At 74.2% G+C, this 115,343-nt stretch carries 85 protein-coding genes, 2 pseudogenes and 1 riboswitch (1 of these 88 running past the window's edge); of the genes and pseudogenes, 47 read left to right on the forward strand and 40 right to left on the reverse strand.

Features of this window, described 5'->3' with window-relative positions; genetic code table 11:
- Nucleotides 1-253 precede the first annotated feature (253 nt).
- On the forward strand, nt 254-1,432 hold the full coding sequence (locus ACTWP5_RS13120) for a glycosyltransferase family 4 protein (protein ID WP_443221068.1): 1,179 nt from the start codon (nt 254-256) through the stop codon (nt 1,430-1,432).
- Between the two features lie 64 nt (nt 1,433-1,496).
- Here the strand turns inward: ACTWP5_RS13120 and ACTWP5_RS13125 are convergent, their stop codons facing one another.
- Complete coding sequence (locus tag ACTWP5_RS13125; RefSeq protein ID WP_443221069.1) at nt 1,497-2,480, reverse strand: LLM class flavin-dependent oxidoreductase; 984 nt, start codon at nt 2,478-2,480, stop codon at nt 1,497-1,499.
- A 180-nt stretch (nt 2,481-2,660) separates the two neighbouring features.
- Here ACTWP5_RS13125 and ACTWP5_RS13130 point away from each other — a divergent pair, with 180 nt between their 5' ends.
- Together ACTWP5_RS13130 and ACTWP5_RS13135 are read left to right on the forward strand one after the other, a co-directional pair.
- Nucleotides 2,661-3,443 (forward strand): FkbM family methyltransferase, encoded by a 783-nt coding sequence (locus tag ACTWP5_RS13130; RefSeq protein WP_443221070.1) that lies wholly within the window; start codon nt 2,661-2,663, stop codon nt 3,441-3,443.
- On the forward strand, nt 3,440-4,393 hold the full coding sequence (locus ACTWP5_RS13135; protein ID WP_443221071.1) for a glycosyltransferase family 2 protein: 954 nt from the start codon (nt 3,440-3,442) through the stop codon (nt 4,391-4,393). Before ACTWP5_RS13130 ends, ACTWP5_RS13135 begins: the two co-directional genes overlap by 4 nt.
- A gap of 37 nt (nt 4,394-4,430) precedes the next feature.
- Here the strand turns inward: ACTWP5_RS13135 and ACTWP5_RS13140 are convergent, their stop codons facing one another.
- A complete protein-coding gene (locus ACTWP5_RS13140; RefSeq protein ID WP_443221072.1) occupies nt 4,431-5,318 on the reverse strand; it encodes a fructosamine kinase family protein in 888 nt (295 codons plus the stop codon).
- Nucleotides 5,319-5,678: 360 nt separating this feature from the next.
- Here ACTWP5_RS13140 and ACTWP5_RS13145 point away from each other — a divergent pair, with 360 nt between their 5' ends.
- The 9 genes from ACTWP5_RS13145 to fdhD all read left to right on the forward strand — a co-directional run bounded on the left by ACTWP5_RS13145 (nt 5,679) and on the right by fdhD (nt 19,838).
- Complete coding sequence (locus tag ACTWP5_RS13145; protein WP_443221073.1) at nt 5,679-6,755, forward strand: hypothetical protein; 1,077 nt, start codon at nt 5,679-5,681, stop codon at nt 6,753-6,755.
- A 702-nt stretch (nt 6,756-7,457) separates the two neighbouring features.
- The gene (locus ACTWP5_RS13150) at nt 7,458-8,837 is read left to right on the forward strand and encodes a hypothetical protein (RefSeq protein WP_443221074.1); all 1,380 of its coding nucleotides are present in this window, start codon (nt 7,458-7,460) and stop codon (nt 8,835-8,837) included.
- A 168-nt stretch (nt 8,838-9,005) separates the two neighbouring features.
- Nucleotides 9,006-10,982 (forward strand): molecular chaperone HtpG, encoded by a 1,977-nt coding sequence (gene htpG, locus ACTWP5_RS13155; protein WP_443221075.1) that lies wholly within the window; start codon nt 9,006-9,008, stop codon nt 10,980-10,982.
- A gap of 511 nt (nt 10,983-11,493) precedes the next feature.
- A complete protein-coding gene (locus tag ACTWP5_RS13160) occupies nt 11,494-13,818 on the forward strand; it encodes a hypothetical protein (protein WP_443221076.1) in 2,325 nt (774 codons plus the stop codon).
- Nucleotides 13,819-13,929: 111 nt separating this feature from the next.
- The gene (gene pelF, locus ACTWP5_RS13165) at nt 13,930-15,762 is read left to right on the forward strand and encodes a GT4 family glycosyltransferase PelF (protein WP_443221077.1); all 1,833 of its coding nucleotides are present in this window, start codon (nt 13,930-13,932) and stop codon (nt 15,760-15,762) included.
- Nucleotides 15,759-17,168, forward strand: coding sequence for a hypothetical protein (locus ACTWP5_RS13170; protein WP_443221078.1), 1,410 nt, complete (start codon nt 15,759-15,761; stop codon nt 17,166-17,168). The genes pelF and ACTWP5_RS13170 overlap by 4 nt, the downstream gene beginning before the upstream one ends.
- A 132-nt stretch (nt 17,169-17,300) precedes the next feature.
- A complete protein-coding gene (locus ACTWP5_RS13175; protein WP_443221079.1) occupies nt 17,301-18,041 on the forward strand; it encodes a spherulation-specific family 4 protein in 741 nt (246 codons plus the stop codon).
- The gene (locus ACTWP5_RS13180) at nt 18,038-18,889 is read left to right on the forward strand and encodes an endo alpha-1,4 polygalactosaminidase (protein ID WP_443221080.1); all 852 of its coding nucleotides are present in this window, start codon (nt 18,038-18,040) and stop codon (nt 18,887-18,889) included. Before ACTWP5_RS13175 ends, ACTWP5_RS13180 begins: the two co-directional genes overlap by 4 nt.
- 115 nt (nt 18,890-19,004) lie before the next feature.
- Nucleotides 19,005-19,838 carry a formate dehydrogenase accessory sulfurtransferase FdhD gene (gene fdhD, locus ACTWP5_RS13185; protein ID WP_443221081.1) on the forward strand — a complete coding sequence of 278 codons (834 nt, stop codon included), beginning with the start codon at nt 19,005-19,007 and terminating at the stop codon, nt 19,836-19,838.
- A gap of 144 nt (nt 19,839-19,982) precedes the next feature.
- Here fdhD and ACTWP5_RS13190 read toward each other — a convergent pair whose 3' ends face one another.
- From ACTWP5_RS13190 to ACTWP5_RS13240, 11 genes are all read right to left on the reverse strand, one after another.
- Nucleotides 19,983-20,774 (reverse strand): class I SAM-dependent methyltransferase, encoded by a 792-nt coding sequence (locus ACTWP5_RS13190; RefSeq protein ID WP_443221082.1) that lies wholly within the window; start codon nt 20,772-20,774, stop codon nt 19,983-19,985.
- 79 nt (nt 20,775-20,853) lie between these two features.
- A complete protein-coding gene (locus ACTWP5_RS13195; protein WP_443221083.1) occupies nt 20,854-22,362 on the reverse strand; it encodes a pectinesterase family protein in 1,509 nt (502 codons plus the stop codon).
- A gap of 97 nt (nt 22,363-22,459) precedes the next feature.
- Nucleotides 22,460-23,239 carry a calcium-binding protein gene (locus ACTWP5_RS13200; protein WP_443221084.1) on the reverse strand — a complete coding sequence of 260 codons (780 nt, stop codon included), beginning with the start codon at nt 23,237-23,239 and terminating at the stop codon, nt 22,460-22,462.
- Nucleotides 23,240-23,468: 229 nt separating this feature from the next.
- Entirely contained in the window at nt 23,469-24,095 is a 627-nt protein-coding gene (locus tag ACTWP5_RS13205; RefSeq protein WP_443221085.1) for a hypothetical protein, read from the reverse strand.
- Between the two features lie 220 nt (nt 24,096-24,315).
- Nucleotides 24,316-24,903 carry a GTP-binding protein gene (locus tag ACTWP5_RS13210; RefSeq protein ID WP_443221086.1) on the reverse strand — a complete coding sequence of 196 codons (588 nt, stop codon included), beginning with the start codon at nt 24,901-24,903 and terminating at the stop codon, nt 24,316-24,318.
- The gene (locus ACTWP5_RS13215; RefSeq protein ID WP_443221087.1) at nt 24,884-25,264 is read right to left on the reverse strand and encodes a DUF742 domain-containing protein; all 381 of its coding nucleotides are present in this window, start codon (nt 25,262-25,264) and stop codon (nt 24,884-24,886) included. The genes ACTWP5_RS13210 and ACTWP5_RS13215 overlap by 20 nt, the downstream gene beginning before the upstream one ends.
- Complete coding sequence (locus tag ACTWP5_RS13220; RefSeq protein ID WP_443221088.1) at nt 25,261-25,692, reverse strand: roadblock/LC7 domain-containing protein; 432 nt, start codon at nt 25,690-25,692, stop codon at nt 25,261-25,263. The genes ACTWP5_RS13215 and ACTWP5_RS13220 overlap by 4 nt, the downstream gene beginning before the upstream one ends.
- A complete protein-coding gene (locus ACTWP5_RS13225) occupies nt 25,689-28,505 on the reverse strand; it encodes a sensor histidine kinase (RefSeq protein ID WP_443221089.1) in 2,817 nt (938 codons plus the stop codon). The genes ACTWP5_RS13220 and ACTWP5_RS13225 overlap by 4 nt, the downstream gene beginning before the upstream one ends.
- A gap of 291 nt (nt 28,506-28,796) precedes the next feature.
- Entirely contained in the window at nt 28,797-29,963 is a 1,167-nt protein-coding gene (locus ACTWP5_RS13230; RefSeq protein WP_443221090.1) for an NAD(P)/FAD-dependent oxidoreductase, read from the reverse strand.
- A 55-nt stretch (nt 29,964-30,018) separates the two neighbouring features.
- On the reverse strand, nt 30,019-31,593 hold the full coding sequence (locus tag ACTWP5_RS13235) for an amino acid adenylation domain-containing protein (protein WP_443221091.1): 1,575 nt from the start codon (nt 31,591-31,593) through the stop codon (nt 30,019-30,021).
- Nucleotides 31,590-33,572, reverse strand: a complete 1,983-nt coding sequence (locus ACTWP5_RS13240) for a beta-ketoacyl synthase N-terminal-like domain-containing protein (RefSeq protein ID WP_443221092.1) — start codon at nt 33,570-33,572, stop codon at nt 31,590-31,592. The genes ACTWP5_RS13235 and ACTWP5_RS13240 overlap by 4 nt, the downstream gene beginning before the upstream one ends.
- Nucleotides 33,573-34,352: 780 nt before the next feature.
- Here ACTWP5_RS13240 and ACTWP5_RS13245 point away from each other — a divergent pair.
- Nucleotides 34,353-35,396, forward strand: coding sequence for a GAF domain-containing protein (locus tag ACTWP5_RS13245; protein WP_443221093.1), 1,044 nt, complete (start codon nt 34,353-34,355; stop codon nt 35,394-35,396).
- Between the two features lie 282 nt (nt 35,397-35,678).
- Here ACTWP5_RS13245 and ACTWP5_RS13250 read toward each other — a convergent pair whose 3' ends face one another.
- The 4 genes from ACTWP5_RS13250 to pdxR form a co-directional block, all read right to left on the reverse strand.
- A complete protein-coding gene (locus tag ACTWP5_RS13250) occupies nt 35,679-36,581 on the reverse strand; it encodes a GH25 family lysozyme (protein WP_443221094.1) in 903 nt (300 codons plus the stop codon).
- Nucleotides 36,582-36,902: 321 nt separating this feature from the next.
- Entirely contained in the window at nt 36,903-37,823 is a 921-nt protein-coding gene (locus tag ACTWP5_RS13255) for a sulfite exporter TauE/SafE family protein (RefSeq protein WP_443221095.1), read from the reverse strand.
- 351 nt (nt 37,824-38,174) lie between these two features.
- Nucleotides 38,175-39,221: a lysylphosphatidylglycerol synthase transmembrane domain-containing protein gene (locus ACTWP5_RS13260; RefSeq protein WP_443221096.1), complete on the reverse strand. Its 1,047-nt coding sequence runs from the start codon at nt 39,219-39,221 to the stop codon at nt 38,175-38,177.
- Between the two features lie 399 nt (nt 39,222-39,620).
- The gene (pdxR, locus tag ACTWP5_RS13265) at nt 39,621-41,153 is read right to left on the reverse strand and encodes a MocR-like pyridoxine biosynthesis transcription factor PdxR (protein WP_443221097.1); all 1,533 of its coding nucleotides are present in this window, start codon (nt 41,151-41,153) and stop codon (nt 39,621-39,623) included.
- A 46-nt stretch (nt 41,154-41,199) separates the two neighbouring features.
- Here pdxR and ACTWP5_RS13270 point away from each other — a divergent pair, with 46 nt between their 5' ends.
- Nucleotides 41,200-41,655 carry a carboxymuconolactone decarboxylase family protein gene (locus tag ACTWP5_RS13270; protein WP_443221098.1) on the forward strand — a complete coding sequence of 152 codons (456 nt, stop codon included), beginning with the start codon at nt 41,200-41,202 and terminating at the stop codon, nt 41,653-41,655.
- Nucleotides 41,656-41,689: 34 nt separating this feature from the next.
- Here ACTWP5_RS13270 and ACTWP5_RS13275 read toward each other — a convergent pair whose 3' ends face one another.
- Nucleotides 41,690-42,526 (reverse strand): ATP-binding protein, encoded by an 837-nt coding sequence (locus tag ACTWP5_RS13275; protein ID WP_443221099.1) that lies wholly within the window; start codon nt 42,524-42,526, stop codon nt 41,690-41,692.
- A 216-nt stretch (nt 42,527-42,742) separates the two neighbouring features.
- On the opposite strand from ACTWP5_RS13275, the gene ACTWP5_RS13280 reads away from it, so the two are divergent.
- Nucleotides 42,743-42,988 (forward strand): DUF397 domain-containing protein, encoded by a 246-nt coding sequence (locus tag ACTWP5_RS13280; RefSeq protein ID WP_443221100.1) that lies wholly within the window; start codon nt 42,743-42,745, stop codon nt 42,986-42,988.
- Between the two features lie 103 nt (nt 42,989-43,091).
- Nucleotides 43,092-44,012, forward strand: a complete 921-nt coding sequence (locus tag ACTWP5_RS13285; protein WP_443221101.1) for a helix-turn-helix domain-containing protein — start codon at nt 43,092-43,094, stop codon at nt 44,010-44,012.
- A 96-nt stretch (nt 44,013-44,108) separates the two neighbouring features.
- Here the strand turns inward: ACTWP5_RS13285 and ACTWP5_RS13290 are convergent, their stop codons facing one another.
- Nucleotides 44,109-44,927, reverse strand: coding sequence for an SAM-dependent methyltransferase (locus ACTWP5_RS13290; RefSeq protein ID WP_443221102.1), 819 nt, complete (start codon nt 44,925-44,927; stop codon nt 44,109-44,111).
- Between the two features lie 181 nt (nt 44,928-45,108).
- Between ACTWP5_RS13290 and ACTWP5_RS13295 the strand changes: the two genes are divergently transcribed.
- Nucleotides 45,109-47,568, forward strand: coding sequence for a tetratricopeptide repeat protein (locus ACTWP5_RS13295; RefSeq protein ID WP_443221103.1), 2,460 nt, complete (start codon nt 45,109-45,111; stop codon nt 47,566-47,568).
- On the opposite strand, the gene ACTWP5_RS13300 is transcribed toward ACTWP5_RS13295, so the two are convergent.
- Nucleotides 47,525-49,357: a hypothetical protein gene (locus ACTWP5_RS13300; RefSeq protein WP_443221104.1), complete on the reverse strand. Its 1,833-nt coding sequence runs from the start codon at nt 49,355-49,357 to the stop codon at nt 47,525-47,527. The genes ACTWP5_RS13295 and ACTWP5_RS13300 overlap by 44 nt on opposite strands.
- Before the next feature lie 51 nt (nt 49,358-49,408).
- Between ACTWP5_RS13300 and ACTWP5_RS13305 the strand changes: the two genes are divergently transcribed.
- The 6 genes from ACTWP5_RS13305 (at nt 49,409) to ACTWP5_RS13330 (ending at nt 57,720) form a co-directional block, all read left to right on the forward strand.
- A complete protein-coding gene (locus ACTWP5_RS13305) occupies nt 49,409-50,224 on the forward strand; it encodes a class I SAM-dependent methyltransferase (RefSeq protein WP_443221105.1) in 816 nt (271 codons plus the stop codon).
- Between the two features lie 111 nt (nt 50,225-50,335).
- Nucleotides 50,336-51,295, forward strand: coding sequence for a carbohydrate kinase family protein (locus ACTWP5_RS13310; protein WP_443221106.1), 960 nt, complete (start codon nt 50,336-50,338; stop codon nt 51,293-51,295).
- Nucleotides 51,296-51,302: 7 nt separating this feature from the next.
- A riboswitch (ZMP/ZTP riboswitch) is annotated at nt 51,303-51,410 on the forward strand.
- Complete coding sequence (locus ACTWP5_RS13315) at nt 51,385-52,872, forward strand: glycine hydroxymethyltransferase (RefSeq protein ID WP_443221107.1); 1,488 nt, start codon at nt 51,385-51,387, stop codon at nt 52,870-52,872. Its footprint overlaps the riboswitch before it by 26 nt.
- Nucleotides 52,873-52,964: 92 nt before the next feature.
- Nucleotides 52,965-54,128: a CaiB/BaiF CoA transferase family protein gene (locus ACTWP5_RS13320; protein ID WP_443221108.1), complete on the forward strand. Its 1,164-nt coding sequence runs from the start codon at nt 52,965-52,967 to the stop codon at nt 54,126-54,128.
- Nucleotides 54,125-55,351 (forward strand): acetyl-CoA C-acetyltransferase, encoded by a 1,227-nt coding sequence (locus ACTWP5_RS13325; protein ID WP_443221109.1) that lies wholly within the window; start codon nt 54,125-54,127, stop codon nt 55,349-55,351. The genes ACTWP5_RS13320 and ACTWP5_RS13325 overlap by 4 nt, the downstream gene beginning before the upstream one ends.
- 245 nt (nt 55,352-55,596) lie before the next feature.
- On the forward strand, nt 55,597-57,720 hold the full coding sequence (locus ACTWP5_RS13330; protein ID WP_443221110.1) for a 3-hydroxyacyl-CoA dehydrogenase NAD-binding domain-containing protein: 2,124 nt from the start codon (nt 55,597-55,599) through the stop codon (nt 57,718-57,720).
- 686 nt (nt 57,721-58,406) lie between these two features.
- On the opposite strand, the gene ACTWP5_RS13335 is transcribed toward ACTWP5_RS13330, so the two are convergent.
- Both ACTWP5_RS13335 and ACTWP5_RS13340 read right to left on the reverse strand, forming a co-directional pair.
- Complete coding sequence (locus ACTWP5_RS13335; RefSeq protein WP_443221111.1) at nt 58,407-58,880, reverse strand: ATP-binding protein; 474 nt, start codon at nt 58,878-58,880, stop codon at nt 58,407-58,409.
- 240 nt (nt 58,881-59,120) lie between these two features.
- Nucleotides 59,121-59,747, reverse strand: coding sequence for a TetR/AcrR family transcriptional regulator (locus ACTWP5_RS13340; RefSeq protein WP_443221112.1), 627 nt, complete (start codon nt 59,745-59,747; stop codon nt 59,121-59,123).
- Nucleotides 59,748-59,881: 134 nt separating this feature from the next.
- Here ACTWP5_RS13340 and ACTWP5_RS13345 point away from each other — a divergent pair, with 134 nt between their 5' ends.
- From ACTWP5_RS13345 to ACTWP5_RS13355, 3 genes are all read left to right on the forward strand, one after another.
- The gene (locus ACTWP5_RS13345) at nt 59,882-63,427 is read left to right on the forward strand and encodes a hypothetical protein (RefSeq protein ID WP_443221113.1); all 3,546 of its coding nucleotides are present in this window, start codon (nt 59,882-59,884) and stop codon (nt 63,425-63,427) included.
- 173 nt (nt 63,428-63,600) lie between these two features.
- Nucleotides 63,601-66,015: a Tex family protein gene (locus ACTWP5_RS13350; RefSeq protein WP_443221187.1), complete on the forward strand. Its 2,415-nt coding sequence runs from the start codon at nt 63,601-63,603 to the stop codon at nt 66,013-66,015.
- A 283-nt stretch (nt 66,016-66,298) separates the two neighbouring features.
- Nucleotides 66,299-67,912: an ABC-F family ATP-binding cassette domain-containing protein gene (locus tag ACTWP5_RS13355; RefSeq protein WP_443221114.1), complete on the forward strand. Its 1,614-nt coding sequence runs from the start codon at nt 66,299-66,301 to the stop codon at nt 67,910-67,912.
- A gap of 58 nt (nt 67,913-67,970) precedes the next feature.
- Here ACTWP5_RS13355 and ACTWP5_RS13360 read toward each other — a convergent pair whose 3' ends face one another.
- A complete protein-coding gene (locus ACTWP5_RS13360) occupies nt 67,971-69,740 on the reverse strand; it encodes an ABC transporter ATP-binding protein (RefSeq protein ID WP_443221115.1) in 1,770 nt (589 codons plus the stop codon).
- A 470-nt stretch (nt 69,741-70,210) separates the two neighbouring features.
- Here ACTWP5_RS13360 and ACTWP5_RS13365 point away from each other — a divergent pair, with 470 nt between their 5' ends.
- Nucleotides 70,211-70,723 (forward strand): ATP-binding protein, encoded by a 513-nt coding sequence (locus ACTWP5_RS13365; protein ID WP_443221116.1) that lies wholly within the window; start codon nt 70,211-70,213, stop codon nt 70,721-70,723.
- 31 nt (nt 70,724-70,754) lie between these two features.
- On the opposite strand, the gene idi is transcribed toward ACTWP5_RS13365, so the two are convergent.
- The 3 genes from idi to galE form a co-directional block, all read right to left on the reverse strand.
- A complete protein-coding gene (gene idi, locus ACTWP5_RS13370; RefSeq protein ID WP_443221117.1) occupies nt 70,755-71,327 on the reverse strand; it encodes an isopentenyl-diphosphate Delta-isomerase in 573 nt (190 codons plus the stop codon).
- 595 nt (nt 71,328-71,922) lie between these two features.
- Nucleotides 71,923-72,867, reverse strand: coding sequence for a cation diffusion facilitator family transporter (locus tag ACTWP5_RS13375; RefSeq protein ID WP_443221118.1), 945 nt, complete (start codon nt 72,865-72,867; stop codon nt 71,923-71,925).
- A gap of 235 nt (nt 72,868-73,102) precedes the next feature.
- Nucleotides 73,103-74,098, reverse strand: coding sequence for a UDP-glucose 4-epimerase GalE (gene galE, locus ACTWP5_RS13380; protein WP_443221119.1), 996 nt, complete (start codon nt 74,096-74,098; stop codon nt 73,103-73,105).
- A 206-nt stretch (nt 74,099-74,304) separates the two neighbouring features.
- Here galE and ACTWP5_RS13385 point away from each other — a divergent pair, with 206 nt between their 5' ends.
- The 12 genes and pseudogenes from ACTWP5_RS13385 to ACTWP5_RS13440 all read left to right on the forward strand — a co-directional run bounded on the left by ACTWP5_RS13385 (nt 74,305) and on the right by ACTWP5_RS13440 (nt 88,520).
- Nucleotides 74,305-76,233, forward strand: a complete 1,929-nt coding sequence (locus ACTWP5_RS13385; RefSeq protein ID WP_443221188.1) for a DUF5941 domain-containing protein — start codon at nt 74,305-74,307, stop codon at nt 76,231-76,233.
- Nucleotides 76,230-76,985, forward strand: a complete 756-nt coding sequence (locus ACTWP5_RS13390) for a phosphocholine cytidylyltransferase family protein (RefSeq protein WP_443221120.1) — start codon at nt 76,230-76,232, stop codon at nt 76,983-76,985. The genes ACTWP5_RS13385 and ACTWP5_RS13390 overlap by 4 nt, the downstream gene beginning before the upstream one ends.
- Nucleotides 76,973-78,034, forward strand: coding sequence for an iron-containing alcohol dehydrogenase family protein (locus ACTWP5_RS13395; protein ID WP_443221121.1), 1,062 nt, complete (start codon nt 76,973-76,975; stop codon nt 78,032-78,034). The genes ACTWP5_RS13390 and ACTWP5_RS13395 overlap by 13 nt, the downstream gene beginning before the upstream one ends.
- Nucleotides 78,012-78,830 (forward strand): CDP-alcohol phosphatidyltransferase family protein, encoded by an 819-nt coding sequence (locus ACTWP5_RS13400; protein ID WP_443221122.1) that lies wholly within the window; start codon nt 78,012-78,014, stop codon nt 78,828-78,830. The genes ACTWP5_RS13395 and ACTWP5_RS13400 overlap by 23 nt, the downstream gene beginning before the upstream one ends.
- Nucleotides 78,827-79,723 carry a glycosyltransferase family 2 protein gene (locus ACTWP5_RS13405; protein WP_443221123.1) on the forward strand — a complete coding sequence of 299 codons (897 nt, stop codon included), beginning with the start codon at nt 78,827-78,829 and terminating at the stop codon, nt 79,721-79,723. Before ACTWP5_RS13400 ends, ACTWP5_RS13405 begins: the two co-directional genes overlap by 4 nt.
- Before the next feature lie 111 nt (nt 79,724-79,834).
- A complete protein-coding gene (locus ACTWP5_RS13410) occupies nt 79,835-80,749 on the forward strand; it encodes an ABC transporter permease (RefSeq protein ID WP_443221124.1) in 915 nt (304 codons plus the stop codon).
- Nucleotides 80,736-81,563 (forward strand): annotated as a pseudogene (locus ACTWP5_RS13415) (ABC transporter ATP-binding protein); the annotation flags it as partial. The gene ACTWP5_RS13410 and the pseudogene ACTWP5_RS13415, both read left to right, overlap by 14 nt.
- Before the next feature lie 168 nt (nt 81,564-81,731).
- A complete protein-coding gene (gene hpnC / locus ACTWP5_RS13420) occupies nt 81,732-82,736 on the forward strand; it encodes a squalene synthase HpnC (RefSeq protein ID WP_443221125.1) in 1,005 nt (334 codons plus the stop codon).
- 31 nt (nt 82,737-82,767) lie between these two features.
- On the forward strand, nt 82,768-83,712 hold the full coding sequence (hpnD, locus tag ACTWP5_RS13425) for a presqualene diphosphate synthase HpnD (protein ID WP_443221126.1): 945 nt from the start codon (nt 82,768-82,770) through the stop codon (nt 83,710-83,712).
- Between the two features lie 11 nt (nt 83,713-83,723).
- Nucleotides 83,724-85,169, forward strand: coding sequence for a hydroxysqualene dehydroxylase HpnE (gene hpnE, locus ACTWP5_RS13430; RefSeq protein WP_443221189.1), 1,446 nt, complete (start codon nt 83,724-83,726; stop codon nt 85,167-85,169).
- On the forward strand, nt 85,166-86,227 hold the full coding sequence (locus ACTWP5_RS13435; RefSeq protein ID WP_443221127.1) for a polyprenyl synthetase family protein: 1,062 nt from the start codon (nt 85,166-85,168) through the stop codon (nt 86,225-86,227). The genes hpnE and ACTWP5_RS13435 overlap by 4 nt, the downstream gene beginning before the upstream one ends.
- Before the next feature lie 271 nt (nt 86,228-86,498).
- Nucleotides 86,499-88,520, forward strand: coding sequence for an NACHT domain-containing protein (locus ACTWP5_RS13440; protein WP_443221128.1), 2,022 nt, complete (start codon nt 86,499-86,501; stop codon nt 88,518-88,520).
- Nucleotides 88,521-88,677: 157 nt separating this feature from the next.
- Here ACTWP5_RS13440 and ACTWP5_RS13445 read toward each other — a convergent pair whose 3' ends face one another.
- Nucleotides 88,678-89,532 (reverse strand): tyrosine-protein phosphatase, encoded by an 855-nt coding sequence (locus ACTWP5_RS13445; RefSeq protein ID WP_443221129.1) that lies wholly within the window; start codon nt 89,530-89,532, stop codon nt 88,678-88,680.
- Nucleotides 89,533-89,956: 424 nt separating this feature from the next.
- On the opposite strand from ACTWP5_RS13445, the gene ACTWP5_RS13450 reads away from it, so the two are divergent.
- Both ACTWP5_RS13450 and ACTWP5_RS13455 read left to right on the forward strand, forming a co-directional pair.
- The gene (locus ACTWP5_RS13450) at nt 89,957-91,306 is read left to right on the forward strand and encodes an endo-1,4-beta-xylanase (RefSeq protein WP_443221130.1); all 1,350 of its coding nucleotides are present in this window, start codon (nt 89,957-89,959) and stop codon (nt 91,304-91,306) included.
- Between the two features lie 261 nt (nt 91,307-91,567).
- Nucleotides 91,568-92,404: a hypothetical protein gene (locus tag ACTWP5_RS13455; RefSeq protein WP_443221131.1), complete on the forward strand. Its 837-nt coding sequence runs from the start codon at nt 91,568-91,570 to the stop codon at nt 92,402-92,404.
- 121 nt (nt 92,405-92,525) lie between these two features.
- Here the strand turns inward: ACTWP5_RS13455 and ACTWP5_RS13460 are convergent, their stop codons facing one another.
- The 3 genes from ACTWP5_RS13460 to ACTWP5_RS13470 all read right to left on the reverse strand — a co-directional run bounded on the left by ACTWP5_RS13460 (nt 92,526) and on the right by ACTWP5_RS13470 (nt 96,628).
- Nucleotides 92,526-93,890: an SGNH/GDSL hydrolase family protein gene (locus ACTWP5_RS13460; RefSeq protein ID WP_443221132.1), complete on the reverse strand. Its 1,365-nt coding sequence runs from the start codon at nt 93,888-93,890 to the stop codon at nt 92,526-92,528.
- Between the two features lie 139 nt (nt 93,891-94,029).
- The gene (locus tag ACTWP5_RS13465) at nt 94,030-95,397 is read right to left on the reverse strand and encodes an SGNH/GDSL hydrolase family protein (RefSeq protein WP_443221133.1); all 1,368 of its coding nucleotides are present in this window, start codon (nt 95,395-95,397) and stop codon (nt 94,030-94,032) included.
- 379 nt (nt 95,398-95,776) lie between these two features.
- Complete coding sequence (locus ACTWP5_RS13470; RefSeq protein WP_443221190.1) at nt 95,777-96,628, reverse strand: glutaminyl-peptide cyclotransferase; 852 nt, start codon at nt 96,626-96,628, stop codon at nt 95,777-95,779.
- Between the two features lie 156 nt (nt 96,629-96,784).
- On the opposite strand from ACTWP5_RS13470, the gene ACTWP5_RS13475 reads away from it, so the two are divergent.
- From ACTWP5_RS13475 to ACTWP5_RS13485, 3 genes are all read left to right on the forward strand, one after another.
- Nucleotides 96,785-98,248: a GntP family permease gene (locus ACTWP5_RS13475; RefSeq protein ID WP_443221134.1), complete on the forward strand. Its 1,464-nt coding sequence runs from the start codon at nt 96,785-96,787 to the stop codon at nt 98,246-98,248.
- A 209-nt stretch (nt 98,249-98,457) separates the two neighbouring features.
- Nucleotides 98,458-99,948 carry a DUF6851 domain-containing protein gene (locus ACTWP5_RS13480; RefSeq protein ID WP_443221135.1) on the forward strand — a complete coding sequence of 497 codons (1,491 nt, stop codon included), beginning with the start codon at nt 98,458-98,460 and terminating at the stop codon, nt 99,946-99,948.
- A gap of 116 nt (nt 99,949-100,064) precedes the next feature.
- The gene (locus ACTWP5_RS13485; RefSeq protein ID WP_443221136.1) at nt 100,065-101,171 is read left to right on the forward strand and encodes a DUF4185 domain-containing protein; all 1,107 of its coding nucleotides are present in this window, start codon (nt 100,065-100,067) and stop codon (nt 101,169-101,171) included.
- A 95-nt stretch (nt 101,172-101,266) separates the two neighbouring features.
- Here the strand turns inward: ACTWP5_RS13485 and ACTWP5_RS13490 are convergent.
- From ACTWP5_RS13490 to ACTWP5_RS13515, 6 genes and pseudogenes are all read right to left on the reverse strand, one after another.
- A pseudogene (locus ACTWP5_RS13490) lies at nt 101,267-102,755 on the reverse strand (FGGY-family carbohydrate kinase); the annotation flags it as partial.
- Nucleotides 102,756-102,875: 120 nt separating this feature from the next.
- Nucleotides 102,876-104,303, reverse strand: coding sequence for an L-fucose/L-arabinose isomerase family protein (locus tag ACTWP5_RS13495; RefSeq protein WP_443221137.1), 1,428 nt, complete (start codon nt 104,301-104,303; stop codon nt 102,876-102,878).
- A gap of 28 nt (nt 104,304-104,331) precedes the next feature.
- Nucleotides 104,332-105,183: a carbohydrate ABC transporter permease gene (locus ACTWP5_RS13500; protein WP_443221138.1), complete on the reverse strand. Its 852-nt coding sequence runs from the start codon at nt 105,181-105,183 to the stop codon at nt 104,332-104,334.
- Nucleotides 105,173-106,168, reverse strand: coding sequence for a carbohydrate ABC transporter permease (locus ACTWP5_RS13505; RefSeq protein WP_443221139.1), 996 nt, complete (start codon nt 106,166-106,168; stop codon nt 105,173-105,175). The genes ACTWP5_RS13500 and ACTWP5_RS13505 overlap by 11 nt, the downstream gene beginning before the upstream one ends.
- Nucleotides 106,165-107,538: an ABC transporter substrate-binding protein gene (locus tag ACTWP5_RS13510; protein ID WP_443221140.1), complete on the reverse strand. Its 1,374-nt coding sequence runs from the start codon at nt 107,536-107,538 to the stop codon at nt 106,165-106,167. The genes ACTWP5_RS13505 and ACTWP5_RS13510 overlap by 4 nt, the downstream gene beginning before the upstream one ends.
- Before the next feature lie 76 nt (nt 107,539-107,614).
- Nucleotides 107,615-108,664 carry a glycoside hydrolase family 172 protein gene (locus ACTWP5_RS13515; protein ID WP_443221141.1) on the reverse strand — a complete coding sequence of 350 codons (1,050 nt, stop codon included), beginning with the start codon at nt 108,662-108,664 and terminating at the stop codon, nt 107,615-107,617.
- 303 nt (nt 108,665-108,967) lie between these two features.
- On the opposite strand from ACTWP5_RS13515, the gene ACTWP5_RS13520 reads away from it, so the two are divergent.
- On the forward strand, nt 108,968-109,546 hold the full coding sequence (locus ACTWP5_RS13520) for a LacI family DNA-binding transcriptional regulator (RefSeq protein WP_443221142.1): 579 nt from the start codon (nt 108,968-108,970) through the stop codon (nt 109,544-109,546).
- Here ACTWP5_RS13520 and ACTWP5_RS13525 read toward each other — a convergent pair.
- Nucleotides 109,509-109,976, reverse strand: a complete 468-nt coding sequence (locus ACTWP5_RS13525; RefSeq protein ID WP_443221143.1) for a helix-turn-helix domain-containing protein — start codon at nt 109,974-109,976, stop codon at nt 109,509-109,511. The genes ACTWP5_RS13520 and ACTWP5_RS13525 overlap by 38 nt on opposite strands.
- Before the next feature lie 121 nt (nt 109,977-110,097).
- Between ACTWP5_RS13525 and ACTWP5_RS13530 the strand changes: the two genes are divergently transcribed.
- Nucleotides 110,098-110,460 (forward strand): nuclear transport factor 2 family protein, encoded by a 363-nt coding sequence (locus tag ACTWP5_RS13530; protein ID WP_443221144.1) that lies wholly within the window; start codon nt 110,098-110,100, stop codon nt 110,458-110,460.
- A gap of 754 nt (nt 110,461-111,214) precedes the next feature.
- Here ACTWP5_RS13530 and ACTWP5_RS13535 read toward each other — a convergent pair.
- Nucleotides 111,215-111,901 (reverse strand): transglycosylase SLT domain-containing protein, encoded by a 687-nt coding sequence (locus ACTWP5_RS13535; protein WP_443221145.1) that lies wholly within the window; start codon nt 111,899-111,901, stop codon nt 111,215-111,217.
- A gap of 809 nt (nt 111,902-112,710) precedes the next feature.
- Here ACTWP5_RS13535 and ACTWP5_RS13540 point away from each other — a divergent pair.
- Nucleotides 112,711-113,631 carry a sulfotransferase domain-containing protein gene (locus ACTWP5_RS13540; RefSeq protein ID WP_443221146.1) on the forward strand — a complete coding sequence of 307 codons (921 nt, stop codon included), beginning with the start codon at nt 112,711-112,713 and terminating at the stop codon, nt 113,629-113,631.
- Between the two features lie 10 nt (nt 113,632-113,641).
- Here ACTWP5_RS13540 and bioD read toward each other — a convergent pair whose 3' ends face one another.
- Nucleotides 113,642-114,466 (reverse strand): dethiobiotin synthase, encoded by an 825-nt coding sequence (bioD, locus tag ACTWP5_RS13545; protein WP_443221147.1) that lies wholly within the window; start codon nt 114,464-114,466, stop codon nt 113,642-113,644.
- Nucleotides 114,467-114,478: 12 nt separating this feature from the next.
- Nucleotides 114,479-115,343 carry the 3' portion of an adenosylmethionine--8-amino-7-oxononanoate transaminase gene (locus tag ACTWP5_RS13550; RefSeq protein ID WP_443221148.1) on the reverse strand. Its footprint extends 494 nt past the window's final position, so 865 of the gene's 1,359 nt are visible here — the last part of the coding sequence; its start codon lies beyond the right edge, outside the window — the gene reads right to left on this strand; it ends in the stop codon at nt 114,479-114,481.

A 115,343-nucleotide genomic window follows, 5' to 3' on the forward strand; every position in this document is an offset into this window, starting at 1 on the left:
GTGTGCGGTGGGTGCGGACGCGTCGTGGGGGAGGGGCCGCGAGGAGCCTCGCGGGACCCGCGGCGGCTCCCGCGGTTCGTTACGATCCGTCGGCGCACGTGCGGCCGTCAAATTCCCGACCGCGCGCCGACGCGTCGCCGCGGCGGCCCCCGGGGTGCGCCATGTGACCGTTTCATGACAGAAACGGCCCGCCGACCGTAGCCTTTCCGGACCGGTACGAGCACGGCCCGACGACGGCGTGGACGGAGGCGGCATGCGGGTGATTCTGATGGCGTCGAGCTTCCACCCGACGACCGGCGGGGCGGAGACCTACGCCCACGTGGTGGCCGAGGGACTGGCCGCCCGCGGCCACCACGTGACGGTGGTGACCGACGCCCCCCGCGACGCGGCCGACGGCCGCCCCGTCCCCGGCGACCCGCGCGGGGTGACGGTCCGACGGCTCTTCCGGTACCGGGAGCTGCTGGCCGACCCCAGCAAGGTCCTCTGGGAGCAGGCGGCCTTCTCCCTGATGCCGGAGCTGGCCGCGTGCGTCGAGGAGGCGGCGCCCGACCTGGTCCTCACCAACTCCCTCGACGCCGCCCTGGCGGGGAAGACCATCTCCGTCGAGCGCGACATCCCCTGGGTGGCGACGTTCCACGAGCACGCCCCGGAGTCCGAGGCGCTGGGCAGCGCCCGCCTGCGGGTGGCGCACGGCGTGCTGCGCCCCACGCTCGTCCTGGCCTGCTCGGAGAACTACGCCGAACGCGCCCGCCGGCACGGCTCGGCCGAGGTCACGCGCCTCATCCCGCACGGCGTGGACGTCACCGCCTTCCGACCCGACCGGGACGCCACCGCCCTGCGGCGCCACCACGGCTACGCCGACTCCGACGTGGTGGTCGTCTGCGCCGCGCAGCTCAAGCCCCGCAAGGGCATCAGGGAGCTGGTCGAGGCGTTCGCCCCCGTGCACCGGCGGCATCCCGGCACGCGCCTGCTCGTCGTCGGGGCCGTCAGCTCCTCCTCGGGCGACTATCCGCGGCGGCTGCGGGAGGACATCGACCGCCTCGGCCTGACGGAGGTGGTGCGCGTCGACACCGGCGTCACCTTCGACCGGATGCCGGACGTGCTGGCGCTCGCCGACGTCGTGGCCCAGCCGAGTTCGGGCGAGGGCCTGAGCCTCGCCATGCTGGAGGCGATGAGCGCCGGGCGGCCGCTGCTGACCGTCGACTTCCCCGGCGTCGAAGAGCTCGTCCGCGAGCCGGACGTCGCCGTCCTGGTGCCCTCGCCCGAGCCCGCGCACCTGACCCGGGCGCTGCTCGGGCTCGTCGCCGACGCGACGGAACGCGCCCGGCTCGGCCGGCGGGCGCGGGAGCTCGTGCTGGCCCGCTTCACGCGGGAGCGGATGATCGACGAGACGGAGAGGGCCCTCCTCGGCGTCCTGCCCTCGGCCCGGTGACGCGGCGCCCCACGCGGCCACGGTGCGGCCCGACGCGCAACGGCCCGACGCGGCCGCTTCCGCCTCACCCCCGCAGCCCCAACGCCCCACCCAGTCGCTCGATCGCCACGAGCCCGTCCGGCGAGGCCACCTGAAGCGCCAGCACGTCCGGCTCGACCTCCTCGACGACGCGGCGACACAGCTCGGCGACCCGCCCGGGGTCGTCGTACCGCGGGAAGCGGGCCAGGACCTCCTCCCGGCCCAACGCCTCGGCGTCCCGCCGCAGCCGCGCCGGGTCGCTCTCCACCAGCCGCCGTGGCGTGCGCATGCCCCGCCAGGGGCGCAGCGCGGCGAACGCCTCCTCCTCGTCGCGGGCGAACACCAGGAAGCACGTGAGGATCACCCGTGGCGACGGCCGGCCCGCCGCCCGCGCCGCGGCCCTGGCCACGTCCACCACCTCCCGACGGGTGCGGGCCGGGTCCTTCACCGAGGTGATCACGCCGTCGGCCAGCCGGCCGGCCACCGCCGCCGAGCGGGGCCCGGAGGCCGCGAGGTGGATCGGCACCGGAGCCGGCGGCGGACTGTGGAGCCGCATCGCGGACACCGGGTAGAACCCGTCGTGCCCCTCGACGCCCTCGCCCCGCAGCAGCGGGCCCATGACGTCCAGGGCCTCGGCCATGCGCGCCATCCGCTCCCGGTACGGCGGCAACGGGCCCACCAGCGGCGCCTCGTTGATCGCCTGTCCCATCCCGACGCCCAGCTCGAACCGGCCGCCCGCCAGGCGCGAGACCGTCGCCGCCGCCTGCGCCACCAGCACCGGATGCATGCGGAAGAGGGGGCAGACGGCGGCCGACATCACCGTCGCGGTCCTGGTGGCCGTGGCCAGCGCCCCCAACGTCGCCCAGCCGAAGCCGGCGGCTCCCCCCTCGTCGACCCACGGCTGGAGGTGGTCGGAGACGAGCAACGCCTCGAAGCCGGCCGCCTCGGCGGCGCGGCCCTGTTCCACCAGCCGCTCGGGCTGCCACTCCTCGTGTGCCAGGAACCAGCCGATGCGTGTGGCCGACCCCATCGGGCCCTCCCTCCCACGGCGGACGGACGCCGAGAAGGCAGTGTTCCCCATCCGGACCTCCCCGCACAGGGCGCGCCCTGACGGCCCGGCGCCCCGGCCGGGGGCGGCCAGGCCCTTCGTTGACACCGCCCGTGGGCGCCCCGACACTCACACCGGAGCAGACCAGGACGGAGGGTAGGGGTGACGTTACCGACGCTGACCACCTTCGCGAACGGCCTTCGGCTGTACGCCCAGAGTCCCCACGAGGCGCGGTTCCAGTACCGCGAGATCTTCGAGCACGGCTGCTACGAGGGGATGCCGCTGCCCCCGCGCGCGCTCGTCGTCGACGTCGGCGCCAACATCGGCATGTTCACGCTCTACACCAAGGCCCGCCACCCCGACGCCCGCGTCCTCGCCTTCGAGCCGGTCACCGAGTCCCGGCGCGTCCTGGAGCGGAACGTCGCCCTGCACCGGCTGACCGACGTCCGGGTGGAGGGGTGCGGCCTCGGCCGCGTCGCCGAGGAGGCCGTCACCTTCACCTACTACCCCCGGCTGCCGGGGAACTCCACGCGCTACCCGGACCAGAAGGGCCTCCAGATCGCGGTCCTCGCCAGGAGGTACCCCGACGAGGACATCGAGGAGCAGCACCGCGGCACGCCGGTCACCGCCCCCGTCGACCGCCTCTCCCGGCGGCTGCCCCGCGAGGGCCGCGTCGACCTGCTGAAGATCGACGTCGAGGGGGCCGAGATGGACGTGATGCGCGGCCTCGACGCGGCGGACTGGGCGCGCGTCGACCGCGTCGTGGCCGAGGTGCAGGACCTCGACGGACGCCTGGCCGCCGTCACCGGGCTGCTGCGCGAGGTGGGGCTCGACCCCGTCTGGGAGCCGAGCCCGCTGGTGGAGAGGGAGATCAGGACCTTCCTCGTCACCGCCCGGCGCGGCGGGCCCCACGGGAGCGAGCGCGAGGGGCGGGCCACGGCGTGACGGTCCGCTTCGTCTCCGTCGTCGGCGGCGACACCACCCTGCTGCCCTACGCCCTCGCCCACTACCGCCGGCTCGGCGTCGACCGCTTCCATGTCGTCCGGCACGTCGAGCGCCGCGACGACCCCTCGCTGCCGCGCTCGAGGGAGGTGATGCGGCGGGCCGGGCTGGAGTTCGTCCGCCTCTGCGTCAGCCCCTGGCACGAGGACCTCAACGCGGCGCTGATCCGCGAGGTCATGGCCGCCCACCCCGACGACTGGTGGGTCGTCGCCGACCTCGACGAGTTCCACGTCTACGACCGCCCGCTGCGCGAGGTCGTCGCCCACTGCGAACGGCGCGGCCACGACCACGTCGAGGGCGCCATCCTCGACCGCGTCGCCGCCGACGGGCGCCTGACGGGCCCCGCACCCCACGGCGGCCCCGTCCCGCTGCACCGCCAGTACCCGCTGGCCGGCCTGCTGACCACGCGCCTGCTGAACGCCCGCGCCACCAAGGTGACGCTCGCCCGCGGCACCGTCGAACTCGACCTCGGCCAGCACGTCGCGTGGAACGGCAGCCCGGCACCCGTCGCCGAACTCCACGCCCAGGTCCACCACTTCAAGTGGACGGCGTCCGTGCGGCGACGCCTGGCCCGACGGGTGAGCGCCTACGAGTCCGGCGAGTGGCGGCTGCTGCACCGCTCCGTGCCCGGCGAGTCCCGGGCCGTCCTCACCCACCTGGAGCGGCACGGCGGCCGGATCGACACCGCCGACCCGGCCCTCGGCCTCCTGCCCTGTTCGATGGAGTACGCCGACTACCCCGGGTGGAGGCGCCTGGCGGCCGAACTCAGCCGCCACTTCGCGTCCGTGGACGCGCCCCGCCGCGCCGCGCGCCAGGCCCGTCTCGCCGCGACGGCCCCGGGCGGCGGCCCTGCCACGGCACCGACCGACGACGGCGGCGAACGCGCGCCGTGACGCCCCGGCGGGGCTCACCGCGCCGGGACCACACCGCTCACACCGCCCCGCCGACGGCGCGTCGGAACGGGGCGATCACCTTCCGCACGGCGTCGGCCGCGCCCCAGTCGTCGTCATCGTGGGCGATGACGCTGAGCAGCTCCCGGAGGTGGAGCAGGGGCATGCGCTCCTGCCAGCCGTCCTCCAGCGGGGCGAGGTCCTGGTACACGGCGAAGAACCGGTCGGCGGCGGGCGGGCGCGGTGAGCACCACAGCATGCTGAGGTCGACCTCCGGCCAGGTGTAGGAGACGGCGGGGTCGATCAGCACGGGGGCGCCCGACTCGTCGGCGACGACGTTCTCGCTCCACAGGTCCCCGTGGGTCAGGGACGGCGGCCGGGCGGGCACCAGCTCGGGGAGCGCCGCGCACAGCCGCTCCAACGCCCGGCGCTCCTCGCCGTCGAACGCCGCCTCGACCAGCGGCTCGCGCAGCCACCGCAGGATCCGCCGCTCGGCGAAGAAGGCGTGGCCGTCGGTGTCCCAGGTGTTCTCCTGCCGCATGCGGCCGAGCCAGCCCTCGCGGTGCCATCCGAACCGGTCGGAGACGGTCGAGGTGTGCAGGCGGGCGAGCAGGTGGGCCAGGCCCTCCCAGTACCGCTCGTCGTCGACGCGGGGGCGCATGGCCTCCAGCACCAGCACGTTGCGCGTGGCCCGCAGGACGCCCGGGGTGGCGGCGCCGCCGCGCTCGCGCAGTGCGACGAGTCCGGCCGCCTCGACCTCGAAGAGGTCGGAGTCCGGACCGAGCAGGGTCTTGGCGAACACCTGGCTGTCGTCGTCGAGCGTGGCCAGGCCCGCGACGGCGACCACGCCGCCGGCGGTCCGCGTCACCGACCGGGCCGGGAACCCGGCCTCGCGCAGCCGCTCCATGAGAATCCCAGTTTCACGCACGCGGTCATCTAAGCACGGTGCCTGAGGCGGGGTCACCCGCCGCATTCCCGCCACCGGATTCCCCGGCTTCTTGCTCCCGCACAGCCGCTGGGGCATCCTCATCTGTGGCCGCATGTCCGGATCGCCGCCGTGCCCTCCCGTCGATTGCCCGCAGCCCCAGCCGGCCGCGGGATCATCCGAAACACCGAACCGGCATTTCCCAACCCCGCGCGCACGGCGCCTTCCCGCCCTTCGCGTGACGCGCCGCGCGATGGGCTTGGGGCACCAAAGGGAGAAGACATTTTGGGGTCGGTAAAGAGCCTTCGCACATCCTCTTCCTCCTCTTCCTCTCACGACGGCCCGTCCCCGGACAACGCGACCGTGGCCCGGGTGAGCCCGGCCGGCGGCGGGGAGCAGGGGGCCCTCCCACGGGAGCGGCTCGTGCCCCTCGCCTCGCTGAGACCGGCCGTCTGGCCACGGCAGGAGGGCGTCGACCCCGCCCACGTCGGCCTCCTGCTGGAGGCGTACGAGGAGCTGCCGGCGATCGCGGTGCAGCGTGGCTCGATGCGGATCATCGACGGCGTGCACCGCGTGGAGGCCGCGCGCCTGCGGGGCGAGGCGGTCATCAGGGCCAGGGTGTACGACGACTCGAACATCGAGGCCGTCCTCCGCTCGGTGGCGGCCAACGCCGCGCACGGCCTGCCGCTGTCGCTGGCCGACCGCAAGGCGGCGGCGGCACGGGTGCTGCGGGCCCATCCGGACTGGTCGGACCGGGTGGTGGGCAGGGCGGTCGGGCTGTCGGGCAGCACCATCGGCCGGCTGCGGCGCACCGCCGCGCCCGGCGAGGCCCCGGGCGAGGTCGTCGGCCGGGTCGGCCGCCTCGGCCTCGACGGCCGGGTCAGGCCCATCAGCAGCGCCGTCGGCCGGCGGATCGCCGCCCGCCTGCTGACGGAGCGGCCGAACGCGACGCTGCGGGAGGTCGCCAGGGCGGCCGGCATCTCCCCCGGGACCGTCAGGGACGTGCGGGACCGGCTGCGGCGTGGCCTCGACCCGCTGCCCGACAGCCTGCTCGCGACCGTCGCGACGCCCTGGCCGGCGGGCCCGGCCGAGGGGCGGGAGGCCGTCGAGCCGTCGGTCATGGTGCGGCTGGCCGACTTCCGCGCCCTGCTGGGCAGCCTGGGACGGGACCCCTCGATCCGGTACCGCGAGCCGGGCCGCCGCCTGCTGCGGCTGCTGCACACGCAGCCCGTGACGGGCGACGAGGAGGAGGTCGTCACCGCGTTACCCGAGCACGCGCTGTCGACGGTGGTGCGGCTGGCGCGGCAGAGCGCCCGCGCCTGGGACCGGTTCGCCGACCTGGCGGAGGAGGCCATGCGCAGGTGCGCGGGCGGGAGCGGGTCCCCGGGCGAGGAACGGGGCAGGGGGCGCGAGGAGCGGCAGGTGGTCGCCGGCCGCTGAGCTCCGGCCCTCCGGGCCCGCCCTGCCGGAACGCTGTCGCGCGGACGCGCCGCACTTCCGTTTCTCGTCGCGCGGAGAAGGCCCGCCCGGGTGGGCGGGCCCTTATCGGCGATCCGGCCGCGTGAAATCGGTGGGGTCCTCTCGCGGAGAAGGCCGGGTTTTTCGATATCGGGGGAATTCGACGGTCGCGTCGACGCCGCGCGTTTGCACGTTGCCCCCGGAATTGTTCGTCACGGTCCGTGAAGCCGGACGCGCCGAGCGCGGACGGGCGCACGGAAACGGGAGGGCACGGGAGGGACCGGACTGACGCGTGGGACCGCGTCGACCGTTCCGTCACCCTCCTCGGGCTTCTCGCCCGCGCCCCGGGGTGGGGGACCGTCAGGGTGTCGTGGCCACCCTCAAGCTGACGGAACGTGCGCGTACGGCGACGGCAGGTGCGGTCACCGTCCCCGTCCGAAACGGTTCCGCAGCCTGTCGGTCGTGTGTGACGAGAGGCTAGAAAGGGCTTGTGCGTAGAACTGGCGTTCAGATACGGTGCAGGCGCACCAATGTATCGGGGCCAGGGTCGAGGCCCGGGGGCTGCTTCGATGCCATGTGGCCTCGTCGTCTTCCGACCACCTTCAGTGCGAATTTGGCATGTCCATGACATCTGTCAGGGCGTCAGGGCGTGCCGTCCCGCGCACTCCTACTGGAGGACCCCGAATGCAGTCACACCGTTTCAAGCCCCGACTGTGGGTGGCCGCGGCCTTCCTGGCGATCGCCAGTCTCGCGGGCACCACCCTCTCCGCACACGCCGGCACCGCCGGCTCCGACAGCCCGGAGGCCGGGCTCCTGCAGCAGAACCCCCAGTGGGGGCAGGCGCTGCCGCCGGCCGACGCGCCCACCAGCATGGCGTACGACCTGATCGTCGAGAACAACGACAAGGGGTACACGCCGCGAGCCGGCGAGTGCTCCAAGGAGATCCACGCGCGCTACTGGACGTACGGGCCCGACGGCAAGGTCTACCCGACCTGGCACCCCACCAGGGACGCCAGCGGATGCACCTTCGGCCACGAGCACGGCGACGACCCGCGCACCTCCGAACTGTTCTCGACCGACGGGTGGCCCGCCTTCGGCTACACCGCCGAGGTGCTGATGGAGTCGACCTCGGAGAGCAGTCACCGCCACGAGGACCACGTTGGACACAAGGTCCTCGCGGTCAACAACCAGAACGTGATCCAGGGGGACAACGGCACCAGCTTCTTCCCCCCGCAGGGCTCCACCGTCGCGACGTGCGACACCCTGCTCAAGTTCCACCAGGGCACGCACTCCACGGACGCGTTCACCAACAACGTCCACGAGTTGATCTTCCACCAGCGGTGCGGTCAGAACAACGGGCAGACCGCTGAGGCGAGGTTCACCGGGATGATCCCGAACGGACGTCCGGGCGGCTTCGGCGCCACCGACTGCCCAGGACCGTTCGGCTCGAAGTTCACCAACGTCGGCCCCGCCGTCCCGGCGGACTCGCCGTCGGACACCCGGACGCTCGGCCGCCTCATCACCGACGCCGCCTGCGTGCAGGCGATCCGCGACGGGCTCACGCACTTCGAGCCCATCACGGGCACGATGATCCCGTTCGACACGAACGACCTGCACGAGTTCTGGTTCTCGGACGTGTCGGTGAACGGCCAGGGAGTGAACTTCAACCTCCAGTCGCTGTGGTACGTCCTCAACCCGAGCCGCTACTACGACGCGAGCCAGCCGAACCGCCTGGCCCGCCAGGTCGACCTCTGCTACCAGGGCATCCGTGGTCAGTACTGCGACCAGGTCCGCCAGATCGAGCAGCAGACCGGCCAGCGGATCGCGTTCGACGACCCGCGCTCGCCCTTCAAGGGCACCCTGCGCGAGTACCGGCCGGGCATGATCACGCTCAGCTCGAACGGCCCGACCACCGTCTACACCGACGTGTACGGCCGTAACCCCTCGTCGACACCGTTCGAGGGCTCCATCGAGCAGTACTTCTCCGGCAGCACCTCCACACCGCTGTACGTGCGGGGTGCCACCAGGGACTACAACCGTGACAACGTCCACTCGCCGAACTAGCGCCACCCGCACCACCTGAAGGGGCCCGCGGCGGGCCACGTCCCCGCCGCGGGTCCTCACCCGTGCCGCGCACGCCCCCCTCACCCCCGGCACGCGGGCGGGCGGCGCCCATATCATGATCGGCGCACCCTGTCCGAGCCCGAGGAAAGACGAGGGAATCCGACGACCATGTCGACCGAGACGTTCGAGTTCCAGGTGGAAGCCCGCCAACTCCTCCACATGGTGATCCACTCGATCTACTCCAACAAGGACGTGTTCCTGCGCGAGCTCGTCTCCAACGCCTCCGACGCGCTGGACAAGCTCCGCATCGAGGCGCTGCGCGACGACGCGTTGGACGTCGACGTGTCGGACCTCCACATCGCCCTGGAGACGGACCGCGAGGCCCGCACCCTGACGGTCAGGGACAACGGTGTCGGCATGTCGCGCGCGGACGTCGTGGAGCTCATCGGCACCATCGCGAAGTCCGGCACCGCCGAGTACCTGAAGCGCCTGCGGGAGGCGGGCAACGCGCCCGGCGAGGAGCTGATCGGCCAGTTCGGCATCGGCTTCTACTCCAGCTTCATGGTGGCCGACGAGGTCACCCTGCTCACCCGCCGTGCCGGCGAGGCCGTCGGCACGCGATGGACCTCCACCGGCGAGGGCACGTACACCCTGGAGACCGTCGAGTCCGCGCCGCAGGGCACCTCGGTGACGCTGCGGCTGAAGCCCGAGGACACCGAGGACCAGGTCTTCGACTACACCGAGCCCTGGAAGCTCCGGGAGATCGTCAAGCGGTACTCCGACTTCATCACCTGGCCCATCAGGCTGCTCCCCCAGACCACCGCCACGGCCGGCGCCGAGGAGGGAGCAGAGGACGGCGCCGACGCCGGCACCGAGGCCGGCGACGAGGCCGGCGCGGCGGAGAAGTCGGCCCCCGAGCCGGAGACGCTGAACTCCCGCAAGGCGCTGTGGGCCCGCCCGAGGAGCGAGGTCTCCGACGAGGAATACCACACCCTCTACCAGCACATCAGCCACGACTGGACCGCGCCGCTGGAGATCATCCCGCTGCGCGCCGAGGGCACCTTCGAGTACCAGGCGGTGCTCTTCCTGCCCGCCCGCGCGCCGCAGGACATCTTCACCCGCGGCGGCCGGCACGGACTCCAGCTCTACGTGAAGCGGGTCCTCATCATGGAGGACTGCGAGGCTCTGGTCCCGGAGTACCTGCGGTTCGTCCGCGGCGTCGTCGACGCGGCGGACCTGTCGCTCAACGTCTCCCGCGAGATCCTCCAGCAGGACCGCCAGATCGGGCTGATGCGCCGCCGGCTGACCAAGAAGGTGCTCGCCACCCTCAAGGAGATGCGAACCCGCGACGCCGAGCGCTACGCCACGTTCTGGCGGGAGTTCGGCGCGGTCGTCAAGGAGGGCCTGCTCAGCGACCAGGACAACCAGGACGCGATCCTCGCCGCCGCCACCTTCGCCACCACCCACGACCCCGAGAGGCCGACGACGCTCCAGGAGTACGTCGAGCGCATGGCCGAGGGGCAGCAGCACATCTACTACGTGACGGGCGAGTCCCGGGCCGCCGTGGAGAGCTCGCCGCACCTGGAGGCGTTCCGCGACAGGGGCCTTGAGGTGCTGGTCCTCACCGACCCGGTGGACGAGGTCTGGGTGGGCGCGGTCCACGAGTTCTCCGGCCACGAGCTGCGCTCGGTCGCCACGGGCGAGGCCGAACTCGGCGGCGACGAGGAGGAGAAGGAGAAGCGCCAGGCCGAACGGGAGCAGCGGCAGCAGGAGTACGCCGAGCTGCTGACGTGGCTCGGGCAGCGGCTGAGCGAGGAGGTCAAGGAGGTGCGGCTCTCCTCCCGCCTGACCGTCTCGCCCGCCTGCGTCGTCTCCGACGCCGGCGACATGCCCCCCGCGCTCCAGAACATCTACCGTGCCATGGGGCAGGAGGTGCCCGTCAGCAAGCGCGTCCTGGAGATCAACGCGTCCCACCCCCTCATCGAGGGGCTGCGCGCCGCCCACGCCGAGCGCGCCGACGACCCGGACGTCGCCGCCATGGCGGAGCTGATCCACGGCATGGCGCTGCTCGCCGAGGGCAGCCAGCCCGCCGACCCCGCCCGCTTCACGAAGCTCCTCGCCGAACGCCTGGAGCGCACGCTGTAGGCGCGGGGCGTCGCCCGTCCCCCGGGGGAGGGGAGAAACGAGGGCCGGCGGCCGGGGAGAGGACCCGGGCGCCGGCCCTCGGCCGTGCCGGGCGCCCGTCACCACACGGGCCACCGCCGGCAATGCGGCGTAACAATCCGGTCTGATGTCGGCCACCGCGCGCGTTCCCCGGCCCGGTGGCCGAGACATGCCACTGTCCGCGTGACCGGACGACCGCGGACCGTGCCCGTCCGCCGCGCACGCTGGGCCGCGCCGCGCTCACGGCGGGGTGGCGATCCGGTCACCGGAAGGTCGGACGGTGGCGGTCACCGACGAGTAACCCGCTCCGGGATGGCCGGAGCCGGCCGGTCGTCCTCGACGGCACGGCCCAACCGCCCCATCCTGTTGCTGGCTTTCCTCGTCGCCACAGTGTGCACATCTGTCGACATGTCGCTCCGGACAGCCAGCCGTCAGCCGGTCGAGCCGACCCCACCGGGCGCGGCCGTCGAACTGTCACCGTGGGAGTTGACCGATGATCAGAGCCAGGACGCCCCGCAGCCTCTCCCGGTTCCACCGCCGCCGCACACCGCGCCGCCACGCCAGATCCGCCGAGGCCGGCGCCGTGCATCCGCCGCCCCGACGGGGCCCCTCCGCCCCCCGCCGCACGGAGCGCCAGCCGACACCCCGTTGGCTGGCGTTCGTCATGATCACGGCCTGCCTGTCGGTGCTCGCGCTCCCCGCCGGCGGCGCCGGGGCCGGGTCGCTGGCAAGGCCGGCGCCCGACGACGTGCCCCGCGTCGACCTGCGCGTCCTCCTCCTCGACGACGGCAGCCCCGCCACGACGGCGATCCGTGCCGAACTCACCGACGACGGCACACCGTTCACGGCGGTGGACCTCACCGACCCCGACCGCCGACGGATCGACGCGGCCTTCCTCAGCGGCACCGACACCGCCACGGGCGGCCGGCCGTGGGCCCGCTTCCAGGGCGTCGTCGCTCCCAACGAGGCGCCCGCCGAGCTGACGGCCGCCGAGACCGAGGCGCTGGCCGACTACCGCGCCCGCTTCGACATCCCCCGGGTCAACGCCTACGTCTACCCCACCCCCGAGGTCGGTCTGAACTGGCCCTCCGAGCCCGGGTACGTCGGCACCCTCGACGGCATGACCGCCGAGGTGACAGCCGAGGGCGGTGGCGCGGCCGGCCCGTTCGGCTACCTGGAGGGACCCGTGCCGTTCGGCGACCTCGACCCGGACATCGCCGAGAGCTACGCGGCCCTGGCCGTGCCGCTGGCCGAGCTGCCGCCGGGCCACAGCTACACGAGCCTGCTCCAGGCCCCGATCCCCGGCACCGACGCCCACGGGTCCCTCGTCGGCGAGTACGTCCACGACGGCGGGCTGCGCGACCTGGTCGTCACCTTCGACTACAACGCCTACCAGCAGCAGTTCCACCTCCTGGCCCGCGGCATCGTCGACTGGCTCACCGACGGGGTGCGGCTCGGCCAGAGCCGGTACTACTTCTCCGTCCACATCGACGACGTGCTCGGCGGCGACAGCCGCTGGAGCGCCGAGCACGACTGCACCGCGGGCGACGCCGGCTGCCCCGCCACCCCCGCGCGGTACCCCCCGATCCGGATGACGGCCGACGACGCCCGGAACGCCGAGCAGTGGCAGCGGGACAACGGCCTCCACCTCGACATGGCCTACAACGCGGGGCTGGGCGAGGAGTGGCGGGAGGCCAACGGCGGCGTCGACCCGCTGGCCGAGGAGATGCTCGCCTCCCGCGAGAGCTTCCGCTGGCTCAACCACACCTACGGCCACCTCTTCCTCGGCTGCGTGCGGGACTACTCCGTCGACCCCTGGCGGTGTGCCACGAACCCGGACGGCTCGACCCGCTGGGTCGACCAGGACACCATCGCCCAGGAGATCCGGCGCAACCTCGACTGGGCCGCCGCCCACGACGTGACGGTGGACGCCACCGAGCTCGTCACGGGCGAGCACTCCGGACTCGCCCGCGCGCCCGAGCAGCCCGAGGACAACCCGAACCTCGCCCCGGCGCTCGCGGAGAACGGCGTGCGCTGGATCGCCAGCGACAACTCCCTGGAGACGGAGCAGCGCGCCGTCGGCGAGGCCCTGACGGTGCCGCGCCACCCGATGAACATCTTCTACAACACGGGCACCGAGGCCGAGCAGGTCGACCTCTACAACTGGATCTACACCAGGACCGAGGACGGCGGCAGCGGTGCCTGCGAGAGCGACGACTCCTGCCTCCCCGAGCCCCTGGACCCGGAGACCGGCTTCGAGGGGTACATCGTTCCGACGGAGTCCCGCATCGCGCTGGACCACGTGCTCGCGGGCGACCCGCGTCCGCACTACGTCCACCAGTCCAACCTCGCCGAGGACCGGCTGCTCTACCCGGTGCTCGACCGCCTCCTGGCCCGCTACGACGCGCTGTTCGGCGAGAGCGCGCCGCTGGTCAACCCGAGCCAGCGGGAGGCGGGCGAGGAGATGGCGCGGCGCGCGGCCTGGCGACGGGCGCTGGCCGAGGACCGGGTCACGGCCTACCGCATCGGCTCGGGCGTGACCGTGACCGTCGAGGCGGCCGACGGCGGCGAGGCCGCCGACGTGGCCGTGCCCGCCACCGTGCCCGCCGGCACCACCGTGCTCACCGGGGACGGCGAGAGCCGCGAGAGCGGCGGGGACGGCGGGACGGTTCCGTTCGCCGAGCCCTACGCCGGAGCCCGTGCCGGCTGGTCGGCGCCGGGCCGGACGCCGCACACCGACGGCGGGACGGCCGGTCTCCTCCTCACCCTTCCCTCCGCCCCTTCCGCTCCCTCCTCGCTCTCCGGCGCCCTGAGATAGCGCCCCGTCCCGGCACGGCCGCCGCGGTCCGGGGGCGGCCTGGCGGCCCGTGCCGGGACACGACCACGACGACCCGCGCCGTTGCACCCGTTCATCCCCTGGGGACCCACCATGAGCGCCCACCCACGCGAGCCCTCGCGTTCCGCCCCCGCCCCCACCACCGTCCTCTCCGCGCCCACGGGCCGCGGCGTCGCGATGCTGACCGAGGGCACCTACCCCCACATCCACGGCGGCGTCAGCACCTGGTGCGACCAACTGGTGCGCGGCATGCCCGACGTCGACTTCCAGGTGCTCTCGCTGACCGCGACCGGGCGGGAGCCCGTGGCGTGGGAGCTGCCGCCGAACATCCGCCGCCACACCGCCGTCCCGCTCTGGGGCGTCCCACCCGGGACCGCGCACCCGCCGCTGTGGGGCGTGGCGCGGCGGCGCTTCCTCGCCAGCTACGGGAGCTTCCTCGACGCGCTGCTCGACGCCGACGACCAGGCGCCCGACGGGCCCGCCCAGGAGCGGTTCGCCGCCGGCCTGTACGAGCTGGCCGTCCTCGCCCGCGAGGGGCGGCTGAGCGCGGCGCTGCGCACCGAGGCGGCGCTGCGTACCCTCACCGACAGGTGGGCGACGGGCCCGTCGCCCGCGACGCGGTCGCCCGCCGCCGCCAGCCCTCTGCTGGCCACGGCGCTCGCGCCGGCCGCCACCCCCGCGCTCGCCCGCGCCCTCGCGACGCGCGAGGCCACGGGCGGCGGCGCGGGGCGCGGCGCGGGCGGCGGGGAGGCCACGACCGCCGGCCTCACCAGCTTCCTCACGGACCCCCTCACGGACCCCCTCGCGGACCCCGTCGCCGACGCGGCCACACCACCCGGGGACGGCGGCGACCACGCGACGCGGCCGACCCTGCACGACGCCCTCACCGCCACCGACCTCCTCGAACACCACCTCCGCCCGCTCGCGGTCCGGATCCCCGACGGCCACATCGCCCACGCCGTGAGCGGCGGCCTCGCCGTGCTGCCGGCCCTCGTCGCCCAACGCCTCGACGGGACCCCGTTCCTCCTCACCGAGCACGGCGTGTACCTGCGCGAGCGCTACCTCAGCCACCGCGGCGCCTCCTTCGGCACCCCCGTCAAGCGGCTGCTCCTCGGCTTCCACCGGCGCCTGGCCGTCGAGGGCTACCGCCGGGCCCGCCTGGTCACCCCCTGCAACCAGTACAACCGCCGCTGGGAGGAGCGCGGCGGCGCCGACCCCGACCGGATCCGCACCGTCTACAACGGCGTCGACCCGCAGGCGTTCCCCGAGGCGGGCCCGGAACCCGCGACGTTGACCCTCGTGTGGGCCGGCCGCGTCGACCCCATCAAGGACCTGGAGACGCTGATCCGGGCCTACGCGCTGCTGCGCCCCGCGTTCCCGACCCTGCGCCTGCGGCTCTTCGGCGGCGTGCCCGCCGGCGGCGAGGAGTACCGGGACCGTTGCGCCAAGCTCGCCGCCACCCTCGGCGTGGCCGACGGGCTGACGTTCGAGGGCCGCGTCAGCCAGGTCAGCCGCGCCTACGCGGCCGGCAGCGTCGTGATGCTCTCCAGCATCAGCGAGGGCTTCCCCTACAGCCTGATCGAGGCCATGTCCTGCGGCCGCGCCACCGTCTCCACGGACGTCGGCGGCGTGAGGGAGGCGGCGGGCGACGCCGGCCTCGTGGTGCCGCCCCGCGACCCCGCGGCCATGGCGGAGGCCACGGCCGCGCTGCTGCGCGACCCCGGGCGGCGCGCCGCGCTGGGCGCCGCCGCCCGCCGGCGGGTGATCGACCAGTTCGCGCTGCGCAGCCTGATCGACAACTTCCTGGGCATCTACGACGAACTCGGCACGCCGCCCCGGCCGCCGCACGCGCCGGACCCGCCCGCAGCGTCGCCGCCCGGCGCCCGCCCCACGACGGCCGGCGCGCGGGAGGGGTGCCCGTCGTGAGCGACGCCGCCCCCGACGGCCACGAGAAGGAGCCCCTCACCGCGCTCTGCGAACGGCTTCACGACGACGTGGCCGCCGCCGTCCACCCCGACGAGGTCGCCGCGCTGCTGGAGGCAGAGGGCCTCAACGACGCCCGCGTCCGCGACCGTTACGGCTTCCCCGACGCCTTCGCCCTCGCCGAGGAGCTGTACCTCCGCGTCCCCAGGCGTCACCACCCGGCGCCGCCGCCGGACGCCGACACCGGCCTGGCGCCCGACCCGTTGCGCTGCGCGCTGCGCGGCCTGCTCTTCGCGCTCCCCGCCCTCGCGTACGTCATCGGCGGCCCCCTGCTGTCCTCCCCGGAGGGCGCGGGCGACGGGGGCCTGCCGGCGGGGGCGCCGGTGCTGCTGGTCAGCGCGCTGACCAGCTGGGCGTGGAACCAGGGCCTGTCCCACCGCGCCTACGTCTGGCTCGGTCTCGGCGACCGGGACGCCGCCGTCCGTGCCCTCGCCCTCGGCGGGGCCGCCGGCGCCGCGGCCTCCGCCACCGCCGCGAGCGCGACCGCCACCTTCGGGGAGCACGTCAGCGGAGCGGTGTGGCTGTTCGCGCTCGGGCAGGCGTGCTATCTCGCGGGCGCCACCGCGCTGCTGGTGCTCGGCCAGGAGTTCCCGCTGCTGCTCGCGCTGTCCCCGCTGGTCGCCGGGGGCGTGGCGCACCTCGCGTTCGCTCTGCCGACCCTCCTGCGGGCCACGCTGCTGCTCGCCTCGCTGACGGCCGTCGCCGCGCTCGCGGCGCGGCACCTGGCACGGGAGCGGGGCGAGAGCCGCCCGGCCGCCGCGGCCTCCCCGCCGCTCGCGGCCTCCGTGCCCTACGGCCTGCTGGGCCTCGGCACCGGCCTGCTGGTGACGTTGGCCATCCTCGCCGAGGTCATCGGGGACGGCGAGCGCGGCGCCGCGGCGACCTCCACCGCCCTCGGGCTGACGCTGAGCATGGGCCCGGCCGAGTGGCTGCTGGCCCGCTTTCGGGTCCGCGCCCGGCAGCGGCTGCGCCGCCACACCAGCATCGGCGCCTTCCGCACCGCCGTCGCGCTGGAGCTGGGGCTGGGCCTGGTCACGTACCTCGCGGCGCTCGCGGTGCTGGCCCTGGCCTGCGCGGCCCTCTGGTCCCAGGGCCCCGCGCCGCACGGGGCCCGCTTCGTGGTACTCCTGCTGCTGGGCGCCGTTCTCTGGGCGGTGCTGCTGTTGCAGTCCTTCGGACGGCCGCTGCCGGCGGCGACGGTCTGCGGCGCCGCGGCCGTCGTCCAGCTGCCGGGGCTGCTGCCCACGGCCTCCGTGGTCGTGGCCCAACTCGTGGTGTGCGCGGTCGCCGCGGCCGTGCTTCCGACGGCGGCGTGGCTGCACCTGAGCCGGGTCACGGCTCACCGGTGAGCACCACCCGGCACCCGGACCGGTCGGCCCGGCAGGCGGCATGACCGGCCCGTGCGGCAGGATCGGCCCGTGCGGCGGGGCCGGCCCGCACGGCGGGACCGGCGTGAGCGCCGAGACGACAGGGGGAGAGACATGACCCGCAGGACCCGCACCGCCCGGCCGCGGCCGGCCCGCGGCGCGCCCCGCGTGGCGGCCCGCGTCCGCCTGCTCGTGCCCCTCTACGAGCACCCCGCCACCCGCCCCGAGGCGTGGCGGCTGCTGCGACAGGCCGCGCCCGCGCTCCACGGCGTCGTGCTCAACCCCGCCAGCGGCGCGGGCCCGGCCCCCGACCCCGGATTCGCCGAGGCGGCCCACCGGCTGCGGGCCGCCGGCGTGCGGCTCTTCGGGTACGCCGACACCGCCTACGGGCGCCGCCCCGCCGCCGAGGTCGTCGCCGAACTCCGCCGCTACCGCCGCTGGTACGGCGTCGACGCGGCCTTCCTCGACCAGTCGCCGGCCAACCGCCGCGCGCTCCCCGGCTTCGCCCGGCTCGCCCGCGCCGCCCGCCGGCGGGCCGGCATGCGCACGCTCGCCCTCAACCCCGGCTGCCACCCCCACCCCGGCTTCGCGCGCGTGGCCGAACTGCTCGTCACCTTCGAGGGGCCCTGGGACGGCTACCGGGCCGCCGCGCCGCCGCCGCTGTGGGCGCGCCGCATGCCGCCGGGCCGCCTGTGCCACCTGGTCTACGCGGTGCCCCCAGGGGAGGGGGCCGCCGCCCTGGCCCTGGCCGCCCGCCGTGGCGCCGCCGTCTGCTGCGCGGTCCCCGGCACCCCACCCCACCCGTGGGACGCCCTGCCCGAGACCCTGGCGGCGACGAGCGGGGTGACGGCATGACGGCGACGCCCTCCCCGCGCCGGCGCCTCACGGCCCGCCGCCTCGCGCCGCTCCTCGCGCTCGCGGCGCTGCTGGCCTGGGGAGCGGTGATCGCCGACGGCGCCGCGGACGGCGACGCGCCGCCCGAGCCGCCGGGTCCCACAGACGACCGGTGGCGCCCCGAACCCGGCCTCGCCTGGCACTGGCAGCTCACCGGCCGCCTCGACACCGGGGTCGACGTCCCGGTCTACGACATCGACGGCTTCGACCACGACGCCGACGTCGTGGCGCGGCTGCACGACCGCGGCGTCCGCGTCATCTGCTACGTCAACGTGGGCGCCTTCGAGGACTGGCGCCCCGACGCCGACGCCTTCCCCGAGGAGGTGCTCGGCCGGGGCAACGGCTGGGACGGCGAACGCTGGCTCGACATCCGCCGACGGGACACGCTCCGCCCGCTGATGGCCGCCCGCTTCGACATGTGCCGGGACAAGGGCTTCGACGCCGTCGAGCCGGACCTCGTGGACGGCTACGCCAACGACACCGGCTTCCCGTTGACCCCCGCCGACCAGCTCCGTTACAACCGCATGATCGCCGAACTGGCCCACGAGCGGGGGCTGGCCGTCGGCCTGAAGAACGACCTGGCGCAGATCCCGCAGCTCGTGGACGACTTCGACTTCGCCGTCAACGAGGAGTGCTTCGCCTACGACGAGTGCCACCTGCTGATCCCGTTCGTCGAGGCGGGCAAGGCCGTCTTCCACGTGGAGTACGACGTGCCGGCGGCGGAGTTCTGCGGCGAGGCCCGCCGGCTCGACCTCGGCTCCATGGCCAAGCGCCTCGACCTGGACGCCTGGCACGATCCGTGCTGGTGACCACCGGCCCCGCCCGACGGGCGGGGAGGAAACCTGAGACGCTTCGACGACGCTTCGACCCCCAGACCTCACCACCCCCAGACCCCACCACCCCACAGCGCTTAAGGAGCCACCGATGGGCCGAGTGACGGTGCGCCGCCCCGTGCTGCGCCTGCGCGAGGGGGCGGCGCAGCGCCGCCCCGACACCCTCGCCGCCGAGGAGCCGATGGAGATCCGGGTCGGCGGGCGCCCCCTCACCGTCACCATGCGCACCCCGGGCGACGACTTCGACCTGGCCGCCGGCTTCCTGGCGAGCGAGGGAGCGGTCCGCCACGCCGCCGACATCGCCGCGATCCGGTACTGCGCGGGGGCGTCCGCCGACGGCGGCAACACCTACAACGTCGTGGACGTCTCGCTGGCCCCCGGCGTCCCCGCCCCCGACGCCTCCCTGGAGCGCGCCTTCTACACCACCTCCTCCTGCGGGCTGTGCGGCAAGGCCAGCCTCGACGCGGTGCGCACCACGGTGACGTGGCCCGTCGCCGAGGACCCGCTGCGCCTGACCCCGGAGCTGCTGGCCGCCCTCCCCGAACGCCTCCGGGCGGCCCAGCGGGTCTTCGACGCCACCGGCGGGCTGCACGCGGCCGGGCTCTTCTCCTCGGCGGGCGAACTGCTGTGCCTGCGGGAGGACGTGGGGCGGCACAACGCGGTGGACAAGGTGGTCGGCCACGGCCTGCGCGCGGGGCTGCTGCCGTGGCGCGGCACGGTCCTCGTGGTCAGCGGGCGCGCCTCGTTCGAGCTGGTCCAGAAGACGGTGATGGCCGGCATCCCGGCGCTCGCCGCGGTGTCGGCGCCCTCCTCCCTCGCCGTCGACCTCGCCGAGGACAACGGCCTGACCCTCGTCGGCTTCCTCCGCGGCGCCTCCATGAACGTCTACGCCGGCACCCACCGCCTGACGGCCCTGACGGCATGACCGACCCGCGCCGTCGGACGGCCGCACCGCCTGACGGCCCTGACGGCATGACCGACCCGCGCCGTCGGACGGCCGCACGGCCTGACGGCCGCACGGCCCGGCCCGCTCCGCTCCGGACGGGGCCCTCGACGTCGGGCGCCCGCGTCAGGACCGCCCGGTCACGTCCGTGCCGGCCCGCGGGACCGCGCGGGCCACGGTCACGATCTCGGGACTGGCCGCCGTCAACGGCGACCGGTCGAAGTCGCCGTACCGCTCGACCACCTCAAGGCCCGCCTCGGCCAGGAAGGAGGTCACCGCGGCGGCGTCGAGGAAGCGCAGCGCGGAGCGGCTGCTGACCAGGCCCGGCCAGGCGGGCCCCGTCAGGCGGGTGACGGAGTGGACGACGTCGCCCGTCACGGGCGTCTCGGCGTGGATGGACAGCCGCACCAAGCCGGGCAGCCCGGTCGGGTCGGGCACGGACAGGGCGTACTCCGACTCCCAGTGCTCCCAGCCGCGCGCCGCCGGGTTGCGGGTCTCGAAGGCGAAGTGGCCGCCGTCGGCGAGGGCGGTGCGGACGGCGGCCAGCGCCGCCCGCAGCTCCTCGTCGGTGACGAGCTCCTGGAAGGCGTGGCCGGTCATGACGACGAGGTCGAACGGGTCGTCGAAGGAGACCGACCGCAGGTCGCCGAGGACCCACTCGACGTCCGTCCGCCGCCGCGCCCGCGTCAACATGCCCTCCGCCGGGTCGAGGCCGACGAGCCGCCCGGTGTGGCCCGCCGCGCGGGCGTCGTGGAGCAGCACGCCCGTGCCGCAGCCGACGTCCAGGACGGAGCGGGCGGCCATCACCCGGGGGAGGTAGAAGCGGAAGTCGTCCCGCTCCTTCGCGGGGAAGAAGGCGTCGTAGCACGCGGCGTAGTGGGGATCGGCGAACACGGAGCCTGACGAGTCGTTGGTCACCGGGCCAGGGTGGTCGGGGGCGGGCGGCGGCGCCAGTGGTTTTCCGCCGCCCGCGTGACCTCGCCTCCCACGGCGTACGTCAGCGGGTCACGCCCGCCTCGGCGGCGTGCTCGCCGCGCAGCACGACGTCCGTCAGGCGCGTCCCCGCTCCGACCGTGCGCAGCGCCACCGCCGCGCCCTCGCCCGCGTAGGCGTTCTCGACGGTCAGGTCCGCCAGCGTGACGTCGTCCGCCAGCACCGACAGGGTCGCGCTGCCCGCGGCGCCGTTCGGCCCGCCGTAGAACTTCTGCTGCGCGGCGCCCAGGTCGTAGGTGAGGGTGACGTCCGCGGGGTCGCCGGAGGCGCCGCGCAGGGTGATCTCGGCCTCGGTCGGCCAGACGTGGACCACCTCCCGGTAGACCCCCGGCGCCAGTTCGATCGTCACCGCGCCCGGGTGGCCGGCGGGGATCGCGTCGAGCGCGGCGCCCACGCTGGCGAAGTCCCCGCTGCCGTCGAGCGCGACGGTGAGGGTGTCCGGCACCCGGGAGGCGGAGGGGGAGGGGCCGACGGGGCCCGCGTGCCGCTCGACGATCCTCGGCACGGCGCGGGCCGGGTCGGCGGTGTAGGGGTAGTAGGCCGCCGGGTCGAACGCCTCGCCCGCCTCGTCCGCGCGGCCCCAGGTGTCGGCGAACACGTTGCCGCGCTGGAGCAGCTGGGCGGTCGGGTCCTTCACGACGATCGGGTCCTGGCCCTCGGCGTAGTGGTTGTGCTCGGCGACGACGCGGGCGCCGCCGCGGCTCATCGTGCCGTACTGCCCGAAGTGCTCCAGGTGGTTGTTGTAGAAGTGGGCGGCCTCGGTGTTGTCGATGCTGGGGTTGCGCTGGAAGGTCCCGCGGAACCAGTTGTGGTGGATCGTGATCTTCGTGACGACGTTCTCGGTCCAGCCGATGCCGAGGGTCTTGTTGTGGCCGGCGAAGAGGTTCCACGAGAGCGTGACGTAGTCGCTGTCGCGGCGGACGTCGACCAGGCCGTCGCCGCCCCTGAGGAACGCGCAGTGGTCGATCCAGACGTGGTGGGCGGTGTCCATGCGGACGGCGTCGTTGTCGTTCTCCGGGCTCTTGCCGTCCCAGTCCCCGGGAATGTACGAGTCGCGGAACGTCAGGTTGCGGACGATGACGTTGGAGACCTGGTCCAGGTGCAGGCCGCCGCCCACGATCGCGGCGCGGGGCCCGGCCCCGACGATCGTCTTGTTCGAGGCGACCGCGATCATCTCGCCGAAGGGCTCGACCTCGATCGTGCCGGCCACGCGGATCACGTACGGGTCGGGCGCCTGCGCGTACCTGACCAGTCCGGCCAGGTCGCTGACGGTGACCTGGGGGCCGCCCGCGCCGCCGGTGGTGCCGTTCAGGCCGTGGGCGTCGAGCGAGGCGAAGCCGACGGGCGTGTCGGTCCACACGCCGCGCGCCGCGGCGGGCTGTGGCGTGGGGGCCGACGGCGGTGCCGCCGTCGGCGCCGGCGCGGCGCCCGCGGTCGCGGGAAGGACAAGGAGCGCGAGCGCCGGCACCAGCAGGCGGGCGGTCATGGCACGGCAGCGACGGAAGAGGCTCATGGCACCGCAGGATGGTAAGCGCTCTCTATCCCGTCAAGGGGTCGCGCGCGAACGACTCCGACACGGGGTCAGGGAAGCGTCTGCGCGCGACCGTGCGTCACTGGAGGACGTCGTCGGTGTCAGGGCCACCCGAGAGGGTGTCGTCGCCGCCCCCGCCCCGGATGGTGTCGTTGCCACTGTTGCCGTAGAGGGTGTCGTTGTCGGGTCCGCCGGAGATGACGTCGTCCCCGCGGCCGCCGGTGACATGGTCCTCGCCGGAGTTGCCGTAGACGACGTCGGCGCCGCCGAAGGCCTCGACGTGGTCCATGCCCCGGCCGCCGCGCAGCTCCTGGTCGCGGTCGTCGCCCATCAGGTGGTCCATGCCGTCGCCGCCGAGCATGACGAGGCCGCCCATCAGCATGTCGTCGCCCGCGCCGCCGATGATCGTCTTCGCGGAGTGGGCGTGCATCTCGTCGCTGCCGTCACCGCCGTCGACGACCGACACGCCGGGGTCGCTGGTGAAGATGTAGTCGTCGCCGTCGCCGAGGGAGATCTGGACGTCGTCCGGCAGCGCGCTGGTGGTGGGCAGTTCGCACACGACGAACGTGTCGTCCGACGGGTCGAGGTAGAGGCAGTTCTCGCCGGCCTGGATCGGTACCTCGTCGTTGAAGCCGATGCGCCTGCTGCCCTCCGTGACGGAGCCCATCGACATGACGTACAGGTCGTTGACCTGGCCGTCGGCGGCGAGGTAGGCGATCGACTGGCTGTCCCAGTCCGCGCTCACGGTCGCGGGCGCCTCCTGGGCGGACGCGGAGGCGGTGGCCAGGCCGCTGGCGAGCAGGGCGAGGGTGGTGACGGAGAGCGTGGTGACGAGCCGTGGCTGTCGTGGCTGTTGCATGGGTGCGTCCTCACCTTGAGGGATGTCGGTGTCGAGTCGGACAGGCCGATGGCGACGACCTGACGACGGCGCGCCCCGGCCCAGCCTTCCGGCGGCGCTTCGCTCACCGAACCCTCCCCGTCCCGTCACGGGCCTGACGCGTCGAGGTGATCCGGTGAACGCGGCCCGATGACATCACCCGTGAGCAGGAACGTCAATCCCCTTGCACCACACACGGGTTGCGGCCGCGTCAGGGCTGCCGCTGCATCCCGAAGAGCGAGCCCGCCGCGGCGGCCACGTCGGCCGCGGCCCTGGCGGACACCCCGGGAGGGACGTCGAGCCGCCGCAGCGCGCCCGCGAACGCGTCCTCCACCAGGGCCAGACGCCAGCTCAGCTGGCTCACACGGTCGTTGGGGCGCAGCCGCGCGAGGACGGTCAGCAGCTCCTGGCCCAGCGTCTTCAGCTCCGACAGCACCTTCCACTCACTCGGCTCGCCCGGCGGCTCCAACTCGGGCGCGACCGTGGCCACGACCGACAGCGCGTGCGGCACCCGGACCATCAGCTCGGCGTACCACTCCACCAGGGTGCCGCCGAGGTCGGCGCGGAGCCCTTCGAGGAACGTCAGCAGCACGGCCCCGCCCGCGGCGGTGCCCACCGGCTCCGGCGAGGGCGCCTCGGCGGCTGAGGAGCCGTTGGCCTCACGCCCCGGGCTGAAGCCGCCGCCGAGGTACTGCCGGATCATGACGGGGACGTCCTCGTCGTCCGCGGCCGGGCGGGGCGCGGGCGCCGCGTGGGCGGGGGAGAGGAGCGCGCGGACCGGTGTGATGCCGCGGGCGGCCTCCTCGGCGGCCGCCTGGCATGCGTGATCCGTGGGCACGACGACGTCACCTGTCCTTCATCGGCTGCGAGTATCGCGGCGGCTCATCGCGAAGAGACTCCGCAGGAGAGGACGTAGGCTACTCCCTCTTCAGGAGCTTGTCGTACGGGTGTGCCAAGGTGTCGAAAAGTTGACCATCGTGTGATCGAACCGGACGGGGGCGACGTCCTCGGCGCACCCCTCCCAGCCCGTCCGGGTGGCCGTGTCGGGCGGGTGCGACTCAGCCGACCGCCAGCGCCTTGGCCGACTGCAACAGCGCCAGCAGCACGGTCTTGCTGGAGTGGCGTTGCCGCACGTCACACATGACGACGGGGGCGGGGGAGCGCAGGTTGAGCGCCGCGTTGATCTCCGCCGCGGTGCAGTCCCGCTGACCGTAGAAGCAGTTGACGCCGATCGCGAAGGGGATGCGGCGCTGCTCGAAGAAGTCGACCGAGGCGAAGCTGTCCGCCAGCCGACGCGGGTCGGCGAGCACGACGGCGCCGAGCGCGCCGTAGGACAGGTCGTCCCACATGAACCAGAACCGCTCCTGGCCCGGCGTGCCGAAGAGGTAGAGCACGTGCTGGGGGTCGATGGTGATCCGGCCGAAGTCCATGGCGACGGTGGTGGTCGCCTTGTCCGGCGTGCCCGCGAGGTCGTCGATGCCCAGGCTGGCCTGGGTCATGTACTCCTCGGTCTCCAGCGGGGGGACCTCGCTCACCGAACCGATCATCGTGGTCTTGCCCACCCCGAAACCGCCGGCGACCAGGATCTTCAGTGCTGTCGGCAGGATGAGGGAACCACTTGACTGGTCAGAGTCTGCGGATGCCATCGATAACCCTCTCAAGTAGTTCCACACTCGGGGCGCCCGACTCCCTATCCGGGGCCCTAATAGAGATCATGTTCTTGTCAAGCAGGTCTCCGCAGAGCACCTTCACCACGCTCGCCGGCAGGTCGAGGCGCGCGGCGATCTCGACGATCGCCTGGGGGCGGCCCCGGCACAGTTCGAGGATGGCGGTCAGCTCGGGTTGCTCCCTGCGCTGGTCCAGGCGGGCCGATGGCCTCGCCGCCACCTGGGTGATCAGCGCGAAGTCGGATCCGCTGTGCTCGGTGCGCCCTCCGGTGATCGCGTAGGGCCGGACCAGGTATCCGGCCCCCTCGTCGAACCATCCGGACTTCCTTGACGAGGTCACAGAGCCTGACCGTGACGGCCGGTGGTCGCCTCCGTGCGGGGCGCGGCGCTCAGGTACTCCCCGACCTGTTGGACGATCCGGGTCATCTCGTAGGCCGCCATCCCCGCGTCCACCTTGTCCGAGGCGAGCACCGCGAGCTGCGCGCGCTGCCCCGCGTTGGTGACGAACAGGAAGGCGTTGTCCATCTCGATCACCGTCTGCCGCACGTGTCCGCCGTGGAAACGCCGTGCCGCCCCCCGGGAGAGGCTCTGGAGCCCGGAGGCGACGGCGGAGAGGTGCTCGGCGTCGTCCTGGTTGAGGCCGGCGGAACGCGCCAGCGGAAGACCGTCCTGGGAGAGAACGATCGCGTGGTGGGTCTCGGGCACGCCGGCCACCAGGTTGTCCAGAAGCCAGTTGAGGTGGGCACTGGCTTGGGTCTGGTCAGTCATCGCTGATCCTTCCTCGCAGATCCTTCCGGGTCGGCGCCATGTCCGGGCGTTCCCGCCTCAGGATCATGTCCACCAGCTGGCGTTGAGGGCTCCGTGGTGCGCGCGCGCCGGTTACCCGACTGGATGGCGGCCATGATGGCGCCGGCCCGGTCGGGGGACTGGGACGCCGTCGCACTGCGGTGAGCCTCTTCCTCCTCCATCAGAGCGCTCGCCTCGACGCGCAGCTGCTCCGCAAGGCTCTCTCCCCGCACCCGGACGGGCAGCTTCAGCTGCGAGCCGGCCGCCGTCACGTGCGTGGGCTGCTGCGAACTGCCGTCGTCCGCCGCGTCGATCAGGCCGTCGCCGCCGGAGGAGCGGACGCTCGCCGTCGGGGAGCGCGTCGCGGCGGAGGCGGGCGGCGGCATCGCCGCGGACGACGCCGGGGGCGCCTCGGGCGTGGTGGCCCGTGCGGACACACGGTCCTCGCGCGTGAGGTCCCGGTCCACCGGCGGGTGGGTCCGTGCCGCCAGCTCGGCGGCCTCTTCGTCGGACAGGCTCGGCAACAGGCCCGCACCTCCGTACGCGGGGTATCCGCTGTGGTCGTAGTCCATGCGCCGCTGCGGACGGCCCGGCGCGTCGAGGTCCGTCTGGGCCACCACGGGACGGGCCGCGACGGGCTCCGGCGTGGGCAGCAGCGACGGGGACTCCGGCTCGGGGGCGTCGGGCTCCAGAAGCCCGGGGGAGAGCGGCGGCACCATGGGCGGCGCGGCCGGGGGACGCACCGACTCGCGCCACGGCGTCTCCGCCTCGGCCCGCTCGGCCCGCTCGGCCCGCTCGGACGAGGAGGACGAGACGCCCGGCTCGCCGTCGCCCGCCGCGGCCGCCAGGCCGTCGGGGATGAGGCCGGCCAGCAGCGACTTGGACTCCTCCAGCAGCTCGCTGGGCAGCAGCACCACGGCGAGCGTCCCGCCGTAGGGCGACTTGCGCAGCGAGATCTCCAGGCCGTGACGCTTCGCCAGCCGGGCGACCACGAACAGGCCCAGCCGCGGCGCCTCGCCCAGCGCCATCACGTCGAGCTTCGGCGCGTCGGACAGCAGCCGGTTGAGCCGGTCGTACTCCTCGTCGGACATCCCGAGGCCACGGTCGACGATCTCCAGCGCCACCCGTCCGCGGGCCACGATCTCCGCGCTGACGGTGACCTTGGTCTCGGGCGGGGAGAAGGAGGTGCCGTTCTCGATGAGCTCGGCGAGCAGGTGGACGACGTCCGCCACGGCCCGGCCGGCCAGCGAGATCTGGGGCGCGGGCAGCGCCTCCACCCGGCTGTAGTCCTCGGTCTCGGAGATCGCGCTGCGCATCAGCTCGTAGACCGGGACGGGCTTGCTCCAGCGGCGGGCGGGCAGCGCGCCGCCGAGGATGAGGAGGTTCTCGGTGTGCCGCCGCACGCGGGTCGCCAGGTGGTCGACGGCGAAGATGTCCTTCAGCAGCTTGGAGTCCTGGTGCTCGCGCTCCAGCTTGTCGAGCATCGGGATCATGCGGTTGATCAGGACCTGGGTGCGGCGGGCGAGGCCGAGGAAGACCCGCTCGGACCCCTCACGCCCACGGGCCTGCCGCTGGATGGTGTCCACGACCAGGTGCCACTGCTGGCGCAGCGCCTCCGCCAGCCGGGCGACCTCGTCACTGCCGAAGTCCTCCTCCGACCGCTCGTCCTCGCGCGGGCCCTGCGGCTCGGGGGCCGTCTGCTCGACGATGCGCGCCAGGTCGCTCTCGGTCTGCCGCGAGGCGGTCTGCTGCAGGCGCGTCAGCCGGCCCACCAGGGACCGCGACATGCGCCAGGCCAACAGGGCCGCGCCGACGAGGACGGCCGCCGCGAGGAGGCCGACGAGGGCCGCGGCGACCAGCAGCTGACCACCCCGGCCGGAGGCGTCCGACCCCACGCCCCCGACGGTGTCGACGCCGAGGTCGCGCAGGATCGCCCCCGAGGACTCCGCCGCCTCCCGCCACGCCTCGGCCGGCTCGGGCATCGCGGTGGTGCCGCCGGAGTCTGGCGTCTCCGCCGCCACCAGCAGCGACCACTCCGGGGTCTCGGTCAGGGACTCGTACCCGCTGCCCTGCGGCGGCGGCACGTCGCCCGCGTGGAGCGCGGTCCGCGCCTGCCGCTGGACGGCCACGGCCTGGGCGAACGCCTCGCGCACCGCGCCGTTCGCGCCCTCGCCGTCCGGTACGCCGGCCACCAGCGCGTGCTGGCGGGCGACGGCCTCGGCCAGCTGCACCAGCCCCGCCGCCGCGGCGGCGTCCTGGGCGAGTTGGCCGTCCTCGACGCGGAGCGCGGCGCCCAGCAGCGCGACGCCGTGGTCGGTGGCGTTGGTGTAGAACCGGTACGCCTCGACGGTGCTGGACTCCTGCTCGTCGACGGCCAGCCGCTCCGCCTCCAGCGCCTCCAGCGCCTCCAACAGGCGCGTGGCGTGCTCGCGCACCGCGGCGCGGTCGGCGTTCTCGCTGTCGGCGGCGCGGAAGGCCTCGGCCGCGGTGTCGCTTCGGCCTCTCGCCTCCTGGAGGGCGGCCAGCGTCTCCGGGCCGGGGGCCGCCTGCCAGGCGGCCGTGGCGAGACGTTCGTCCTGGAGCCGCGTGACCAACTGGTGGGCCGGCTCGCCGGCCCCCTCAGCGAGGTCCGCGCCGGCACGGAGCTGGAGCCCGTCCCTGACGAGCCCGTTCCCCAGGTAGGCGGCCAGCCCGGCGAGGGCGAGCACGGCGATGAGGACGGGCAGGGCCAGAGAGACCCGTAGGGAGGTGCGCAGGGCCCTGGGCACTCTGTGCCGGTCGCGTATGCCTGACATCTGATTCCTCGTGGCGGAAACGACGATAGCGGTGTGGGGAAAGGGACGCACACGGCGTGCGAGTGTTGACGGAGTGTCAACGCTGGTCACCCGACTCGGTGCACCGTACCAGGTCACGCCGTGATTGGCGGCTCAAGGGGCGGGTTCTTCGGTTACGCGAAGTCCCCCTGCGGGAGGTCCCCTTGCGCCATGGCTTGTGGTCTATCAGCTTCCGCCCCGAAGGGGGAAGTCGTGATGCCGGGTTACCTCATCAAGGCCCGGTTTCCGCTGGCGTGAACGACGTCACAGTGATCACATCAGCGCGAGGAGGCGGGGGGTGTACAGCGAGGCGGCCGAGCCGATGCCGGCGACCAGGTCGAAGTACGTCGTGGTCAGTTCGGGGTCGCGTCGCACCGCGCGTAGAAGGGCCAGGCGCTGCTCGTGGGTCTGGAGGCGCGCGACGCTCAGCGTGGCCTCGAAGCCGCCCGTGAGCGACGCGTCACGCTCGCCGCCGAAGGCCTCCAGCGCGGCGTCGAGCCGGTCGGGGTCGGCCAGTCCGTCGCCGACGAGCCGCACCAGGGACTCGGCCTGGTGGAACGCGTCGGTGATGCCCCGTGCGGTGATCGAGTCCTTGTGGTGGCCGGCGTCGCCCACCAGGACCCAGCCGGGCCCCGACGCCTGCCGGAAGAAGTTCTGCTGGTCACCGGTGCCCCGCAGCCGCTCCAGGGGCTGCCTGCCCCGGATCCGCTCGTGGAGGGAGGGGGCGGTGGTGCGGATCTGCTCGTCGAAGAAGTGGTGGGCGTTGGTGCGGACGGTGCTGAACGCGGTCAGCGGGAAGTACGCCTGCACGAGCGTGGCGCCGTCGTTGGTGGGCTCGGCGCCCACCCAGCCCTCCGGCTTCTCGTAGCACTCGAAGACGGCCGGCACGTCCGCGTAGTACGCGTAGTAGGCGCAGGTCAGCGACGGCTCCCGCCGCGTGTACGGAGCGCCGACCAACCGCGCGACCGCCGAGCGCATGCCGTCCGCGCCGATCACGAGCCGGGCGCGTTCGGCGAACGGCTGGCCCTCGTGGGTGCCCGCCACGCCGACGACGCGTCCGGTCTCGTCGCGCAGCAGCCGGTTGACCGAGCAGCGGGAGCGGAAGGTGACGCCCGCGGCGATCGCGCCCTCGAGGAGGATGGTGTCCAGGACGTACCTGCGCGGCGCGTAGGCCGCGCGCTGGCCCTCGACGCCGCGGCTGCACCCCTCCAGGCGGATGTCGGCCACCTCGTAGACGGCGTGGTCGATCGGCGGGCAGCCGGTGGCCCGCAGCCGGTCCAGCAGGCCCCAGCGGGCGAGGGCCGCGACGCCGGGCTGGTGGATCAGGTGCGTGGAGAGGGTGTCGGAGGGGAACTCCGCCCGGTCGAGCAGGAGCACCCGGTATCCCGCGCGGGCGAGCAACATGGCCGTGGGTGAGCCGGCGCACCGGGCACCCACCACGATCGCATCGAACAAGTGCGGGCCTCACAGACTGTCGACAGGTGGTGCGAGGGGTCTAGTGGCTGACGCTCCTGAGGACGTCGGCCAGGGCGTACCGGTCGACCTTGCCGTTCGCGTTGAGCGGCAGGTGGTCGAGGACGGTGATCATACGGGGAACCATGTAGGCGGGTAGACGGGCGGTCAGGGCCGCGTACATCGGCTCGGCGTCGCAGCCCACCCCGGTGACCGCGGCCGCCAGCTCGTCGTCGCCGTCCCGGCCGGGGACGGCCAGCACCACGGCGTCGCGGACGCCCGGCTGTTGACGCAGCAGCGCCTCGATCTCGCCGAGCTCGATGCGGTAGCCGCGGACGTGGACCTGGTGGTCGATCCTGCCCATGTGGACGAGCTGCCCGTCGACGATCGCGACGCGGTCGCCGGTGCGGTACCAGTGGTCCTCCGTCAGCGGGGTGTCCCCGGTGTGGTGGTGGACCGTGCCGTCCTCGTCGAGGGCCAGGAAGCGGCCGACGTCGTCGGCGGGGTCGAGGTACCCGGGGAAGCGCTGCGGGCCGCGCAGGCACAGCTCTCCCTCGGTGCCGGGCCGGCCGTCGTCGCCCAGCACGAGGGACTCCACCGTCGGGTGGCAGGTGCCGATCGGCGCGGTGCCGTTGGCGGTCGTGGGCCAGTGGGCGGGGTCGGCGGGCAGCACGTAGCCGGTGCACCAGACGGTGGTCTCCGTCGGGCCGTAGACGTTCTCGATGGTGGCGTCGGGGGCGGCGACCCGCCACTCCCGCAGCCCGGCCAGGGGGACGGGCTCGCCGCCGAACATGCACCAGCGCAGCGTGGGCATGCGGCCGGCTTTGAGGGTGCCGAGCCGGGAGGCGAACGACACCAGCGACGGCACGGAGAACCAGTGCGTCAGGCGCGCGGTGGCGATGAACTTCACCGGCGACAGCAGCTGGCTGCGGCGCGGCACCACGACGGTGCCGCCGGCGCCCCAGGCGACGAACATGTCGTGCACCGAGCCGTCGAAGGTGAGGTCGAAGTTCTGGGAGACGCGGCTGCCGGGGCCGGCGTCGTACTTGGGGACGATGTGGCCGAGGTAGGCGGAGACGTTCCGGTGGCGGATGGGGACGCCCTTGGGGACGCCCGTGGAGCCCGAGGTGGTGATGACGTACGCGATGTCGTCCGGCGTGGCCACCAGGGGCGGCGCGGGAGCCGGTGACGGGGTGCCTGCGGCCGCGGCGAGCTCGGCCCGCTCCACGGTCAGCACGGGGACGTCGAGCCCGGAGGCCGCCTCGGCGGCGCCGTCGGCCGTGGCGTCCACCACCGCGAGCGTGACGCCGGAGGCCGCGGCCATGGCCGTGGTGCGGGCCACGGGGAAGTCGGGGTTCAGCGGCACGACGGTGGCGCCGGTCCGCAGCAGCCCGAGGTATCCCGCGTAGCCGTCGGGCGTGCGGCCCGCCAGCAGGCCCACGCGGCGGCGGGTGACCTCGCCGTGGGTGGCGACGACGCCCGCGGCGACGGCCTCGGCGCGGTCGCGCAGCTCGCGGTAGCTCAGGGTCTGGCCGGCGACCTCCAGCGCGGGGAGGTCGCCGAAGCGGTCCGCGGTCCGCGCGAACCAGTCGTAGAGGGTGGGGGGTGTGGTGCTCACGCGGCCTGCGCCTCCTGGAGGCTCAGCCACTGCCGGAACTCTCCGACCGTGCGGAGCTCGCCGAGCTCCTCGGCCTCCACCTCGTAGCCGTGCTCGCGGGCCAGGCGCAGGATGATCTGGAGCCGGGCGAGGGAGTCGATGCCGAGCTCGGACAGCAGGGCGCTGTCGGCGTACTCCTCCTGGCCGTCGCGGACGTGCGCGCGCAGGACGGCGGTGGCCAGGTCGGCGTCCTCCTCCTGGTGGTCGCCGAGCCAGTACCGCTTGGTCTGCCAGGGATAGGTGGGCAGCGGCACGAAGCGGCAGCCGGGGCCGAAGAACGCCTCCCAGTTGACGACGTGGCCGTCGCGGTACCGTTCGGCGACCGCCTCGGCCAGGGTGGTCGGCTCGCCGGGCTCCCGCAGGACCGTGAGCGCGGCGACCATCGCCTCGTGTGAGGAGGCGACGACGGCCGTCCGGTGCTCGTGGTGCTGGCGGCGGGTCGCGGCGCTGTAGCAGATGTCGCGGAGCGGGTGGGCCGTGCCCTGGCCGTCGGGGCCGAGGTACGCGGCGTAGGCGTGGGCCAGGGCGGTGAGGGCCTGGGGGGAGCGCGCGGAGAGCGGCAGCACGCACGGCTGGGGCGAGGGCGCCGGGGGGGCGGCCGGGCTCGCGGAGACGGCGCGGGTGTCGCCCTGACGCACCACCAGGTGGGCGTTGAGGCAGGAGACGCCCTGTCCGGTGACCCCGGCGACGGCCGGGCGGCCGCGGTCGGGTATCCGCTCGGGCTTGGAGGGCACCACCAGGGGCAGCTCGTCCCAGGCGACCAGGGCGCTCGGGGTGTCGAGGTGGAGGCTCGGCGGGACCTCGCCGTGTTCCAGGCTCAGCACGGTCTTGATCAGGCCCGCCATGCCGCCGGCCGCCTCGGCGTAGCCGATGTTCGACTTGACGGAGCCCACCAGGCAGGGCCGGTCCGCGGGGCGGCCCTCGCCCAGCACGCGGCCGATGGCGTTGAGTTCGGCCTGGTCGAGGGCGGGCGATCCCGAGCCGTGCGCCTCGACGAAGTCGACCTCGGACGGCGCGACGCCGGCGTCCTCGTAGGCCCAGCGCAGCAGGTCGACCTGGCCGGCCACCGAGGGGGTCAGCAGGGCGTCGCCCGACTGGCCGTCGTTGCTGACGGCGCTGCCCTGGATGACGGCGCGAACCCGGTCGCCGTCGGCGCGGGCCTTGGCCAGGGGTTTCAGGATCACGACGCCGATGCCGTCGCTGGGGGCGAAGCCGTCGGCGCTGGCGTCGCCGAACTTGCTGCGGCCGTCGAGCGCGATCGTGCCGGCCTGCGTCATCATCACGCCCTCGTCGGGGCGCAGCATGATGTTCACGCCGGCGACCACGGCGAGGGGACTCTCGCCCGCGCGCAGGCTCATCGCGGCGTTGTGGACCGCGACCAGCGAGGACGAGCAGGCGGTGTCGACGATCATGCTGGGGCCGCGGAAGTCGAAGAAGTGGGAGAGGCGGGCCGGCAGCATGGAGCGGAAGTTGTGGTAGATCGAGGGGGTCACGGCCTCCAGGCCCTGCCGGAACTGCATCTCGACGAAGTCGGCGCGGTTGTTGCCCACGTAGACGCCGGTCCGGCTGCCCGCCAGCTCCTCGGGGCGCAGGCCCGCGTCCTCCAGGGCCTCCCAGGCCGTCATCAGCAGAAGGCGCTGCTGCGGGTCGAGCCCCGCGGCCTCGGCGGGTGACATGCCGAAGAACTCGGCGTCGAAGCCGGCTATGTCGGACAGGTAGCCCGCGCGACGGCTGGCGATCTTGCCGGGACCCGGTCGCGGGGAGTCCGTGTAGAGGCCGTCCACGTCGTAGCGCTCGGGGGGTGTCTCGCTGGTGGTGTCCACGCCCTGGCGCAGCACGTCCCACAGCTGGTCGGGCCCGGAGGCACCGGGGAACCGGCAGGCCATGCCGATCACCGCCACCGCCCGTGCTTCGGCGTCCGCTGTCGAGCTCTCCACCATCCGCTCCTTCAGGTCCTTCGATCGAATGCTGACGTCGCTTCCCAACGTCCCGGTAACCCCGTACGGCCAGGAGGAACCTTGCCACGAAAATCGTGGGGTGAACGCGGGATCCTGGTGATTCTTTGTGGAAACGGTCCGGTGAACAGGCGCCTGACACCTGGTCGGCTGTCCGGCCCGACAGCGGCCCTACCGGACGGGTGGTGCCGCCCGTGCCGGGGCCGCCGGCGGTCCGGCGACTTTCGCGCCACCCCAGGAGCGTGGGGTGGTTCCGTCGCAGACGCGGTTTCCGGCCACCCACGGCGGCTGGAGTGGAGTGCGTCTCCCTGGCGAAAACACGATGGATCGGCGGACTGTTCCGCGTGACCCCGGTGACTGTGTGAGATGCCTCACAGTCGGATCGGCGTTGGCCACGTCGTGGGGGTGGGGGTGTCCCAGGGGTCGCGTGCGCCTCAACTGGCACGGGAGAGCAGTGAGTTCACGTGCGGTGTGGGGGAGGGGAGGGGACGCGCTTGCGGCCGGGGGCGACAGACTCACAGGATGATTGTCGTACAACTGAGCGTATTCGCTTGGTGTCGTTTCGAGGAATGACGGAAAGTGATCGGCCGGTGGTTGAGAAGGGTTAAAAATGGACAAGATGTCAGGTTGAGCGCTTGTAGGGGCACATCGGAGTCGTCCTTGAGCGAACCTGACCGCTGAGAGCCCGGGAAGGTGACGGAGTCGACCGGAAGTTCTCCCCGAGGGGCGGCGCACACCGTTTCCGTTCTGGTTACATGTCTCGTCATGGACCCCCTGACACCCGATCAAGCCCAGCACGAGGGCGACCAGCGCAGGCGGCGCCTGCAGATTCTCGGCCTGAACGCCCCCGACCCGGACGTGAAGTTCGACCGCGTCGCGCGCCTCGCCAGTGCTCTGGCGCAGACCCCGCTGGCCATGGTCAACTTCGTCAGCGACGAACGTCAGATGTTTCGTGGCATGTTTCTCCCTCCCAAGTCCGCCGAAGACGCCGGCGATGGGCAGGATCGCGCCATCTCCTTCGATCTGAAAGACGTCCCCGAGGTCGCCCGTGAGGCACCCATGGACTACGGGTTCTGCCCCCACGTCGTCGCCCAGGGCTCGCAGCTCGCCCTCGACGACGTCTTCGACTACCCCCGCTTCAAGGGCAACGCCGTCGTCAACGAGATGGGGCTGCGCTCCTACCTCGGCACCCCGCTCGTCGACCACACCGGCATGATCCTCGGCACCATCTGCGTCGGCGACATGCGGCCGCGCAAGTGGAGCCAGCAGGACCTGGAGAGCATGCAGAGCCTGGCACAGACCCTGGTGTCGGAGTTCCAGCTGCGGGACAGCCTGCTGGCGCAGCAGCAGGAGATGTTCGCCGTCTTCGACGGCGCGCCCTTCCCGATCATGCTCACCCAGGGGCCCGACCACCTGATGCGCTACGCCAACGCCAAGCAGGGCTCGGCGTTCGGCCGGGTGCGGCAGCTCAGCCCGGGGCGGCAGGTGCTGCCGGGCCTGGACTCGGTCGGGGTCTTCTCCACGATGGACCGCGCCTTCCACACCGGCGAGACCGCCACGCTCCCCGAGGCGCGGATCGCCTCCTACGACGCCTCCTCCCCGCAGGTCTTCAGCTTCACCTGCACCCCGGTGCGGCTGTCCCCCAAGGCGCCCGTCAGCGGCGTGCTGACCGTGGCGGCGAACATCACCACGCAGTCGGCCACGCAGGAGGACCCCATGCAGATGGCCGCGGAGTTCACCTCGCAGGTCGAACGCCTGGGTTCGAGCGCCTCGCTCTGGCAGCCGGGTCAGTCGTACGACAGTCTGTGACGCCCGGCCGGCTGTCCGGGACGTCCGTCATGGCCGCGGTGCCCGCGATCCTCGCGGTGCCCGCGGCCCTCGTGCTGCCGTCGGTCCGCGTGGTGTCGTCGGTCCGCGCGGTGCCGTCGGCGTCGGGATGACGGCCCTGCGCGGGCCGGTCGTGGTGGCGTGCCCTCGGGGCGCCGACGGCGGATGGAGCCAGCCCGGGGGCTGGCTCCATCGCGGGGTGTCGCGTCGTCCGGTGCGACGGGGGTGTGGCGCGCGGGTTGGGGCACCCGCGGCCCGTGGCCGCTACGGGGTGTTGTTGGCCAGGGCCAGCAGGCGGTCGCGCGAGCCGTTGAACTTGTTCCGGTCCACGTTGCCCGAGACGCCGCTGACGGAGCCCGTCGAGGTGTACTGCCAGGCCGTCCAGACGGAGAAGCCGCTCGGCAGCGTGGGGCTGTTGGCCGTGGTCCAGTGCGCCACCCACAGGGGGCTGAGGCTCGCCATGCCCGACCAGCCGCCGGTGCAGGAGTTCCACCAGCTGGGGCTGGTGTAGATGATCACGTCGCGGCTGGTCCGCGCCTTGTAGGTGGTGTAGAAGTCCGTGATCCAGGACCGCATCTGGGTGGTCGACAGCCCGTAGCAGGACGATCCGTACGGATTGGACTCGATGTCGAGGACGCCGGGCAGGGTGAGGTTGTCCGCCGACCAGGCACCGCCGTTGGAGGCGAAGAAGTTGGCCTGCGTGGCGCCGCTGGAGCGGTCGGGCAGCGCGAAGTGGTAGGCGCCGCGGATGACGCCGGCGGCGTGGGCCGCCGGGTAGTTGGCGTCGAACCGCGGGTCGGTGTACGTCGTGCCCTCGGTCGCCTTCATCCAGGCGAACTGGATGCCGGCGCCGCGCACCGAGCTCCAGTTGATCGAGCCCTGCCAGTTCGAGACGTCGATTCCCTGCACGCCCGTCGTCGGCTGGCGCGGGGCGGGCTGGCGGTCCGGCGCGCCGCCGTCGGCGAGGTCGAGGCTGATGCCCATGTACGCCTCGCCCGGCTCGATCTCCGAGGGGTCGGGCACGGCGGGTGCCGTGTCGGCGGAGGCGACGCTGGTGCTCAGCGTGGCCAACACGAGTGCGAGGGCCGCGCCGAGGGCGCCGGCGACGACGCCCGCTCTCCTTCGGCGGGACCGGGTCCGGGGCAGGGGTGGTCGGTGGAGCCGCATGACAACCTCCAGGCGTTCGCTGGTGGGGGACGAGGTGGTCGGTGCCGGTTCGTTGGATGGTGCACATGACGTGCGCGCGTCATTAGTGAGGCACACGAAGGTCCCGCCGTAAAGACGCTTCGGTCATGCCCGGTGGTCTAGACCGGAGAAGGCGGCGGCGACCAGCGCCGACGGTGTCGAGCCGCCAGGAAGTTTCACGCGTGGCACGGCGCCGGCCCCCGTGCCGGGACCGGCGCCGTCCGTTCGCCTCGCTCACCGGGGCCGGGCGCGAGGCCCGAGACACCCCGAGCACCCCGAGACACCCCGCGACGCCCGGGGGTGTCACTGGCCGACCGGGGCCTCCTGCGGCTCCAGCCGCGCCAGGGGCGGCAGGCCGTTGACCTTGCGCACCCACATCCAGGCCAGCGGGCCGAGGACCGTGGCGAGGAGCACGGTGATCCCGGTGACGGCCACCGAGACCCCGAGCATCTGGAGCCCGGAGGCCAGCAGCACCACGAGCAGCGCGCGCCGCACCAGGCCGCCGGAGACCTGGGAGGAGAAGCGCGCCCCGATGTAGACGCCGGGGATCGAGCCGATGAGCAGCGTGGCCGTCATGCCGAACTCGAAGTCCCCGAAGATGATGTGGGCCAGGGCGGCGGAGAAGACCAGCGGCACCGCCTGCACCAGGTCCGTCCCGACGAGGGAGCCGGCCTTCAGCGTGGGGTAGAGCAGCAGCAGCGCGATGATCATCAGCGATCCCGAGCCGACGGACGTGATGCCGACGACCACGCCGCCGACGACGCCGACGATCACGGTCGGGACGGGCCTGATCCGGATCGACAGGGCGTCGTCGTCCAGCGGCCGGCCGCCCTGGACCCGCTCCCGCATCTGGAGGTACGCCTTGGCGATCATGGACCCGGCGGCGAGCAGCAGCGCGATGCCGAGCGCGGTCTTGATGACGTGCTCCACGGTCTCGCCCGAACCCAGCCAGCGCGCGAGCAGCACCCCGCTGAACGCGGCGGGCACCGAGCCGAGCATGAGCCAGTAGACCAGCCGCTTGTTGACCGTGCCGCGCCGGAGGTGCACGCCCGCCCCCACCGGCTTCATCACCGCCGAGGCGACCAGGTCGTTGGAGACGGCGGCCATGGGCGGGACGTTGAAGAAGAGGACGAGGATGGGGGTCATCAGCGCGCCGCCACCCATGCCGGTCATGCCGACGACGGTGCCCACGCCCAGGCCGGTGAGTGCCATCCACCAGTTCACGGCGTCTCCTTCAGGTTTTTCCTATCGAGATGTGGGATTTCCGAGGACACCGCGTTTAATGCTCCTGTGACAACATGGGTACCGGCCAGATTCTCCTGTGGGATTCTGGCGCACGATGCCACAGTCGCCCCGATAGGTCCACTCGACGCGAACCCGCTGGTACGTGTCCTGGATCACGCGGCGGGCGCGCCGCCCGACATGACACCTGCCCGGCGGCGAACTCCCTCGTGCCTGGCGGCAGTTCACTGCCAGTAAAACCTCTTTAATGTCTCGGTAATCTTTCGGCGCGATCGGCGCGATCGGCGCGATCGGCGCGATCGGCGTCTTCCGCGCCACGGCCGAGCGGGGCCCTCAGATGATCCGGCGGCGCACCAGAACCGCCAGGGTGAGCGCCCCGGGCAGCAGCGGCAGCCACACCGTGATCACCCGGTACGCCAGCACCGTGGCCGTCGCCGTCTCGACCGTCGCGCCCGTGGCGACGAGCGCGACGACCAGCGAGGCGTCCACCGAGCCGATGCCGCCCGGCGAGGGGACCGCGGCGGCCACCACCGTGGCCGCCAGGTAGGCCAGCACCACGTGGGCGACCGGCACCCCGAGCCCCAACGAGAGCGCGACCGCGACCAGCCCCGCCGCCTGCAGCACGGGGAAGGCGAACGAGCCGCACCACAGCGCCGCGACCCGGGAGGGCAGCGCGTGCACCGCCCGCGCGTCGCGCAGCGCGGTCGCGAGGAACGCGCCGACGGCCCTGCGCGCGGGACGGACGGCGTAGACCGCCCCGGCCACGGCCGCGAGGGCGGCGAGGGCGAGGATCGTCACCAGCGGCAGGCCGACCCGCTCCGGCAGCACCTCCTCCAGCCGCAGCGCTCCGGGGAAGGCCGCCAACAGCACGAGCAGCAGGCCGACCCGCGCCACGCCCTCGGCCAGGAAGTACAGGGCGAGGGCGGCGGAGTACCGGGCGGGCGGCAGGCCGCAGCGGGACATGAACCGCACGGTGACCGCGCTGCCGCCGATCCCGGCGGGCAGCAGGTGGTTGGCGGCCCCCGCGGCGAACTGAGAGACCAACAGCCGCCCCGGTGGCAGCCGTTCCACCACCGTGCCCTGCCGGGCGAAGGACACCGCGACGAAGCCGAGGGCGGTCGAGGCGACGGCGGCGGCCAGCCACCGGGCGTCGGCCGTCAGGGCCTGCCCCACGCCGTCCTCGACGACCGACCGGTGGCCCACGACCCAGGCGGCGACCGCCGCGATGGGCAGCAGCCACAGCACCCGCCGCAGCCCTGGCCACAGCCGGCGCCACAGCCGGCGCCACGCGCGGCGGCGCGCGGCGGGGCGCCGGGGTGGGGGCGGCGCGGCCGGTGGCACCGGCGGCGGGGTGCGCGGCGGCGACTCCCGTAGCGACATCGGCCCGTCCCGTCCTCTCGCGTCGTCCGCTCGTCGCGTCGAACGCTCGGCCTGTCCTGGCACGGCTCCCGAGGGATGGCTCGGGAACGCCTGGCGCCTGTCCGGTGGAGCGTGCCGGGCCCGTGTCGCCTGGCACCGCGCCTCTCCGGGCCTCCGCCCGGGGACCCGACGTTGGCGGGCCCGCCCCGGGCTCGCCGCCGCGCGGCGCCGAGGCGCCGACCGCTTCGCGGTCCGAGGGCGGCCCTTAGCCGTGGGTACTGCTGGTCTCCGCCAGGGGACCGGGAGAGAGCGGCACCAGGCGACGCGGCCCGGTCCGGCACGCTCCACCGGACAGGCTCCGGCGCCGTCCCAGCATGGGGCGCGCGTGCGACGACCCGGCGTCGGCGGGACGACGCCCCGTCAACCCGCCGGTGGCGGGAACACGTCGCGCACCGCGTCCCCCAGCGCCGCGACCGCCCCCGCGAAGGAGTGCTCCGGGGGCGTGCCGAACCCGACGACCAGCCCTTCGCGCCACGGCCCCGCGCCGTCCGCGTGCCGCAGCCCCCGCAGCCCCTGGAGCGCGAGCCCCCGCCGCGCCGCCGCCGCGACGACCGGCTCCTCCGCGCCGTCCGGCAGCTCCACCAGCAGGTGCAGCCCCGCCGCGATGCCCGTGACCCGCAGCCCGGGCACGTGCCCGGCCAGCTCGCCGAGCGCCGCCCGCAGCAGGTCCCTGCGCCGCCGGTAGCGCTGCCGCGTCCGCCGCAGGTGCTGGTCGTAGCCGCCGGAGCGGACGAACTCCGCGAGCGTCAGCTGGTCGAGGACGCCGCAGCGCAGCTCCCGTTCGCCCTTGAGGTCCAGGACGGGGCCGACCAGCCGCTCCGGCAGCACCAGCCAGCCCAGCCGCACCGCGGGCGTGAGGCTCTTGCTGACCGAGCCGAGGAAGACCACGTGCTCGGGGTCGAGCCCCTGCACGGCCCCGAGCGGCTGCCGGTCGTACCGGAACTCGCCGTCGTAGTCGTCCTCCAGCAGCAGCCCGTGGGTGGTACGGGCCCAGTCGACCACGGCGGTCCTGCGCGCGGCGGGCAGCCATCCGCCGGTCGGGAACTGGTGGGCGGGGGTGAGCAGCGCGGTGCGCGCGCCGGACCGCGGCAGCTCCCCGACGCGGGCGCCGTGCTCGTCGACGGGCAGCGTCACCGTGGCGAGACCGGCGGCGGTCAGGATGCGGCGGTGCGGCGCCAGCCCGTAGGACTCCACGGCGACGGGGCCGGGAACGAGTTCGGCCAGCATGCCCAGGGCGTGCGAGAAGCCCGCGGCGATCACGATCCGCCCGGGGTCGGTGCGCACCCCGCGGGCGCGGGCCAGGTAGGCGGCCAGGGCCACGCGCAGCTCGTGCCGGCCCTGCGGGTCACCCGGGTTGAACGCCTCACTGGGCGCCTCGGTCACGGCGCGGCGGGCGGCGCGCAGCCAGGCGGCGCGCGGGAAGCCGGCGGGGTCGGGGTGTCCCGAGACCAGGCTGTAGCGCGGCTGCGGCGCGTCCCAGGCCCAGCGGGAACGGGCACGCGGCGTGGTGCGGGCGCCTGGTGCCGACGCGGGGGACGGGATGGACAGGCTGGAAGGGATGGACGGGGTGGACGGGATCGCGCCGTCGGGCTCCGAGCCGCCGTCGTGCCGTGGCGCCACCCGGGTGCCCGAGCCCTGGTGGGCCAGGAGCCATCCCTCGGCGGTCAGTTCCGCGTACGCGTCGGCCACGGTGTTCCGCGCCATGCCCAGGTCGGCGGCGAGCGAGCGGGAGGACGGCAGGCGGGTGCCGGGGGCGAGGCGTCCGTCGCGGATCGCCTCCCGCAGCGCCCGTGTCAGGCCCGCCCGCTTCCCGCCCGAGCCCGCGACGTCGACGCGGAGGTCGAGATGCAGGTCGAGGCCGGCCGAGGACGAAGTGGCCCAGTCATCTTCCATGGAATTGGACCATAGCCTGGGCCACTGGCGGTCGTACGGTCGTGGCATGAGCGCAACCCGACGTATCGACATGCAGCACCACGCCCCCGAGGTCCACCAGGCGATGGTGCGCGTGCACCGGCTGGCCAAGAAGGGTGTCGAGCCGGTCGTGGCCGAGCTGGTGCTGATCCGGGCCTCCCAGATCAACCGCTGCGCCTTCTGCCTGGACATGCACGTCAGGGCGGCCCAGGAGGCGGGGGAGTCGCCCGAGCGCCTCCACCTCCTCGCCGCCTGGGACGAGGTCGAGGGGGTCTACGACGAGCGGGAGCAGGCGGCGCTGGCCCTGACCGAGGCCGCGACCCTGCTCACCGACGGCTTCGTGCCCGACGAGGTGTTCGCGCGGGCCGAGAAGCACTTCTCCTCCGAGGAACTGGCCCACCTGGTCGCGTTGATCGCCACCATCAACGCCTGGAACCGCATCAACGTCGCCGCCCGCACGCCTCCGGGGCCCTCCGCCCCCTGACCCCTCGGGGCCGGGAGACCGTGCGGACATCCCCTCACAGGAGGTGTCCCCGCTCCTGGTCGTCGTCCTGCGAGGTCCCGGCGGAGGTGCCGAGGGCCTTCAGCCAGGAGGGGCCGCTGAGCAGTTCCAGCAGCAGGAGCAGCCGGGTCAGCGGCTCCCACTCCGCGTCCGCCGGGCCCAGGAGCGTCTCCCCCGCGCCGCGGGGCGCCTCCTGGGCCCCCGTCGCCGTGCCCGACCGCGTCGGGTCCGCGTCATCCCGCGCCGTCTGGAGCACCGCCCAGACGGCCTTGCCGTGCCGGTCCGGTGTGGTCCATCCCCAGCTCTCGGCCAGGGAGGCGAGCACCTGAAGACCACGTCCCGACTCCCGGAGGTGGTCCGGCTCCCGTGGCTGGGGGACGTCGCAGCCGGGGTCGAAGACCGCGCAGAGTACGGAGCCGCCGCAGTGCACCAGGCTTAACAGGAACGGCTGGTCGGGCGAGGCGGGGGGCAGCGGCCTGTGCCGCGCGGTGGGGGGCAGCCCGTAGCGCAGCGCGTTCGTGACCAGCTCGGAGACGACCACGGCGGCGTCGTCCACCAGCCTCTCCAGGCCCCAGCCCGTCAGCGTCCGGCGCGTCAGACGCCGCGCGGTGTGGGGCGACTCGGCCGCGCACGCCAACGGGAACGTCGCGAAGCCGGCCGACCGCGCGCCCTCCCCCGCGCCCGTGCCGGGCCGACCGTCGCCGTACGGCCGCACCGCCGCCGGTTGTCCCGCCATGGCGGCGAACGGCAGCCAGCCGGCGGGGGGCAGCGGTGCCATGGCCCCGGCTCTCGTGGTGCCCACCGCACCGTCGATCGCGTCCTCGCCGATCCATCGCGCCGTGTGAGTTGTCATGTAGACCTCCGCACCGTCCTGGGTCCCTGGACCTGACGTGTCGACGGCTCCTCCCGCCGGCCCATCCTGGTGGACCGGGCGCAGCCCTGCAAGTACATCTGAAAGAACGAATGCAAGAACAGATGCAAGAACGCCGGATCCGGGGCACTATTCGATCAGGCGCCGTCCCGGCCGATCCCGGGCGGCGTATCCGGCGTACAGAACGTAGGAGAAGACATGCCGCAGTTCGTCAACGGACTCCCGGCCAGCAGCCTTCGGGGCGCGGTCTGGCGCAAGAGCGGACGAAGCAACCCCAACGGGAACTGCGTCGAGCTCGCCCGGCTCCCCGGCGGCGAGGTCGCGGTGCGCAACTCGCGGGACCCCGACGGCCCCGCGCTCGTGTACACGCACGCCGAGATGGTGGCCTTCATCGAGGGCACGCGCGACGGCGACTTCGACGACCTCCTCGCCCCTGGGGTCTGACTAGAATCCCGGTGGTCCGCTGGGGAACGCTCGCAGGGGTCGCCTGTACCTCGCGCCCCAACGGTGAAAGACTGGGCGCATATTCACGCGGCAAGGGATACACATGGCGTCAGCTCAGCCACTTCGCGCATCATCCGTCACCGATCTCCTGTCCCACCCCCGGGGCGGGCCGACGGTGCTGCGGATCGTGCTCGGCACGCACCTGCGCCGGCTCCGTGAGCGCAGCGGCATCAGCCGCGAGGCCGCCGGGGACGCGATCCGGGGCTCGCACGCCAAGATCAGCCGTCTCGAACTCGGCCGGGTGGGCGCCAAGGAGCGGGACATCGCCGACCTCCTCACGCTCTACGGCGTGACCGACGAGGAGCAGCGCGCGCAGTTCCTCGCCCTCGCCCGACAGGCCACCACGCCCGGCTGGTGGCAGAAGTACAGCGACGTGCTGCCCAGCTGGTTCGAGACGCTGATCGGCCTGGAGGAGGCCGCCGCGATCATCCGCACCTACGAGGTGCAGTTCATCCCCGGCCTGCTCCAGACCCCCGACTACGCCCGCGCCTGCATCCGGCTGGGCAACCCCCGCTCCTCCGACCGCCAGGTCAACCGCCGCGTCGAGCTGCGGATGGAGCGCCAGAAGCTGCTGATGCGCCCGGACGCGCCCCGGCTGTGGGCCGTCGTGGACGAGGCGGCGCTGCGGCGGCCGCTCGGCGGCGAGGCCGCGATGCGGGAGCAGATCAGGCACCTGCGGGAGCTGGCCGAGCGCCCCAACATCACGCTCCAGATCGCCCCCTTCCGCCTCGGTGGACTCGCCGCGGCGGGTGGCCCGATCACGATCCTGCGGTTCTCGGAGCCCGACCTCCCCGACATCGTCTACCTGGAGCAGCTCAACAGCGCGCTCTACCTCGACAAGCGCGAGGACGTCGAGGACTACATGGCGGTGATGGACAGCCTGTGCGCCACGGCCGAGCCGCACGGCAAGACGCCGGAGTTCCTCGACGGGCTGCGGCTGCTGGACGGCCTCCGGCGGGCCTGAGAAGGGTCTGCCCGAGGAGGGCCTGCCCGAGAGGGAGCTCGGGGAGGGCGGGTCACCGCCGGAAACCGCGACGCCCCCCGCGCCCGGCCGCCGGTGTCACGGCTTGCGCCCCACGCCGCCGAACTCGATCCACTCGTTGGTCAGCTGCCGGGGCCCCAGCTGCGAGTCGGGACGCCAGGTGCTGACCTCCACCAGCCCCGGCGGCAGGATCTCCAGCCCCAACTCCTCGACCCAGCGGCGCACCTCGTGCCGCTGCCGCACCCGGCCCCAGCTGCCGCGGGTGACGGAGGACAGGAAGCCGCTGGTCCAGTCGCACAGCTCCCTGTCCTCACTGACCAGCTGGTTCACCGCGACGAAGCTGCCCGACGGCAGCCGGTCCACCACCCGCCGCAGCAGCCCGCCGGGGTCGTCCGCGTCCGGGACGCAGTGCAGCACCGAGACGAAGAGCGCGGCCACCGGCTCCGAGAGGTCGATCAGCCGCACCACGTCCGGGTGGTCGAAGACGCCGTCCGTGTCGCGGATGTCGGCGTGGACGACGACGGTGTTCTCGTTGTCCTCCAGCATGGCCCGGTGGGCCAGCACCATCGGGTCGCGGTCGATGTAGACCACACGCGCGTCGGGGTCCAGGCGCTGCGCGATCTGGTGCACGTTGTCCTGGGCCGGCAGGCCCGAGCCGTGGTCGAGGAACTGCCGGACGCCGTAGTCCTCGACCAGGATCCGCACCAGGCGCGCCAGGTACCTGCGGTTGTTCACCGCCAGCGGTCGGGTGCTCGGCGCCAACGACTCGATGTGGTCGAACGCCTCGCGGTCCACGGCGTAGTTGTCCTTGCCGCCGAGCGCGTAGTCGTAGATGCGCGCGACGCTGGCGACCATGGTGTCGATCTCCCGCGTCAGTTCCTCGCCCGTTCCTGCCATGGCCCAGGTCACCTCCTCCGGCACCATCCATCCCCCGCTCGGGGCATCCTCCCACGTCCGGTCCCTGACGGGACGTGAGGTGACCGCGCACCGGAGGTGCCGGGGCCGCGGAAGGCGGGTACGGTGACGCTGGCCGTCTCGCGGCGCACGCGGGCGGACACGCACGGGCACGGAGGGGGACATGGAGCTGTTCGGCGCGGCCCTCGTCGGGACGCTGGCGCACGCGATGGTGACCGGGGCGGGGGAGGAGGCCGGCCGCCGGGGCCTGGGGCCCGTCGCCGCGCTGCTCGGCCGCCTCCGGCTGCGGCGCGGCGCGGGGCAGGACCCCGTGACACCGCGGGGCACCGACGAGGACGGGGCCGCGGGCGGGACAGGGGACGGGGACCGGGACGAGGACGAGGCCGTCGCGTCGGGCCGACGCGCCGGGGACCAGGGCGCTCCCGACCGGATGCGGGAGCTGGCGGAGGAGATCGTCCGCGCCGCGCGCGAGGACCGCGCCACCTCCCACCTCGTGACCGAGGTCCTGCTGCGCTACGGCGAGCTGCCACCCGCCCGCGTCCCCGCGCCCCACCGCCGGCTCGTCGACCGCCGCGAGCAGCTGGCCACGGCCCGCCGGCTGGTGGCCGCCGCCGCCCGGGAACGGCCGGTGCGCCTGCTGCTGCTCGGCCAGCGCCCCGGCGCCGGCACGAGCGAGCTCGCCCGACACCTCCCGGCCGAACTGGGCGACCTGCTGCCCGACGACCACCTCCGCGTCGACCTCGCCGGAGGCGTCCCCGGACGGGAGAAGACGCCGGAGGAGGCCGCGACGGAGCTCCTTCACGACCTGAGCGTCCCGCTGGAGAGGATTCCGGCCCAGCTGCCGGGCAAGCTGCGCGAACTCCGCCGCCGGCTCGACCGCCGCCAGACGCTGCTGATCCTCGACAACGCGCGCTCCGCCGAGCAGGTCGCGCCCCTGCTGGTCGGCGGCGCCGGCTCGTTGACCGTCATCACCGCCAGCCACCGCATGCCCGCGCTCGTCCACGACCACGGCGCGCGCGTGGTGCACGTCGGGCCCCTCATGCCGCCCGACGACGAGGCGCTGCTCGCCGAGGTCGCCGGCCGCGAACGCGTCCGCTCGGGCGGGGCCGCCGCCCGCGAGGCGCTCCGGCTCTGCCACGGCCACGCCCGCACCATCTGTGAGGTCGCCGCGCAGGCCCAGTTCGACGTGGAGCCCGACTGGCGGGCCATCGCCCGGGAGTTGCGCGGCGACGGCGGACCGCGCCCCGACGCCGACCCCACCGCCGCGACCGTCGCGCGCGGCTACGCGGGGCTGACCGCCGAGGCCGCGCGGCTGCACCGGCTCCTCGGGCGGCTGCCCGCGCTCTGGCTCGCCGACCCCTCGGTCGCCGCGCTCGCCGGCCGCGACCCCGCGCGCACGCGCTCCCTCCTCGACGAGCTGAGCCGCCGCCACCTCCTCGTGCGGGAGGCGGACCGCTACCGGCTCACCGCGCCCGCCCACCGCCACGCGGCCACCCAGCCCGAGCCGGCGGCAGACGTCGCCCGCGCCGTGGGCGACTGGGCGGCCTGGTGCCTCACGACCGCCGCCACCGCGCAGACCACGGTGATGCCGGGCCGCTGGTACCTCGGCGAGCTCGCCGCCCGGCTGGCGGCCGAACGGGCCACGCGCCCACCGACCTCCGACGAGGCCGCGGCGGCGCTGCGCGTGCTGCGCCGCGAGCGCGCGGTCCTCGTCGCGGCCGTCGGCGTCGCGGCCTCGCACGGCCTGCCGGAGACGGCGTGGCAGCTGTGCGAGTCGATGTGGGCGCTCCACCTGCGCCTCGGCTACCACGAGGACTGCCTGACGACCCACGCCCTCGGCGTCGAGGCCGCCCGCGCCCTCGGCGACCGCCGCGCCGAGGCGCGGATGCTGGTGCAACGCGGCTTCTCGCAGCGCGCACGCGGCCAGGACGAGGCCGCCGACGCCGCGTTCGGGCGCGCCTTCGCCGCCGAGCCCGAGGACCATCCGCGCGGCAGGGCCACGGCGCTGGAGTCGCGCGGCCTGCTGCGGCTGGAACGCGGCGACGCCGAGGCGGCCGAGGGATACCTGCGGGCGGCGCTGCCCTTCGCGGAACAGGCCGGCGACCCGCGGGCCCTCGCGCTGCTGGCGCTCCACGTCGGCCGCGCCCTGACGGGCCGGCGGCGCTTCCCCGACGCCCTCGACCAGCTCGACGCCGCGCTGCGCGCGATGCGCGCCCTGCCCGTCCCCGACCTCTACAACGTCGGCCGCGTCCTCACCTGCCTCGGCGAGGCGCGGCTGGCGGCGGGCGACGCCGCCGGGGCGGCCGGGCCGCTCGACGAGGCGCTGGAGATCATGACGGCCGAGGGCGCGGTGCTCCAGGAGGCCCACGTGGCCGAGCTGCGCGCCCGCTGCGAACCGGAGCCGGCGCGGCGGCGCGCCCTGGTCGAGCGGGCGTGGCAGCTGCGCGTCGCCCTCGGCGAGGCGCGGACGCCGGAGGACCTCGCGGCCGACCTGGCGGGCGACCCCACGGTCGATCCCCCCGATCCCGACCCCGATGCCGATCCCGATGCCGATCCCGCCCCGGGTCCCGCCTCCGGCGTCACAGGGGAGGAGCCAGGGGGCCCGGCAGGGGAGCCGGGCTGACGGTCACCCGGTGGCGGACGGTCCCGGTCCGCACGGTCATCCCCCCGCCCAGGTCCGCCACGGACCCGCCGTTGCTCAGCCAGGCGTAGAGAGCGGAGGCGTAGACGGCCGGATCCGCGAGGTCGGCGCGGCCGCGCGCGTCCCGCGCGGCGGCCAGCACCAGCAGCCGCCCGTCCCCGGTGCGCACCGTGCACCGCCCGGGGCCGCCGACGAAGACGGTGAGGGCGGCGTACGGGTACCGCGCGGCGGCCTCGGCGGTCCAGGCGCCGGCAGGGCCGAGGCGCGGGTCGTCCTCAGCGCCGTGGCGCACGACGACGCTGGCCAACGACAGCCGGCTGGGGTCGGGGCAGTCCTCGGCCACCACGGTGTGGGTGTCGTGCGCCGCGTACCCGGACGCGGGCGCCGGGCCCGCGAAGCGCGCCACCTCGATCTCCGGCGGCGCGCCGTGGGCGGCTCCCCGCAGCCGGGTCAGGGCGGTCAACGGCGCGGTGCGGACGGGCGGTCGGTAGGCCGGCAGCGGCAGCGGGCCCAGCAGCGCGGGAGAGGTGGCGGGCTCGGGGAGGCCGATCAGCTCGTAGCACAGGCTGCGCAGCCGCGCCGCCGACTCGCCCGGCGCGGAGGTGAGGAGGGCGGTGACCGGGGCGTGGCGCTCCGGGTCGTGGCCCTCGATCGCGGCCGTGAGCTGGGGCGGCAGCGGCGCGTCGGGCCGCAGCGCCGGGGCCGTCCTGCCCAGCGCGGCGACGGGTGAGTCCGGGTCGAGCTGGTGCTCGGGGAAGGCGCCGAGCAGCACGGGCGTGCCGAGGGCCGCCGCGTAGAACGTGACGGAGCCGTGGTCGCCGACGACGCAGTCGGCCGCGAGCAGCGCCTGGCGCCAGTCGTCCAGCGGGTCGACCAGGACGAGCCCTGCCCGCACCGCCTCCCGGCACCAGGCGCGGACCTGGCCGGGGCCGTGGCCGTACCAGAGGTTGGGGTGGAGCACGGCGGCGGTCTGGTACTCGTCCGCCGGCAGCTCGGCCGCGAGCCGGGCCAGCAGCGTGGGCAGCAGGTCGCTGCCGAACAGGGAGCCGGGGTTCCAGGTGGAGCTCAGCACCACCAGCCGCTGCCCGTCGGCGACGCCGAGCGCGCGGCGGAAACGGTCACGGTCGGGGCGGGCCGCCAGCAGGCGGTCGAAGCAGGGGTCGCCCGCGAGCCGCGCCGTGGCCGCCGCCGGCGGGCAGGCGGCGCGCAGCCGCGCCAGCTGCTCCGGGTGGGACAGGACGGTGACGTCGGCGACCGGCCGGCCCTCGTGGAGAAGCCACTCGGGGGCGATCCCGAAGACGGGCGCACCGCCGTCTCCGGTGTCCGGTGTCCGGTGTCCGGTGTCCGGTGTCCGGTGTCCGGTGTCCGGTGTCCGGTGTCCGGTGTCCGGTGTGGCGAGTCTCTTATTGTATCCAGCGCCGTGCGACAGGACGATCAACGGGCCGTCCAGCGCGTGGAGTTGACCGCCGTAGCTGGCCGCGACCGCCAGGTCGACCCGCGTGCGCGACGCCTGCTCCCACGGCAGCACCGGCAGCCCGATCCGCTCCCACAGCGCCGCCATCCCCGCCCGGAACGGCGACGAGCCGGGACAGGTCACCAGCAGCTGGAGCCGCGCGTCGCCGTCGAGGAGCGGCAGCACGTCCAACAGCCGCGTCGCGGCCGTGACGTTGTGCACCACCAGCAGCACCCGACGGCACCCGCCCCGGGTGGCCCAGCGCTCAGCGCCCGGCCCCACCGGCACCCGTATCTCCTCCGCCCGCTCCTGGCACATCGCACCAACATAGCGTTGCCGCGACCCCGCGCCACCAGCCACGATCCGGGCATGACACCGACGGAGCCGACGCTGAGCCCGGGCATCCGCGCCTCCTACGAGCAGGGCCGCGAGGACGGTCGCCTCGCGACCGACCCCGGGCGCCCGGCCGCCGAGCGGCTGGAGTTCTGGCGCACCCAGGACGTGCTGCGCCGCGCGCTGCCGCCCGCGCCCGCCCGCGTTCTCGACGTCGGCGGCGGCAGCGGCGTCCACGCCGCGTGGCTGGTGGCCGACGGGTACGACGTCGCACTCCTCGACCCGGTGCCGCTCCACGTCGACCAGGCCTGCGGGCGGGGCCTCTCCGCCCGCCTCGGCGACGCCCGACGCCTCGCCGAGGCCGACGACTCCTTCGACGCCGTGCTGCTGCTCGGCCCGCTCTACCACCTGCCCGACCGCGCCGAACGCGTCCGGGCCCTGGCCGAGGCCCGCCGCGTCGCGCGCCCCGGCGGTTTGGTCGCCGCCGCCGCGATCAGCCGCTGGGCCGTGTTCCACGACGCTCTGCTCCAGGGCTTCGCCGACGACCCGTCGGCGCGGGAGGAGGCCCTTCGGATCGTGCGCACGGGTGTCCAGGGCGCTGACGCCACGCTCTTCACGGAGGCGTACTTCCACGACCCGGCCGAGCTTCCCGGCGAGTTCGCCCAGGCCGGCCTCGCCGACGCGGTGGTCCACGGACTGGAGGGTGCCGCCTGGCTCGTGGGCGGCATGGTCGAACGGCTCGACGACCCGGAACGGCGCGAGGTGGTGCTCCGCCTGCTGCGTGCCGTCGAGCGCGAGCCCGCGCTGCTCGGCGCGAGCGGGCACCTCCTCACCACGGCGACGGTGCCCTGACGGTCGCGCCCCGTCCCGCCTCCTTGCCCATCCGCCGCCCGGCGGCGCACGATGACGCTCTCGCGTCGCCCCGACCCGAGGACCCGCGAGCCAGGACCAGGAGGAGCCACCGTGACCGACGACCGGGTGACGGCCGGTGGGCCGGCCGGCGGCCGGGTGACCGTCGTCGGCGAGGCCCTGGTCGACCTGCTGTGGCGGCGGGGCGAGCGCGAGGTGCGCGCCGTGCCGGGCGGGAGCCCGTCGAACGTGGCCGTCGGCCTCCATCGCCTGGGCCGCCCCGCCACCCTCGTCACGGCCTGGGGCGACGACGCCCCAGGCGAACTGGTCGCCGCCCACCTCGCCGGGACCGGCCTGCCGGTCCACCGCGCCCCCACCGGCCCGCCGGGCCGCACCATCGTCGCCATCGCCTCCCTCGACCACGACGGCGCCGCCAGCTACGACTTCCTCGCCGCCTGGGACCCCCGCGAGCTGACCGTGCCCGAGGACACGGCCGTCCTCCACACCGGCTCCCTCGCCGCCGTCGTCGAGCCGGGCGCCTCCCGGGTCGCCGAGCTCTGCCGCGAGCAGCGGCGCCGGGGCCGCACGGTCGCCGCCGACCTCAACGTCCGCCCGGCCGTCCAGCCCGACCGCGCCGCCTACCGCGTCGCGGTGCGCCGCCTGGCCGAGGTCACGGACGTGGTGAAGGCCAGCGACGAGGACCTCCGCTGGCTCCATCCCGACCTCGCGCCCCTCGACGCCGCCCGCGCCCTGCTGACCCTGGGGCCGCGGCTGGCCGTCGTCACCCTCGCCGCCGAGGGCGCCCTCGCCGTCACCGCCGACGGCCACGTCGCGCGGGTGCCGGCGCCGCCCGTCGCCGTGGTGGACACCGTCGGCGCGGGCGACTCCTTCCAGGCGGCGCTGCTGGACGCCGTCGCCGCCCACGGCGGGCCGCCCACCGACCGCGCCTTGCTCGGCGCCGTGCTGGCCCGCTGCGTGGCCGCCGCCGCGCTCACCTGCACCCGCACCGGGGCCGACCCGCCGACCCGCGCGGAGCTCGCCGCATTCACCCGGCACGCCGGCGGGCGTCACTGATACCCTCGCACCGGGCCGTGACTGGCGCGTACGGATGGGGTCAACCATCAGGAAGCGGCCCTCGCAGCAGCGAATCCGAGGCAGCGATCGTGAGCCGTGCGCCTGGGCCGTCGCGACGTTCCGTCCAGGAGGCCCAGATGACGCATCCGAACACCGAGTCCACCGCGTTCCGCTCCGCGCTGGAGGTCGTCCGCGGCGTCGAACCCCGCGTCGCCGACGCCATCGGCGCCGAGCTGCGCGACCAGCGCGAGTCGCTGAAGCTGATCGCCAGCGAGAACTACGCCTCGCCCGCCGTCCTCCTCGCCATGGGGAACTGGCTGAGCGACAAGTACGCCGAGGGCACCGTCGGCCACCGCTTCTACGCCGGCTGCCGCAACGTCGACACGGTCGAGGCGCTGGCCGCCGAGCACGCCCGCGAGCTGTTCGGCGCCCGCCACGCCTACGTCCAGCCGCACTCCGGCATCGACGCCAACCTCGTCGCCTTCTGGTCGATCCTGGCCGCCCGCGTCGAGGCCCCCGCCCTTCAGCGGGCCGGCGCCCGCCAGGTCAACGACCTGACCGAGGCGGACTGGGAGGAGCTGCGCCGGGCCTTCGGCAACCAGCGGCTGCTCGGCATGTCACTCGACGCGGGCGGTCACCTCACGCACGGCTTCCGCCCGAACATCTCCGGCAAGATGTTCGAGCAGCGCAGCTACGGCACGGACCCGGAGACCGGCCTCCTCGACTACGACGCGGTGCGGGCCACGGCGCGCGAGTTCCGCCCGCTGGTCATCATCGCCGGGTACTCCGCCTACCCCCGCCTGATCAACTTCCGCCTCATGCGGGAGATCGCCGACGAGGTCGACGCCACCCTCATGGTGGACATGGCGCACTTCGCGGGCCTCGTCGCCGGCAAGGTCCTCACCGGCGACTTCGACCCGGTGCCGCACGCCCAGATCGTCACCACCACCACCCACAAGTCGCTGCGCGGCCCGCGCGGCGGCATGGTGCTGTGCGACGACTCGCTGGCCGACCAGGTCGACCGCGGCTGCCCCATGGTGCTCGGCGGCCCGCTGCCGCACGTCATGGCAGCCAAGGCCGTCGCCCTGGCCGAGGCCAGGCAGCCCGCCTTCCGCGACTACGCGCAGCGCGTCGTGGACAACGCCCGCGCCCTCGCCGAGGGCCTGACGCGCCGCGGCGCCCGCCTGGTCACCGGCGGCACCGACAACCACCTGGTGCTGCTGGACGTCTCCGGGTACGGCCTCACCGGCCGCCAGGCCGAGGCCGCGCTGCTGGACGCCGGCATCGTCACCAACCGCAACGCCGTCCCCCGCGACCCGAACGGCGCCTGGTACACCAGCGGCGTGCGGCTCGGCACCCCGGCCCTCACCACGCGGGGCCTTGGCACCGCCGAGATGGACGAGGTCGCCGCCCTCATCGACGGCGTGCTGACGCGGACCGCCCCCGGCACCACCAAGAGCGGCAAGCCCTCCAAGGCGAGCTACGTGGTCGCCGAGGGCGTCGCGAAGCAGACCGCCGACCGTGCCGCCGAGCTGCTGGCCGGCCACCCCCTCTACCCGGGCCTCGACCTGGCCTGAACCCGCGCCCACCAGCCGTCCGCCGCCGCCCCCGAGAATTGCGGGGAGCGCGCAGGCGTTCCTATCATCGGCGGCGGACGCCTGGGGGCCGGATGACAGCAGCGACGACGCGGCAGCACGAGAAGGGCGCGGGCCCGCTCACGGGCCTGCGCGTGGTGGAGCTCGGCGGCATCGGGCCGGGACCGTTCGCCACGATGCTCCTGGCCGACCTCGGCGCCGACGTGGTCCGCGTGGACCGCCCCGGCAGCCCGTGGACGGGCGTCGACCCGGCCGACGACCTCACCCACCGCAACAAGCGCTCGATCCGCGCCGACATGAAGACCGACGCCGGCCGCGCGCTGGTGCTCGACCTCGCGGAGCGCGCCGACGCCCTGGTGGAGGGCTTCCGCCCCGGCGTCGCCGAGCGCCTCGGCGTCGGCCCCGCCGCGTGCCACGCGCGTAACCCCCGCCTCGTCTACGGACGCATGACCGGCTGGGGACAGGACGGACCCCTCGCCGACCGCGCCGGCCACGACATCGACTACCTCGCGCTCACCGGCGTGCTCGGCCTCACGGGACCGGCCGCCGGGCCGCCCGCCGCGCCCGCCAACCTCCTCGGCGACTACGCCGGCGGCGCCCTCTACCTCGTCGTCGGTGTCCTGGCCGCCCTCCACCACGCCCGCGCCACCGGCGAGGGCCAGGTCGTGGACGCGGCCATCGTCGACGGCGCCGCCCACCTGTCCACCATGATCCACGGCCTGCTCGCCGCCGGGATGTGGCGCGACCGCCGCGAGGCCAACATCCTCGACGGCGGCGCCCCGTTCTACGGCGTGTACGCCACCTCCGACGGCGGGCACATGGCCGTCGGCGCGCTGGAGCCGCAGTTCTACGCCGAGTTCGTCCGCCTCCTCGGCATCGCCGAGCAGGCCCCGGACCGCGACGACCCCGCGCACTGGCCCGAGCTGCGCGAGCTCGTCGCCGAACGCTTCGCCAGCCGCAGCCGCGAGGAGTGGACGCGGGTCTTCGCCGACTCCGACGCGTGCGTCGCCCCCGTGCTCTCGCTTCGAGAGGCCCCCGAGCACCCCCACCTGGCGGCCCGCACCACCTTCACCCGCCACGGCGGCGCCCTCCAGCCGGCCCCGGCGCCCCGTTTCTCGGTCACCCCGGGCACCATCCGGCGTGGCCCCGCACCCCCAGGCGCACACGCCGACGAGATCGCACACGACTGGGATCTGCCGCCCGCCCACCGGCGGGCCTCACATCAGGAGCCAACATGACGAGCACCGACCGGCCAGAGGCGTACGTCTACGACGCGGTCCGCACCCCGCGCGGGCGCGGCAAGCCCGACGGCGCGCTGCACGGCACCAAGCCGATCGACCTCGTCGTCGGCCTGGTCCACGCGCTGCGGCGGCGCCTGCCCGGCCTCGACCCCGCCGCGATCGACGACGTCGTCCTCGGCGTCGTCAGCCCCCACGGCGACCAGGGGTCGGACATCGCCAAGATCGCCGCGATCGCCGCGGGCCTGCCCGACACGGTCGCCGGCGTCCAGGAGAACCGCTTCTGCGCCTCGGGTCTGGAGGCGGTCAACATCGCGGCGGCCAAGGTCCGCGCCGGCTTCGACGACCTGATCCTGGCGGGCGGGGTGGAGTCGATGTCCCGCGTCCCGATCGGCTCCGACGGCGGCGCCTGGGCCATGGACCCGATGACCAACCACGAGCTCGGCTTCGTCCCCCAGGGCATCGGCGCCGACCTCATCGCCACCATCGAGGGCTTCACCCGCCGCGACGTCGACGAGTACGCCGCGCTCTCCCAGGAGCGCGCCGCCGCCGCCTGGAAGGACGGCCGCTTCGACGGCTCCGTCGTGCCCGTCACCGGACCCGGCGGGCTGGTCGTCCTCGACCGCGACGAGCACCTGCGCCCCGGCACCACGGCCGACTCCCTCGCCCGCCTGAAGCCGTCCTTCGCCGTGCTCGGCGAGCAGGGCGGGTTCGACGCCGTCGCGTTGCAGAAGTACCACTGGATCGAGCGGATCGACCACGTCCACCACGCGGGGAACTCCTCCGGCATCGTCGACGGCGCGGCCCTCGTCGCCGTCGGCAGCCGTGAGATCGGCGAGCGGTACGGTCTCACCCCCCGCGCCCGGATCGTCTCGGCCGCCGTGACCGGGTCCGACCCGACGATCATGCTGACCGGCCCCGCCCCCGCCACCCGCAAGGCGCTGGCCCGCGCGGGCCTGACCATGGACGACATCGACCTCGTCGAGATCAACGAGGCGTTCGCCGCCGTCGTGCTCCGCTTCCTGCGGGACATGGACCTCGACCTCGACCGGGTCAACGTCAACGGCGGCGCCATCGCCCTGGGCCACCCGCTGGGCGCCACCGGCGCGATGATCCTGGGGACCCTCGTCGACGAGCTCGAACGACGCGATCTGCGCCGCGGCCTGGCCACGTTGTGCGTGGGCGGCGGCATGGGCATCGCCACCATCGTCGAACGCGTCTGACCCGGGCGGGCGCGGCGCGGGGAGCGCGGCGCGGGGAGCGCGGTGTCCGGGTGACACCGCCGACCTGGGCCGCGCCCCCGGCCGCAGGCCACGCCGCGTGCCGCGCAGCGTGCCGGCGACCGCCGCCGTGCCCGTCGCGGCGCGCGGCACCGCGCCCGCGCCGCCGCGCGCCCGCCACCCCCGCGCCGCCAGCCAGCCGTCCACCCGTCCACCGTTCCACCCCAGCCGTCCTTCGGAGACCACGCATGCCTCACGACGCCGACCCGTTCCCGACGCTCACCCTCACCCTGCCCCCCGACGACCCGGACGGGGTGGCGGCGGAGCTGGAGGCCGTGGCCGACCGGCTCGAACGCGAGGCCGCCGCGGCGGGGGAGGAACCGTTCGGCGCGGTCCTCGAACTGCCGAACGCCGACTTCTTCTCCGGCGCCGGCCTCGCGGCACTCGTCGGCGAGGAGCCCCCGACGGCCCAGCGCGTCCTCGACACCGGACTGCGCGTCAAGCGGGCGCTGCGCCGCATCGAGACCCTCGGGCGGCCCGTCGTCGCCGCGCTGACCGGCTCCGCGCTCGGCGGCGGCTACGAGATCGCGCTCGCCTGCCACCACCGCGTCGCCCTCGACGCCCCCGGCGCCCGCATCGGCCTGCCCGAGGTGACCCTCGGCCTCACCCCCGCGGGCGGCGGCGTCCTGCGCACCGTGCGGCTCCTCGGCGTCACCGAGGCCCTCCAGAAGGTGCTGCTGGAGGGGCGGCGCCACACCCCGGCCCGCGCGCTGGCCGCCGGCCTGGTCGACGAGCTCGCCACCGACCGCGAGGACCTGCTGCGCCGCGCCCACGCCTACCTGGCGGCCCACCCCGAGGCCCGGCAGCCCTGGGACACCCCCGGCTACCGCATGCCGGGCGGCGCCCCGGGCCACCCCGCCATGGCGGCCACGCTCCCCGCGCTCCCCGCGCTGCTGCGCAAGCGCACCGGCGGCGCCCCCTACCCCGCGCCGCGCGACATCCTGGCGGCGGCCGTCGAGGGCGCCCAGGTCGACGTCGCCACCGCCGAGCTGATCGAGGCCAGGTACGCCGCCTCCACCGCGACGGGGCAGACCGCGCGGGACATGGTCCGCGCCGTCCGCTTCGACCTGGCCGCCGTCAACGCCGGCCGCAGCCGCCCCGCGGGCGTCCCCCGGCGCCCCGCCGCCCGGGTCGCCGTGCTCGGCGCCGGCATGATGGGCGCGGGCATCGCGCTGGCCTGCGCCCGCGCCGGCCTGGAGGTGGTGCTGAAGGACGTCACGCTGGAGGCGGCACGCCGCGGCAGGGAGCGTGTGGCCCCGGCGGGGGACGCGGTCGTGGAACGGATCACCCCGACCGACCGGGTCGAGGACCTCGCCGGCTGCGACGTCGTCATCGAGGCCGTCTTCGAGGACCCGGGCCTGAAGCAGAAGGTCTTCCAGGAGGTCGGCCAGGTCGTCGCCCCCGACGCGCTGCTGTGCACCAACACCTCGACGCTGCCCGTCAGCCGCCTCGCCGACGGCGTGGCCCGCCCCGAGGACTTCCTCGGCCTGCACTTCTTCTCCCCGGTGGACCGCATGCCGCTGGTGGAGATCGTCCGGGGCGAACGCACCGGCGACGAGGCGCTGGCGCGCGCCTTCGACCTCGTCCGGCACCTGCGGAAGACCCCGATCGTCGTCAACGACGCCCGCGGCTTCTTCACCTCCCAGGTCATCGGCCGCCGCATGCACGAGGCGGCGGCGCTCCTCGGGGAGGGCGTGCCCGCCGCCTCCGTGGAGCAGGCCGCGCGCCGGGCCGGGTATCCGACCGGGGTGCTCGTGCTGCTGGACGAGGTGACCCTCACGCTGGTCCGCCGCATCCGCGACGAGAGCCGGGACGCCGCCGAGGCCGCCGGCACCGGCTGGGAGGCCCACCCGGGCGAGGCGGTCATCGACCGGATGGTCGAGGTCTGCGAGCGGCCGGGCCGCGCGGCCGGGGCCGGCTTCTACGACTACGCGGACGGCCGGCGCACCGGCCTGTGGCCGGGGCTGGTGGAGCACTTCGGCGGCTCCGCCGGCGCGGCCGGGCCCGAGGTGCCGTTGACGGACCTGAGCGAGCGGCTGCTGTTCAGCGAGGCCCTGGCGGCGTCCGCGCTGTTCGAGGCGGGCGTCGTGACCTCCGTCGAGGACGCCAACGTCGGCTCGCTGCTCGGCCTCGGCTTCCCCGCGTGGACCGGCGGCGTGCTGCGCTACGTCGACGGGTACCGGGGCGGCGTGGCCGGCTTCGTCGCCCGCGCCCGCGAGCTCGCGGACCGGTACGGCGACCGCTTCGCGCCTCCCGCGGCCCTCGTCGCCAGGGCGGAGCGCGGCGAGCCGTTCAGCCCCACCGCGGGCTGAGGCCCCACCCCGCTCGCCGGACCCACCGAACCCGTCGAGTCCGCCGGCCCACCCGGGCCTACGCCGGGTGGGCCCGCGGCCACGACGGAGGGCGGGTGGCCTCGCCGCGTCGCCCCGCCGGCGACGTACGAGGCCACGACGCCCGAACCGGTGACGTGGCGGCTCCGCCCGGAGGCGGGGAGGTTGGGCCACGGCGGTGGCGGTCTCCTCCGGGTGCTGCCCGAGACCGGCGGCCTGCTCCGGGTCGGGGACGAGAAGGAACGGGAGGGCCAGCGTCTGCGCCAGCGCGACGGTGAACGCCCGGGCGCGTCCCCCGCCCGGGCCCCGGACGGAGGAGCCGACCGCCCACGGCGTCGCCGCCGCGGTCCTGGCCGGCACCGTCCGCACCAGCAGCCACCCGGTCCGGCGCCCCGGCCGTCAGCGGCTCCGGCGTGGGGCCCGCGACACCCTCGCCGCCGCCTGGCGCGCCAGCGCTGACCTGCCCTGGACGCCGATCCGGGACCCCGGCCCGCCACGTCATCACCCTGGCGTTCTCGGCTATCGCCCTGGGCCGCGAGCGGTGTCGGCCGCGACGAGCTTCAGAGGACGGCCGCCGCCCGGGCGGGACCCGCCCGGTCACGCGGCACCGCGTCAGCGGCTCCCGCTCGTTTCCCGTTCCCCTGCTTCCCGGGGGGCTCCCCGAGGGCTCACCAGCCCTCCGGCGCGGTGCTGACGCGCACCCACACGCGCTTGCCGTCGTCCGTGGGCGCGAAGCCGAGACCGTCGGCCATCTCGCGCAGGAGCCACAGGCCGCGGCCCTCCTCGGCCGTCCAGTCGGGCAGCGTGATCGTCGGGAGGGTGCTGGAGCGGTCGTGGACGCAGACCTCGACCGCCTGGTCGACGAGCGTCAGCTCCAGCGTGCAGCGCGGATCGGCGACGTGACGGGCCACGTTCGACAGCAGCTCGGTCACGCCGTGGAGCACCACCTCGGCCACGTGCGGCGGTTGACCCCACTCCCGCATCGCCGCGGACGCCAGCCGTCGGAAACGGGCCAGGTCCTCCCGGCGTGCCGTCAGCGACCAGTGGCGTGAGAGTCGGTGCGAGTCGGTGTCCCGGCCGGTGAGCGTCACGGTCCCTCCGGAGTATCCACGGTGCGTCAGGGCTTGAATGCGCTGAGTCATGTCCCGCACCCTGCCGCTAACTCCGGGCAGTCCGCAAGGAATTCAGCAGTACCCCCGCCGTTCATATCACTCGATGGGGTGGCGGAGGTGACACTACGACAGCTGGGGCCCACCTGTACGGCAGACTACGGGCCGCGTATGCCCGCGTCCCGGTGCGGGCGGCGTCGTGTCCCCGCCACCGACAGCGCGCCCGACGTTCCCGCGCCAGCGCCCGTTTCCACACCCGTGCCTGCGCCCGTTCTAACGCCATCGGCCCTGCACCGCCGAGGGCATGAGGCCGAGGTGGCTGTCGGCCGTCGTCTGAAGGGCCTGCGGGCTGCCGTCGCAGCGCTCCTCCCAGGCCAGCGTCGCCACCAGCCACGCCGCGTGGAACGCGCCCGCCAGCAGCGACGGCCGCGGGTCCTCCGGCTCCGTGCCCTCCCGCGCGCGCAGCACCGCCGCGACCTCGCGCTGCTGTTGCGTGCCCACCCGCAGCGCCGCCGCCAGCACGTCGGGCTCCGCGCACATCACCCGCAGCGCCGCCAGGTACCGCTCCAGCGTCCCGCCGCACGCCATCGTGTGCAGCAGCCCGCGGCCCGCCTCTCGCAGCGCGCGCAGCGGCTCCTCACCCGGGGGGCGTCGCTCCAACTCCGCGAGGTACAGCGCGTTCGCCTCCCGCAGGGGGCGCAGCACCAGCTCCTCCTTGCTGGCGAAGTACCGGAAGAACGTCCGCTCCGACACCTCGGCGCCGTGCGCGATGTCCCCGACGGTGGTCCCGTCGTACCCCCGGGCGACGAACAACTCCAGCCCACAGCGGAGCAGGTCCTGTTCCGTGCGCAGCTTCCTACGCTCTCGCAGCCCCTCAGGCGTCCTCGCGTGCGGTCGCATGGGGGCATCGTACGGCTGGGTCGGCCAAGTGACCCCCGGCCTGCGGCCAGGACGGGGGCGCCGTTCGCCGGGGCCGCCACGGTAGCGCCATCCCGCTGACGGCTCCCGCCCGGGGCAGACGGCACAATCCCCGCATGACCATCGCCAGCGCCGACCGGCTCCTTCGCGACCTGGACGCCCTGCCGTACCCGCGCCGCATGCACGAGGTGGCCCTGGCCGCCCGCGCCGCCGCCGGCCGCGGCGACCTGCCCGACCTGCTGGAAGGGCTGGAACGCCACGGGACCCACGGCAGGCGGCTGGCCGCCGCGGCGGCCGTCGCGGGGCTCGACAAGGGGTACCTCGCCAGCCGCCTCACCGACCCCGACCCCGTCGTGCGCCGCCGCGCCCAACGCGCCGCGCACCGCGCCGGCGTCGGCGACTACGCCCTCCAGGTCGCGCTGGAGGACGCGCCCGCCGTCGTGCGGCGGGAGATCCTCGCGACCATCGTCGAGGGCCGCCGCACCGCGCTGGCCGAGCAGCTGATCGACCCTCACCGCGCCCTGTGGGGCGACCGTGAGGCGGCGGCGCTGCTGCCCGCCTGCGGAGCCGAACGCGTCGCGCGAGACCTGCCCGAGCTCTTCGCCGCCCTGAGCAGCTGGCACGCGATGACGCGCCACCACCCGGACGCCCTGCTGGAGGAGGCGGAGCGGCAGCTCGACGGCCTCCCGCCGGCGTTGCGCCACGGCTGGTGGGCGAGGCACGCCGCCGGCATGGCGCGGGCCGTCGCCGTCCGCCCCGGCCGCGTGCTGGACCTGCTGGAGCGCTACCACACCGGCGCGCTGCCCACGCCGCTGTGGCAGCGGCTCAGCCGCCTGGCCGCCGCGCGACCGGAGGGCCCGGCCCGCGTGGTGCGGCTCCTGCTGGCCCCCGATCGTGCCGGCCAGCACCACCGCGTGGGCCTGCCCCGGAACCTCCTGCGCCGCCTGGTCCGTCACCACCTGCCCGACCTCACCCAGCTCGCCGAACTGGCCCGCGCGTGGGCCGGCGATCCGGAACTCCTGGCCGAACTCCTGCGGGCCCTCCCGCCCTCCCGCCGCGCCGAACTCCACGACGCCGCCCGGCAGGACGCCGCCCGGCAGGACGGCGCCCGCGACGACGGCGCGCGACACGACTCCACCCGGCCGGACGCTGAGGGCCCCGATCCCACGGCGGCCCGGCCCGCCGCCGGGGACCCCTGGGCCGACGACCGGGTCCTCGAACTGCTGCCCCACGCCCGGCGGCACGCCGAGGCGAGGCGGCTGGCCCGTCACGCCCGCGAGCGCCAGCTCCCACCCCGCGCCGAGCTCGCCGCCCTCGCCCACCTGCCACCCCCCGAGGCCCGACCGGCGCTGCTCGCCGCCCTCGCCCACCCGGAGGCGGACGAACGCGCCGCGGCCTGGCGGCTGTTGATCCTCAACGCCGCCAGGTCCGCCGACCCCGCCGCCGTCGGTGCCGTCCTCGCCGACGCCGAACGGCTCCGCAACGAGCAGGACCCCGTCCGCTCGGCCGCGCTCGACGCCCTGGCGGCCGTCCACCCGCGCCTGTTCACCGACGCGTCCGTCGACCACCTCGACCACGTCGTCGCCGAGGCCATCGCGGCCCGCGACTCCTCCGCCCGAACCCGACACCTCCTCGGCCAACTCGCCGGGGCCGTGCTGCGCGAACACGCCGTCACCGCCCAGCGCGACCTCGTCGGCTGGTCGCTGCGGACCATCGTCCGCCTCTCGGGACACACCGGCGGCGCCGACCTCGGGCGGCTGGACCGCACGCTCAGAAGCGGCCAGGAGCACCAGGTCTTCACCGCCCTGCTGCCCTGGCTGGAGGCGGGCGCCGAGAAGGTCGACCACGGCCTGACGTTCGCCCTGGCCCGCGCGGTCGGCCGCCGCGCCGCCGGCATGCCCGAGCTCCAGGAACTGCTGCGCCAGGCCATCCTCTTCGGCAACGACGCCACGGTGCGCACCGCCGTCGAGCTGTGGCTGGCCGACCCCGCCACCCGCGACGAGCGGGTCGCCGAGATCCTCGTCAGCGACCCGTCCGCCGCCGTCCTGGGGCCGGTGCTGCGCGTGCTGACCACGCGCCGCACCGACCTGCTCGACGTCGCCCTCGACTCGACGCCGCCCTACGGTCGTTTCCTGAAGGAGCCGGCCCGCTGGCTGCCGCCGCTCGGGCGCGCCGTCCACCGGTGGCTGCCGCGCCAGCAGCGCGCCGCGGCACGGCGGTACGCGCGCGAGGCGGCCGACGCCTCCGCTCCCACGCGCCAGCGGGCGGCGGCGATCGCGGCCCTCGCCGACGTGCCCGAGGTGGGGGTGGAGGAGATCCGCCGGTGGGTCGGCTCGCCCGACACCGCGCTCGCCGAGGCCGCGCTCGCCGCCCTGGCCAGGACCGAACGGCCCGGCGAGGCGCTGCCGGAGCTGCTGGCCCACGCCGGCGACGAGCGGGCCCGCGTCGCGCTGTACGCCGCCGGCCGGGCCGCGCGGCAGGTGCCGCCCGGCGAGCTCGCCGAGCGGCTGCGCGACCTGCTGCTGCCGGCGGCCGGCCGCCCGGCCAAGGTCACCAGCCGCAAGGAGGCCGCGCGGCTGGCCGCGCGCCTGCTGCCCGCGCCGCGTGCCGCCGCCCTCCTCGCCGAGGTCTACGACCGGCCCGGGGAGCACCGGGACGTGCGGGCGGCGTGCGTCGCCGCCGCCACCCGGCTGCTGGGTCAGGAGCAGGCGTGGCGGATCCTCGACGACGCCGCCCGCCCCGCCGGTCCCGCCGGCGCCGACGCCGTCGACCACGGCGACGGAGCCGGCGACCCGGACCGTTCCGCACTCCACCGCGCCGTGCTGCGCGTCGTGCCGTTCGACCTGCCCGAACACCACCGCGCCCGGTACGCCAGGCTCGTCACCGGCCTGTCCGCCACCCGCGACAGGGAGCTGGCCGCGGCCGTCCACGGCGCGCTGCGCGACTGGGGCCCGTGGGCCCCGGAGGCCACGCGCGTGCTCGCCTGGGCCGTCGCCGACACGAGCACGCGCGGCACGTGGCGCTCCGCCGCTCACGCCCTGGCCCACCTCGCCCTGACCGCCCCGGGACCGCGCTCGGGCCTGCTCTCCCTGCTCGACCACCTGGCCGCCGCCGACGGACACGACGACACCCCGGACGCCGAGGTCGACGCCGACCGCCCCTCCCGCGCCCGGGTCCGCCTGCTGGCCCGGCAGCTGGCCGCCTCGGCCGACCGCCGGCCCGCCGAGGCCCGCACGCTCGCGGCCGAGGCCGGCGAGGTCCTCGCCCGCCACCCGACCTTCGTCCCCGACGCCGCCCAACTGCTGCTCGCCGCCGTCGACCTCGACGCCGAACCCGTCTTCCTCCAACCCGCGCTCGCCCGGCTGGCCATCCTCCACCACGGCCGCCCGGCGCTGGCCGCCGCCACCGCGCGGGCCCTCAGACGCCGGCTGGCCGCGTCGCCCGCCACACCTGCGGACCCGGGCACGCTGCTGGCCGTCGCACGGGAACTGGCGGCCGAGGGCGCGGCGGCCACCGGACAGTTCGCGGTCGAGCTGGTGCGGGCGGGCGGTGGCCGGAGCGGCTGGTCACCGGCCTGGCGCGAGCTGGTGCGCGTGCTGCGCCGCCACCCGGTGCCCGATGTTCGGGACGCGGCGCTGGTGGTGTCCACGGCGCGTGCCTGACAGCCGGGTTGTCGGTGGCGCCTGCCAGAATGCACACGCGGCGCACGGGGCGCCGAGGAAGCGGAGCGTTGATCGTGGCAGTGTCCGAGCCTGAGTCCGTCCCCCAGTCCGTCCCGCCGGTCGGCGCGCAGGCCGGCGCGCGGCCCGCCGCCGGCAGGTCCGTCGAGGCCAGGATCGCCGAGGAGCTGAACGTACGGGAGGGGCAGGTGACGGCGGCGGTCTCGCTGCTGGACGGCGGGGCCACCGTGCCGTTCGTCGCCCGGTACCGCAAGGAGGCCACCGGCGCCCTGGACGACACCCAGCTGCGCACGATCGAGGAGCGGCTGCGGTATCTGCGGGAGCTGGAGGAGCGGCGCGAGGCGATCCTGGAGTCGGTGCGCTCCCAGGGGAAGCTGGACGACGCCCTGGAGGCGAGGATCCGCGGCGCCGAGACCAAGGCCCGGCTGGAGGACATCTACCTCCCGTACAAGCCCAAGCGCCGCACCAAGGCCCAGATCGCCCGCGAGGCGGGCCTGGAGCCCCTGGCCGACGGGCTGCTGGGCGACCCCACGGTGGCGCCGGCCGCGGCCGCCGCCGCGTTCGTCGACGCCGAGCGTGGCGTCCCCGACGCGGAGGCCGCGCTGGCCGGCGCCCGCGCCATCCTCACCGAGCGGTTCGCCGAGGACGCGGACCTGCTGGGCGAGCTGCGCGAGCGGATGTGGTCCAGCGGCCGGCTGGTGGCGAGGGTGCGGGAGGGCAGGGAGGAGGCCGGCGCGAAGTTCTCCGACTACTTCGACGTGGCCGAGCCCTTCGCCCAGCTGCCCTCGCACCGGGTGCTGGCGATGTTCCGCGGCGAGAAGGAGGAGATCCTCGACCTCGCGCTGGAGCCGGAGGAGCCCGGTGAGGAGCCCGCCGACGCCGGCCCGAGCTGGTACGAGCGGGCCATCGCCCGCCGCTTCGGTGTTCGGGACGAGGGCCGCCCCGCCGACGCCTGGCTCGCCGAGACCGTGCGCTGGGCTTGGCGCACCCGGATCCTGGTCCACCTCGGGATCGACCTGCGCACCCGGCTGCGGACGGCCGCGGAGGACGACGCCGTCGGCGTCTTCGCGGCGAACCTCCGTGACCTGCTGCTGGCCGCCCCCGCCGGCACCCGGCCCACCATGGGCCTGGACCCGGGCCTGCGGACCGGCGTCAAGGTCGCGGTGGTCGACGCCACCGGCAAGGTCGCCGCCACCGACACGATCTACCCGCACGCACCCCAGCGGCGCTGGGACGAGGCGCTGGCCCGGCTCGCCGTCCTCGCCCGCGAGCACGCGGTGGAGCTGGTGGCGATCGGGAACGGCACCGCGTCCCGCGAGACCGACAAGCTCGCCGGGGAGCTGATCGCCCGCCACCCCGAGCTGAAGCTGAGCCGGATGGTCGTCTCCGAGGCCGGCGCCTCGGTGTACTCCGCCTCCGCCTACGCCGCGCAGGAGCTGCCCGAGCTCGACGTGTCGCTGCGCGGCGCGGTCTCCATCGCCCGGCGCCTACAGGACCCGTTGGCCGAGCTCGTCAAGATCGACCCCCGGTCGATCGGCGTCGGGCAGTACCAGCACGACCTGTCGGAGGTGAAGCTCTCCCGCTCGCTCGACGCCGTTGTCGAGGACTGCGTGAACGGCGTGGGCGTCGACGTGAACACCGCGTCGGTGCCGCTGCTGGCGCGGGTGTCGGGCATCGGCACCACGCTGGCGGAGCACATCGTCTCCCACCGGGACAGCAACGGCCCGTTCCGGGACCGTGGCGCGCTGCGGCAGGTGCCGCGGCTGGGTCCGAAGGCGTTCGAGCAGTGCGCCGGCTTCCTGCGGATCCGCGGCGGCGACGACCCGCTGGACGGCTCGGCCGTCCATCCCGAGGCGTATCCCGTGGTGCGGCGCATCGCGGCGGCCTCCGGCAGCGAGATCCCCTCGCTGATCGGGAACGCGCGGCTGCTGCGGTCCCTCACGCCCGGGGACTTCGTGGACGACACCTTCGGCCTGCCGACGGTCACCGACATCCTCGGGGAGCTGGAGAAGCCGGGGCGCGACCCGCGCCCGGCGTTCCGCACGGCCCGGTTCAAGGAGGGCGTCGAGAAGATCGGCGACCTGACGCCCGGCATGATCCTGGAGGGCGTCGTCTCCAACGTGGCGGCCTTCGGGGCCTTCGTGGACGTCGGCGTCCACCAGGACGGCCTCGTGCACGTCTCGGCGATGTCGAGGCGGTTCGTCTCCGACCCGCGCGAGATCGTCAAGCCGGGGGACATCGTGACGGTGAAGGTCCTGGGCGTGGACGTGCCCCGGAAGCGGATCTCGTTGACGCTGCGGCTGGAGGACGAGGAGCAGGACTCCGGCGCCCGCCAGGACCGCGGCCGTCAGGAGCGGGGCGGTCAGGGCCGGGGCGGTCAGGGCCGCGGCCGTCAGGAGCGGGGTGGCCAGGACCGGGGCCGTCAGGAGCGCGACGGCCGGGGCGGGGGCGCGCCCCGTCAGCGGGACCGCCGCGGCGGCGATCGCCGTGAGGCGCCGCCGGCCAACAGCGCCATGGCCGACGCCCTGCGCCGCGCGGGCCTCCTCGGCCCCGAGCGCGGCAGGCGCTGAGCGTCCCCATCGCCCCCGTCCGCCCCGGCCGGGCCCCGCTGAATTGCGGTTGCCCCCGGCCGGGGCGTCGTCCTACCCTCGGTGGCGGCCCTGTCGTCGTCGGAGGGAGTGGGCCGTTGCGCATCTGAGGTCGTAGACACCGCGAGCCTGTCGGCGGTACGCCTGGCGTACCCCCGCGTCGCGAGCGACCTCGGTATCCGACGTCCCCCCGCCGCCCGCCGTTTCCGGGCCCGGTGTCTCCACGCGTTCTTCCCCCGCTGGACACCGACTCCCGGAGGCCACCATGGCACCCTCCACCACGCACATCACCGTCAGCGGCCTGCGCTTCGCCTGGCCCGACGGCACCTCCGTCTTCGACGGCCTCGACCTCGCCGTCGGCCCCGGCCGCACGGGCCTCATCGGGCTCAACGGCACCGGCAAGTCCACCCTGCTGCGGCTGATCGCCGGCGAGCTGCGGCCCGGCGCCGGCGCCGTGCGGGTGGCGGGCGAGCTCGGGTACCTGCCGCAGAACCTCACGCTCGACACCACCCGCCGCGTCGACGAGGTGCTGGGCATCGCCCGCACCCGCGCCGCGCTCCACGCCATCGAGGCGGGGGACGTGGCCGAGGAGCACTTCGCCGAGGTCGGCGACGACTGGGACATCGAGGAGCGCACCCGCGCCACCCTCGACCAGCTGGGCCTGACCCACGTCGGACTCGACCGCACCGTCGGCCAGGTCTCGGGCGGCGAGACCGTGCTGCTGCGGCTGGCCGCCCTGCTGCTGCGCCGTCCCGAGGTGCTGCTGCTGGACGAGCCCACCAACAACCTCGACCTCGACGCCCGGCGGCGGCTGTACGCGGCCGTGGACGCCTGGAGCGGCGTCCTCGTCGTCGTCAGCCACGACCGGCAGCTGCTGGAGCGCGTCGACCAGGTCGCCGACCTGCGGGAGGGCGGGGTGCGGTGGTTCGGCGGCCCGCTCTCCGCCTACGAGGAGGCCCTGGCCGTCGAGCAGGAGGCGGCGGAGCGCGTGGTGCGCTCCGCCGAGGCCGACGTCCGCCGGCAGAAGCGGGACCTGATCGAGGCCCACGACAAGCTGGCCACCCGGGCGCGGCAGGGCAGAAAGGCGTTCGAGACCAAGCGTGAGCCGAAGATCGTGATGGGAAACAGGAAGCGCGCGGCGCAGGAGTCTGCGGGCAAGCACCGCCTGATGCACGAGGAGCGGCTGGCCGAGGCCCGGCAGCGGCTGGAGAAGGCCGAGGAGGCGGTCCGGGACGACGACGAGATCCGCGTCGACCTGCCGCACACCGCGGTGCCGCCGCGGCGCCGGGTGCTGAGCCTGCGCGAGGTCCGCCTGCGCTACGGCGGCACCGCGGACCTGGAGGTGGTCGGGCCGGAGCGGATCGCCCTCCTGGGGCGCAACGGCGCGGGCAAGACCACGCTGCTGACCACGGTCGCGGGGCGGCTCGCGGCCGAGGCAGGCGAGGTGAGCGCCCACGTGCCGATGCGCTACCTGCCGCAGCGTCTGGACGTCCTCGACCCGGCGCGCAGCATCGCCGACAACGTCCGGGCGCTGGCGCCGAGCGCGAACCCGCAGCACGTCCGCGCGCAGCTCGCGCGGTTCCTGTTCAGGAAGGAACGGCCCGACCAACTGGTGGGCACCCTCTCCGGCGGGGAACGCTTCCGCGCCAGCCTCGCGGCGCTGATGTTGGCCGAGCCCGCCCCGCAGCTGCTCATGCTGGACGAGCCGACCAACAGCCTCGACCTGGCCAGCGTGCGCCAGCTCACCTCGGCGCTGGAGTCCTACCGCGGCGCGCTGCTGGTCGCCAGCCACGACCTGCCGTTCCTGCACGGCATCGGGATCACGCGGTGGCTGCGGCTGGACGGGGAGCTGACGGAGACCGAGCCGCCGCCGGCGTGACCGGCCGGCGCCCGCACCCGAGACCGAAAGGAACGGGCGGGAGGGGACGAGGAGCAGGTCAGGACATCTGCGTGGCCTGGAGGCGCGCGTAGAGGCCGCCCGCGCGCAGGAGTTCGGCGTGGGTGCCGATCTCCCGGATACGGCCCTGCTCCATCACGACGATGCGGTCCGCACCGCGCACGGTGGACAGCCGGTGGGCGACCACGAACACGGTGCGGCCCCGCATCAGCCGGTCCATCGCCTCCTGCACCAGCGCCTCGGAGCGGGTGTCGAGGGCGGAGGTCGCCTCGTCGAGGACGAGGATGCGCGGGTCGCGGACGAGGGCCCTGGCGATGGCGATGCGCTGGCGCTGCCCGCCGGAGAGCCGGGCGCCGCGCTGGCCGACGACGGTGTCGAGGCCGTCGGGGAGGCGTTCGACGAACTCCAGCGCGTTGGCGTCGCGCAGCGCCTCGCGGATGCTCGGATCGTCCGGCTCGGCCATGCCGTAGCCGACGTTCTCCCGGATGCTGCCCTCGAAGAGCACCGACTCCTGCGGCACCACCGACAGGAACCGGCGGTAGGTGCGCAGGTCGAGGGTGGCCATGTCGGTGCCGTCGAGGAGGATGCGGCCCGAGGGGGGCCTGATGAAGCCGATCAGGAGGTTCAGGATGGTGGACTTGCCCGCGCCCGAGGCGCCGACCAGGGCGATGGTCTCGCCGGGCGGCACGTGGAGGGTGAAGTCGGTGACCGCGTCCGGGCCGTCCTCCCCGCCGTAGCGGAAGGTGACGTGCTCGAAGTCGATGCGCCCCTTGACGGCGGTGACCTCCGCCTTGCCGGCGTTGACCTCCAGGTCGGGGTCCTGGAGCACCTCGCCGGCGGAGCGGACGGACTCCAGCCCCTTGCTGATGATGGGGGTCAGCGCCATCAGCGTCGTCATGGAGGCGGTGAGGGTGGCGAAGAACGTGCTGAGCATGACGACGTCGCCGGGGCTGATGGGCAGCCAGGCGTGGTAGGAGATCAGGGCCGCACCGGCCAGGAAGCCGATGCCGAGAGCCTGGAGCATGATCCAGGCGATGGCGTTGAAGTGGCCGTTGAGCAGGTCCAGCCGTATGCCGGCGGCGAGCACCTGCCGCAGCGAGCCGTCGACGCGGGCCACGGCGGTGCGCTCCAGCGCGTGGGCGCGGGTGACGGGGATGAGGCTCGTCATCTCGCCGACGCGGGCGGAGAGCTGCTCGACCTGGCGGCGGAACTGCTCGTTGCGGCTGCGAAGGCGGTTGCGCAGGCGGTGGACGAGGAGGGCCGCCGCGGGGACCACGACGACGAAGACCGGCAGCGCCTCGGGCACCCGGAACCCGATGACCGCGAGGCCGCCGCCGAGGGTGATGGTGGCGGCCAGGCCGTTGTCGGCTGACTGCTGGACCGACTGCTCGATGTTCTCCACGTCGCGGATCACCTTCGTCTGCAGGGCGCTGGCGCTGACGCGGGAGTGGTAGCCGATGGACAGCTCCTGCATGCGGCGGCAGAGCGCCGAGCGCAGGGCGGTGCCGGTGTGGCGCACGCTGCCGTGCATGCACCGGACGTACAGCAGGTGGGTCGGGTAGTTCAGGAGCAGGACGATCATCAGGACGAGGATGTTGACGCCGAGCTCCGACAGCGGGCGCCGTTCGACGACGATGTCGATGATGTTCGCCGTGACGAGCGGCAGCAGCCAGACGGGGCTGTGTTTGACGATGAACGCCAGCACGGCGACGCCGATCAGCAGGCGATGGGCCCGGAAGAGGTAGGCGATGGTCCGCACCGGGTGTTCTCCCTGGTAGCGGTGGTCCAGGGGGCCTTGCGGCAGAGCCATGGCAGCAGCAACTCCAACGTCCGGGGACTTCACGTCGGGATGACCTTGCCCCCGGGCGGCCGACTCTGCACCTTTTCATCTAGTTAGGGCCAATTCATATACATGGTGATAGTAAGCCGGCGTGACAGGCGATACGCCGGAAAGAGACTGAGTCGCTGCTGCCGAACCGTCAGATTTGTTAACGTGCGTATCTTCGCGGCGCGTGAGAGGGGCCGTCCGGCGCTCGCGCCACCCCGTTCCTCGGCGCCCCTTCGCAACGACGCGCCGGCCAGTCGGGTGACACGGGGACGGGGTCACGGCGGGGAACGTCGGCGCTGACCGATCACATGAGCGCGGCAGTCGGTCAACGGCGGACAACTTCTGCCAGCTATGCGGCGAGTTGCGGTCAGCGCGTCACATCGCCCTGGCACATGCCAAGACTCGGGAGGTGCCACGCGACACCGGACACGTCAGAGAGACCCGAGCCAGCCATGACGGACACCCGAACCACCGCCGCCACGCCCGCCGCCACACCCTCCCCCCTCGCGCTCCCCACTCCGTCGCCCACCGCCCCGGGGGCGCCCACCGGCACCTGGCGCCTCACCGTCGTCCCCCTCGACCTCGCCGTCCCCAGGACCCGGCACGCCGTGCGCGAGCTGCTGCGCCGGCAGCGGGCCCCGCTCGCCGCCGACCGGCTCCACGAGGCGCTGTTGATCCTGACCGAACTCCTCACCAACGCCGTGCGGCACGCCGCCCTGCTCACGCCCGAGATCGGTGTCGAGATCTCCCTCGACGCCGGCTGGTTGCGCCTGGCGGTGGAGGACGGCCATCCCTACCGACCCGCGGCCCTGGCGGCGGCCCCGGAGGAGCACCAGACCGGCGGGCGCGGCCTGCTCCTGGTCAGGACACTGGCCCTGGCGGCCGGCGGCGACTGCGGCGTCACGCCCACCGCCACCGGCGGGAAGACCGTCTGGGCCGCGCTTCCGCTCGACCCCGACGCCTGAAACTCCGGTGACGGCACCACCGGACGGGACGTCACCAGCCGGCCGCGCCGCCCGTCACCTCGCGGATCACCGGCCGTGCGGCGTCCAGCACGGTGACGAACCAGGCCGAGAACGGCTCCTCGGCCCGCCGCCGCTCCAACTCCTCGGGCGTGACGAACGCGGTCTCGGCGACCTCGGCGGGATCCGGCCGCACGGGAGCGGTCAGCACGCCCGCGAAGAGGTGGTTGTACTCCCGCTCGACCAGGCCGGAGGCCGGGTCAGGGTGGTGGTAGCTGACGGTGCCGGCCTCGCGCAGCAGCGCCGGCGCCACCCCCAGCTCCTCGGCGGTGCGCCGCGCCGCGGCCAGGAACGGCGGCTCGTCGGGGAACGGGTGTCCGCAGCAGGTGTTCGACCACACGCCGGGGGAGTGGTACTTCCCGAGCGCCCGCCGCTGGAGCAGCAGGCGGCCCGCCGGGTCGAGGAGGAAGACCGAGAAGGCCCGGTGCAGCCGCCCCGGGCGCTGGTGGGCCGCGAGCTTCTCCGCGGCACCGATCGTCCTGCCGCCGTCGTCGACCAACTCCACCATGATCGGCTCCGCCGTCACGACCGCCTCGCTCTCCGGCATGGGGCACCCTCTCCTCGTCGACTCGCGCGCCCGACGTCCCTGTGACGACAGACCCTAGCTGCCTGGGGCCACGGCGAGCGACCCCCTCGCCACCCGCCGCGACCACGGCGCGGCCACCGGGGCGCGTCCGAAGCGTCCCGTGACGACCCGGTCACCGCTCCGTCACGCCGGCCGCGACACCCGGATCACGTCTCACGGTCCCACACGACCCCGGCGACTCCCGGACGTCGTCCGGAGGGTGCCCTCGACGGCACGCCACCGCCGCCGCGTCGCGCGACGACGACGAGCACGGACGCGCCGCGACCCCGCGCCTCGCAGCCGCACGCACCGGGCGCGCCGGGCGCCGCACAGGCCGCCCGGGACGTGGAGAGGCGCCCCGGACCAGGCCGTGTCGCCTGGTGCCGTGCTCCCCCCGTCCCCTCCGGGGACCAGGGATCTCCGCACTGACGCGGAGAGGCGTGGCGGAGGGGCGCCCTCGGATCCGCGAAGCGGTGGGGACGTCCCGAGCCGCGCGGCAGCGTGGGCGTGCCCCCAGGGCCGGGGGACAGGCGCGGTGCCACGCGACGCGGGCCCGGCGCGATCCGCCGGACGGCCTTCAGTGGCAGACCCTCGGCTCGTGGGCGGCGTGCCCGTGCGGCTCCAGCTGGAAGGTGCAGTGCGTCACGTCGAAGTGGTCGCCGAGGCAGGACTGGAGGTCGTGCAGCAGGCGCTCGTGCCCGACCGCGTCCAGCGTCTCCTGGTCCACCACCACGTGGGCCGAGAGGACCGGCATCCCCGAGGTGATCGTCCACACGTGCAGGTCGTGCAGGTCCTCCACGCCGGGCAGCGCCAGGATGTGCCGGCGCACCTCGTCGACCCGCACGTCCCGGGGCGCCGCCTCCAACAGCACGTCCAGCGCCTCGCGGGCGAGCCTCACCGTCCTCGGCACGATCAGCAGCGCGATCAGCAGCGAGGCGACGGCGTCGGCCCGCTGCCAGCCGGTCACGATGATCACACCCGCGGCGGTCACCACCGCGAGCGAGCCCACCGCGTCGGCCAGCACCTCCAGGAACGCGCCGCGCACGTTCAGGCTCTCGCGCTGGCCCCGGTGGAGCAGCGCCAGCGACACCCCGTTGAGGGCGAGGCCCAGCAGGCCGAAGAGGATCGTCTGCCCGCCGGGCACCTCCTCGCCGGGGTCGCGCAGCCGGGACACGGCCTCGACCAGGATGTAGCCGCCGACGCCGAGCAGCAGCAGACAGTTCAGCAGGGCCGCCAGGATCTCCATGCGGGCGAAGCCGAAGGTCCTGCGCTCGCTTCCCGGCCTGCTCGCCGCGTGGATCGCCAGCAGCGCCACGGCGATGCCCACGACGTCGGTGGCGACGTGGCCGGCGTCGGCCAGCAGCGCGAGGGACCCGGTGACGGCGGCGCCGATCACCTCGGCGACCAGCAGTGCCACGGCGATGGCGAGCGCGCCGAGCAGCCGCCCGCGGTAGGCCGCGGCCGCGGTCCGGCCGTGTTCGCCGCCCGCCGCTCCGTGGCCATGGCCGTGTCCGGCTCCCATGGGTCACCCGCCTCCCACTTCTCACGCCCCGGCGGCCACCCGTGTCGGGGCCCCGCCTCAAGTCAACTATGCGTCCCGGGTGTCTGACAACGCGGCACTGAACACCGTTGTCACTACGCTGACCTGCGGCTTCGTCGCGAACCTCGACCGGGTTCCCGTCGCGGGAGGCGACGTGCGGGGCCGGCACGGGGGGACCCGTGCGCGGGAGCGTCGGGCGTGGGGTGTGGCGCCCGGCTCAGGGGTGGCGGGCCCGCCACCCCTCCCACGCCGAGGTGACCATGTCCGTCACGTCCCTGCGCGCGGTGAAGCCCAGCAGCGCGCGGGCCCGCTCGGCCGACGCCACCACCCGCGGCGGGTCGCCCGCCCGCCGTCCCGCGACCCTGGGCGTGAGGTCCTCCCGGCCCGTGACCCGCGTGACCAGCGTGGCCAGCTCCCGGACCGACACGCCCCGGCCGGTGCCGACGTTGACCGTGAGCTCCGGCGAGGAGCCCGTCCGGGCCTCCGGGCCGCGCGGCGGCGCGTCGACCCACCGGGCCGCCGCGAGGTGGGCGTCGGCCAGGTCGGCGACGTGCACGTAGTCGCGCACGCAGGTGCCGTCCGGCGTGGGGTAGTCGTCACCGAGGATCACGGGCGGCTCCCCGGCGCTCAGGCGCTCGAAGAACATCGGCACGACGTTGAACGCGCCGACGTCCGCCAGCTCCGGCCGGGCGGTGCCGGCCACGTTGAAGTACCGCAGGCAGGCGGTGGCGACGCCGTGGGCCGCGCCCGCCGCGCGCACCAGCCACTCGCCGGCGAGCTTCGTCTCGCCGTACGGGTTCACGGGCCGGCACGGGGTCTCCTCGGTGACCAGCTCGACGTCCGGAGCGCCGTACACGGCCGCCGAGGAGGAGAAGACGAAGCGCCGCACCCCGGCGTCCGCGACCGCGCCGAGCAGCACCGTCAGGCCGTGGACGTTCTCCTCGTAGTAGAACAGGGGGCGCGAGACCGACTCGGGCACCTGCTTGCGGGCGGCCAGGTGGACGACGCCCGACACGCCGTGCTCGGCCAGCGTGCGGTCCAGCAGCGCGCGGTCACGCACCGAGCCGTGGACCAGCGGCACGCCGGCCGGCAGCCGACTCGCCAGCCCACTGGAGAGGTCGTCCAGCACCACCACGCGGTCACCGGCCTCCGTCATGGCGTGCACGACGTGGGCGCCGACGTATCCCGCACCGCCAGTGATCAGCCAGGTCATGGCCGTAGCCTAACGCTCTGGCGCCACGGCTCCTCGCTGGGTAGGGGAGTGATCGCGTAGGGTCACGGCCGGGGCGTGTCCCCGCCGATGATGAACTCAGGGTGTCCTGAGTCCAACGCCATTCTTTCTGCTCGGTTGTTATCAGATAATCTCGGGCCGTCGGCCAGCGGCGCTGACGTCGAGCCCGTGCCAAGGAGTGAACCCAGCTGTCCACCGCGATCCTCACCGGTCCTCCCGTTCCCGGAGCGCCGCTCGCAGACGACCTGCGCGCACTCGGGTTCGACGTGCGGGTGGTCGACGAGGCTCCGGAGCTGGTCGAGGCGCTCGGCGAGGTCCCGGCCGGACAGCGCGTCGCGGTCGTCGACTCCCGCTTCGTCGGACACCGGCACAGCCTCCGCCTGGGCCTGACCGACCCCCGCTTCCCCGCCGCGGCCATCCCCGGCGCCGTCACCGTCGCGCCGCCCTCGCGCGCGGTGCTGCTGGCCGCCGCCACGGAGTGCGCCCGTGCCGAGGCCACGACCGAGACCGCGACCGAGGCCAGGGCGCGCGAGCCGGACGAGCGCGGCGGCCCAGCCCTGCGCCGGCGGACCGCGTGCCTGCCCGACGAGCTCGCCCACCGCCTCGGCGACGCCGGCACCCCGCTCCACCGCCCCGAGCTCGGCACCCTGGTCGCCACCGTCCCCGCCGACGCCGCCACCCGCGTCCGCGCGGAGGCCGCCCTGGCGGAGGTCGACGAGGAGGCCGTGCGGCTGCGCTCCGCCGTGAAGGCCCGCGACGGCTTCTTCACCACCTACTGCGTCAGCCCCTACTCCCGGTACCTCGCCCGTTTCCTCGCCCGCCGCGGCCTCACCCCCAACCAGGTCACCACCGCCTCCCTGCTGACCGCCCTCGTGGCCGCGGGACTGGCGGCCACCGGCAGCAGGCCCGGCTTCGTCGCCGCGGCCCTGCTGCTGCTCGGCTCCTTCGTCCTGGACTGCGCCGACGGCCAGCTGGCCCGGTACACCCTGCGCTACTCCACCCTCGGCGCCTGGCTCGACGCCACCTTCGACCGCGCCAAGGAGTACGCGTTCTACGCCGGTCTCGCCCTCGGCGCCGCCAACAGCGGGGACGACGTCTGGGTCCTGGCCCTGGCCGCGATGGTCCTGCAGACCGGCCGCCACACGGTCGACTTCGCCTTCACCGAGGGCTACCGGGCCGCCACCCCCGCGGGCGGCGCCACCGGTCCCGCGGCGGGCGGCGTCGCCACGCCCGTCGCCGCGCTGTCGGGCCGGCTGGACCGCATCGCCTGGACCGTCTGGCTGCGCCGCGCCATCGTGCTGCCCATCGGCGAGCGCTGGGCGCTGCTCGCCGTCCTCACCGCGCTGACCACCCCGCGCACCGCCCTGACCGTGCTGCTCGTGGCCGGCGGCCTCGCCGCCTGCTACACCACGGCGGGCCGTCTGCTGCGCTCCCGCCGCGCCACGCGGCTGCCCGAGCCCGCCCCCGCCGCGGTGTACGCCCTGACCGACACCGGCCCGCTCGCCGAGGCCGTGGCCGCCCGCGTGCGGCGTGTTGTCGCCAGGCTCCCCGCCGCCTACGGCGCGCCGCTGCTGGCCGTGGCGGCGGTCACCCTGCTGCCGGGCGTGTTGCTGGCCACGGCGGCCGGCGGCGCGGAGACCGGCTGGTGGGCCCTGGCCCTGGCCGCCGGGTACGCGCTGTGCGCCGGCGCGGCCGTCGCCCGACCGCTGGCGGGGCCCTTCGACTGGCTGCTGCCCCCGCTCTTCCGGCTGGGCGAGTACGGCACCGTTCTGCTCCTGGCTCACCAGGCCCAGGAGAACGCGGGGGTGAACGGTGTCTTGCCGGCGGCTTTCCTTCTGGTAGCGGCTTGTGCCTACCATCACTACGACACGGTGTACCGCCTCAGGGGCGGCGCCGGACCACCCCCACCGTGGCTCGTCCGGGTGACCGGAGGACACGAGGGGCGGGTGCTGGCGGTCACCGCGGCCGCCGCCGCCTGGCCGGAGGGTCAGGGCCTCACCACCGCGCTCGCGGTGCTCGGCGGGGTCCTGGCACTCGTGGTGCTGGGGGAGAGCGTCCGCTTCTGGTTCTCCACCCATGCCCCGGCCGTACACGACGAGACAGGAGTACCCGGATGATCGGCCTCGTGCTGGCCGCCGGCGCCGGACGGCGCCTTCGCCCCTACACCGACACCCTGCCCAAGGCACTGGTGCCGGTCGTCACCGCGGAGGGCGGTGGCGAGGAGAAGACCGTGCTGGACCTGACGCTCGCGAACTTCGCCGAGGTCGGCCTGGCCGAGGCGGCGATCGTCGTCGGGTACCGCAAGGAGGCGGTGTACGAGCGCAGAGAGGCGCTGGAGCGCCGGTACGGGGTCCGCCTGACCCTCGTGGAGAACGACAAGGCCGAGGAGTGGAACAACGCCTACTCCCTGTGGTGCGCCCGCGACGTCCTCACCGAGGGCGTGATCCTCGCCAACGGCGACACCGTCCACCCCGCCTCCGTGGAGAAGACCCTCCTGGCCGAGCGGGCCCCCGGCCGCCACGTTGTCCTCGCCCTCGACACGGTGAAGACCCTCGCGGACGAGGAGATGAAGGTGGTCGCCGACGCCGCCACGGGCGTGCGGCGCATCACCAAGCTGATGGACCCCGCCGAGGCCACGGGCGAGTACATCGGCGTCACCCTGATCGAGCCCGAGGCCGCCGCGGACCTCGCCGACGCGCTGCGCACCACCTTCGAGCGCGACCCCCAGCTCTACTACGAGGACGGGTACCAGGAGCTGGTCGACCGCGGCATCCGCGTCGACACGGTCCCCATCGGTGACGTCAGCTGGGTCGAGATCGACAACCACGACGATCTCGCCCGGGGCAGGGAGATCGCGTGCCGGTACTGACCCGACTGATCCCCTCGCCCGTCTCGGTCGACATCGCCGCGGGAGCCCTGGACAACCTCGCCGGGCTCCTGGCCGACCAGCGGATCTCCTCCTCCGGCCGCCTCGCGGTCGCGATCAGCGGCGGCTCGGGCACGGCGCTCAGGGGGCGGCTGGCCCCCGCCCTGCCGGGCGCCGACTGGTACGAGGTCGACGGCTGCACCCTCGACGCCGCCGTCCAGCTCGCCGACGCCATGCGCGCGAGCCACTACGACGCCGTCGTGGGGCTCGGCGGCGGCAAGATCATCGACGCCGCGAAGTACGCCGCCGCCCGCGTCGGCCTCCCGATGGTCGCCGTCGCCACGAACCTCTCCCACGACGGCATCTGCTCCCCGGTCTCGATCCTCGACAACGACGCGGGCCGTGGCTCCTACGGCGTCCCCACCCCGATCGCCCTCGTCGTCGACCTCGACGTCATCCGCGAGGCTCCCGTGCGGTACGTCCGCTCCGGCATCGGCGACGCGATCTCCAACCTCTCCGCCGTCGCCGACTGGGAGCTCGCCCACCGGGAGACCGGCGAGCAGATCGACGGCCTGGCCGCCGCCATGGCCCGGCAGGCGGGCGAGGCGGTGCTGCGCCACCCGGGTGACTGTGAGGACGACGCCTTCCTCACCGTGCTCGCGGAGGCCCTCGTGCTCTCCGGCATCGCCATGTCGATCGCCGGCCACACCCGGCCCTCCTCCGGCGCCTGCCACGAGATCTCCCACGCCCTGGACCTGCTCTACCCCAGGCGTTCCGCGCTCCACGGCGAGCAGGTCGGCCTCGGCGCCGCCTTCGCCACCCACCTGCGGGGCGAGGGTGAGCGGGCCGCGCTCGTCGCCGAGGTGTTGCGCCGCCACGAGCTGCCCGTGGTGCCCGACGAGATCGGCTTCGGAACGGACGAGTTCGTGGCGGCCGTCGCGTTCGCACCCCAGACCCGACCCGGCCGTTACACGATCCTGGAACACCTCGACCTGACCACCGACGAGATCAGAGACGCGTACGCGGACTATGTCAAAGCCATCAGTAGCTGAACTCCGGCCGGTCGTGCACCCGCCGGGTGTGATGGACCGGCGCAGCGGCGAGCACTGGGCCGGCCGCCTCTACATGCGCGCGCTCTCGGTGCGCTGGACGCGGCACCTGGTGACCACCCGCGTCACCCCCAACCAGCTCACCTACCTGATGGTGCTCGCCGGCGTCGTCGCCGGCGCGGCCCTGCTGCTGCCCGGCGTGACGGGCGCGCTGGCCGCCGTCCTGCTGATCCAGCTCTACCTGCTGCTGGACTGCGTGGACGGCGAGGTGGCCCGTTGGCGGGGCCAGACCTCGATCACCGGCGTCTACCTCGACCGCGTGGGCCACTACCTCGCCGAGGCGGCCCTCCTGGTCGGCCTCGGGCTGCGCGCCGCCGACCTCGCGGCGGGTTCGGGCGAGGGCAGTGACGCGGGGCCCGCCTGGCAGTGGGCCTTCCTCGGCGCGGTGGCGGCGCTGGGAGCGATACTGATCAAGGCCGAGACCGACCTCGTGGACGTCGCCCGCACCCGCTCCGGGCTGCCCGCCGCCCCCGAGACCTCGGCCGCCCCCCGTTCGGCCCGGCTGGCACTCGCCCGCCGGGCCGCCGCCGCGCTGCGCTTCCACCGGCTGATCGGCGCGGTGGAGGCGTCGCTGCTGATCCTGCTGGCCGCGCTCCTCGACGCCGTGGCCGGCTCGGGCGACGGCGGGGTGGGGGAGCTGTTCTTCACCCGCCTCGCCGTGGCGGTCCTCGCCGCCATCGCCCTCCTCCAGGTCGTGCTCCACCTGGTGTCCATCCTCTCCTCCAGCAGGCTGCGGTGATCGCGGTGGGTACGGCGCAGCTCAGAATCGGCGCGGTGGTCCTGACCAGGGGCGACCGCCCCGAGGAGCTGCGCACGCTGCTGGACTCCGTGGCGCGGCAGGACGGCGAGCCCGTCGACGTCGTCGTGGTCGGCAACGGCTCGGGTCTGCCGGAGCTGCCCGTGGGCGTGCGCAGCGTCGAACTGCCGGAGAACCTCGGCATCCCCGGCGGGCGGAACGTCGGCATCGAGGCGTTCGGTCCCGGCGGCTGCGACGTCGACGTGCTGCTCTTCCTCGACGACGACGGCGTGCTGCCCGACCACGGCACGGCCGAGGCGGTCCGCGCCGCGTTCGACGCCGACCCGCAGCTGGGGATCATCAGCTTCCGCATCGCCGACCCGGTCAGCGGCGACACCCAGCGGCGCCACGTGCCGCGGCTGCGGGCCTCCGACCCGCTGCGCTCCTCGGAGGTGACGACCTTCCTCGGCGGCGCCACGGCGGTGCGCACCCAGGTCTTCCAGCAGGTCGGCGGGCTGCCCGAGCACTTCTTCTACGCGCACGAGGAGACCGACCTCGCCTGGCGCGCCCTCGACGCCGGCTGGCGCATCGCCTACCGCGCCGACCTCGTGCTGCACCACCCGGCGACGCTGCCCTCGCGCCACCCGCTCTACCACCGGATGACGGCGCGGAACCGGGTCTGGCTGGCCCGGCGCAACCTGCCGCTGCCGCTCGTCCCGGTCTACCTCGCGGTCTGGCTGATGATCACTCTCGCCCGGCGGCCGTCCCGGGAGGGCCTGAAGGCCTGGCTGGGCGGCTTCACGGAGGGCTGGCGCACCCCCTGTGGTCCGCGCCACCCCATGCGGTGGCGCACGGTGTGGCGGCTGACCCGTCTGGGCCGACCTCCCATCGTCTGACCGATGCGGGTCTGAGAGTATCCAGAGGATTACCGCACCGGTGTAAGTACCCTGATAAAACTTGCGCACACAAGCGGTTCCCATGCGCTCTGCGAGGACGAGAGTTTCAAGGTGAGTCAGACAACGCGCACAGGTGCGCCCCCCCGGGACGAGTCACTGGCCGACCTGGCGGCCCGTCACGGTTTGACGGTCAGCGGCGCCCGGCCCCCGTTGCCCACGTACGTCCGGCAGCTGTGGGGGCGCCGTCACTTCATCGTCGCCTTCTCCCAGGCGAAGCTGGTGGCGCAGTACAGCAGGGCTCGGCTCGGCCAGCTGTGGCAGGTGCTGACGCCGCTGCTCAACGCCGCGGTGTACTACCTGATCTTCGGTTGGCTGATCGGCGCCCGCGGTGGCATGGACGACTCGGAGTACGTCCCGTTCCTCGTGACCGGCGTGTTCGTGTTCGCCTTCACGCAGAGCTCGATCATGTCCGGCACGAAGGCGATCGCGAACAACCTCGGTCTGGTCCGGGCGCTGCACTTCCCGAGGGCGTCGCTGCCGATCGCGTTCTGTCTCCAGCAGCTCCAGCAGCTGCTGTACTCGATGGTCGTCCTCGTGGCCGTCATGATCGGATTCGGACACTATCCGGACCTCGCCTGGCTGCTGATGATCCCGGCCCTGGTCATGCAGCTGACCTTCAACACCGGCATGGCCATGATCTTCGCCCGCTGGGGCAGCTCGGTGCCCGACCTGGCGCAGGTCATGCCCTTCGTGCTGCGCACGGTGATGTACTTCTCCGGCGTGATGTTCCCGCTGCGGTGGATGGTCGAGAAGAAGGTGGAGGCGGCCGACTGGCTGGCCGACGTCCTGGCCGCCAACCCCGCCGCCGTCTACATGGACCTGATGCGGTACGCCCTCATGGACGGGTGGTACCCGAGCACCATCCCCGCCGAGACCTGGCTGCTCGGGTTCGGCTGGGCGCTGGTGCTGGGTGTCGGGGGCTTCATCTACTTCTGGAAGGCGGAGGACCGCTATGGCCGCGACTGACCGGGCGACCACGGAGCCGACGGTACCGACAAAGACGCGGGAGACCACGCAGGCGTCCGGCGGCGAGCGGACGCCCACCGTCATCGCCGACGACGTCCACATCGTCTACCGCGTGCACAACGTCCGCAGCCGCGGCAGCGGCTCCGCTGCGCTCAGCCGGATCCTGCGCGGCCAGCGCTCCCAGCGGGTGCACGAGGTGCACGCGGTGCGCGGCGTCAGCTTCGTCGCCTACCGCGGCGAGGCCATCGGCCTGATCGGCTCCAACGGCTCGGGCAAGTCCACCCTGCTGCGCGCCATCGCCGGCCTGCTGCCCCCCGAGAAGGGCCGGGTCTACACGGGCGGCCAGCCCTCGCTGCTGGGTGTCAACGCGGCCCTGATGAACGACCTCACCGGCGAGCGGAACGTCATCCTCGGCGGCCTGGCCATGGGCATGTCGCGCGAGCAGATCCGGGAGCGGTACGAGGAGATCGTCGACTTCTCCGGCCTCAACGAGCGCGGCCAGGACTTCATGAGCATGCCGATGCGGACGTACTCCTCCGGCATGCAGGCCCGCCTGCGGTTCTCCATCGCCGCCGTGAAGGAGCACGACGTGCTGATGATCGACGAGGCCCTGGCCACCGGCGACAAGATGTTCCGCAAGCGCTCCGAGGCCCGCATCAGGGAGATGCGCACCCAGGCCGGCACGGTCTTCCTCGTCAGCCACAGCAACAAGTCGATCCGCGACACCTGCGACCGGGTGCTGTGGCTGGAGCGGGGCGAGTTGGTGATGGACGGTCCCACCGACGAGGTGCTCGCGGCCTACGAGCGGCACACGGACGCCGCCGCGGGCGGTCCCGGTCGTGGTGGCGGTCCCGGCCGTGCGGGGGGTGGCGCCGGGCGGGGCGGGCGCCCCGGTGGCCAGGGGCGAGCCGGCGGCCCCGGTCGTGGCGGCGGGCCCCGCGCCCGCAAGCGCGACGAGGAGAGTTGAGGTAGAAATGCTGACATGACGGTCATGTCGGACACCGAGCGCCAGGCTCGGGAGCTGCTGGCGAAGTCCTTCCGGGAGAACTTCCCGGTCGCCCCCCGCTTCCTGCCCCGGGCCTGGCGCGAGGATCTGACGGCCGTCTACGGCTACGCCCGGCTCGTCGACGACATCGGCGACGGCGACCTGACGCACGCCCCCGTCCACGCCGCGTTCCTCGGCCTCGACCCTGGAGCGGCGCCCGCGCCCTCCGGCGCGGCCGGCGGCGCTCCCGCCCCCCTCGACCCTCCCCCCTCCCCCGATCGGCCAGCCTCCCTCGAACCGCCGGCCCTCCTCGACGCCCTCGAAGCCGACCTGCGACGCGTCTTCGCCAGCGCCCACGGCGGCCCCGCCCCCCGCCACCCGCTGCTGCGCGACCTCGTCCCCACCGTGCGCCGCACCGGCCTCGGCCCCAAGCCGTTCCTCGACCTCCTGGCGGCCAACCGCCTCGACCAGCACCACCGCCGCTACGCCACCCACGACGAGCTCCTGCGCTACTGCGAGCTGTCCGCCAACCCCGTCGGCCACCTGGTGCTCGCCGTCACGGGCACCACCACTCCCGCGCGGCGGCGCCTGTCCGACGCCGTCTGCACCGCGCTCCAGATCGTCGAGCACCTCCAGGACGTCGCCGAGGACCTCGCCCGCGACCGCGTCTACCTCCCGGCCGCCGACATGCGTCGCTTCCGCGTCACCACCGCCGACCTCGCCGCCCCCACCGCCACCACCGCCGTCCGCACCCTCGTCGCCCACCTCGCCGCGCGGGCACGTAGGCTGCTGGCCGCGGGCGCGTCCCTGGTGGGCACCGTCCGCGGGCGGCTGCGACTGCTGCTCGCCGGCTTCGTCGGCGGCGGCCGGGCGGCGATCCGGGCCATCGCCGACGCCGGCTACGACGTGCTGGCGGGCCCACCCCGCGCCACCCGGCGCGGACTGCTGTACGCGACGGGCACGACCCTCGCACAGGCCCTGGGAGCCGCCCCGGGACGCTGAGCCGGGATCGATCCAGTACCAGAAGAGGACCATGAGCACATCCCCGCCCTCGCCGGCCGTCGCCGCCGCCTACCGCTACTGCGAGATCGTCACCGCGCAGCACGCCCGCAACTTCTCCTACGGCATCCGCCTGCTGCCCACCCCCAAGCGCCGGGCCCTGAGCGCCCTGTACGCCTTCTCGCGCCGCGTGGACGACATCGGCGACGGCCTGCTGCGGCCCGCCACCAAGGAGGCGCGCCTGCGCAGGACCCGCGGCCTGCTGCGTCGGCTGCGCGAGGACGCCGTCCCCGAGGACGCCACCGACCCGGTCGCCGTCGCCCTCAGCCACACCACCCACCACTTCCCCATACCGCTCGACGCGCTGGACGAACTCGTCGAGGGCGTCCTCATGGACGTGCGCGGCCGCCGCTACGAGACCTGGGACGAGCTGGTGCGCTACTGCCGCTGCGTGGCCGGCGCCGTCGGCCGGCTCTCCCTCGGCGTCTTCGGCACCCTCCCCGCCGCGCCCGAGGCACGCCACGCCCCCGCGTACGCCGACTCCCTCGGCCTCGCCCTCCAGCTCACCAACATCCTGCGCGACATCCGCGAGGACGCCGCCCTGGGCCGCACCTACCTCCCCGCCCGCGAGCTGCGCTCCTTCGGATGCCCCACGGAGATACCCCAGCGGGCGGGCGCCGGCCTGGCCGTCACCGGCGCCGACTTCCCCGGCCTGGTGCGCTTCCAGGTGCGGCGGGCCCGCGCGCTGTTCGACCACGGCTTCCGGCTGCTGCCGCTGCTCGACCGCCGCAGCGCCGCCTGCGCCGCCTCGATGGCCGGCATCTACCACCAGCTGCTGGACCGCATCGACGCCGACCCGTTCCTCGTCCTGCGCGGCCGCGTCTCGCTGTCCACCCCCCGCAAGGCCCTGGTCGCCGCCCGCACCCTCGTCGCCGGCCGCACCCCGGCCGGCCCCGACACCCGACGGCTGTGCGCGTGACCCGGCCCGCCCTGCCCGACGAGCGGCGGCCCGCCGGGACCGGGCCCCGTGGCGGACGCGCCCTCGGACACGTCCTCGTCGTCGGCGGCGGCCTCGCCGGCACCGCCGCCGCGCTGGCGCTGGCCGACCGCGGCGCGGCCGTGACGCTCGTCGAGGCCAGGACCCGCCTGGGCGGCCTCGCGTTCTCCTTCCACCGCACGACGCGCCTCGGCGGGCGGAGCGCCACCCTCACCGTCGACAACGGCCAACACGTCCACCTGCGCTGCTGCACCGCCTACCGCTCCTTCCTGCGGCGGATCGGCGGCGCGGCGCTCGCCCCGTTGCAGCCCCGGCTCAGCGTGCCCGTGCTCGACGCCGCCACCGGCCGCCTCGGCCGCCTGGCCCGCACGCCGAGCCTGCCCGTGCCGTTCCACCTCGCCCCCGGGCTCGCCCGCTACCCCCACCTGACGCGCGGCGAGCGGATGGCCGCGGCGCGCGCCGCCCTCGCGTTGCGCCGTCTCGACCCCACCGACCCCGCGCTGGACGGCGAGGACTTCGCCGGCTGGCTGCGCCGCCACGGCCAGAGCGACCGCTGCGTCGAGGCGCTGTGGGACCTGATCGGCGTCGCGACGCTGAACGCTCGCGCCGCCGACGTCTCCCTCCAACTCGCCGCCATGGTCTTCCGCACCGGCCTGCTCACCGAGGCGGGCGCGGCCGACCTCGCCGTCCCCGACGTCCCCCTCGGGACCCTCCACGACGCCCTCGCCCGCGCCGCGCTCGCCCGCGCCGGGGTCCGGATCCTGCCCGCCACCCGGGCGCGGCGGCTTGGGCCCGAGCCGGGGACGGGCGGCTGGCGCGCCACCCTCGCGACGCGCACCGGCCAGCGGGAGCTCACCGCCGACCGGGTGATCCTCGCCGTGCCGCCTCACGAGGCCCACCGGCTGCTGCCACCCGGCGCCCTCCCCGAGCCCGGACGGCTGGCGCGGCTGACCGCCGCGCCGATCGTCAACCTCCACGTCGTCTACGACAGGCCCGTGCTGCGCCGCGGCTTCCTCGCCGCGCTGGGCAGCCGGGTCCAGTGGGTCTTCGACCGCACCGTGCCGGCGGGCCTCGCCGCCGTGGGCGGTGCCCACCAGTACCTGGTGGTGTCGCAGTCCGCGGCCCACGAGGAGATCACGCGGCCCGTGGGCGAGCTGCGCGAGCGTTTCCTGCCGGAGCTCGCGCGACTGCTGCCCGCCGCCGCCACCGCCCGGGTGCGCGACTTCTTCGTCACCCGTGAACGCGCCGCCACCTTCGCCCCCTCGCCCGGCGTGGGCCGCCTGCGGCCCGGCCCGGTGACGTCCGCCCCCGGCCTGTACCTGGCCGGCGCGTGGACCGCCACCGGGTGGCCGGCGACGATGGAGGGAGCGGTGCGCAGCGGGCTCGCCGCCGTGTCCGCGGCGGTGGCCCACCGCACCACCCTGAAGGAGAGCACGTGACCGCGGCCCACCCCACCACCCAGGACGAGACCGCCGCGCTGCTGGAGCGCGGACGGACCCTCACCGCCCCCGCGCTGCGCGCCGCGGTCGGGCGCCTGGCCCCACCCATGGACACCATCGCCGCCTACCACTTCGGCTGGATCGACGCCCAGGGCCGCCCCGCGGACGGCGACAGCGGCAAGGCGGTCCGGCCCGCCCTCGCGCTGCTGTCGGCCGAGGCGGCCGGCGCCGGGCCGGAGGTCGGGGTGCCCGGCGCCGTCGCGGTCGAGCTGGTCCACAACTTCTCCCTCCTCCACGACGACCTGATGGACGGCGACGAGCAGCGCCGCCACCGCGACACCGTCTGGAAGGTCCACGGCCCCGCGCAGGCGATCCTCGTGGGCGACGCGCTCTTCGCCCTGGCGGGGGAGGTGGTCATCGGCGACGGCTCACCGCCGGCCGCCCGCGCGGCCCGCCTGCTGGCCACCTCCAGCCGCCGCCTGATCAACGGTCAGGCCCAGGACATCTCCTTCGAGCACCGCGAGCGGGTCAGCGTCGAGGAGTGCCAGACGATGGCGGGCAACAAGACGGGCGCGCTGCTGGCCGCCGCCGCCGCGATCGGCGCCGTCCTCGCCGGCGCGGACGAGTCCGTCTCGCGCCCGCTGGAGCTCTACGGCGAACACCTCGGGCTCGCGTTCCAGGCCGTGGACGACCTGCTCGGCATCTGGGGCGACCCGCGCACCACCGGCAAGCCGGCCTGGGGCGACCTGCGGCAGCGGAAGAAGTCCCTGCCGGTGGCCGCCGCCCTGGCCACGGGGAACGCCGCCGCCGAGCGGCTGACGACGCTGCTGGCCGCGGACGTCAAGCGGAGCCGGGAGGAGATCGAGGAGGTGGACGAGGCGGAGTTCGCCGCCCGCGCGGCCCTCATCGAGGAGGCGGGCGGGCGGCGGTGGACCGAGGAGGAGGCCCGGCGGCAGCACGACGCCGCCCTCGCCGCGCTCCGCGACGTCTCCCTTCCCGCCGCCGTCCGCCGCCAGCTGACGGAGCTGGCCGACTTCGTCGTCGTCCGGAGGAAGTGACCGCCCGGAACCGACCGCCCGGGGGGATCGGCCGGGGGATTGGCCGGAGGGACCGGCCGACGGCAACCGACACGCGGCGTCGCCCGGCACGGCCGCGCCGGCCACCTCACGGCGCCGGCAGCCTCGGGAGGTGTTGACGAAATCCCGACCCTCTGGCCGTGAGGTCCGGGCCTGGCGGATCATGCCCGGGCATCATGGGGGGATGGGGAGTGGGCACAGGGCGAGGTGGGGTTGGGCTGTTCTGACGGCGGGGGCCACGGTGGTGCTGGCTGTGGTGGTGGCTCGGGCCGGGGCCGGGTACGCCGACCCGGCTGGTGTGTTGGTCGGCGTGGCCTCGCTGGTGGTTGCGATCTGGTCCGCCCGTCGGGCGGTGGTGTGGCAGGACACCGACGCCGGGGGGCTCGCGGACCGGTTGGCGCCGCAGGTGCAGCGGCGGGAGGAGGCGGAGTGTCATCGGCTGCTGGGGGGTGACACCGAGGCCATCGACCTCGCCTTCGGCTTCACGCCGGCTCGCGCGCACAACGCGGCGGGCGCCGCTCCCGCCGGCCGACTGGCGGACGTGGCCGGCTACTACGGCCGTCTGCGTCCCGGGCGGCTGGTGATCACCGGGGCGCCGGGCGCGGGCAAGACCGTCCTCGCCGTGCGGCTGATGCTGCGGCTTCTGGCCGACCGGGCGGAGGGGGGAGTGGTCCCGGTGCGGCTGTCGTTGTCCGGATTCGACCCCGGTCGCCAGTCCCTGGAGCGGTGGGTCATCGAGTGTTTGGTGCGTGATTACGGTCTGCCGTTACGTGCGGCGTCGACCCTGGTGGACAGGCGGCTCATCCTGCCGGTGCTGGACGGCCTGGACGAGATGGACGAGGAGGAGCACCCCGACCGGGCGGCGCCCGACTCCCATGACTCCCACGCCTCCCGCGCCGGGGCCGCGTTGCGGGAGATGAACTCCTACCTCGACGGCGCGGAGCGGGGCCAGTTGGTGGTCACCTGCCGCAGCGGCCCGTACGCGGCGCTGGAGGGCGACGGGCGGTGGATTCGCGACGCCGCCAGGATCACGATCCGGCCGGTCAGCGCGGAAGCGGCCTGGGACTTCCTGGCCGCCCGCACGTCAACCCCCGAGCGCTGGGAGCCGGTCCTGGACAGGCTCGCCCAGGACCAGGACGGACCACTGGCCCGGGCCCTGTCCACGCCGTGGCGGCTGACGGTGGCCGCGACCGTCTACGACCAGGGCCGCGGCGGCGACTTCGACCGCGACCCCAGCGAACTGCTCGCACCCGCCCTGAACACCGAGGCGGCCGTGCGCGACCACCTGCTGGGCCTGTTCATCCCCGCCGCCGCGGCGGCCACCGCCGCGCCGTGCCCGGCTTCCTGCACCCCTGACCAGGCCCGCACCTGGTTGTCCGTCCTGGCCCGCTACCTGCACGCCAACACCGTCGGCGGCCGTGAGATCGGCGGGCGGCGGCTGCCGGGAACCGACCTGGTCCTGCATGAGCTGTGGCCCCTGGCCGGCCCCCGACGTGCCCGCAACGCCCACACCGCCGTGGTGTTCGTGACCGTCCTGCTCGCCCTGTCACTGGGGCTGCTCGCGCTCCGCTCGCTCAAGGGCTGGGTGAGCGTGGGCGTCATCGCCGCGGCCGCGGCGTTCGGCCTGCGGATCATCGTGTCCACCCAGAAGCGCTGGCCCAGGGCGCAACGGATCAACGTGTCCGCGCTGCGCACCCTCACAGGCTGGCGCCGGCTCGGGGCCGGGTTCGCGCTGGGGCTCGTGGTCGGCCTCGGGTTCGAGCAACTGCCCGGGTTCGTGCCCGGTCCCGGGATCGGCGTCGGGGACTGGTACGCGATCCTGGCCGGCCCCGTGGTCGGGCTCATGGGCGGTTTCGCGCAGGGGGGCGATTTCAGGCCCGGCGTGAGGCCACGTGAGGTGGTCCGTGGTGACCTGACGGCCGGGCTCCTGTTGGGGCTCGTGGCCATGCTCGTGATCGTGCTGATCTTCGGGTTCGATGCCCTGTTCGGGTTCGGGGCCGGGTTCGTGGCGGGGTTCACGGCCGGGCTTCTCCTGGCGCTCCGGATCAGCATGGCCAGCGTGCGGTATGTGGCGTTCCTGTTGTGCACACGCCGTCCGTGGGCGCGGGATCCGGTGCTGCCGTTCCGGCTCGGACGGTTTCTGGACTGGTGCTGTGAGGCGGGGCTGACGCGCACGGCCGGGATCGCCTACCAGTTCCGGCACCGGGAACTACAGGACTATCTCGCCCGTACCGGCATTCCCCCGACACCTCCGGGGCCGTCGACCTCGGCGTGATGCGAGGGCATCGGGGGCGAACGGCCAGTCGTCGCGACCTGGGACCGGGCCGGCCCGGGAGCGGCGCGTGAGCCGAGGCGAAGTCCTGCCGCTGCCGACCGAACTCCTCCCTCACGCGACAGCCCGCCCCAGCTCCCGTCGACGACGAGCCGAGTCCTCAGACGCCTCCCCGCGGCGCCGGTGTCAGCAGGTGGTCGCGCAGCCGCTCGCGTTCGGCGTGTCCGAGGGCGAGGCCCTCGGACAGGTAGCCGTCGACGCCTCCCCAGGTCTGGTCGATCTGGGCGAAGGCGGCGCGCAGGTACTCCAGGCGCGCGTCGAAGAACGGCGCCAGCAGCCGCACCACCTCCCGCGCCGACCGGCCTCCCTCCGCCATCCCAGGCCCGCGCCGCACCACGTACCGGCGGTGGGGAGCGCCCGACTTCAGGTAGTCCTCGACGATCGCGTCGCGCTCGACGCCGAGGGCCAGCAGGATCACCGCGACCGTGAGGCCGGCACGGTCCTTCCCGGCCGCGCAGTGCAGCAGCGCGGGCGTCTCGCCGGCCGCCAGGGCCCGCACCACCCTGCCGTGCTCGGCGGTGCGCGTGAGGATCATGGTGCGGTAGCTCGCGATCATCGTCGCCTCGCCCTGCCCGTCCGACAGGACCGTGCGGAGCTCGGAGAGGCTGCCGTCCCGCACCAGCTGCCAGAAGTCGGCGCCGTCCGCCGCGTCGGTGAGCGGGATGTTCACGTTGCGCACGCCGGGGAGGGTGACGTCGGGCCCCTCCAGGGCCTGGTCGGCGCTGTTGCGGAAGTCGAAGACGGTGTGCAGGCCGAGGCTGGCCAGGAACGCCTGGTCGGCCGGGGTCGCCTGCGCGAGGTGGCCGCTGCGGTAGAGCCGTCCCCTCCTGACCCGCCTGCCGTCCGTTGTCGGCAGCCCGCCCACGTCGCGGAAGTTGCGCACTCCGGTGAGCACGGGTTCGGTGGCCTGCTCGGGCGTCACGGCATCCTCCTGGGGTCTCGCGTCGTGGGTCATCACGTGTCGTCCCCCGGCACGCGCGCTCTCGATCCTGGGGCTGCTCCGGGCAGGCACCCAGGGGCCGAAAACTTCCGGATTCCATTCGGAAGTGTTGCGGTCGAGACCCGGTCGAGGGGCGGTCCAGCTGCGAGTGTGGCCATGAACAGGGTGTTTCTGTTCCTTCACAACCCTTGAAGGCGCTGGGCGCTGGAGGCGATCTGAGCTACCGGAATGTTTCCGGAAGAAACTGTTGACGTTCCGACAGCAATTCTCCATACTTCCCGAACGATCGTCACCGGTTGCCACAGGAATGTGGCAGTCACGCACTGCTCCGATCCACTACGCCCGAACGGTGTCCACCTACCGTCCGGGCCACCGAGAAGGGACGCCAGTGAACGACAGACCCCCCCACAGACGCCGACGGTCGGGCAGGCCCCGCCGCGTGCACGCCGCGCTCATCCTCGGACTGGCGGCCGTCCTGGCATCCGCCGGCCTCGTCGCGCTCTCCGGCTCCGCCACCGCCCAGACCACCCTGGCCAGTGCCGCCGCCGCCAAGGGCAAGTACTTCGGTGTGGCGGCGAACGAGAACTACTTCAACGAGTCCGCGTACACCTCCACGATGACGCGGGAGTTCAACAGCCTGACGGCCGAGAACTCCATGAAGTGGGACACGGTCCAGCGCAACCAGGGCCAGTTCAACTGGGGTCCGGGTGACCGGATCGCGCAGCAGGCACGCAACATGGGCGTGCAGTACCGCGGTCACACCCTGGTGTGGCACTCCCAGCTGCCGGGCTGGGTCAACTCCGGCAACGCCCGCCAGGCGATGACCAACCACATCAACGCCGTCCTCCAGCACTGGCCCGACGCCGCCTACTGGGACGTCGTCAACGAGGCCTTCGAGGAGAACGGCTCGCGCCGCAACTCCCCCTTCCAGCAGGCCATGGGCGACGGTTTCATCGCCGAGGCGTTCCGGATCGCCCGCCAGGCCGACCCGGACACCAAGCTCTGCTACAACGACTACAACCTGGAGAACCCCGGGCCCAAGCAGGACGCCGCCTACAACCTGGTGCGTGACCTGAAGGCCCAGGGCCTGATCGACTGCATCGGCTTCCAGGGCCACTTCAACAGCGGCAACCCGGTGCCCCAGAACTTCCACCAGACGCTCCAGCGCTTCGCCGACCTCGGCGTCGACGTCGAGATCACCGAGCTCGACATCGCCGGCTCCGGCTCCTCCCAGGCCCAGCAGTACCAGGGCGTCACCCAGGCCTGCCTCGCCGTCACCCGCTGCACCGGCATCACCGTGTGGGGCGTGACCGACAAGTACTCCTGGCGTTCCCAGGACACCCCGCTGCTCTTCGACGGCAACTACAACAAGAAGGCCGCGTACACCGCCGTGCTCAACGCGCTCGGCGGATCGAGCGGCGGCACGAGCGGCGGCACCACCGTCGGAGGCGGTGACAACGGCGGCAACGGCGGCACGCCCGGCGCCGGCTGCACCGCGACGTACAGCGAGACCGACCGGTGGGGCGACCGCTTCAACGGCCGTGTGGTGATCACCGCGGGAAGCGCCCCGATCAGCAACTGGAGCGTGACCGTCACCGTCCACTCGCCACAACGGATCTCCGCGACGTGGAACGGCTCGCCCACCTGGGACGGCAGCGGCAACGTCATGACGATGAGACCCAACGGCAACGGCACGCTGGCGGCGGGAGCCTCGACCAGCTTCGGCTTCACGGTCATGGCGAACGGCAACTGGCAGGCGCCCACCATCGGCACCTGCACCGCCAGTTGACCGCCCGTGCCACGGCGCCGACCGGAACCTCCGGCCGTCTGACGGCCTGACCGTCTGACGGTCCGGCGGCCCGGCGGCCCGGCGGTCCGACCGAACCACCACGTCACGCCCGCGACGCGGCGGCCCCTCCCGGGGGTCGCCGCGTCCGGGTGTCCGCGCCCGGCGCCCCGGGCGTAGAGTGCCCGAGGCGCCGACCGTGGAAGCGCTCCCACGGCGCGGGCGCGCACCGCCCCCTCGCCCCCTCACCCAGTGGAGAAGCCCATGAGACTCCGCATCGCCACCCCGTCACGCCGCGCCGGCATCCTCGGCGCGCTCGCCCTGGCGACGACGGCCGCCACCGTCGTCGTCGCCGGCACCGCCCCGGCCCAGGCCGCCCGGTCCGACGAGTGTCGCGACCGTGGCCGGTCGCTGTTCTGCGAGACGTTCGAGGACCTGCCGCCCGGCGAGGCCGCCGGCGACGACTGGGGCGTCGACACCCGCGACGGCTCGCTGACGGTCGTCGAGGGCCAGGGCCGTGACGGGCAGGTGCTGGCCGTCCACACCGAGGGCAACGGCCACGCCTTCCTGGAGGTCGAGGACTTCACGGCCCCCCGCAACAGCTTCTACGGCCGGATGTGGGTGCGTGTGGAGGCCTTCCCCACCGCGCCCGACTGGGCGCACTTCACGCTGGTCGAGACCAGCGGCGAGGGCGACGGCTCCCTCGTGCGGCCCATCGGCGGCCAGTACGTCGACGAGGAGTTCCTGAACGACGCGCCGTCGGGGTCGTTCTGGGGCGTCGGCTCCGACGGCGGCCCCACGGGCGACTGGACCGACTGGCGGGAGTCCGTCCCCGCCGAGTCCGGCCGCTGGACCTGCCTCGAGTGGCAGCAGGACGCCCGCGACAACCGCGTCAGGGTGTGGATCGACGGCGCCCCGCAGCACGATCTGACCGTCACCACGACCCAGCACGGCGGCAACCAGGTCGACTTCGTCTTCCCCCGCTTCGACACCGTCCGCATCGGCTGGCAGCTCTACCAGGCCGACCCCACCCCGTCGTCCTACGACCTCCAGATCGACGACGTCGCCCTGGCCACCAAGCGCCTGGGCTGCCGCTCCTGAGCTGCGCCGCGCTCCCGGCGCGTCGCGTCCGCTGACGCGCTGACGCGCTGACGCGCTGACGGGCGGCGGGACGGGCCCCCTACCGGCCTCGTCCCGCCGCCCGCGATCGTGTAGCCGCCCGTCAGCGGCGGTGGTGGCGCCCCGTGACGAACAGGTCGGTCGGCACGGCCGCGGCGAGCTCGCCGTACCCCTGTGGGTTCAGGTGGAGCCAGTCCCCGTCGTGGAGGGTGGGCAGGAGCTGGTCCGGCTGGGCCGGGTCACGGACGGCCGCGTCGAAGTCGAGCACCTCGTCGAAGCGTCCGCTGGTGCGGATCCACTCGTTGACCGTCGTCCTGGCCTGCTCGCGGTAGCCGCCCGGGTCGTCGTAGTCCGCGCCGCCGAACGGCAGCAGCGTGGCGCCGTAGACCTTGATGTCGTGGGCGTGGGCCCGGGTGATGATCTGGTCGAAGGCCGTGATGAGGTCCTGCGCGACCTGCCGCTGGGCGGCCTCGGTGGCCTCGGCGGTGCCGATGTCGTTGACGCCCTCGAAGAGGATCAGCCAGTCCACGCCGCTGTGGGCGAGGACGTCACGGTCCATGCGGGCCAGGACGTTGGGGCCGAGCCCGTCGTTGAGGACCCGGTTGCCGCCCGCGGCCTGGTTGAGGACCGCGACGTTCTCGGTGGCGTCCTCGTCCTGGAGGCGCGTCAGCAGCTGGTCGGGCCAACGGTTGTTCCCGTTGGTGGTGGAGCCGCGGCCGTCGGTCAGCGAGTCGCCGAGGATCGCCAGGGCGGCGGTCTGCCGGCTCGACCAGACCTCCACGCCGCTGAGCAGGTACCAGTGGTCGCTGGGCGTCGCGCCGGCCAGGTTCTGGGCGTCGGTGTGCTCACCGGCCAGCAGGTGGGAGGTGGTGCGGGAGCCGGGGTGCGAGGTGAGGTTCAGCGAGGGCTGGCCGTCGGCGAGGTAGGTCGTGACGGTCAGGTTGCTCGCGTCGTCGAGGTCGAACGTGATCGGGTCGGAGACCACCTGGGCCCCGACCGGGACGGTGATGGACCGCTCGCCGTTGAACGTCACGGCCCGCGAGCTGCCCGGCTCGATCGCGCTGACGCCCGCCTGCCCGCCGGCGGGGAGCGCCACCAAGACCGAGGTGAGGGGCAGGGGGGTGTCGCCGAAGGCGTTGGAGAAGCGCAGCCGTATGCGCTCGCCGCCCGTGGAGACGTGCACGGTCTGCCGCAGGGTGGTGTCCACCAGCACCGCGTCGGAGCCGGTGAACGGCGGGGGCGGCATGTTGTGGGGCTCCGTCAGCTGCGGCATCGCCGTCCAGCTGTGGACCCAGTGCTGGCCCGACTGCGAGGGGCGGCCGTGGGCCGCCGCGGCCGCCTCGCCGCGGGCCTCGCCGTGGGCGCCGCCGGAGTTGCCCGCCAGCAGCGTCACGCCGAGGGCGAGGGCGAGGGCGCCGGTGGCGGCCACGTGGGTCAGCCGGGTCAGGGAGGCTCGTGATCTCCTCATGGGAATGGGTCACCGTCCAGATCGGAGTGAGGGTTTCGAGGTGCCAAGGGGGGCGCGGGGGCGCCGTGCGTGGTGTGGTGCGTGGTGCGTGGTGCGTGCGTGCGGTGGTGCGGGACGCGGGCGGTCGCGCGTGGACGGCTCAGCGGAAGAGCCGGAGGGGGACGGCACGGGCCATCGCGGCCAGGCCCGCCTCGTTGGGGTGGAGGTGGTCGCCGCTGTCGTACGCCGGGAGCAGCCGCTCGGGGTGGGCCGGGTCGCGGACGGCGGCGTCGAAGTCGATGACGCCGTCGTACGCGCCGCTGGTGCGGATCCAGTCGTTGATCTGCTGGCGGGCGGCCTCGTTCTCGGGGCTGTGGAAGCCGAGGGTGTCGCCCTCGAACGGCGTGATCGTGCCGCCGTAGATCCGCAGGCCGCGTTCGTGGGCGCGGGCGATGAGCTGCTCGTGGCCGGTGATGATCTCCTCGGCGGAGACGCGTTCGGACTCCGGCGCGCCGTTGCCCGGGTGGCCGAGGTCGTTGACGCCGAGCAGGACGACGACGTGCTCCACGCCCGGCTGGGAGGCGACGTCGCGGTCGAAGCGGCTGAGGGCGTTGGGGCCGAAGTAGGCGGCGTACGCCTCGCCGGCGTGGCCGGCGGGTGGGTTGGGGTCGTGGAGGACGCGGTTGCCGCTGACGCCCTGGTTGAGCACGCCGATACCGGCGGTGCCGGGTGCCTGGCGCAGGCGCTCGGCGAAGACGTCGGGCCAGCGGCGGTTGGAGCCGGGGGTGATGCTGGACCCGTCGGTGATGGAGTCGCCGAGGGCGACGACGGCGGCGGCGTCGTGGCCGTGGCCCTGGTGGCGTGGTTGGACGCTCACGCCCGACAGGAAGTACCAGCGGTCCGTGGTCGCGGTGGCCTCGACGTCCCGCTCGGCGGTGACGTTGCCGTCGGCGACGTAGGCGTTCTGGAACGCGAAGGCGTGGAGCGTGGTGCCCGGTGTGTGCTCGGGCAGGTAGAGGCTGATGACCAGGTCGGCGCCGGCCGGGACGCGCAGGTCGACCGGGTCGCTCACGGCGGGCGCGCCGGCGGGGATGGTCAGGGACGAGGCGCCGCCGAAGGTGAGCCGGCGGTCGGTGCCCGGCTGGGTGCGGGCGCTGTCCGGCGCGTCGGGGTCGCGCAGCGCGACGCGCGCCTCGCCGATGACGAGCGGGGTCGTGCCGAACTCGTTGCTGAGCCGGACGCGGGCGGCGGTGCCGCCGACGCTGGTGTGGACGACCTGACGGATGGTCTGGTCCTCGAAGGCGGTGGTGTCGCTGGCGGGCCTGCTGGTGACGGTCGTCGACCAGGTGCCGACCCAGGTGGCGTCGCCGCGTGCGGACAGGCTCGCGGACGAGGCCGCGGGGGCGTCCTGGGGGGAGGCGGTCAGCGCGGGGGTGGCCAGGAGGGCGCAGAGCAGAACGCCGACGAGGCCGGCCAGCGTCGCCCGCAGGGTCAGGCGGGGTCTGCGGCGGCGGGTGAACACGATCACGACGTTGTCCCTTCCGGCATGCCTTCCGAGAATTTCCGGAACGGTTGGTGGCGGTGGGGACAATAGAAACGCTTGTGAGGCACGTCAAGACCTCGTGCGTGCGCGAAGAGTTGACGTGCGTCGGGACCGCGTCGGACTGGAAGTGTTCGAAAATATTTCGGAGTTCGCGCGGGGTGGTGCGGGGCGCTCGGAGTCAGCTCCGGACGCTCGGTGGCGCCGACGGCCCGAACGGCCCGGCGCACCGGGCTCGTCGGGTCACGGCAGGCTCACGAGAGCTCGGCTCGCGGGCGTCCCGCCCGGTCGGTTTCGGCCCGCCAGGTCCGGCCCCGTCGGTTTTTGGCCCGTCGGGTTCGGTCAGGTCGGACCGGCGCCCGTCACCTCACGCGGGCACGAAGCGCACGTGGAAGAGGTGGGGCCAGAGCTTGCCCGTGACGAGGAACGTGTCGCACTCGGGAGCCCTGGCGATGCCGTTGAGCACGTCGGCGTTCTGGGCCTCCTCGGCGGTCAGCAGGCCGGAGGCGTCGATCTCGCCGGTCACCGTGCCCGTCGCCGGGTCGATGCGCAGGATGGTGTCGGACATCCAGACGTTGGCGTAGACCTCGTCGTCCACACACTCCAGCTCGTTGAGCTGGCTCACCGGCTCGCCGCCCGAGAGGACCTCGACGCTCCCGGTGACCTCGAAGGTCTCGGGGTCGCGGAAGGTGAGCGTGCCCGAGCCGTCGCTCATCACCAGCCGGTCCTCGGACGGCTGGTGGCACAGCCCCCAGCCCTCGCCCTCGTACTCCACCGTCCTGCGCTCCTGGAGCGTGGCCGGGTCGCGCTCGAAGGCGACGCCGTCCTGCCAGGTCAGCTGCCACAGCGAGGTGTCGGTCAGGGTGATGCCCTCCCCGAAGAGCGGCGCGGGGAGGTCGACGCGGGCGAGCTCCTCGCCGCTGTCGAGGTCGGTCGCCGAGACGAAGGACTCGCCCCACAGCCCGGTGCCCTCGTAGAGCACGCCGTCGCGCACCTCCAGGCCCTGTGTGAACGCCTCGACGTCGTGGGGCATCGTCTCGATGACCTCCACGCGCAGCAGTTCGGGCTCGGCGGGCTGCCGCGCGTCGTCGGGCCGGGCCGTCGGCTGGTTCCCCGCGCCCGACTGGACCGTTCCCAGCTGCACCGTGCCCACCAGGGCGAGCAGCACGGTGATCCGGAGGGCGGCGGGACGGCGCTTCCTGTCATGCCTGCGTCGCATCACGCCACGAACGATACGCGTGCCACGTGTGGTGGGGACAGTCCCCGACGCGCCGCAAAAAGGTATGACGCGTGCCTCCCGAGTCTTGAATACGTCATACCAAGGCGTGTTGAGTTGGCATGCCCATCCCCCGGAGAATCCGACGGAGTGTTCTTCATGGAAGCAATCGAGCCGGCGTACGGCACCGGCGCGCTGCTGCTGATCGCGGCGGGCGCCGTCGCCCTGCTGCTCTTCCTGATCATGAAGGTGAAACTGCACGCCTTCGTGGCCCTGGTCCTGGTCAGCCTCCTCACCGCGATCGCCGTGCGCTTCCCGCTCGCCGACATACCCGACGTCCTGATGTTCGGCTTCTCCGGCACCCTCGGGTCCGTCGCCCTCCTGGTCGCCTTCGGCGTGATGCTCGGCCGGCTGCTGGAGGTCACCGGGGGCGCCCAGACGCTCGCCGACACGCTCATCGTCAGGTTCGGGGAGAAACGCGCGCCCCTCGCGCTCGGCGTCGCCGCGCTCCTCTTCGGCTTCCCGATCTTCTTCGACGCCGGCCTCGTCGTCTTCCTGCCGATCATCCTCACGGTCGCCCGCCGTTTCGGCGGCTCCCTGCTGCTCTACGCCCTGCCCGCGGCCGGCGCGTTCGCCTCGATGCACGCCCTGGCGCCACCCCACCCCGGGCCGGTCGCCGCGGCCGAGGCCCTCGGCGGGAGCATCGGCGTCACGTTGCTGGTGGGCGTGCCGATCGGCGTGGTCGCCTGGTACGTCGGCGTCATGCCCGTCTCCCGTCTCATGGCCGCCCGCTTCCCCGTCGCGATCCCCGACGCGCTCTTCGGCGAGGTCAGGGACACCCGGGGGAACGTCCGGGGCGACGGCGAGGCCGGAGCCGAGGCGGGCGTGGGGAAGGACGGCGCGGCCGGCGGGGGCGGCTCGGCGCTCGGCGGCAGGCCGCCGTCGTTCGCCACGGTGCTCCTGCTGCTGCTCCTGCCGCTGGTGCTGATCTCGTTCAACACGGTGCTCGACACGCTCGTCACCGCGGGAACCCTCGACGAGGGGCAGGGCTGGGTCGACTTCCTGTCCCTGCTCGGGAACACGCCCGTGGCGCTGATGATCACGGTCCTCGTCGCGCTCTTCCTCGTCGGACGCCCCCGCGTCTCCTCCATGGGAGAGCTCAGCAAGGTCGTCGACGACGCCCTCGGCCCGGTCTGCTCGATCATCCTGATCACCGGCGCGGGCGGCATGTTCGGCGGTGTGCTGCGGCTGAGCGGCATCGGTACCGCGCTGAGCGACTCCCTGTCCGACCTCGGCGTCTCCCTGATCGTCCAGGCCTTCGTCATCGCGACCCTGCTGCGCGTGGCGCAGGGTTCGGCGACGGTCGCCCTGACGACCACGGCGGGCCTGATCTCGGGCGCCGCGGCCGAGGCCAACCTCGGCGACTTCAAGACCGCCCTCCTCGTCGTCGCCATCGCCGCGGGGGCCACGGTGCTCTCCCACGTCAACGACTCGGGCTTCTGGCTCGTCAGCCGGTTCTTCGGGATGGACGAGAAGACGACGCTGAAGACGTGGACGGTCATGGAGACGACGCTCGGGCTCTCCGCCTTCGTGATGGCCCTCGGCCTGTGGGCGGTGGTGTGAGCCTGCCTCCCACCGGGTGACACGGGGCGCGGGGTCGGCCAGACAGGGCCGGCCCCGCGCCCCGTGGCGTGGCGGGGCACCGGAGCCTGTGGCAGCTCGCGTGTCGTAAATGTCGCGTCATCACACTTTTTCATCCTCTGTTTCTCGGCATATGTAGATGGTTAGTGAAAATAACGATCCCGAGGAACGACATGTGAGGAAAAGATTCGGTGAGAACGCAGCGGCGCACCTTCCTGCTGGGCATGCTCGGCGCCACCACCCTCGGCCTGGCGGGCGGCGTCCCCGGCGCGCGGGCCCAGGTCGAGGACTTCGACTTCGACACGGGGAACGCGATCCGGGACCTGATCTACGGGCAGGGCGACGTCCTGCCCGAGCTGATCGCCTCGATGGACGTCTCCATCGTCATCCGCGTCACGCACCTCTCGCAGAACGCCTGGTTCGACGCGGTGGCGCCCTACCACCCGACCGCCGTCGGCATCTACTCCCGGCTCGGCCGCCGCCCCGCCAGCGAGTCGGCCACCAACCGGAACAAGAACATCGCGCTCCTCTACGCCACCTACCGGGTGCAGGAGATCCTGCTGCCCCAGGTGGCGGAGGAGCGGCGGGCGATGATGATCGCGCTCGGGCTCGACCCGGACGACGACCAGGAGAACACCGTCACGCCGATCGGCATCGGCAACCTCGCCGGCAGGGCCGTGATGGCCGCCCGGCTCCACGACGGCATGAACCAGCTCGGCGACGAGGGCGGCCGGCGCTACCACCGCCAGCCCTACGCTGACTACCTCGGCTACGCGCCGGTCAACACGGCCTACGAGCTCACGAACCCCTCCCGCTGGCAGCCCGACCTCACCTCGCACCTGCGCCGCCTGGGGGAGGGGCCCAACGACCTCGGCGCCTTCGTGGTGCAGCAGTTCATCACGCCCCAGTGGGGCGTGACCAGGCCCTACGCCCTGGAGAACCCCGAGGAGTTCACCGCCCCGCCGCCCACGCACACCGACCACACCAACCGCGCGACCTACCGCCGCCAGGTCGACGACATCCTGTCCGCCTCCGCCAACCTCAACGACAGGCGGAAGATGACGGCGGAGGTCTTCGACAACAAGTTCCTCGCCATCGGCCGGGCCGTCGAGGCGGCCTGCCGCCACCACGAGCTGGACCTCGACGGCTGGGTCCACCTGCACATGACGTGCTCCACCGCCACCTTCGACGCCGGCATCGTGGCCTGGAAGGAGAAGCGCCGGTACGACTCGGTGCGTCCCTTCAGCGCGGTCCGCCACGTGTACGGCGACGCGCCCGTGACAGCGTGGGGCGGGCCCGGCGAGGGCACCGTGAACGACATCCCCGCCACCGAGTGGCGGGCGTACCTGAAGGTCGGCGACCACCCCGAGTACCCCTCGGGGTCCACGACGCTCTGCGCGGCGCAGGCGCAGGCGGCCCGGCGTTACCTCGACTCCGACGAGCTGGGATACGAGCTCACGATCGCCCAGGGCAGCTCCCTCGTCGAGCCGGGCCTCGTCCCGGCGGCGGAGATGGTGCTGCGCTGGGACACCTGGAGCGAGTACACCGAGTCCTGCGGGCTGAGCAGGTTCTGGGGCGGAGTGCACTTCATGCCGACCATCGAGGCCAGCTGGGAGCTCGGGCCCCAGTTCGGCGACATCGCCTACGAGTTCGTGCGCCGCCACGTCGCCGGTGAGGTCTGAGGGCGGGCCACGGCTGCCGCGGGGTCCCCGTGGCCGCCTCCCGGCGTGCGCGCACCTCGCGGCAATTCATGTGATTTGTAGGAGTATGTGAGCGTTCGATAGGGCATGTACATGCCATGAAGCGCTCCTCGTTCCTGAAGACCGCGGCGGCGGCGGCCGGAGCCGTCGTCGCCGGAGGCGCCGGGGCCGCCCCGGCACTCGCCGCGCCCGCCGCGCCCGCCGCGCCCCGCTCCCGCCCCCACCCACGCCAGGGCCTGACGGTGAACAAGGTCGCCGACCTCACCGGGCCGGGTCTGACGACCCGCTTCCGCATGGAGGCCACCGACCTCGGCATCCCCGCCCGCACCCCCGACGGCCGGACGCTCTTCGTCTTCGGCGACACCTTCGAGGGCGCGGCGGTGGGCGCGGGCTGGTGGCGCTCCCCGGTGGCGCTGTGGTCCACGACCACCGACCCCGCCGCCGGCGTCACCTGGTCCGGCGCCGTCGGCGGCGACGCCGCCCAGCAGCTGTGGCACTACGAACACGACAACCCGGTGTTCTCCACCGTGCTGCCCTCCGACGTCATCACCATCGGCGGCACGATGTACCTCCACGCCATGGTCAACAAGGGCCTGGGCAACGTCGTGTGGACCGAGGTCTGGCGCTCCGGGGACAACGGCGCCACCTGGACCCACACCGGCCAGAACTGGCCCTCCGACCTGCACGGCGGCATGTTCCAGATGCTCACCTGGGGCCTGGGGAACGACGGCTTCGTGTACACCTACTCCACCGGCTTCCAGCGGAACAGGCCGATCCTCCTGCACCGGGTCCGTGCCGAGCACATCGCCGACCACCGGGCCTACGAGCCCTGGGGCTACCGGGACGGCGTGTGGGCCTGGGGCCACCCGCCCACGCCCGTCCTCGAAGGCGCCTTCGGCGAGCTGTGCCTGCGCCCGCTGGGCGGCAAGTGGCTCCTGACCTGGTTCAACGCCGGGGACTACCGGATCGACGCCATCGTCATGGACTACCCGACCTCCAACCTCTACACCGCCCACCGCAGGACCCTCGTCTGGGGAGGCCAGTGGGGGAACGAGGACGACACGCACGTCGCCCAGCTCTACGGCGGCTACGTCATTCCCGGCTCCACCCTGAACGACCTGCACCTGTCGGTCAGCCAGTGGAACACCGAGACCAACTGGCCCTACCGGGTGATGCAGTTCCGCGCCCGGGGCCTGTGGCCCTGATCCGCGGCTCACGAGCCCGCGCCGCTCGCGCCGCCTCCGCCGCCCGCGCCGCCCGAGACGTCCGGCGTGCCCGAGGCGGCACGGGCGGCCGGGGCGACCGAGGCGCGTTGCCGGGCCGCCAGGGTGTGGGCGGCCTCCCGGGTGGCCGGGTAGAGGGAGCGGTAGAGCCCGTACAGCTCCTCGTAGACGCCCGAGGTGGCCGGGTCGGGGTGGACGGTGTGCTCCACCGGGTTCCAGTCCCGGATGTCGGCCGGCCCGGCGTGCCCGGTGCCGACGGCCGCGAGGAAGGCGTCGCCGTAGGCCGCGCCGATCGTGTGGCGCGGGATCGCCTGCGACAGCCCGGTGACGTCGGAGACGATCCGCGTCCACAGCTCGCGCGCCCCACCGCCCACCGCCACCAGCCGCCGCACCTCGCCCGCGCCCCGCGCCATGGCCTCCAGGTTGTGCCGCACCCCGAAGGCCGTGCCCTCCAGCGCCGCCCGGTAGAGGTGGCCGCGGCCGTGGCGCAGCGTCAGGCCCAGCACCAGGCCCCGGGCGTCGGGGTCGAACAGCGGGGTCCGCTCGCCCGCGAAGTACGGCAGCATCACCAGGCCCTCCGCGCCCGCGCCGACCCCGGCGGCCTCCGCCACCAGCGCCTCGAAGTCCGCCCCCGTCAGCTCGCGCAGCCAGCCGGTGACCGCCCCCGAGGTCGCCATGCCACCCGCCCGGCAGAACGTCCCGGGGAACGCGCCCCGCGTGCACCACAGGTGCGGGTCGGGCACCGGCTCGTCCACCACGTTCACCAGGAACATCGTCGTGCCGTACATGAGCATCAGGTCGCCCGGCGCGGTGACGCCCACCGCGGTGGCCTCCGCCCAGGCGTCGACGGTGCCCGCCACGACGGGCGTGCCCGCGGGGATGCCCGTGGCCGCCGCCGCCTCCGCGGTGACCTCACCCGCCACCTCGGCGGGCCACAGCAGCCGCGGCCACTGAAGGCCCGGCGCGATCTCCTCGCACCACTCCTCGATCCAGCCGCCGCGCCGCAGGTCGTACAGCGGGGCGCACTGGCTGGCCGAGTGGTGGTCGAGGACGTAGGCGCCGGTCAGGCGGTGGACGAGGGTGGGAGCTGGCCATGAACCACCTGCGGGTGCGGGCGTAGACCTCGGGCTCCTCCTCGCGCAGCCAGGCCAGCTTGGGGCCGACGGCCTGGCTGGTCAGCGGCGAGCCGCAGCGCCGCAGGACGCGCGCGTCCCCGTACCGCTCCCGCTGGGCCTCGATCTGCGCGCCCGCGCGCGTGTCGACGCCGTAGAGGATGGCGGGCCGCAGCGGCGCGGCGTCGGCGTCCGTCGGCAGGAGGCACGGGCCGGTGCCGCTGACGCCGACGGCCGCGAGCCGCTCGCCCGCCGGCAGCCGTGACAGCAGCTCGCCCGTCAGCGCCACGAAGTCGTGCCACCAGACCGCGAGCGCGTCGTGCTCCACCCAGCCGGGGCGCGGCGTGGCGGTGGGGTGCTCGCGGGCGGCCTGGGCGAGGAGGGTGCCGTCGGAGCGGACGAGCACCCCCTTGGAGCCCGAGGTGCCGATGTCGATGCCGAGGAGGAGGGCCATGGGGTTCCGTTCCGTCGCGAGGGGGGCACCGGGGGAGTCCGGGCCGGCGGCACCAGCCCGGACGGCGCGTCAGCTCGCCCGGGGCCGGTGCCCCCGAGGGAGGTGGGGTCGGCCGGCGGCTCAGGCGTCCCGCGCGGCCGAGCCGAAGCCGTCGAAGCGTACGCCGAGGTGGCGGCAGACCTCACGCAGCTCGGCCACGTGGTCGCCGGGCACGGCGTGGATGTGGTTGGAGCCGAAGCGCGCGAGGAAGTCGTCGGCGGGCGCGTCGAGGCGGGTGAAGGCGTGCGGCCACTCGTAGGTGGACGCCCGCATCAGCGACTCGTTCGTCTCGGCGTCGTACGTCTCGAACGCGCCCCGCATCACGTGCATCCGGTACCGCCCGTCCTCGCGCGTCAGCCGCGCGAAGGTCAGCTCGCCGGGTGCCGCCAGGTGGTGGACGGAGGCGCCGCCCGCGGGGAAGTAGAAGACCTCGGGGTGGAGGTGGACGCGGGAGAGGTTCTCCGCCGGGTCCTGCGAGCGGGCGGCGTACCAGGTGGCGTGCTGGCCGGAGTTGCACAGGTCCCACACGTCCCGGTCGGCGTGGTAGTGCCGCACGTCCGCGAAGAGGACGGGGTCGCCGGTGAGCAGCTTGAGGATCTGCATCGTGAGCGCGCCGTCCATGTCGGCCTCGGTGGCGGTGACGTGGGTCTCCTTGGGTCCCTCCCAGTCGTAGGGGTCGTTGAGGAAGGCCTCGGCCACGTCCATCGTGCAGAAGTGCGTGGTCAGCTCGGGCTGCCCCTTGATGCCGGAGAAGTCCAGCCGCCACTCCTCGATCAGCTCGCGCAGCGCGTGGTAGGAGCGGATCTGCCGCTCCAACAGCTCCGGCGTCAGGCGGTCGCCGTCGTAGTGCACGCCCGCGGCGTGCTTCTCCAGCCAGGCGCGGGCCGCGGTGACGCGGGAGGCGTCGACCGTCTCGGCGCGCCGCACGACCTCCCACTGGTCGATCTCCTCGACGTCCACGCCGAACTGCCGCATCCACTGGTCGGTGTTGGCGACCGCGGTGTACATGCCCATGGGGCGCCCGCCGATGCGGCCGAACGTCGAGCCGCGCAGGCCCGTGACCGCCGCGGCGGCGCGCACGTGCGCGAGGATGCGGGCGCGGACCGCCGGGTCGGCCAGGTCACCCCAGGCGCGGCCGTGGACGCGGCCGATCTGGTCGAGGCCGCCGCCGCCGGCGAGCATGCCGACCATGCCCGGGTACTGGGGGTCGATGTTCGCGACCAGCAGCAGCGGGGTGGAGGTGGCCTCGGCGGCCAGCATCGTGAAGTGGGGGAAGGTCCACACCGAGTGGTGCAGGATCGTCAGGTCGACGTGCTGGTCGGCGAGCCAGCGGGCCTGGCTGGTGGCCAGTTCGTTGTCGCTGACCTGCCGCGGCGCGACGACGACTTCGTGCCCCGCGTCGCGGAGCACGCCGGCCAACTCCGCCCCGGCACGGGCGATGTGGTCGGTGATGTCGCGGTGGACGAAGTCGCGGCCGTCGGAGACGGGGAGCAGGCCGATACGAGCCATGAGGGGTGTCCTCTCAGGTGGAGCGGGGTCACTTCAGTCCGGACGTCTTGATCGACTCGACGATCTGGCGCTGGAAGGTGAAGAAGAGCGCGAGCATGGGCAGGGCGGCGACCGTGGCCGCGGCCAGGATGTAGTTCCAGTTCGCGCCGTACTGCGTCTCGAAGGAGGCGATGCCGAGCTGGACGACCGTCAGGTCCTGGTCGCTGGTGGCCACCAGCGGCCAGACGAAGGAGTTCCAGTTGGCGAGGAAGAAGAAGACGGCCAGCGCCGCGAGGATCGGCCGGGACAGCGGCAGCACGACGTTCCAGTAGACCCGCCAGTGCGAGCAGCCGTCGATGATGGCGGCCTCCTCCACCTCGCGGGGCAGCCCCACGTAGAACTGCCGGAGCAGGAAGATGCCGAACGCGTTGAAGATCGCCGGGATGATCAGGCCCGCGTAGCTGTTGAGCAGGCCGAGCTCGCGGACGACGAGGAAGAGCGGGATGAGCACCACCGGCGCGGTGACCAGCAGCGTGGCGAAGATCGACAGGAAGATCGCCTCACGGCCGGGGAACCGCAGCCGGGCGAGGGCGTAGGCCGCCATGGAGTGGAACAGCAGCGCGACGACGGTGACCACGGTGGACACCAGGAGGCTGTTCCACAGGTACCGGGCGAAGGGCACGTCCGTGAAGACGTACACGAAGTTGTCGAACGTCACCTCGCTCGGGATCAGCCGCCCGTCGGTGACCGTGTCCCGCGTCTTGAAGGCCGAGGTCACCATCCACAGCACCGGGAAGACGCTGATCGCGGAGGCCAGGACCGCGAGTGTGGTCAGTCCGGCGCGCCCGGCCCGGCGCCTGGTGCGGGCCGCCCTCGCGGACGGGGCCGTCTCAACGGTCATCGTCGAACCTCCCGCCCCGCGTCAGCGCGAAGATCACGGCGGAGAACGCGACCATGACGAGCACCAGGAACGTGCCCATCGCCGCGGCGTAGCCGTACTCGCCGAACACGAACGCCTGCTGGTAGATGTAGAAGATCGCCACCGAGGTGCCGTTGGCGGGGCCGCCGTTGGTGAGGACGAAGATCAGCTCCAGCCCTCCGCTGAGCGCGGCGACGGTGGACATCAGGAGCACGAAGAAGCTGGTGGGGCGCAGCAGCGGCCAGGTGATCGTGCGGAACGTCGTCAACGGGCCGGCGCCGTCGATCCGGGCGGCGTCGTAGTACTCCTGCGGGATGTCCTGGAGACCGGCCAGGAAGATGATCATGTAGTAGCCCATCATCACCCAGACGGTGACGGCGATGACGGAGGCGAGCGCCAGCTCGGGCCTGCCGAGCCAGGACTCGCCCTCCATGCCGACCGCCCGCATCGCGCGGTTCACCGCGCCCACCTGGTCGTCCAGCAGGAAGCTCCACAGCAGGCCGACGACGACCAGGCTGATGACGTGGGGCAGGAAGAGCATCGTGCGGTACGCGGACATGCCCGGCAGCTTCTGCTTGACCAACAGGCCAAGGCCCAGACTCACGCAGAACAGCACGGGCACGAGCACCAGCACGTAGACGGCCGTGATCCGCATCGAGTCCCAGAACAGCGGGTCGTTGAGCATCCGCTGGTAGTTGCCAAGGCCCACGTAGACGTAGGAGCCGAATCCGCTGACCTGGAAGAACGACAGCACCACCGACATGACCATGGGGATGCCGACGAAGACCAGCAGGCCCAGGCCGTCGGGCAGCAGGAACAGCCCCGCCGCCAGCCACTCGCGGTGCCTGCGCGACAGCCCGCGACGGCCGGGGCGACCCTTCCCCCGGGCGGCGGCGCCCGGGGTGCCGACGCCGGCAGGGGCCGTGGGGCGTCGGGAGGGGGCGACGCTCAGTTCGGGGCTCGTCATATCAGGCTCGCCCCCTGGTAGCTCTTCAGGTACGCCTCGATGGCGTGCGCGGCGCGCTCGGCCTCGCCCGCCACGTCCCCGCCGGCGAGCATCGTGGACTGGACGGCGTCCGAGATCGCCTTGTAGACCACGGGGGGATAGCGTGGCTCGGGCCTGCCGCCCGGGGCGATGTCGTCCTTGAACGTCCGCATCGCCCAGAAGTCGTAGCCGCCCTCCTCCGTGGCGCGGCGCAGGACCGACGCGCGGGGGGCGATGCCGGACTTCGCCACGGTGGCCCACTCGACCATGCGGTCGACGCACGCGTCCGCCATGGTGCCCAGCGCCCAGGCGCAGAACGCGGCCGCCGCCTCCGGGTCACGGCCCTGGGCGTTGGCGCAGAACGCCCAACCACCCAGGCAGGTGCGGTATTCGCCGCCGGGCGGGGCGGGCAGCGGGAACACCCCGTAGGGCAGGTCGGGGGCGAAGGCACGGAAGCTGGAGACCTGCCAGATCCCCGTCTGCCACATCCCGGCGAGGTCGGAGGTGAAGGCGCTGATGACGTCCCCGGCGGCGGGCAGCGTCCGGGGGGCGATGCCGCCCTCGACGGCGTCCTGCCACAGGGCCAGGGCCTGGCGCACGGCCCGGGAGTCGAACGCGACCTCGCCGCCCCGGCCGAGCACGTCCCCGCCGCCCTGCCACATCCAGGGGTACCACGTGAAGTTCTGGTAGTAGCCGGGGTTGGTCTCGAAGACGAGCCCGGCGCGGGTCGGGGTGCGCAGCCGGTCGCCGACGTCCAGCAGCGCGTCCCAGGTGGTCGGGATGTCGCCCTCCGACAGGCCCGCGCGCTCCCAGGTGTCGACCCGGTAGAACATCGCGAGGGGCTCGACCTCCATCGGCAGGGCGTAGACGCGACCGTCGACCATCCGGCTGTCGAGGACGGCGCCGTAGTCGTCGATCACCTCGCGGTCCAGGTGGGGCGTCAGGTCCGCCAGCACGCCGCCGTTGTGGTAGCGCAGGAAGTCGCCGGGGCTGAGGAGGAAGATGTCGGGGCCCTGGCCGGCGGCGAAGGCGGAGGGGAGCTTGGCGCTGCCGTTGTAGGTGCTGGTGGGGATGTAGACGAGCTCGATCCTGGCGCTGTGGGTGGCGTTCCACGCCTCGACCAGGTCGGTGAACCACCGCGCCTGCGCCTGGACGGCGGGGTCGGGGGACTGCTGTGGTGCGTAGAAGTTCCAGAACTGCAGCGGGCCGCCGTCCGCGTTGGCCAGGCCGCAGCCGCCGAGCAGCGCGGGCGCCGCGACGGCCGCCGCGGCGGTGCCGGCGCCGGCCAGGAAGCGGCGCCGCGTCGGCGCTTCGGGTGCCGGGAGTCCGACGTCCTTGTCGTGTGTACCCATGGGGAAAGCCCTGTCGTTGCTGTGGGAGCGGGGGTGGTCGGGGAGGGGAGGGCAGGGGAGGGGAGGGGGGAGGGGGTCAGTCCACCTCCAGGTCGAGCAGCTCGGGCACCGGCGGTCGGGAGGCGGGGCAGCTCGGGGAGTCGAGGTAGAACAGCGCCGTGCTCGCGATGTCGTCGCTGGTGGGGCGGTAGCGGTGGGGCAGGCCGTTGTGGTGGCCGGGACCGATGCCGAGGCTCTGGACGGTGACGCGCAGGTCGGCGGCGAAGCGGACGGGGTCGGGGATGTGCCAGCGGTACATCCCGAAGCGCTGCTGGCTGGCGTAGAGCCCGTCGGGGCGCAGGATCTGGTGCAGACCCAGGTACGGGGTGGAGTAGGCGGTGTAGCCCTGACCGGGAACGTCGAAGTTCCAGGCGCCGCCGAAGTAGTCCTCGGTGCCGGTGCCGCAGATGGTGGGGAACTCCTCGTCGCCGTCGAGGAAGAACTTCACCTCGCCCTCGCCCCACCAGCCGGGGCTGTTGACCCCCCAGGCCAGGTAGGTGCCGACGTAGTGGCCGGCCCCGGTGACGCCGCACAGGATCGTGTGCACCTCGCCGTACGGCACCGGGTGGCTGCGCCGCCACTGGGCGTGGAACCAGGACGCGGTGTCGGCGACCTCGCCGAGCTCGTAGTCGACCTGGTAGTAGAGGGTGATGGTCTCGGCCGAGAGGTTCTCCAGCGTCAGGCGGGCGGAGCGGCGGAACGGCATCGGCCAGTAGGTGTTGAACCCGCCGTTGGGGTTGGCGGCCACGGGGACGGAGGAGACCTGGCCGAAGGTGTTCCACCCGTTGCAGAAGAAGTCGCCCAGCGGCACCTCCACGGCCGGCTCCTCCTCGCCCTCCCAGTAGGCGCGCAGCAGCGTGGCGCGCCACGCGCGGTGCGGCGCGGTGGTGCACCACAGGTGGCGGATGGTGCCCGGCCCGGCGATGTCGGCGAGGGTGGCCGTCTCGCCCGGGGCGATCTCGATGCTCGGGGAGACCTTCCACCCCCGGCCGAGCAGGCTCGCGGCCCGCGCCCCGGTGCCCTCGGTGGCCCTGCCACCGGCGCCCTTGGCGCCGCTGGGGTTCTCCGCGCTGATCGAACGCGTCACGGCGTCCGAGCGAAGGGCCAAACCGTCCAGTCCAGAGAGCGTCATCGTTGCGTCACCTCGGTGTGAACATCCATTGTATGAAATCGATTTCACGGTTGGTCAGTCGAATGCCCCGGTCAGCGGGACGAGGGAGAGAAGGGGAAGCCGCTCTGGCCTGGGGCGAGATGAGGCGAGCCGTGAAGAACTCGCTTGAAATCCTTTTCACGGGACCATAGGGTCGCCCCCATAGCCTGTCAAGAGTCCGGTTGCCGGGAAGCGGCACCGCGTCCCGAGCGAGGGGGCACGCCAGCCCATGACGGTCCCATGACGAAGATCAACGACGTGGCCCGGGCCGCGGGCGTCTCACCCGCCACCGTCTCCCGGGTCTTCAACGGCGGGCGGGTCAGCCCCGAACGGGCGGAACGCGTGCGGCGCGCCGCGGCCGAGCTGGGCTTCGCGCCCAACCGGGTCGCCCGCTCGCTGCGCACCCAGCGCGGCAGCGTCATCGGCCTGATCATCCCCGACATAGAGAACCCGTTCTTCACCTCCCTGGCCCGGGGCGTGGAGGACGCGGCCCAACGGACGAACCTCTCGGTGGTGCTGTGCAACAGCGACGGGGACCTCGACAAGGAGTCCCGCTACATCGGCATCGCCCTGGCCGAGCACCTGGCCGGCGTCATCGTGGCCGTGGCCTCGCGCGACCGCACCGACCTGTCCCCGCTGACCGACCGGGGCCTGCCCGTCGTCGCGGTCGACCGCCGGCCGCGTGCCGCCCTGGTGGACGCCGTGCTCGTCGACAACCAGCACGGCGGTGAGGCCGCCACCGAGCACCTGGTCGCCAGCGGGTACCGCCGCGTCGCCTGCATCACGGGGCCGCGCGCCGTTGCAGGCACAGCCGGATGACGTTGACGGGAGGCTCCAGCAGCTCCGGCGCGCAGCCCACGAGGAGCGCGTCGACGCCGGCGTTGGAGTCGACGACGTCCCAGTAGTCGTCCAGCAGCAGCGCGGGGTAGGGCAGGTGCGCGTCGAGCAGGCCCCGCAGCCCCTCCATGACCAGGGCGAGTGAGGCGTCGTCCAGGCCGCGGTCCTGGTACTGCGGCGCGTAGCCGCCCGCCAGCAGGAGCCGGTTCCTCTCGCGCAGCGGGACGTCGAGACAGTCCGCCAGGTGCAGGATCATCTCCGGCGTCGGGTGGGCCCTGCCGGTCTCCACGCGGCTGAGGTGTCGGGTGGAGACCGAGGAGCGGTTCGACAGCTCCTGCTGGCTGAAGCGGCGGCGTTCCCGCCAGCCGCGCAGCAGTGGGCCGACCTCGCGGGTGTCCGTGGCGGTGTTCATGAACGGCAGCGTAGAGGGGGAGTGCGTGCTCACCATGACCTCACAGGTCATGGTCCACCGAGCGACGGTCGCTCACTCTGGTCCCGTCAACGAACCGAGCGATCGATCCGGAGGACTGACCATGGACACGAAGAGCGTCGTCGAGGCGTACCTGGCCACGTGGAACGCCGAGGGCGAGCACCGCGCGAAGCTCATCGCCGAGCACTGGGCGCCCGAGGTGGCCTACACCGACCCGCTGGCCGAGATCACCGGCCACGCGGAGCTCGCCGCGCTGATCGACGGGGTGCGGCAGCAGTTCCCCGGCTTCGTCTTCACCCCCGTCGGCGAGCCAGACGCCCACCACAGCCAGGTGCGGTTCCGCTGGGGCCTCGGGCCCGAGGGCGCCGATCCGGTCGCGATCGGCTTCGACGTCCTGGTCCTGGACGACGAGGGCCGCATCCGCGACGTCCGCGGCTTTCTCGACAAGGTGCCCGCCGGCGCCTGAGCCCGGATCGGTCGGCCGGGCAGACCCCCGCCGCTCAGGGGGGTCTGCCCGCCGCCGTCCGCGCGGGGCCACGGAGCACGTCCGCCGGCCGTCTCCCGAGGAGTGCCACGACGACCACGGACGTCCTGCCCGCCACCGGGAGGCTCGGCGCCGGGGCGACACCGTGGGAGGGGCCGGCCGCGCTCCTGGCTGGTGCGGGTACGGAAAACGAGGGGCCGCGTGGATCGGGCCGCTCCGGGCCGTCCGTGCCGGCGGCGAGGCCGTCGGGCGTCTCCGCCTCGGCTACGCCCGTGCCTGGACCGGGCGGCGGTCCCTCGACGCGCGACGGGACCCCCTCGTCAGGCCGGGGCCACCCGCGTCCACGCGGAGGAGGTCTCCCTCCGCGCCTCCAGCGCTCCGGGCTGAGGGCCACCGTGGAACGCGCCGGGGCCCGCTCCTCCGGCGTTCTTCACCCCTGCCGTCCACGAGCACGCGATCAGCCAGCGACCTCGCGGTGGGTGCTGAGCCAGCACTCCGCGGCCGGAGAGCGTGCCGAGGCGGAGGACGGGTCCACGGGCAGCGGGTCGTCCTGCCCCAGGGGGCAGCCATCGACCGTGATCGCAGCCGTTGTGGCCGTGGCCCGGCGCCGGGCCTGTGTGGGGTGCACTCGCCGTGTCCGTCGCCGCGTCGTGGGAATGCGCCGGGCCGGCCCCCGCGGTGGCGGGGGCCGGCCCGGAGTGGTGCGCGGTGCCCTGTGGCGTGGTCCGTGTCCGCGTCAGTACGCGGAGTCGACGTTGTCCATGGAGCCGTAGCGGTCGGCGGCGTAGTTACAGGCCGCGGCGATGTTCGCGACGGGGTCGAAGATGTCCTTGCTGGTGCCGGGGACGTGGTAGGCCTCGAAGGTCGGGTCGATGACCTGGAGGAGACCCTTGGACGGGATGTTCTCGTGGGCGTTGGTGTCCCACATGTTGATCGTCAGGGGGTCACCGGAGGACTCGCGGATCAGGTTGCTGTGGATGCCCTCGTAGCTGCCGGGGATGTCGTGCTTGTCCATCACCTTCAGGGCCTGCTTGATCCAGCGGTCGAGGTCCTCGTCGTCGGCCGGCTTGGGCTTGGGCTGGTCGGCCTTCTTGAGGGTGATCAGCTCGCCGTCCGCGGTGTAGCGGGCGCCACGGCCCAGCTGCTGCTCGCTCTCGGCGGCGGACCTGCCCGTCGACTCGGCCGCGCGCTCGGTCTCGCTCATGCGCTCGGGCGTGGACGCGGGCTTGCCGCCCTGGCCGCCGCCGCCCTTCTGCTCGGAAGCGGTGGTGGCCTTGCTGTCAGCGGTGCCGTGGTCGGCAGCGGCGGCCTGGTGGGGAACCAGGGTGAGAGTCACGGCCGCTGCGGAGGCGGCCACCAGGCCGGCCACGTGCACGGCGTCGCGCAGGGTCGGGATGGTGGTGGTCTTCGTCGTGGCGGTCATGGTTCTTCCTCTGATCGCTCGGGATGTCCCCGCCGGGCGCGGCGACGAGCCCCACTGTGCGAAGCACTCCCATACCGGGGCAAAAGTGTGATCTACGACGAAGCGTCGTATCTGTCCGCGGCGAGTGACGCGGTGAGCCCGTGGCCGGGGGGCGAGACGCCGGTCGTTTTCTACGAAGCGCGGGGGTGGGTGACGCCCGTCTCGTGGCCCGCTCCACATCGGGCCCCCGTGGTGGCCACGGAGCGCTGATCTCACGGACACGGAACGCCACCGATTTCGCCACGTTCCGTCGTTGCCGTGTGCGCCGTGCGTGACCGATTCGGGTGGTGCGGAACCGTGCCCCGAGCCACATCCGCCCGCCGTGCGGGGGACGTTGGTCCCTTCGGCGGTCGCCGAAGGGCCCGCGCCGTGCTCCGTCGCCCGCCGCGCGGACGCCCCCGCCGGCTTCGCGGGCACCTCGCCCTCCCCTCGTCCTCTCTTCTCGGGGAGACGAACGTGACGGGCGGGCGGGCTCGCGCCGACGGCGTGCGCCGCCATCGCCCCGCGCTCCCGGGGCGACGCGTCGTGCTCGTGTCCGCGCGTTCGCGGGGGATACGCCTCGCCAGCGCCCTGTGTGGGCACCTCCTCCGCCGCGGTCCGACCGCCGCGTCGCCCGGATGCCGCCTGCCGGCCCTCCCACGGCCGTCGCGGCGCGCGGCGGCCCCGCCCGCGACGGGCCGACGGGTTGAGGGGCCGACGGGGCGACGGGGATGCTACGCAGCATGACGGCGGTGTTGTGCTGCGTGACGGCGAACGGTCAAGCTGATGACATGAACCGTGAGTTGACGCCCGTGTACGTTCCGCAGCGGCCCTACCGCTGCTACTTCACCGACAGCACGGTCTGGGACGCGTACGAGCCCCGCCCGGGTGACATCGTCATCTCCACCCCCGCCAAGGTCGGCACCACCTGGACCCAGCGGATCGTCTCCGTCCTCGTCTTCCAGCAGCCGCGGCTCGCGGCGCCGCTGTGGGAGGTCAGCCCCTGGCTCGACAGCACCTTCGTCCCCGGCGCGGAGATGTTCGACGGCCTGGCGGCACAGCGACACCGCCGCTTCATCAAGACCCACCTGCCCATGGACGCGCTGCCGATCTACGCGGAGGTGTCGTACGTGGTCGTCGGCCGTGACCTGCGCGACGCCGCCGTCTCCACGCACCACCACGCCGTCGGGCTCAACGACGGGGGCATCACGTTCGTGGCCCCGACGGGGGAGGAGGTGTACACCCCGGAGCAGCCCCTGGTCAGCCCGGACCTCCACACCTACTGGCGGGACTACTTCACCCGCAGCCCCTTCCCCTGGGAGACCAACGGCTGGCCGTACAACTCCCCCACCCACCACCTCACCTCCTGGTGGGGGATCAGGCAGTCACCGAACGTCATCCTCCTGCACTACCAGGACATGCTCGACGACCTCGACGGTCAGATGCGCCGCCTCAGCGCCTTCCTCGGCATCCCCGTCGACGAGTCCCGCTGGCCCGAGCTGGTGACGGCCTGCACCTTCGCCGACATGAAGGCCAGGAAGGAGGAGACGATCCCCGACGGGCTCGGCGCCGCCCTCGGGTTCGAGTTCTTCCACAAGGGGCGCAACGGGCAGTGGCGCGGCCTCGTCGACGAGGAGGAGCTCGCGCTGTACGAGGAGACCATGGCGCGTCTGCCCGCCGACCTGCGGGCGTGGCTCGCCCGCAGCGCGTGAGAGGCCCTGTTCAGCCAGGCCAGTGCCCGCCCAGCGGCGGCCCGAGCCAGCCGGCCGCCCCGGCGCGGAAGGCGGCGGGAGGCAGCGCGCCCACACCCTCGGGGACGGCGCCGAGCAGGGGTGCGCCCGCGACGTCGGGGAGGTCGACGAGGTTGCACCGCGCAGCCAGGTCGGGCCGCGCCGGCCAGCTGCCGATGACCACGCCGAGGCAGCGCAGGTTCCGGCTCCGTAGCGCCTCAGCCGTCAACGCCGTCGCGTTGAGCGTGCCGAGGCCGGCCGCCGCGACGACCAGCGCGGGAGCGTCCAGCAGCGCGGCGGCGTCGGCCAGGGTCGAGCCGACCTCGTCGAACCGCACCAGCAGCCCGCCCGCCCCCTCCACCAGCACCAGGTCGTGCCGCTCGGCCAGCTCGCCCGCGGCCTTGGCCACCTCGGCGGGCCTGACCGGGGGCAGCCCTGACCTGCGGGCCGCCGTCGCCGGGGCGAGGGGCTCCGGATAACGGGCGAGCTCCCGCGCCGTGTCCACCCCGGAGAGGCGGGCCGCCGTCGCCGCGTCCCCCGGCTCCCACGGCGCGAGGCCCGTCTGCGCGGGCTTGAGCACCGCGACGGATCGGCCCGCCGCCCGCGCCACCGCGGCGACGGCGGCCGTCACGACGGTCTTGCCGACGCCGGTGCAGGTTCCGGTCACCACCAGGACGCGCCCGCCGCGGGGCCGCCCTCGACCCTCCCCCTTGTCTCGGCCCTCCCGCTGGTCCCGGCTCCCCTGACCGTTGCGCCCGACCTGCTCGTCGTCCCCGACCTGCTGGTCCCGGCCCTCCCGGCCGTCTCGCGTGCTCATCCCCCGGGCCCGTCAGCCGGCCCGCACGGCGGCGCACACCGCCGCGCAGATCCGCGCCAGGTCCGCCTCGCCCGTGACGTACGGCGGCATCGTGTACACCAGGTCCCTGAAGGGCCGCAGCCACACGCCCTCGGCGACCGCCGCCCGCGTGGCCGCCGCCACGTCCACCGCGTGGTCGAGCTGGACCACGCCGATGCCCCCGAGCACCCGCACCTCCCGCACGCCCGGCAGCGCCGCCGCCTCGGCGAGGCCGGCGTCGAGCCCGTCGGCCAGCCGGCTCACCTCCGCACGCCAGTCGCGCCGCAGCAGCAGCCCGACGGCGGCGTCGGCGACGGCCGTGGCCAGCGGGTTGCCCATGAACGTCGGGCCGTGGGCCAGCACCGGGACCTCGCCACGGGATATGCCCTCCGCCACCCGCGAGGTGCACAGTGTCGCGCCCAGCGAGAGGTACCCGCCCGTGAGGGCCTTCCCCAGACACATCACGTCGGGCGCCACCCCCGCGTGGTCCGCGGCGAACAGCGCGCCCGTGCGGCCGAAGCCGGTGGCGACCTCGTCGAACACCAGCAGCACGTCGTGCGCGTCGCACGCCTCGCGCAGCACCCGCAGGTAGGCGGGGGAGTGGAACCGCATCCCGCCCGCGCCCTGCACCACCGGCTCGACCACCACCGCCGCCAGCTCGTCCGCGTGGCGCTCCACGAGCCCGGCCAGCGCCGCCGCGTACGCCGGGTCGACCTCGGCGTCGAACCCCGGCGGCGGGAGCGGGGCGAAGACCTGCCGCGGCAGCGCGCCCGACCACAGCCGGTGCATGCCGCCCTCCGGGTCGCACACGGACATCGTGTGCCACGTGTCGCCGTGGTACCCGCCGCGCCAGGTCAGC

The sequence above is a fragment of the Streptomyces sp. 4N509B genome, assembly GCF_052245655.1.
Taxonomy (GTDB): domain Bacteria; phylum Actinomycetota; class Actinomycetes; order Streptomycetales; family Streptomycetaceae; genus Streptomyces.

Excerpts from the sequence above, each read along its gene's own strand:
- ACTWP5_RS13120 (WP_443221068.1), top strand. The coding sequence starts at position 254 with ATGCGGGTGATTCTGATGGCGTCGAGCTTCCACCCGACGACCGGCGGG.
- ACTWP5_RS13125 (WP_443221069.1), bottom strand. The coding sequence starts at position 2,480 with ATGGGGTCGGCCACACGCATCGGCTGGTTCCTGGCACACGAGGAGTGG.
- ACTWP5_RS13150 (WP_443221074.1), top strand. The coding sequence starts at position 7,458 with ATGCAGTCACACCGTTTCAAGCCCCGACTGTGGGTGGCCGCGGCCTTC.
- htpG (WP_443221075.1), top strand. The coding sequence starts at position 9,006 with ATGTCGACCGAGACGTTCGAGTTCCAGGTGGAAGCCCGCCAACTCCTC.
- ACTWP5_RS13160 (WP_443221076.1), top strand. The coding sequence starts at position 11,494 with ATGATCAGAGCCAGGACGCCCCGCAGCCTCTCCCGGTTCCACCGCCGC.
- pelF (WP_443221077.1), top strand. The coding sequence starts at position 13,930 with ATGAGCGCCCACCCACGCGAGCCCTCGCGTTCCGCCCCCGCCCCCACC.
- ACTWP5_RS13175 (WP_443221079.1), top strand. The coding sequence starts at position 17,301 with ATGACCCGCAGGACCCGCACCGCCCGGCCGCGGCCGGCCCGCGGCGCG.
- ACTWP5_RS13180 (WP_443221080.1), top strand. The coding sequence starts at position 18,038 with ATGACGGCGACGCCCTCCCCGCGCCGGCGCCTCACGGCCCGCCGCCTC.
- fdhD (WP_443221081.1), top strand. The coding sequence starts at position 19,005 with ATGGGCCGAGTGACGGTGCGCCGCCCCGTGCTGCGCCTGCGCGAGGGG.
- ACTWP5_RS13195 (WP_443221083.1), bottom strand. The coding sequence starts at position 22,362 with ATGAGCCTCTTCCGTCGCTGCCGTGCCATGACCGCCCGCCTGCTGGTG.
- ACTWP5_RS13200 (WP_443221084.1), bottom strand. The coding sequence starts at position 23,239 with ATGCAACAGCCACGACAGCCACGGCTCGTCACCACGCTCTCCGTCACC.
- ACTWP5_RS13210 (WP_443221086.1), bottom strand. The coding sequence starts at position 24,903 with ATGGCATCCGCAGACTCTGACCAGTCAAGTGGTTCCCTCATCCTGCCG.
- ACTWP5_RS13220 (WP_443221088.1), bottom strand. The coding sequence starts at position 25,692 with ATGACTGACCAGACCCAAGCCAGTGCCCACCTCAACTGGCTTCTGGAC.
- ACTWP5_RS13225 (WP_443221089.1), bottom strand. The coding sequence starts at position 28,505 with ATGTCAGGCATACGCGACCGGCACAGAGTGCCCAGGGCCCTGCGCACC.
- ACTWP5_RS13240 (WP_443221092.1), bottom strand. The coding sequence starts at position 33,572 with ATGGTGGAGAGCTCGACAGCGGACGCCGAAGCACGGGCGGTGGCGGTG.
- ACTWP5_RS13245 (WP_443221093.1), top strand. The coding sequence starts at position 34,353 with ATGGACCCCCTGACACCCGATCAAGCCCAGCACGAGGGCGACCAGCGC.
- ACTWP5_RS13250 (WP_443221094.1), bottom strand. The coding sequence starts at position 36,581 with ATGCGGCTCCACCGACCACCCCTGCCCCGGACCCGGTCCCGCCGAAGG.
- ACTWP5_RS13260 (WP_443221096.1), bottom strand. The coding sequence starts at position 39,221 with ATGTCGCTACGGGAGTCGCCGCCGCGCACCCCGCCGCCGGTGCCACCG.
- pdxR (WP_443221097.1), bottom strand. The coding sequence starts at position 41,153 with ATGGAAGATGACTGGGCCACTTCGTCCTCGGCCGGCCTCGACCTGCAT.
- ACTWP5_RS13270 (WP_443221098.1), top strand. The coding sequence starts at position 41,200 with ATGAGCGCAACCCGACGTATCGACATGCAGCACCACGCCCCCGAGGTC.
- ACTWP5_RS13275 (WP_443221099.1), bottom strand. The coding sequence starts at position 42,526 with ATGACAACTCACACGGCGCGATGGATCGGCGAGGACGCGATCGACGGT.
- ACTWP5_RS13280 (WP_443221100.1), top strand. The coding sequence starts at position 42,743 with ATGCCGCAGTTCGTCAACGGACTCCCGGCCAGCAGCCTTCGGGGCGCG.
- ACTWP5_RS13285 (WP_443221101.1), top strand. The coding sequence starts at position 43,092 with ATGGCGTCAGCTCAGCCACTTCGCGCATCATCCGTCACCGATCTCCTG.
- ACTWP5_RS13290 (WP_443221102.1), bottom strand. The coding sequence starts at position 44,927 with ATGGCAGGAACGGGCGAGGAACTGACGCGGGAGATCGACACCATGGTC.
- ACTWP5_RS13295 (WP_443221103.1), top strand. The coding sequence starts at position 45,109 with ATGGAGCTGTTCGGCGCGGCCCTCGTCGGGACGCTGGCGCACGCGATG.
- ACTWP5_RS13300 (WP_443221104.1), bottom strand. The coding sequence starts at position 49,357 with ATGTGCCAGGAGCGGGCGGAGGAGATACGGGTGCCGGTGGGGCCGGGC.
- ACTWP5_RS13305 (WP_443221105.1), top strand. The coding sequence starts at position 49,409 with ATGACACCGACGGAGCCGACGCTGAGCCCGGGCATCCGCGCCTCCTAC.
- ACTWP5_RS13320 (WP_443221108.1), top strand. The coding sequence starts at position 52,965 with ATGACAGCAGCGACGACGCGGCAGCACGAGAAGGGCGCGGGCCCGCTC.
- ACTWP5_RS13325 (WP_443221109.1), top strand. The coding sequence starts at position 54,125 with ATGACGAGCACCGACCGGCCAGAGGCGTACGTCTACGACGCGGTCCGC.
- ACTWP5_RS13330 (WP_443221110.1), top strand. The coding sequence starts at position 55,597 with ATGCCTCACGACGCCGACCCGTTCCCGACGCTCACCCTCACCCTGCCC.
- ACTWP5_RS13335 (WP_443221111.1), bottom strand. The coding sequence starts at position 58,880 with ATGACTCAGCGCATTCAAGCCCTGACGCACCGTGGATACTCCGGAGGG.
- ACTWP5_RS13340 (WP_443221112.1), bottom strand. The coding sequence starts at position 59,747 with ATGCGACCGCACGCGAGGACGCCTGAGGGGCTGCGAGAGCGTAGGAAG.
- ACTWP5_RS13345 (WP_443221113.1), top strand. The coding sequence starts at position 59,882 with ATGACCATCGCCAGCGCCGACCGGCTCCTTCGCGACCTGGACGCCCTG.
- ACTWP5_RS13355 (WP_443221114.1), top strand. The coding sequence starts at position 66,299 with ATGGCACCCTCCACCACGCACATCACCGTCAGCGGCCTGCGCTTCGCC.
- ACTWP5_RS13360 (WP_443221115.1), bottom strand. The coding sequence starts at position 69,740 with ATGGCTCTGCCGCAAGGCCCCCTGGACCACCGCTACCAGGGAGAACAC.
- ACTWP5_RS13365 (WP_443221116.1), top strand. The coding sequence starts at position 70,211 with ATGACGGACACCCGAACCACCGCCGCCACGCCCGCCGCCACACCCTCC.
- idi (WP_443221117.1), bottom strand. The coding sequence starts at position 71,327 with ATGCCGGAGAGCGAGGCGGTCGTGACGGCGGAGCCGATCATGGTGGAG.
- ACTWP5_RS13375 (WP_443221118.1), bottom strand. The coding sequence starts at position 72,867 with ATGGGAGCCGGACACGGCCATGGCCACGGAGCGGCGGGCGGCGAACAC.
- galE (WP_443221119.1), bottom strand. The coding sequence starts at position 74,098 with ATGACCTGGCTGATCACTGGCGGTGCGGGATACGTCGGCGCCCACGTC.
- ACTWP5_RS13390 (WP_443221120.1), top strand. The coding sequence starts at position 76,230 with ATGATCGGCCTCGTGCTGGCCGCCGGCGCCGGACGGCGCCTTCGCCCC.
- ACTWP5_RS13400 (WP_443221122.1), top strand. The coding sequence starts at position 78,012 with ATGTCAAAGCCATCAGTAGCTGAACTCCGGCCGGTCGTGCACCCGCCG.
- hpnC (WP_443221125.1), top strand. The coding sequence starts at position 81,732 with ATGACGGTCATGTCGGACACCGAGCGCCAGGCTCGGGAGCTGCTGGCG.
- hpnD (WP_443221126.1), top strand. The coding sequence starts at position 82,768 with ATGAGCACATCCCCGCCCTCGCCGGCCGTCGCCGCCGCCTACCGCTAC.
- ACTWP5_RS13445 (WP_443221129.1), bottom strand. The coding sequence starts at position 89,532 with ATGACCCACGACGCGAGACCCCAGGAGGATGCCGTGACGCCCGAGCAG.
- ACTWP5_RS13455 (WP_443221131.1), top strand. The coding sequence starts at position 91,568 with ATGAGACTCCGCATCGCCACCCCGTCACGCCGCGCCGGCATCCTCGGC.
- ACTWP5_RS13460 (WP_443221132.1), bottom strand. The coding sequence starts at position 93,890 with ATGAGGAGATCACGAGCCTCCCTGACCCGGCTGACCCACGTGGCCGCC.
- ACTWP5_RS13470 (WP_443221190.1), bottom strand. The coding sequence starts at position 96,628 with ATGCGACGCAGGCATGACAGGAAGCGCCGTCCCGCCGCCCTCCGGATC.
- ACTWP5_RS13475 (WP_443221134.1), top strand. The coding sequence starts at position 96,785 with ATGGAAGCAATCGAGCCGGCGTACGGCACCGGCGCGCTGCTGCTGATC.
- ACTWP5_RS13485 (WP_443221136.1), top strand. The coding sequence starts at position 100,065 with ATGAAGCGCTCCTCGTTCCTGAAGACCGCGGCGGCGGCGGCCGGAGCC.
- ACTWP5_RS13495 (WP_443221137.1), bottom strand. The coding sequence starts at position 104,303 with ATGGCTCGTATCGGCCTGCTCCCCGTCTCCGACGGCCGCGACTTCGTC.
- ACTWP5_RS13500 (WP_443221138.1), bottom strand. The coding sequence starts at position 105,183 with ATGACCGTTGAGACGGCCCCGTCCGCGAGGGCGGCCCGCACCAGGCGC.
- ACTWP5_RS13505 (WP_443221139.1), bottom strand. The coding sequence starts at position 106,168 with ATGACGAGCCCCGAACTGAGCGTCGCCCCCTCCCGACGCCCCACGGCC.
- ACTWP5_RS13510 (WP_443221140.1), bottom strand. The coding sequence starts at position 107,538 with ATGGGTACACACGACAAGGACGTCGGACTCCCGGCACCCGAAGCGCCG.
- ACTWP5_RS13520 (WP_443221142.1), top strand. The coding sequence starts at position 108,968 with ATGACGAAGATCAACGACGTGGCCCGGGCCGCGGGCGTCTCACCCGCC.
- ACTWP5_RS13525 (WP_443221143.1), bottom strand. The coding sequence starts at position 109,976 with ATGAACACCGCCACGGACACCCGCGAGGTCGGCCCACTGCTGCGCGGC.
- ACTWP5_RS13530 (WP_443221144.1), top strand. The coding sequence starts at position 110,098 with ATGGACACGAAGAGCGTCGTCGAGGCGTACCTGGCCACGTGGAACGCC.
- ACTWP5_RS13535 (WP_443221145.1), bottom strand. The coding sequence starts at position 111,901 with ATGACCGCCACGACGAAGACCACCACCATCCCGACCCTGCGCGACGCC.
- ACTWP5_RS13540 (WP_443221146.1), top strand. The coding sequence starts at position 112,711 with ATGAACCGTGAGTTGACGCCCGTGTACGTTCCGCAGCGGCCCTACCGC.
- bioD (WP_443221147.1), bottom strand. The coding sequence starts at position 114,466 with ATGAGCACGCGAGACGGCCGGGAGGGCCGGGACCAGCAGGTCGGGGAC.